The organism is Bradyrhizobium sp. RP6 (assembly GCF_003837805.1).
Classification (GTDB): domain Bacteria; phylum Pseudomonadota; class Alphaproteobacteria; order Rhizobiales; family Xanthobacteraceae; genus Bradyrhizobium.
Genome location: NZ_RQIT01000017.1, coordinates 1 through 110,897 on the forward strand (window position 1 = coordinate 1; position 110,897 = coordinate 110,897).

Below are 110,897 nucleotides of genomic sequence, written 5' to 3' on the forward strand. Positions count from 1 at the left end.
TGGTGGTGGTGGTGGCGGCGGAGGCCGCTGAGCCCACACCTGCCTTTTCAGATGATGTCGCCGGTGCAATCCGGCGGCATCATTGCCGTCATCGGTGAACGGCAGAAGCTCAACCTCGCCGCTTCTTGTTTGCCTTCTTTCCCGACGCGCCCTTCACCGGCCACGGCGTGACCGACGGCTCAGCGTGGCCCGGCCTGTTCTTGTGCTTCTTCTTTCCGAAAGAGGGAGCATCGCCGAATTTCGGTGCGCGCTCGCCGTGAGCTTTGCTGCGTGGCTTGAATCCGCTTGCCTCGCGCGGGCGATCGTCGCGCCGTTCACGATGGTCGCCGGCCTCGCGCCGGGGCGCGTGAGAGCGCTCCTCCGAAGCTTCCGGCCGGCGCGGCGCGTCCGCCATCGGCTCGATGCGGATGCTGTCTTCCTTATCCGGACGCTTGACCTTGGCCGCGAACGACTCCGCGACCCGCTCGGAAATCTCGAACTCGGTGGTGGTGTCCATGATCTTGATGGCGCCGATATCGTGCTTGTCGATGCCGCCGCGGCGGCAGATCATCGGCAGCAGCCAGCGCGCCTCCGCATTCTTGCGTCGTCCGATCGCGGCGCGGAACCAGACGCTGCCCTCCGCCATGCCGTGCTTCGACGATCCTTTACCAGGCTTGGATCGGAGCCGCGCTGGGCGATCCTCGCCATCCGCGCCTTGAGATCTGTCGCGACCGCGATCGTCGCGCGTCCGGCCGCTTCGCTCGCCGGGGTCGATGATGTCCTCGGGCGACGGCAGCCGCGCGCGGTAAAGTCGCGCGAGCGCGGCGGCGATGTCCTCCGCCGAGCGCTCGGCCAGCAGCGCCTGCGCCAGCACCAGATCGTCGGCCGTCGTCTCCTCGGTGAAAAGAACGTCCTTCATGCGCTCATGATCGAGCTTGCGGATTTCCTCCGCCTGCGGCGCGGTGCCCCAGGCCGCATCCACCCCTGCGAGATTGAGCAGCAGCTCCGCGCGCCGCCGACGTGCGGGCGGCACCAGGAGGACGCTCGTCCCCTTGCGGCCCGCGCGTCCCGTGCGGCCGGAGCGATGCTGCATCACTTCGGCGTCGTTGGGCAGGTCGGCATGGATGACGAGGTCGAGGCTCGGCAGGTCGATGCCGCGGGCGGCGACGTCGGTCGCCACACAGACGCGGGCACGCCCGTCCCGCAGCGACTGCAGCGCCAGGGTGCGCTCGTTCTGCGTCAATTCGCCGGAGAGAGCGACGACGGAAAAGCCGCGCTCCAGCAGCGCCGCCTGCAAATGCCTGACGGCATCGCGCGTGCTGCAAAACACCAGCGCGCTCGGCGCCTCGTAGAAGCGCAGCACGTTGACGACCGCGTGCTCGACGTCGGCGGGCGCGATGCGGATCGCGCGATACTCGATATCGGCGTGACCGCCTTGGTCGCCGGCGACTTCGATCCGGAAGGCGTCGCGCTGATACTGCCTCGCCAGCGCAACGATGCCGCGTGGAAACGTCGCCGAAAACAGCAGGGTACGGCGCGTCTCCGGCGTGGTCTCGAGGATGAATTCCATGTCCTCGCGAAAGCCGAGATTGAGCATCTCGTCGGCCTCGTCGAGCACGACGGCGGCGAGTTCGGAGATGTCGAGACGGCCGCGTCGCAAATGATCGCAGAGCCGCCCGGGCGTGCCGACGACGATGTGCGCGCCTGCCGCCAGCTCGCGCTGCTCGCGCCGCGGATCCATGCCGCCCACGCAGGAGACGACGCGCCCGCCTGCATGCCCGTAGAGCCAGGCCAGCTCGCGCTGAACCTGAAGTGCGAGCTCGCGGGTCGGCGCCACGATCAGAGCGAGCGGCGCTGCCGCGGGCCCGAACTGCTCGGCGTCATCAAGAAGATTCTTCGCAATGGCCAATCCGTAGGCGACAGTCTTGCCGGAGCCGGTCTGGGCCGACACCAGAAGGTCACGTCCGCTGGCTTCATGGGCAAGCACGGCGAGCTGGACAGGGGTCAGTGAATCATAGTTCCGCTCAGCCAAAGCGCGGGCGAGCGGCGGGGTCAGGGCCGGAAGAGACACGGGATGGGAAACCTTGGTTGATTCAGGGCGCGCAAACGGTGATCGGGCGGACCTGAGCTGCATGCGCGGCAAACGGCCTGGCCGCACGCTGGCGATTTGATCTGGGCGCTCTTTACGCCAAGCGCTGGGAAATCACCATACCTTTGATGCATGGCTTGACGGAGAGAGCCGCGCCTGAAGGTTGCAAACGATCTCTGGGGTCGCGTTCAGCGCGGCGCTTGTACAACCCCAGCCCTTTCAGATCTCCGCGTACACCTCCAGCAGATTGCCGTCGGGATCGCGGAAGAACAGCGTGCGATGACCGAAGGGCTGGTCCGTCGGCGGGGACAGCAGCGCCACGCCTTGCCGCAGGAGCTCATCGGCGCATTGATCGACCTCGACCGCGGAGACCTTGAAGGCCAGTTGCAGCGAGGCGCTGCCCGGCGGGGTCGGAGCATCGGCCGCGGTGCGGCTCGGCCGTGCGAGCGCCAGCGTATTGCTGCCCAGGCCGTACTCGATCCAGTTCGGCGAGAGCTCGCGCAAGAGCGGAAAGGCCAACACTTCCTCGTAGAAGCGGCGCATCGCGGCCATGTCACGCACGAAGATGACGGTGTAGTCGATCGCGCGGATGGCGTGGAAGGGAGAGCGCCCACTGACCCCGGATGTCTGTTCGTTTGTCATGTCTTCGCTCATTCCAAACTCCAACTCGTAGCCCGCATGAGCGAGCGACATGGGGCAAAGCTCTTCCAAGTATCGCTTCGCTCATCCGGGCCACGAGGACCGAAATCTATCGTAGCAGGCCACCACCGTAGCGCAGCTCGTACAGCGGCGTCCCACTATCCCGCGCAATTATCTCGACACCATGAAATCGATCGAGCGCCCCTTCGATCTCGTTGCGATAAATCATGCCCGCCTGCTCGAACAGGCGTGGTCCGCGGTAAGGCTCGTCGACGCCTACGCCCAGCAGCGCCTGGCGCAAGAATTTGTAGATCTCGAGGAACGTGTCCCGATCACGGATCTCCGCGTGGACGCCGCCGCTGTAGCTCATCGACCAGATGACGCGTCCGTCCCGCGACACCGTCTCCTGTCCGACGAAGAACGCCATCCCGAAGTAAATATCGCGATAGGCATAAGGCGGCGCGCGGTGCTCGAGCTGCTTCGAGCCGGCAAGCAGCGGCGTCGCCATCGTCGCGTCGTCGTCGAGGCCGGCATAGATCCGCCGCTTGGCTTCGACCAGGAACGCCGCGAGATCGGGGGGAATGGATGGCATTGGCTACTGCACCAGCTCCGGCCACGGGACGATGGTCGACTTTACGGTCTTCATCGCCATCGCATCTCTCACCGCCTGCGCTACGCCTTCTTCCGTGAACGGGTAGATCGTCTGCATCTTCAGCCAGGGATATTTGTCGCGTGTCCTATAAAGCATGTCCACGCCGAGCGGCAGGTCGTTGCCGGTGAAGCCCCAGGAACCCAGCACGTTGAGATCCTTGGTGCAGATGCGGTGCCAGGAGGTGTCGATCGAGCCGGCGTCGGTGAACTGGCCCATCTCGACATAGGTGCCGCCGTCGCGCAGCATCTCGATGCCTTCGGGGCCTGCGGTCGGATGGCCCGAGCAGTCCATCACGAGATCGGCGCCAAAGCCGCCGACGATTTTACGCACGCGATCGATGCGCTCCTGCGGCGACTTGAGGTCCTCGATGTTCACCGTCGCCTCCGCGCCGAACTCGCGCGCGAGCTTGAGCCGCGGCTCCTCCGGCGCGCCGACGCAGATGACGCGCCCTGCTCCCATTTCCTTTGCTGCCGCGACCGCCAAAATGCCGATCGGGCCCGAGCCCTGGATCACCACGGTGTCGCCCCAGCTGAAGCCGCCGGCGCGGGTCGCACGATTGAAGGCGCGGATGCAGGAGGTCAGCGGCTCCGACAACGCCCCGAGCCGCAGCGACATGTCGTCGGGCAGCTTGTAGACCTTGGTGCCCGGCAGCATGTCGAGGTCGACATAGACATATTCGGCCCAGCCGCCCCACATATGCGGCGCCTTGTCGAAGCCGAGATAGCGGCCGTAATAGACCGGGGTCAGGCACTTGTTCGCTACTTGCGGATAATGGATGCAGTAGTAGCAGCGGCCGCAGGGCATCAGCGGCGGGATCATCACCTTCGAGCCGACCTTGAGCGGCTTGCTCATGAAGTCCTCGGAAAACTCATCGCCGCACTCGACGATGACACCGCCGAGCTCGTGGCCGAGCGTGAACGGCCACGGCAGCGGCTTCGGCCAATGACCCTTCAGGATATGCAGATCAGTGCCGCAGACCCCGCAGGCGCCGACCTTGATCAACGCAGCCTTGCGGCCGACCTTCGGCCACGGCACGGTACGGATGAGGGGCTCCGAGCCGGGACCGGCGTGAGTGCAGACGCGGATTTCGTCCATGATGGTTTCCTCGTTGCCCGCTTGTTATGATTTATGTGCGGGTTGGAAGGAAGCGTATGTGAGATGCGCGCGTATGCCAAGCGGGTAGTCTCGTAGCCCGCATGAGCGAAGCGATATGCGGAAAGCAGCGGCCCCGGATGTCGCTCCGCTCATCCGGAATACAAGGATCACGTCGATGCTACGCGTCCTTACTACGCTCGACGTGCCGGACCCGGTCTTTATCAAGCGTCCAGCCTAGAGACCGCACACGCATATCTGCCGCGTGCTTCCCAAAGCCAACGGGCTGCGATCGAAGTCACCGAAGCGCTCGATGAGGTGCAGGCCGCCCGAGGCCACGAGCAACGGCATCTCCTGCGGGAAGATGCTGCGCATCGGCAAGGCGACTTGCCAAAAGTCCTTCTCCTTCTTGCTCGACCAGTACCAATCCACATGCCTGACCTGAGTGAGCGGGTCGTATCTTGCGGTCTCCTCGACCGTGATCGCGCCAAGGCCGTCGTGGACCACCGTGCCGATCAACTCGCGCTTGTTCGGATCAGAGTTGAGCATGGCGATATTGGGCAAGAACGCGTCGAACACGAGCCGGCCGTTCGGCGACAGGTGCCTGCCGACTGACCCGAAGAAGCCTTTGAAGTCATCGAGGCTGTGCAGGTGCAGGACCGAATTCACCGCGACGATGATAGTGTCGAAGGTCCTCCCCTCGAGATCGAAATTGCGCATGTCCAACTGGATGAACCTCGGTTCAACCGCGTGCGAGCTGGCGTAGATCCGCGCGCGCTCAAGCATTGCGGAAGACAAATCGCCGCCGATGACCTCAAGCCCGGCTTGCGCCAGCGGAATGGTCAGGCGGCCGGTGCCGCATGCAAGATCGAGAACGCGGCCGCCGCATTCGGACGCCGTCTCGACATAGAAGCGTTCGAGGATCGGATCTCGCGGCGCCATCAAGTCGTACAGATCGGGGCGGTCGTAGAGGCTGTTCTGTTCCATGATGGAGATCGTAGTGAATAATCTCGCGGCCCGCATTGGACCCTTGTTCGTCATAGCTCAACCGGTAAATGCGGAGGCGGCGTATGGGACCGGCTCTCCTGCATATCGCTGCAAACCCGCATTCCGGCAAGAAATTTGCAAGGACGCGCAGTGCCGCACCAGTTCGATTTCGGGAAGCCCATGACTGAGAACATACGCGCACTCTTCGATCTCTGGGAGCGGGTTTGGCACGAGGGTCGATTTGACCTCATCCCGGACTGTGTGGGATCGCATTACATCCGTCACGACGAGCGAGGCGACCGGACCGTCAGCCGGGACGAGTATGCTGCGGAATTGCAGACGATGCACCGAAACCGGCCCGGAATCCGCGTCGTGGTATACGATCATTCCTTCTCGACCGGCCGCGCGTGGTTCCGATTTGCATTCGTTTGGCCCGATCCGACGATCGGCGAGAAGTGCAGCCGCGCCGGCATGCAAAGCTATCGTATCGAGGGCGGCAAGCTGGCCGAGACCTGGATTGCGATGCTTGGTCTTGGGATCGCATGGGCCGACGAGCCCCAGGAAAGCTGGACCCGCCGCAAGGCATGAGAAGGACGCAGGTTCGGCACATCGCTCGTGCGCGCCGGTCGCGTTTACTGCGCCGGCGGAGCATGGTCCATAGCGCGACGACGTCACGGCTACCACGCAGGCATGGCTGGTCTTCAACCACACCCAAGTGTCTTGAGCAGCGGCAGGCGAACGTGTAAGGCCCGAGCAGTCCCACCCAGGTGCTCGCGTGAATCCCCTTCCCCGAAATCCCGTGACCGCGTCCGGCTCGTTCGCGGCGATGAAGTCCGTGCCGTACCGGCTTCAGTTCACCGCCTACGTGCTCGCGATGATGGCAGACAATATCGAGCATGTGATCAGCTATTGGGTGGTATTCCAGAAATTCCAGTCGCCGACGCTGGGTGGTTTTGCCGTGCTGTCGCACTGGCTGCCGTTCCTCTTGTTCTCGGTCGCGGTCGGCGGGCTTGCCGATCGGTTCGATCCGCGCCGCATCATCCAGTGCGGCATGCTGCTGTTCATCATCGCCTCCGCAGGATGGGGTTTCTTCTTCGTCACCGATACGATCCAGATGTGGCACGCGATGCTGCTGCTGGTGATCCATGGCTGCGCCGGCGTGCTCTGGCAGACGCCGAACCAGCTGCTGCTCTACGACCTCGTTGCCCCTGCGGACCTTCCGAGCGCGGTGCGGCTCAACGCCATGGCGCGCTATCTCGGCATCCTGATCGGGCCTGCGGTGGGCGGGATCATCATGCTGACGCTCGGCACCTCGCACGGCATCATCTTCAACACGCTGTTCTACCTGCCGATGCTGCTCTGGCTGTTCTGGGCGCCAGTGCGGGACGGAAGCGTGGCGGCGCGGCGCTTCGCCGTGCGGGGCCTTGCCGACATCATGCTGACCATCCGTGCGATCGGCACCCAGCCGGTGCTGTCGGCGATGACGTGGCTCGCCGGCCTCACCTCGTTCATGATCGGCAATGCCTATCACGCCCAGATGCCGGGCTTTGCCGGCGATCTCGGCCATGGCGATCCGGGCGTCTCCTACAGCGTACTGCTCGCGGCCGATGCGGCCGGCGCGGTGCTCGCCGCGATCGCGCTGGAATCCTGGGGACGGCTCAAGGGCACGCCGCGCACCGCGATCATGCTGGCGATGCTCTGGAGCGTGGCGCTGCTCGGCTTCGCCATGGTGCCGATCTATCCGGTCGCGATCGCGCTGTTGTTCTTCGCAGGCTTCTTCGAGCTCTCCTTCAACACCATGGCGCAGGCGCTGGTGCAGTTGAACGCGCCGCACGACATCCGCGGCAGGGTCGTCGGCCTCTACAATATGGCGGGGCTCGGAATGCGGGCCTTCAGCGGCATCACGGTCGGGGTATCAGGCGCGGCGATCGGCATCCACTGGTCGCTCGGGCTGTCGGCCGCGGTGCTGCTGGCGCTGCTGTGCCTGCTGTATCAGCGCGCGGCGAAGGCGGCGTGAGGGCGCAGCGTTACGACACAGCCGATTGACTCCTGCGTCCCCTCACCGCACGCTCAAGACTTTTGGGAGATAAGTCATTGCGCAATCGCTGGGGCATTCTTGCGATCCTGTTCGTCGTGCGCCTCACCATCGCGTTCCAGTTCCAGAGTGTTGCGGCGGTCGCGCCGCTGCTGCAACAGACTTTCGGCGCCGGCATTGCCGATATCGGCATCCTGATCGGGCTGTATTTCACGCCGGACGTCGTGCTGGCGCTGCCGGGCGGCGCGATCGGCCGCACGCTCGGCGACAAGCCGACCACCATGGCCGCGCTGCTGCTGATGACGGCAGGCAGCCTCGTGATGGCTACCACCGACATCTGGGGCTGGCAGATGGCGGGCCGGCTCGCCTCCGGCGCCGGCGGCGTGCTGCTGACGGTGCAGCTCACCAAGATGGCCGCGGACTGGTTCGCGGGCAAGGAGATCGCCACCGCGATGGCGATCTTCGTCAATTCCTGGCCGGCCGGCGTTGCGATTTCGCTCCTGGTCCTTCCAGCAATCGGCACCGCCCATGGCGCAGGCGCCGTATTCCTGTCCGTGGGCGCACTGACCGCGTTCGGCATTCTGCTGGTCGCGTTCTACCAGCCGCCACCCGGAGCAGCCGTCAGCGCGGCCGGATCGAGCCGGCTCGATCCGCTCGCCCTGCTGGCGGTGGTCGTCGCCGGCGTGATCTGGGGCCTCTATAATGTCGGCTTCGCCATGATCTTCTCGTTCGGCCCGACGCTCTTGGCCGAGCGCGGCTGGAGCATCGCCGCGGCAGGCTCGGCGATCAGCGTCGTGATGTGGTTGTCGGTAATTTCTGTTCCGGCAGGCGGCTTTCTCGCCGATCGCTTCAAGCGACCTCTTTATGCTGGCGATCGCGGCCAGCCTGCTTGTGGCCGTGCTGCTGGCGTGGCTGCCACGATCGGACTGGGTGATCACGATTCTGGTCCTGATCGGCCTCATCGGGGGCCATCCCGCCGGCCCAATCATGAGCCTCACCGCCCGCGTGCTTGTCCCGGAGACCAGGGCGATCGGAATGGGCGTGTTCTACACGCTATTCTACGCCGCGATGATGCTCGGTCCCGCCCTGGCCGGGCGGCTCGCCAAATCGGCCGGGACTGCGGCGGTCGCGCTCGACCTCGGCGCGCTGACGGTGCTGGCGTGCCCGCCCCTGATGTGGCTTTTCGAGCGCATCGTGTCTGTCCGCACCCGGCGTGCACAATCCTAACGCGGCATTAACCCTATGCACCTTAGGGTCGTCCCGGACTCCGCCCGGGCGGGGGGTCGGGTGTTGAAAATGGCGTTGGCGAACAAAAAATTTCTTCCGGCCGCCGAAGAGCGCAGGCGCTTCCAGCGGGTGAAGGTGCACCTGCTCGGCCGTTACATGCTGCCGGACCGCCGGGAATTCCCCTGCCAGGTGATCAACATGTCGCCGGGCGGCCTCGCCCTGCTCGCGCCCGGCATCGGCAATGTCGGCGACCGCGTCGTCGCCTATCTCGACCATATCGGCCGCGTCGAGGGCAAGATCACCCGCATCATCGACAACGGCTTCGCCATGACGATCGGTGCGACGCCGAGGAAGCGCGACAAGCTCGCGGCCCAGCTGACCTGGCTCGCGAACCGCGATATCCTCAATCTGCCGGAGGACCGCCGTCACGACCGTATCGTGCCGCGCAACCCCATCGCAGTGCTGACGCTCGAGGACGGCACCAAGATGACCTGCCGCATCATCGACCTCTCGCTGTCGGGCGCCGCGATCGCCGCGGAGAACCGCCCGCCGCTGAAATCGACGGTGCTGCTCGGCCGGGTCCAGGGCCGCGTGGTCCGAAACCTCGAAGACGGCTTCGCGCTGGAGTTCCTGCACGAGCAGCCGATCGAGACACTCGAAGAGAGCGTTACCGCGCGGTAAACCGCGAGGACGCGCAAACCCCGTTATTTCCAGGCTCGAAGGCGGCCTCCGCGATGCGGACGCCGCCTTTTTCATGGCCCGCGGCGAGCCGCCTTGCGGTTAACGCGTCGGTTGCGGATGTGCGCAAACCACGCTTCTGCCAGCGTTTCCGCCTTAACCGGTAAAATTTGAATCAATTGCAGTCATGTCGAATTTTACTCGAATTCGATTCAAGTATAGATCGAATTTGCCGCGCCTTTTACTTGCATTCGTCTCGACTTGACTTGACTGACTTAGCGGCAGCTCAAAAGCTCCGTGCGCAATGTGGTCCCAACAAGAAACGGGGACCGCAATGTTTGACTTCAGGGGACAGGGGAAGAGGCTGGCGCTGGCCGCCATGCTCTTCGGGATCAGCGCGACGGCGCAGGCCGGCGAAAGCCGCCTGCTCTACGCGAGCCTCGGCGACACCACGCGTGCGCCGATCGGCTGGGTCGAGTTCTGCGCGGACAACGCCGCCCAGTGCCAGGGCGCACCGATGCAGCCGCGCGACATCGTGATGTCGCAGGCCGCATGGCGCGACCTCGTCAAGGTCAATCGCTGGGTCAACGAGACCGTCAAGCCTTTGACCGACCAGGAGCACTGGGGCGTGATCGAGAAGTGGTCGCTGCCATCGGACGGCTACGGCGACTGTGAAGACTACGTGCTGTTGAAGCGCAAGATGCTGATCGACGCCGGATGGCCACGCCAAGCCCTGCTGATCACCGTCGTGCGCGACAAGAAGGGCGAAGGCCACGCGGTGCTGACGGTGAAGACCGACAAGGGCGAGTTCGTTCTCGACAATCAGAACGAGAACGTCGTTGCTTGGACGGAGACCGGCTACCGCTTCGTGAAGCGCCAGTCGCAGAGCGATCCCAATGTCTGGGTCTCGCTGGGCGATACCAAGCCGGCGGTCTCCACCGCCAGCGCGAAAGATCAGTAGGAACGAGACAACGAGTTACGCGGCCCGGTCACATCCCCACCCCTCCCCGTCCCAGACCGGTTCGCGCGCGGCCAGCCATCCCCCAATGGCTGGCCGCAACTTTTCTTGGAGCGGGGCAGCTCACTCTGCGGCTTCAAGATTGGCCGGCTTCTCGACCTCGCCCAACGGCGACACCGCGGGACCATTGAGCGCAGTGCCATCAGGGGCGAACTGCGACCCGTGGCACGGACAGTCCCAGCACTGCTCCAGCGCGTTCCAATGCACGACGCAGCCGAGATGGGTGCAACTCGCCGAGTGCAGATGCAGGCGTCCGTCGCGATCCCGGCAAGCCGCGACCTTTTTCAAGCCGCTGCGAACGAGACGCCCCTCCCCGGGCCGCAGCTGCTCGACGCTCGCAATCTCGCTCGCCGTCAGATACTCCGCAAAATTCTTCAGCGGCGTGATGTTCTCGCTGATGAACTCGCCGATGTTCTTCTGAATCTTCCGTGACGGGGCGTAGATCTCTTCCCACGGGCTTGCGCCCGTCGTGATCAGATCCGTCACCAACAGGCCAGCGACAAGCCCGTTCGTGATCCCTTGCCCGGAATCACCGCTGACGATGAAGACATGCTCCTCGCCGGGGCTGCAGCCAATGAAGCCGGCGAAATCGACCGGCTCCAGCACCTGGCCGGACCATCGATGCGTGACCTCGCGCAAATCCGGCAAGCGCTCGCGCGCCCAGCGCTCGAGCGCGTCGAGGCGCTGCGCGCCATCGTTCGCTTCACCCGACTTATGATCTTCTCCGCCAATGATGACGATATCCTCATCGGCAGAGAACGGCTGGAGCCGAACATAGTGATAAGGATCAAGCGTATCCCAATAGAGCGCATCCTCCAGCCCGCCGGCCGCCATCTTCGCGGCGAGCGCATAGGTGCGGTAAGGCGCTTGCTTGGTGTGGATCGCCACCTCCACATTGACGGGCGAGTTCGTCGCGACCACGACGTCGGTGGCGTGGAGCTCGTGGCCTGAGGCGGTCGTCACGACCATGCCGCCATGTTGTTCACAAATGCCCTCAACACAGGTGTCGGCGTAGAGCCGCGCCCCGCGACGCTCGAGCGCGCCCGCCAGACCCGCAAGGTATTTGGTTGGATGCAAGCGTGCCTGACGCGGAAACCGCAGTGAACGCATCTGACCTTTGGCATGGAACGGGGTCGGCTTGGTGCAGTCTTCGACGGGAATTCCGAGCTTGCGGCAGCAATCCAGTTCCTTGTCCAACTCGGTTGCGGGCGTTTCTTTTGCCAGCACCCAGTAGCCGTCGACACGCCGAAAATCGCAATCGATGTGCTCGGCGGCCTGGATGGCCTCGGCGCGATCGATCGCGGCAGCGACGCTTTGATAATAGCGCCTCGCACAGTCGGGCCCGCGCACCCTGACCAGTTCGTCGTAACCGTCGTCGAATGCCGTGGCCAGATGCGCCGTGGTGCGCGCCGTCATCCCGCTGCCGATAGCGCCACGGTCCAGCACCACGACAGAGCGTCCATGGCTGGCAAGCTCATAGGCAACCGACAGCCCGGCAATTCCCGCGCCGACAACGACGACATCTGTGCCCACCGTACTGGATAGCGCCGGCGCGTCCGCGACCGAAACATCCATCCAGAGCGATTGGGTGTGCTCATCCCGTACGTTCATGACAATGCTCCTCACCAAGGAACGAACGACGCGACAAGACCAGGGTTCCTCTCGTGCAGCCGTCGAGCAGAAATACCATTGAGGCGCCGCGTTGATTAGGAACCTTCGTCGCGCTCGCGCTTGAAAACGGCATGAAAGATCCATCACCCGGAATGCGCAGGGCGCTGCGTCAGGCCCAGTTGTACGGCCACCTGCTCGTTCGAAACGACAGGCTGTATTACCCAGGGGGCAACCACCCGATCTGCTCGGTACAGCTTGCACGGGAGATGATCAGGTCAGGGTGGATGACAAAACGAGACGGCGATTACGAGATCACACCGGACGGGCAGCTCGCCGCAGAACGCGAATTCAGTCCCTGAGCGGCAGCAGCTCTGGCGGCGGCGCTTGCGATCCGTAGGGATCAGACGCCCAGCACGTCCGCGAGCCGCAGCTCGTCAGCGGAGGGATCTTTCAGAAACAGCTCGGCCTCGATCTCAGTCAGATGCGACAGCATCTGCGCGCGTGCAGCGGCCTTGTCACGCTTGCGGATCGCTCCGACGATGCCGGCGTGGTGATCGGTGCCGCAGGCCGGCGTGTCGTGACGGCGGTAGAGCAGGATGATGAGCGAGGAGCGCGCGATCAGCTCCTTCAGGAATCCGAGATAGATGCTGTGGCCGCTCATCTCGGCCACGAGCCGATGAAACTCGCCGGAGAGCCGCACCGAGGCGCGCGCATCGCCGCGCAGCTCCGCCTCGCGCTCCTCGGTGAGATGGCGCTGCAGGCGATCGAGCCAGGCCGGCGACGCCGCATCGATTGCATGGTCGACGATGGTGGGCTCGATCAGGCGCCGTGCCTCGAACACCTCGCGGGCATCGGCGGGCGTCGGGCGCGCGACGAAGGCGCCGCGATTTTTCTCGATGTTGACGATGCCCTCATGCGCAAGCTGCTGCAGCGCGGTGCGCACCAGCGTGCGGCTCGCGCCGTAGATCTCACCGATCTCGTCCTCGCCGAGCTTGGTGCCAGGCAGCAGGCGATGTTCAAGGATCGCGGCGGTCACACCCTCCCGGATACGGCTGACACGATCGCTCGCATCTGGCGTATCGGATTTTGGGCGGGTCTTGGCAGCCATGGGCGTGAGGGCTCGATCGGCGACGTTCCCTCGAATGTTAGTCGACGAGCTGTATCCAATCACAGGCGAAACTTTATACAATCTTCGCTCATTTTGTGTGCAGGCGTCCGCGCATGCGCCGGTCGGCCAAGCTGCGCCAGCATTGACCTAACGATCTGACTCCGCTGCACAGTTTTCGAAATTCGACTGGCCGCGGGCTGTTGGCACGGAGCTTGCGGAGAGAGGCCGGACGCATCGCCCTCCTCGGACACGCCATGGCCATTCCCGCCGCACTCGAACTGGTCGCCGTCACCAAGCGCTACGACGCCACGCTGGCGGTCGACAACATCAACCTGAAGATCCCGGCCGGCACCTATTGCTGCCTGCTCGGCCCCTCCGGCTGCGGCAAGACCTCGACCCTGCGCATGATCGCGGGGCACGAGGCGGTCAGCGAGGGCGACATCATCCTGGGCGCGCAGAACGTCACCGACCTCGAGCCCGCCAAGCGCGGCACGGCGATGATGTTCCAATCCTACGCGCTGTTTCCGCACCTCTCCGTGCTCGACAATGTCGCGTTTGCGCTGAAGATGCGCGGCGTCGACAAGCCGACGCGGCACAAGCGTGCCGGCGAGTTGCTCGAGCTGGTCGCGATGAGCCAATATGCAGGCCGCCTCCCCGCGCAGCTCTCCGGCGGCCAGCAACAGCGCGTCGCGCTCGCCCGGGCGCTGATCACCGAGCCGCAGATCCTCCTGCTCGACGAGCCGCTCTCCGCGCTCGATCCGTTCCTGCGGGTGAAGATGCGCGGCGAGCTGAAGCGGCTGCAGCGCGAGCTCGGCATCAGCTTCATCCAGGTCACCCATGGCCAGGAAGAGGCGATGGCACTCGCCGACCACATCGTGGTGATGAACCACGGCCGGATCGAGCAGCAGGGTACGGCGCGCGACATCTTCCACCATCCCCGCACCGAATTCGTGGCCCGCTTCATCGGCGGCCACAATGTCCTCAGCGATGCCGGCAACCTCATCGCCGTCCGCGCCGATCAGCTCGGCATCGTACCGTTCGCTGACGGTGCGTTCGGCGCGCCGGCGCTGCTGACCCAGACCGAATACCAGGGCTCCTACATCGCCGTCTCGCTCACGCTCGACGACGGCACCGCCCTGTTCTCCCACATTCCCGAGGCTAACTTCGACGTCCACCCGTTCCGTCCGGGCGACCGCGTGCTGGCCACCTGGGATCCCGCCAAGGCGCGACGCCTGCAATAGCGCCGATCGATCACTGGAATGCGCAACAGAGGAGTGACTGACATGAGCGAGACCACCAGGACGACCGGCGTCAGCCGCCGCACGCTGCTCAAGGGCACCGCAGGTCTCGCCGGCCTTGCCGCCGGCTCGGGCGCGATCACCGGCTTTCCCAACGTGAAGTCGGCCGACGCGAAGGTGCTGCGCTATCTCGGCACCGCCGTGAACGAGGGCGACGACATCTCCAGGCAGTGCCTGAAGGACACCGGCATCAAGATCGAATACATCACCGCGACCACCGACGACGTCACCAAGCGCGTCATGACCCAGCCGAATTCCTTCGACGTGCTGGACACCGAATATTTCTCGCTGAAGAAGATCGTGCCGTCGGGCAACATTCTTCCGCTCGATGCCAAGAAGATCAAACAGTTCGACAACATCACGCCTGTCTTCACCAAGGGCGAGACGCCCGGCGGCAAGAAGATCGGCGGCCAGGGCACGGCGCCCTGGAAGGTGCTCTACCTCGAAGGCAAGGACTCCAAGAAGTTCGCGACGTCGGCGACTGAATTCGTCACGCTGATCCCGACCGTCTACAACGCCGACACGCTCGGCATCCGCCCCGACCTGATCAAGCGGCCGATCAATTCCTGGTCCGAGCTGCTCAACCCCGAGTTCAAGGGCAAGGCCTCGATCCTCAACATCCCCTCGATCGGCATCATGGACGCCGCGATGGTCGTGGAGGCCTCCGGCAAGTACAAATATGCCGACAAGGGCAACATGACCAAGGAAGAGATCGATCTCACCATGAAGGTCATGACCGAAGCCAAGAAGGCCGGTCAGTTCCGCGCCTTCTGGAAGGATTTCAACGAGAGCGTCAACCTGATGGCCTCGGGCGAGACCGTGATCCAGTCGATGTGGTCGCCGGCGGTGACGAAGGTGCGCTCGATGGGCGTCCCCTGCACTTTCCAGCCGCTCAAGGAAGGCTACCGCTCCTGGGCCTCGGGCTTCTGCGTCTCCAAGGGAGTCTCGGGTGCAAAGCTCGAATGGGCATATGAGTTCGTCAACTGGTTCCTGTCCGGCTATGCCGGCGCCTATCTCAATCGCCAAGGCTATTACTCCGCCGTCCTCTCCACCGCGAAGGCGCACATGGAGCCCTACGAGTGGGCCTATTGGATGGAAGGCAAGCCGGCCGAGAAGGACATCAAGGCGCCCGACGGCTCGCTGCTCGAGAAGGCCGGCGCGGTGCGCGATGGCGGCTCCTATGAGGACCGCATGGGCGCGGTCGCGTGCTGGAACGCGGTAATGGACGAGAACGACTACATGGTCCGCAAGTGGAATGAGTTCATCGCGGCGTAACGGACATGTCGGAAGAAGTTCTGCAACAGGCAACCCCGGGCTTGATCCCGGGGTCGGGCGCAGCGCGCGCCGCAAAGCCGACGCGGCTGTCGCCGTCCTTCATCTCCTGGCTCCAGGCCGGGCCGATGATGCTGGTGTTTCTCGCCTTCTTCCTCATTCCGCTCGTCTTCGTCGTCATCGTCTCGTTCTGGGACTACAACGAATACCAGCTGCTGCCGGCTTTCTCCGGCCGCGGCTACACCGACACTTTCGAGGGTTGCCTCGCGCAGCTCCCCGAGCTCTGCACCATCGGCAAGACCTATCTGAAGACGCTGAAGCTGTGCTTCCTGGTCTGGGCCATTACGCTGTTCATCGGATTCTGGGTGGCCTATTTCCTCGCCTTCCACGTCAAGTCCAAGACCTGGCAGATGGGACTGTCGCTGCTCTGCACGATCCCGTTCTGGACCTCCAACGTGATCCGCATGATCGCCTGGATTCCGCTGCTCGGCCGCAACGGGCTGGTGAACTCAGGCCTCACTAAAGCGGGGCTGATCAATCACCCGATCGAGTGGCTGCTGTTCTCCGAATTCTCCGTCGTGCTCGCGTTGGTGCATCTCTTCACCTTCTTCATGGTGGTGCCGATCTTCAATTCCATGGTACGCATCGACAAGTCCCTGATCGAGGCGGCCTATGATGCTGGCGCCAGCGGCTTCCAGACCCTCGTCAACGTCATCATCCCGCTCGCAAAACCCGGTATCGTGATCGGCTCGATCTTCGTCATTACCATCGTGATGGGCGACTTCATCACCATCGGCGTGATGGGCGGCCAGCAGATCGCCGCCGCCGGCAAGATCATCGAGACGCGCGTGAACGCGCTGCAGCTCCCGGCCGCCGCCGCCAATGCCGTGATCCTGCTCGCGATCACCTTCCTGATCATCACCATGATGTCGCGCATTGTCGACATCAAGAAGGAGCTCTGAGCATGAGGGAAGGACGTCCGCGCTCTTTCTACGTGCTCGCAATCTTCTTCGCGGCCTACGTATTGTTTCTCTACGGCCCCATGATTGCGATCTACGTGCTGTCGTTCCAGGGGCCGCAGGGCGGCCTCACCTTCCCGATGAACGGCGTCTCGACCTTCTGGATCGCGAAACTGTTCCAGGGCACCGGCATCGTCGATCTCGGTGCGGCCTTCCGCCGTTCGCTGCTCCTTGGCCTCGTCGTGATGGTCCTCACCGTCGTGCTGTCGGTCGCCGCAGGCATGGCGTTCCGCCGGAAATTCAAGGCGCAAAGTATCCTGTTCTACTCGGCGATCGCGAGCCTGATCGTGCCCTCGATCATCACCTCGCTTGGTATCTCGCTGGAATTCCGCATCATCGACGACCTGATCAAAGCGCATTGGAACGAGAATTTCGAAACCTCGATGGGCCTGCTCACTTCTGGCCTCGGTGCGCACCTGACCTGGACGCTGCCGTTCGGCCTCCTGATCATGTTCGCGATCTTCAACCGTTTCGACCCGCGCCTCGAGGAAGCCGCGCGCGATCTCGGCGCGACGCCGTGGCAGACATTCCGTTATGTCGTGCTGCCGATCATCCTGCCCTCGGTGATCGGCATCGGCCTGTTCGGCTTCACGCTGTCATGGGACGAGCTCGCCCGCTCCAGCCAGGCGATCGGGGCAGTGAATACATTGCCACTCGATCTGCAGGGCCTCACCACCACGGTAACGAACCCCGACATCTATGCGCTCGGCACCGTGATCTCAGCCGTCTCGTTCACGATGATCGCCCTTGCGCTCGGCACCATCCACATGCTCAACAAGCGGCAGGCGGCCAAGGGTTCGAACGCCGGCAAGGGACTCGTCTGACAAGGGACTTGTCTGATCCGATGCGGCTGCATGTCGTCAATCCCAACACCACTGCGTCGATGACGGCGAAGATCGCCGCTGCCGCTCGCAGCGTCGCCCTGCCCGGTACGGTGATCGACGCGCGTCAGCCGACGATGGGCCCGGTTTCCATCGAGGGATTCTACGACGAGGCATTCGCGGTCCCCGGAATGCTCGGCTGCATCCGCGAGGCCGACCGCGACGGCGCGGACGCGCACATCATCGCCTGCTTCGACGACACCGGCTTGGATGCCGCGCGCGCCGCCGCAAAGGCGCCGGCGATCGGCATCGGCGAAGCCGGTTTCCACATGGCGAGCCTGATCGCCGCGCGCTTTGCCGTGGTGACGACGCTCGGCGTCTCCGTCGTTCCGATCGAGCACAATTTGCGGAAATACGGCCTCGCCGAGCGCTGCGCCCGCGTCCGGGCGGCCGACGTGCCGGTGCTCGCACTGGAAGAGCGCGACACGGATGCGCTCGGTAAGATTTCGGCGGAGATCACGGCCGCGATCCGCGACGACCGCGCCGAAGCCATCGTGCTCGGCTGCGCCGGCATGGCCGACCTCGCCACCGAGCTCGCCGCCACGCACGGCCTGCCCGTGATCGACGGCGTCACTGCTGCGGTAACGCTGGCGGAATCACTGGTGCGGCTGGGACTGAAGACGTCCCGCCTCGGCCCCTATGCCGCGCCGCGATCAAAGCCCTACGATGGACTGCTGTCGCAGTTTCGGCCGTAGGAACAGCACTATACCTACGGACAGCACGAGCACAGGGTATCCAGCCGACAACACCGCAGGCTTAACGCGATCGTCGCCCTCGCCTACGATTCTGATGCGGAATCACTGACGAGCACAGCCCTGATCGGGCGGATCAGGAACGCGTCCTCGGGTGGCCGTCTGCGACCTGGATTGTGCAAACCTCGCGAAACGCTTGCGGAAAAGGTGTTATTGAACCTCTTTCTGCACCCGCCCATCCCACTGAGCCCCAATCAGCCTCTTTTTCGACCTATTCCTTGCCGAAACCTAAGGCTTTCGGGACGCCCCGGTGGCCCTCTGGGTTGCCGGTCTTCGCCACTCACCAAGTTTCAATTTGGGCCTTGTCAGCGATGATCGATCTCGCCCGGGACGCACCGTCCACCTCCCTCCTGCGCCTTGGCGGCCAGCCCATCGCGCTGACCGCTGCAGCCCTGTTGCTCCTGATCGCGGGCGTGACTTCAATCGCGATCTGGCGTGCCTATACCGGCGCCGCCCCTGAGAGCGACCGCGTGGTGGCATCGCGGCAGCTCCAGGTCCGCGCGGCCCAGGCATCCGAGCAGTTGGTCGAGAAGACCAAGGGTCTGGAGGCGACCCAACAGGAGTCAATCGACCAGCTCCAGGTGGTGCAGGACCAGCTCCAGACCATGAAGCGGTTGCTCGCCGCGCAACAGGCCGACACCAAGCGCCTGTCCGAGCAGGTGGCGGCCCTGAACGAATCCGTCGACGGCTTGCGGCAATCCTTTGCCAGTGCACGTGCGACCGAGGTCGAAACGCCGTCGGTCACCCGCAGGAAACCGGCGCGGCACCGCGTTCACGCCAGCGCGCGCAAGCGATCGCGCGGCTGAGCCGATCAGCGGCGGGAACTTTATTTTCGCCGTTTGTGAACTGGATCACATTCGCCCATATGATTCCGCGCGATGTTGGCGCTTACCGGATGGCGTGAGCCGATTTCAATATCCGGGGCTGGCAAGGTCGTTGACGGTATACTGCGTCAACGACCTTGTTTTTTAACAGCTATTCCGCGCCTCACTCGCAGACATCGACCCTTCGGTATCGCCATCCGGACGGCGTCTTGACGCGCTTCCGCGCGACATAGCAGCCGCCATAGCCATCGTTGTAGCCGGTACCATAATAGTAGGGATCGCCGTAGTAGGGATAACCGTAGCCGTAATAGCCGCCGTAGTAGCCGGCACCGACGAAGCCCGCTCCAATGGCGACACCTGGCCAGAAGCCGCGGCCATACCAAGGGCGGTACCCCCAGCCTCCGCGATGGAAGCCACCGCCATGAAAGCCTCCACCATGGAAGCCTCCACCATGTGCGAATCCGCCACGCGCCTCGGCCGCCTGCGGCACCAATAGTCCGAACGCCGCCACAGTCAGCGCCGTCATGATCATCTTGCGAAACATCACTCGATCCTCCGCGTGGACACGCTCCACGCTTCAAAGCAGGACCAAGCTAACGTCAGCTGGGGGTTCGTGACAGCGACCCTGTCTCACTTCCGCGCGAGCATCAGCAGCCGCGGCAGATGCTCTTCATCTTCCTGTCGAGCTCCCGGTTCTCAGCGTTGACCGTTGCATCAGCCGCCTCACCTCCGCCGGTGCCGGTCGTGACTCCGGAGCCGGGGCCGGATGATTGAGCCGTACCCAGGCTGTTGGTACCGGGCGGCGGAACTGGCGAATTGGCAAAGCCTCCGGTCGATCCGACCGAGCCTCCAGTCGATCCCACCGAGCCTCCGCTCGATCCGGCCGTGCCGCCGGTGGTTTGCGCGAACGACAGGGCGGGCATCGCCGCGACTGCGAGGATCATGATCGTTGACTTGATTGAACCGCTTGCAGACGATCTGGCCATCGGAAGTCCTCCTTTGCCGGTCAACCGACGCGGGAAAGACCGGTTCCGGAGCGGAACGTCGTCACATCAACTTGAAAGCGAGAGAGGCAAAATCGCGATGACCGATCGCGATCCCTTTGCAGAGGGCAAACGCCCGCGCGGCAGCTGAGTTCAGCCGATCCGTTTCAAGCCTTTCCTGAAGCGCGGTCCGTTGGCCACGTAGAACCTGGCCGCACTGCCCATCTTCTGCACCTGCGTGTCGTCGAGCGTACGGATCACGCGCGCGGGCGAGCCGATGATCAGCGAGCGCTCAGGGAACTCCTTGCCCTCGGTGATGACGGAGCCGGCGCCGACGATGCTGTTGCGGCCGATCCTGGCGCCGTTCATGACGATCGAGCCCATGCCGATCAGCGCGCCGTCCTCGATGGTGCAGCCGTGCAGGATGACGTTATGGCCGACGGTGCAGTCCCTGCCGATGACAAGCGGAAAGCCGAGATCGGTGTGGCAGGTCGAGCCGTCCTGCACGTTGGCGCCCTCGCCGATCTCGATCCATTCGTTGTCGCCGCGCAGCACCGCACCGAACCAGACGCTCGCACCCGGCTTCAGGCGCACCCGTCCGATCACGGTCGCGGTCTCAGCGATGAAATAATTGCCGTCGGCGGGAAGGTCGGGCGCCTGCCCGTCGAGCTCGTAGATCGCCATCAAGGTCTCCTATCGGGTTGACCCAGCCATAGCGAAACGACAGCCCCGACGCAAAGGGCCTCCCGCGCCCAGGGCGCGTGCCTCAGACCAGAATGCCGGCCGCGCGCAGCGTCATCAGAAAGAAGGTGCCGCTCATCATGCTCCAGAAGCTGGCGATGACGGTGGCCATCATCACGAACTCGATCCGGCGGCTCTCCACCTGGATGCCGCGGAGCGTGTTGCGCATGATGATGAAGGGCGCGGCGAACACCAGGAACGGAACCGCCGCGAAGGTCTTCGGCGCCACGCCCTCCTGCAGCAGGCCGAAGCCGGCGGGCCGCTGCGCGAGCGCCTGGTAGCCGTTCACGAGCGCGCCAGCCAGCGCGAAACCGATGCAGATCGAGAAGAAAGTGTTGAGAGCTTCAGGTGTCATCGGAACAGTCCGCATTTACGCAACGCCGGAGCCTTCCTGTGACAAAGAGTGGCGGTTAACGCTACCTTATCCTTAAGGGAAGGTTAACGCGGCCGGCCGGTCGACGCAGAGCCATCCCCGCTCCCCACAGCCGGCAACGCTCCGCGAAATCGGCCCCGCGTGGCATATTCGCCGCTGATTCGTCGGCCATCGGCCGACCTCCGGCTCGACTTGCGCAATTCATGACGGTGTTTTCGGCAGCTCCCCTCAGGTCCCCCCGCACGCGCGCCCGCGCGCATGTCGTCCCGATCGTGCTCGCCGGCACTGCCGCAGCATGCGCTGTTGCGCTCGTCGCCTATTTGTTGTGGCCGACCTGGGGCAGCAGGGGCGCGAACGCCCCGGACAAGCTGCCGGTGAGCATCGGCGGCACGCTGTTCAACCTGCCGGTGACCGCGATCCGCATGAAGATTCAGCGGCACTCGGGGCCGCAGGAGCGCATCGATCTCGACTTCCTCTATCCCTCCCTGGAGCCGCCCGGCCCGCCCAAGCACGTCACCGCCGACACGGTGGAAGCGGCGGTGCAATCGATCGATCGCATCTTCCTGTCGATAGCGGCCCATCACGATGCGCTCTCGCCCGAGCAGCGGACCGCCACGATCTATTCGCGCTATCTTGACCCGGCCGCGGCGCAGCCCGCGGACGGCCTGACGATGCGGATGTTCCGCACCGACACGCCCTACGGCAGCGAGGACCTCTATTCCGCCGCAAGCCCCGCGCTGACCGCGCGCTGCACCCGCGATGCGGCGACACCCGGCATGTGCCTGTCCGAACGCCGCGTCGGCGGCGCCGACCTCACCTTCCGCTTTCCGCGGAGCTGGCTGTCGCAGTGGCGTGACGTGGCGGAGGCGATCGAGAAGCTGACCGCGCAATTGCGCGGGCCGCGGGGCTGAGCGCGACCGGTCGGCCTGGCGCCCAAAGCAAGAACTGCGAAAACAACCCCATGCACAGTAGCCAGGCGCTTGGCGCGACTTGGTATTTTTAGAGCGGTTCATCGATTAATTGAATCGGGAGGGATTCCGTCGGGCGGCGGTTTGTGATTCAAGATGCTGGCTGGATCGGAGGCCAGCATCGGATGGTCCGACCTCTTTCGAATGATCTTCGGGAACGAGCCGTGAAGGCGGTGGAATCGGGCGAGAGTTGCCATGCTGTGGCAGCCCGGTTCGATGTTGCAGTGTCGTCGGTCGTGAAGTGGCGGCAGCGCTATCGCGCGACGGGTTCGGTGGCGCCGGGCAAGGTGGGCGGTCACCGCAAGCCGGTTCTGGAGCCGCATCGAGCGTTCATCGTGGAGCGGATCAGGCAGACGCCACATCTCACGTTGCACGGGCTGAAGGACGAGCTTGCCGCGCGAGGCGTGAAAGTCTCGCACCAGGCGGTGTGGACCTTCCTGCGACGCGAAGGTCTCAGCTTCAAAAAAACACTGTTCGCCCTTGAGCAGGGCCGCGCCGACGTCGCGCAGCGACGGCAACGCTGGCGCAACTTGCAGGATCGCCTCGATCCAAACCGCCTGGTGTTCATTGACGAGACCTGGATCAAGACCAGCATGGCCCCGCTGCGCGGCTGGGGATCCAAGGGCGAGCGGTTGCGCGGCTTTGCACCGCACGGTCACTGGCGAACCCTGACCTTCTTCGGTGCCCTACGCGCCGACCAGCTCACCGCGCCTTGCGTGTTCGACGGACCGATCAACGGCGAAAGCTTCCGCGCCTACGTCGAACAGCAACTCGTCAAAGTGCTCAAACCGGGCGACATCGTCGTCATGGACAATCTTGGTAGCCACAAGTCGCCAACCGTCCGGCAGATGATCCGGAAAGCCGGCGCAAGGCTATGGTACCTGCCGCCGTACTCACCTGACCTCAACCCGATCGAGCAAGTCTTCGCCAAGATCAAGCACTGGATGCGCATCGCACAGAAGCGCTCGATCGACGAGGCCTGCGACTACATCGGCCACCTGGTCAGAAACGTTCTGCCCGGCGAATGCAGCAACTACTTCGCTAATGCTGGATACGCTTCCATCAAAAAGTGAAACGCTCCAGAAAGCCTCGCCGACGGTCGTGCCGTGATCGACTCGAGCGATGCGGTGACACACCACGCTCGGAAATTTCGTATTTTTCGAAAACCAACTTGACCCGTCGGGCAAAACAGGGGCATGATGGCATCATGGGAGATCGACAACCCCGCGCCGTCAGATGGCGCAGATCCGTCCCCGGCCATAGCCGCCCTTCAGCAACCGCACGGGACGTTCCGGCAAGCTCAGTCCCGGCCCTTTCGCGCCCGGTACAGGCTCGGCGTCGTTCCGACCGCCTTGCGGAAGGCGCGGTTGAAATTGGGCTGCGATGAAAATCCCGCGGCATAGGCGATGTCGACCAGCGGCCGATCGCTGGTGGACAAGAGCCGTTTGGCGAGATCGAGACGCTGACGGCTGACATATTCATGCGGCGCGCTACCTGTCGCGGCCTTGAAGCTGCGGGAGAAATGCGCGGGGCTCATGCACGCCACAGAGGCCAGATCCTTCACCGTGACATCGCGCTCGACGGATGCTTCGATGAACTCCGTCACACGCGCCAGCCGTTTGGCATCGAGCGGCCTCTGGACGGCATGGGATTGCTTCAGCCGGACTGACGTCGCCGCGTAACTGTGCACCAGATGAGCCGACAGGGCCCGTCCGAGGCTTTCGACCAGCAGGCGGCCGGTGGAGGTTTCCTGCTCGAGCTCTCCGAGGATCCGATAGGCGACATGCTCGATGAACATGTCCTGATCGATGCTCTCGTAGCGGATGGACATTCCCGACGGATCGATCTCGAGATCCCGGAGCATCGTGTCGTCGAACGGCTGTCCGGGAAGAAAGATATGCAGGCATTCCTGCATCTCGTTCTCGACGCGGATGAAATCCTCGCGGATGCCGGCCGGACACAGCCACACGGTGCCCCTTCTGCCGAAGGTCCGCTGCCGCATGCCCGCGCCTTCGCGGTCGACGACCGAATTGCCACGCAACAGGATTGCGATTTCGGTGTCGCGCGGCAATTGCGGCGGCAGATCGCCGGGCTCATGGCTCCATCGCTCGGCAAGGAGATGCCCCCATCGCCGGTCGTTCGACGTCTGAAGCATTCGGCCGGTCACGTATTTGTCGACAGAGTTGCCAAGCATACCCATCGTCAATCTCCGCCAGATAGCGCGATGTGGGTAAAGAGGTCTTGCCGAGTCCAGCAATTAGCATGCCAGAGATCCGGCCAGTCGTCCACGGGCCGAGAGCAGTCCGGGACAAGAACACCGCACGTTTTGAAAAGCCAGGCCGGGCCCGCCGATCGCATCCTCCTGATTGCCTCAAATCAGGAAGCGGAGAGATCCATGGCAAGGACCACGGTCATCGGCGCGTGCCCCCACGATTGCCCGGACACCTGCTCGATTCTGACCACGGTGGAGGACGGCAAGGCCGTCGCTGTCCGCGGCAATCCCGATCATCCTTTCACGCGTGGACGGCTTTGCGTCAAGGTCAACAACTATGAGGAGCGCGTCTACAGCGACAAGCGCGTCCTGTATCCGCTTAGACGCGTCGGACCGAAGGGCAGCAGGCAGTTCCAGCGGATCTCCTGGGAGGAAGCGCTCGCGACCATCGCCTCGCGCTGGACATCCGTCATTGCCGAGCACGGCGCGCAGGCGATCCTGCCCTACAGCTATCTGGGCACGCAGGGCATCATCAACGGGCTGAACGTCGGCGATCCCCTCTTCAACAAGCTCGGCGCAACGGTTCTGGAGCGCACCTTCTGCGATTCCGGCTCTTGCACCGCGTACATGATGACGATCGGGCACACGCCGGGCGTCGATCCCGAGAGCTTCGTGCACTCGAAGTACATCATCCTGTGGGCCTGCAACACACTGAGCACGAACTCGCATCACTGGCCGTTCATCGAGCAGGCGAAGAAGGCCGGCGCCAAGCTGGTGGTGATCGATCCCGTCCGCACCCGCACCGCACGCCTTGCCGACTGGCATATTCCGATCCGGCCCGGCACCGACGCTGCGCTGGCGCTGGCGATGATCCACGTCATCATCAAGGAGAATCTGGTCGATCGCGACTATATCGACAAATACACCGTGGGCTACGACGAGCTGGCCGAACGGGCGTCCAGCTACACACCCGAATTCGCCTCGCACGAAACCGGCATTCCCGCCAGCGACATCGTCAAGCTGGCGCGGGAATATGCGACGACGCCGCCAGCCGTCGTCCGAATTGGCGTCGCGGTCGAGCGGCACGCCGGCGGCGGTCAGACCGTGCGCGCGATCGCCTGTCTTCCGGGACTGATCGGCGCCTGGAAACACGTCGGCGGCGGGCTGCTCCAGCTCCCGATCTGGGCCTTCCCGGTCAGATGGGACGTGCTGATGCGTCCCGATCTCCAGCCGGAGAAGATGCGCGTGCTCAATTCCTGGCGCCTCGGAGCGGCGCTGACGGGCGAACTCGGCTTCGATCCGCCGATCAAGGCGCTGTTCGTCTACAATGCCAATCCAATGGCGATGGTGACCGAACAGGGCAAGCTCGAAAAGGGATTGGAACGCGAGGATCTCTTCACCGTCGTCAGCGAGCACTTCCTGACTGACACCGCCAAATACGCCGACATCGTTCTGCCCGCGACCACGCAGCTCGAGCAGAAGGACATCATGTTCTCCTGGGGGCATCTCTATCTGTCTTACAACAACCAGGCGATCGCACCGCTCGGCGAAGCCGTGTCCAATACCGAGCTGTTCCGCCGGCTCGCGCGCGCGATGGACATCACCGACCCCTCCTTCTTCCGCAGCGACGACGAGATCATCGAAGCTTCCCTCGACTGGAGCAGCCCGGTGCTCGCAGGCATCAGGCTCGACGATGTCAAGGCCAAGGGCTATGCGCGTCTCAATATGCCCGCGCCAGCCGACTGGGCGCCGCACCGCGAGGGCAATTTTCCGACCGCGTCCGGCAAGTGCGAGTTCAAGTCGACGATCGCCGGCGGCGGCAACTTCGTGGTGCCGCTGTTCCGCCAAGGCTACAATGGCGAGCAGGATGGCGCGCCGGTCGATCCCCTGCCCCACTACATCCCCCCGAACGAGAATGCGCGCACCGCCCCCGCGCTCGCGACGCGCTACCCACTCAGCCTGATCTCGCCCAAGAGCCACGCCTTCCTCAATTCCAACTACGGCAACCTGCCGGCCCAGACCGCGCAGGCCGGCGAGGAGCAGGCGGTTCTGCTCAACCCGGACGATGCGGCGACGCGCGGGATCGTCGCAGGTGCGCCGATCCGCGTCTTCAACGATCGTGGATCGTTCGACGCGTTCGCGACCGTTTCGCCCGACATCATGCCGGGCGTCGTGGTGGCACCGTCCGGTTATTGGCAACGCTCCAACAGCAAGGGTGCGACGGTTCACGCGTTGACGCCTCCGGCCTTCGCCGACCTCGGCCGTGCCCCGACATTCTCTGACATCCTCGTTCAGGTCAGCGGGGCCTGACGATGACATATGTGGTCACCGACAATTGCCGCGGCTGCCGATACACCGAATGCGTGACCGTCTGTCCCGTGGAGTGTTTCCACGTCGACGACGCCATGACCTACATCGATCCGGAAAACTGCATCGATTGCGGTGGCTGCGCACCGGCTTGCCCGGTCGGCGCGATCGAGCCCGACTATCGCCTCGCCGCGGACAAGAAGTACTGGATCGACGTCAACCGCAAGCGCGCGACCGAGACTCCCGTCATCAGTGCGCGCCTGCCGGCTCTGCCGGGGGCCGATGAACGCAGGCGGGCGCTGGGTCGATGACGGGGTCCGCCGCAAACGAAAATCGCATCGCCGTCGTCGGCAGCGGACCGAGCGGCTTCTACACCACCGAGGCCCTGTTGCGCTCGGGCGCGCCCTTGACGGTCGACATGTTCGAACGGCTCCCGGTGCCGTACGGGCTGGTGCGGTTCGGCGTGGCCCCCGACCATCCGAAGCTCAAGCAGGTCACAGCGGCCTTCGACCGGATCGCCGCCATGCCCGGGTTTCGCTTCATCGGCGGCGTGACGATCGGAGACGACCTCACGATCGACGAACTGCGCGAGGCCTATGACGCCGTCGTGCTGGCAACGGGCGCGGAACTGAGCCGGGCGCTCGACATCCCCGGCGAAGCACTCCCGGGCAGCCACACGGCGGGCGATTTCGTCGCGTGGTACAACGGACATCCACAGTTTGCGGATCTGCGGTTCGACCTTCATCATGAGACCGCAATCGTCATCGGCCATGGCAACGTCGCTCTCGACGTGGCGCGCATCCTCGCCAAGACCGCGGACGAGCTGCGCCGGACCGACATCGCGCGTCATGCGCTCGAGGTGCTGGCTGAGAGCCGGATCCGCGAAATCCACGTCGTCGGCCGCGGCGGACCGGCGCAGGCCAGATTCACCGCAAAGGAATTGCGTGACTTTCTCGAACTGAACACATGCGACACATGCGTCGACATGCGTAACGTCAGCTCCGATGAATTCGAGCCGCGATCCCCCGACGATCCGGAGCTGACCGAAAAATTGTCGTTGCTGCGCGCGTTCTCGCGAACGTCCGCGACGAAGCCGCGGCGCTGCGTTTTTCGCTTTCGACTGTCACCCGTCGCGCTCCGAGGACGAGGCCGCCTGAAGGCCATCGCGTTCAAGCAGGAATCGGGGGCTGTCGAGGACATCGCATGCGGCCTCTCGCTCAGCAGCGTCGGCCGGAAGACCACGCCGTTGGCTGGGGTTCCCTATGACGCGCATCGCGGCGTGCATGCGAATGTCGACGGACGTGTCGCGGCCGATGGTTCGGTGATCGAGGGCCTCTATGTCTGCGGATGGAGCAAGCGCGGGCCGAACGGCACGATCGGCACCAATCGCGGCTGCGGGATTGCGACCGCAGAGGCCATCCTGGCGGATATCACCCATCGACGGCCGCGCTCGGATACGCCTGACGCACTGCTTGCGCGCCTGACCGGCCGCGTCGCACGCATCGTGAGCTATCCGGATTGGGCCACGATCGACGCGGCCGAGAAGCGCCGGGGAGCCGCGCTCGGCAAGCCCCGGGAGAAGTTTGTCACGATTCCCGACATGCTTGCCGCGATGGATTCGTGACTCCGAAGCACCGCAGTGCGCCTGCTCTACTCCTGATCGACCAGATCGTCCTCGAGGATCGCCATCTGGAACTGGAACGAGCGATCATCGTCCTCGTCGTCGACGAAGAGCACGCCGATGAACTCCTCGCCGATATAGACTTCGGCGGAATCGTCCTTCTTCGGCCGCGGCACGACGCGGATCTTGGGATTGCCGAATACGCGCTTCAGATACGCGTCGAGCTTCCTTACTTCCTTGACGTCCACGGCAAGTCTCCAATCGAAATCTAACGTGGCGGGGTTTTAGGACGAGACGCGACGAACCGCCAGCATGAATTGCCAAAGAATTTGGGGACGACAAGGGCCGGAGAAGCCGGCCCTTCGCAACATCAAAGTCCGTCTCAAAGCCCCATGGCGTTGATCATCTGATCCATGGTGCGCGACGGCTCGGCACAGCCGGCTTCGCCGACGATCTTGGCGGGCACGCCTGCAACCGTGACGTTGTGCGGCACCGGCTTGACCACGACCGAGCCGGCAGCGATGCGGGCGCAGTGGCCGATCTCGATGTTGCCCAGGATCTTCGCGCCGGCGCCAATCAAGACGCCGTGACGGATCTTCGGATGACGATCCTCGTTCTCCTTGCCGGTGCCGCCGAGCGTGACGCCGTGCAGGATCGAGACGTCGTCCTCGATCACCGCCGTCTCGCCGCAGACGAAACCGGTGGCGTGGTCGAGGAAGATGCCGCGGCCGATGCGCGCGGCGGGATTGATGTCGGTCTGGAACACCGCCGACGATCGGCTCTGGAGATAGTAAGCGAAATCCTTGCGGCCCTTCAGATAGAGCCAGTGCGCGAGACGATGGGTCTCGATCGCGTGAAAGCCCTTGAAGTAGAGCAAGGGATCGATGAAGCGCGAGGTCGCGGGATCGCGATCGTAGATGGCAACGAGATCGGCACGGAAGGCGTTGCCGAGGTCGGGATCGTCGCGCAGCGCCTCGTCGTAGGTCTGGCGCACGAGATCGCCCGACAGCGCGGAGTGATCGAGCCGGTCGGCGAGACGGTGGATCACCGAGTCCTCGAGGCGGCTGTGATGCAGCACAGTCGAATAGATGAAGGTCGCAAGCTCGGGCTCACGGTGGACGATATCCTCCGCTTCGCTCCGGATCCGGTCCCAGATCGGATCGAGCGATGCGAGCTTTCCTCCCGGATTGACCTGATGCACTGCCATGGATTTGCTCTCTCGAATTGGCCTCTTTTGCAGGCTGTATAGCACAGTCTAGGCGACAAAGTCCTGACGGGCTTGCCTCAGGAGTGAACAGCACCTTGTCCCGCGCAGGCTCGCCAAGGCCTTGAAACACAACAGTTTCTTCCGACGCCCCCATGCGGCAAGGTCGGCTCAAAATGGTCAGAGTTCTGCCAAATTCAAGCGGGGCGGCATCAAACTATTGGTGAATTCGCTTCCAGCCGCTATTGCAGGGAAGGTCCGAACGAGGGGCGCGGAGCCGATTTGACCATCACCACCGATCAATTGCGCGCGCGCGCCGCGGGCTCTTTTTGGCTGCGGCTCGCGGCGGCGGCCCTGCCCCTCCTGATGATCGCGCCGGCGTTCTGGAACGGCTATCCGCTGTTGCAATGGGATACCGGCGGCTATCTGGCGCGCTGGTACGAAGGCTATCTCGTCCCCAGCCGCTCCACGGTGTTCGGCCTCTATCTGCACTATGGCGAGAGTTTCGGCTTCTGGATCAACCTCGCCGTCCAGTCGCTGGCGACGCTGTGGCTGCTGCAGCTCACGCTTCGCGTGCTCTCGATGATGCAGACCTTCCGCTTCGTCGCGATCAGCCTCTGCCTGATCCTGTCGACCGCGCTGCCCTGGCTTGCAAGCCTGCTGCTCACCGACATCTTTGCAGGACTCTCGGTATTGTCGCTGTTCCTCCTGGTGGTCGGAGGACAGCGCACGTCGCGGCTCGAAAAGATCGCGCTGTTCGCCTTCACCGCCTTTGCGGCGGCGACCCACAGTGCGACGCTCGGCGTGCTGCTCGGTCTCTGCGCCGCGGGCTGGATGACGCGGCCGTTTTTGGGTGGGCGGCTTCCGCTGGCCGGATTGGCGCAGGCGAGCCTCAGCATCGTTGCGGGCGGCCTGATGCTGGTGTCGGCAAATTATGCATTGTCCGGCAAGCTGTCCTGGACGCCCGGCGGCTACGGCGTCGCCTTCGGCCGCATGCTGCAGGATGGCATCGTTGCGCACTATCTCAACGACCATTGCCTGCGCGAACGCTACAAGCTCTGCCCCTATCGCAACGAGCTGCCGGCAACCGCCGACGAGTTCCTGTGGGGCAAGAGCATGTTCAACACGCTCGGCCGCTTCGAAGGCATGAATGACGAGATGGGCTACATCGTCGTGCAGTCGCTGAAGGACTATCCGGCCTGGCAGGCCGGCGCGGCGCTCCGCGCGATGGGACAGCAATTGCTGCATGTGGCGACCGGCGAAGGCACCAATGGCTGGATCCCGCACACCTACGGCATCATCGAGCGCTACATCCCCGCGCAAGTCGCGCCGATGCGGGCGGCGCGGCAGCAGCACTGGGACATCGATTTCGCCTACGTCAACTGGCTGCACGTCCCCGTCGCGCTGGCCTCGATGCTGGGGCTGGTCGCGCTGCTCGCCCATGCGCTCGCGAGCCGCCGGCTGGATGACCTGACGCTGCTGGCCGCGACGGTAACGCTGGCCTTGCTCGGCAACGCCTTCATCTGCGGCGTGATCTCAGGGCCCCACGACCGCTATGGCGCGCGGATGGTGTGGGTGGCGACTTTCGTGGTGTTGATGGCGCTGGCGCGGCGGTTCGCCGACGAAACCAAAGCGCGATGAGATTGGGGTGAAGCAGCGTCTGGTTTCGTCCGAGCGGCGAGCGCATTTATCGAAAAGAAGCACCCAGATCGTGTGCTCGTGACCCAATTCGGACATCGTTACGTTTTGATTGGTACGTAGGTATGACATTTTACCCGATGTGAGAGTCCTTCTGAACGGACGTTGCATCCTTTAGTGTCCTGTTGAAGCTGCTTTTCAAACGCGCATGCCAATTTCGCGAACCGGCTGCGACAACTGCCATCGGCGGGCGTCGCACTCTTGACGAAACCTACAATCGTTTTGGGCCGATCTTCACTGGACGTTCGACGTGCTCACCGGGGCACACGAGACGCTTTCCTGACCGCAAGGAAGAGAAGCGATGAAAACAAGATTGGGAATGTCCGTCACAGCGCCATTCATAGCTACGCTCAGTCTGCGCGCGGCAGTCATAATAGCTGCAGTTTGCATCGTGCTGACCTGGGTCCCCCTTCGCGCCCAAGAAAGAACGATTAAGATCATCGTGCTTGGGGATACCCTCATTGAAAATAAGGGCGTTCCCGCCTTCCAACGTTTTCCAGAGCAACTTGAAATGGCATTGAGAGCGAAAGGTCAGTCGGTCGCTGTCGTCAATGCCGGTCTAGTGACTGATACAGCTGCAAGAAGTCTCAGAAGACTGGACCGAGTAGTCACCAACGATACCGATGCGGTAATCTTGGTATTAGGTGGAAATGACATGCTCTGGGGAATTGACCCAAATGTCGTACGCGGCGCGCTCGCGGAGATTTTAAGCAAACTAGAAGCCCGGGGGATAGCCGTGCTGCTTTGCGGTTTGCGGACCCAATCTAAATTCGGGGACGAGTACAAGAACACTTTTGCCGCTATGTTCTCTGGCCTTGCCAGCGATCACAACGTGCTGTTCTACCCAGCTTTCGACGATGCGTTTGTTGACAATGCTCAGCTCAAAGCGCTCGACGGTCTTCACCCTAACGCGGCTGGAAACGAAGCAGTCGTCACGCGCATATTGCCAACAGTTGAGACCTAATCGACCGAGCGCGTCGCAGAAGCTCGGCTCGGTGACGTCGTCGAGCGAGAGTGCTTCCAGCGCCTTCGCGACGTTCTCGCCGGGACTGGTGCCCTCTCGCTACGGTGACACCAAGCTCCGCATATCTGACAGCTCTGGTCAGGGCCAATGATTGTGCACAGTCACCGTTCTCTGTAATTTTTTACATCGCCTTGGCGAGCGCGAACAGCCGGAAATCCTCGAGCGCCGCGTGCCGATGCGGAGCGACTTCGCGCCGGTAGGTCTCGGTGTCGACGATCGCGCGGAAGGTGGCGAAATCGCCGTATTCATTGATCGCCGCTTCGTCCCAGCGTTCGCCGGGCGAGCCGACGATGTTCGCCAGGACCGGAACGGAAAACACCCGCACGAGCGGCTTGCCGGCCGCAAGACGCCGGAATGCCGGCCTGTAGCGTTCATTGAAGGCTTCGCGGCCCGAGCAGGGCGCGGCGTCGAATCCGTCCTCGTAACGCGCATGCGTCCGGTAGCGCAGCAGGTTGAGCATGTAGACCGGCTGGCCGGGTGGAATCGCCCGCTCGGCGGCGTCGAGGGCTTGCAGAGTGATTTCGATGGGGTTCATCGGACTTCCCGCGTTTCCAGCGCCGCAGAATGCGGGCTGACGCTTCCTGTCTAGCCGTTCGGGAACGGCTCTTGTAGTGACCGTCCAGCCATGACTATGTGGATTGGATGTCCACAACGACCTTGCCTCCCGATCTCTCGCGTCTCCTCGCCTTCGTCCGAGTGGTCGAGGCGGGCTCCTTCGCCGAAGCCGCGCGGCGGGCGGGGACGACCACCTCGGCGATGTCCAAGGCGGTCGCCCGCTTCGAACAGGCTCACGGCTTGCGGCTTTTGCATCGCTCCACCCATTCACTGGCGCTGACCGACGAGGGCGACCGGCTGATGACCGCGGGACGCGCGTTGGTCGAAAGTCTCGCCCGTATCCAATCCGCGCTCGGCGAAGTCGCGCGCGACGATGGCGGACGGGTGCGCGTGACCGCCCCCGCCTCGTTCGCGCGCGCCTGCATCCTGCCGCGACTGCCCGCGTTCCTGCGGGAACGGCCGGAAATCGAGATCGAGGTCAAATTCCGCAACGAGATTCTCGATCTCGCGGCGGAAGGCGTCGACATCGCGATCCGCTCGGGGCCCCTCGACCGCGCGCCCGGCCATCAGGCGCGGCGGCTTTGCACGTTCTCCTGGATCGCTTGCGCCTCGCCTGCCAATCTGAAGGCGCGCGGCGCGCCGGCGACTCCCTTTGAGCTTTCCGCGCACGACCACGTCGGCTTCCGCAATCCCGCGAGCGGTCAGATCCTGACCTGGCGCTTCGCCGACCCGCGCGGCAAAGGCCCCATTCGCATCACGCCCAAGCCCAAGCACATTTGCGACGACGCGCATGCCTCGCTCGCTTTGATGGCGAATGGGTTTGGGATCGGCTGGGGGCCAGCCTGGCTCGTTGGCGAAGACCTTCGCGCCGGCCGGCTGGTCGAAGTGCTTGCGCCCTGGCGCGCGCCTGGCGAACCCCTGTGGATGCTGCGCACTTCGGGCCGCCGCCCGCCCCTGCGCACACAGCGCGTCATGTCGTTCCTCAAGACGCTTCCCGCCACGTTCAGCGACAAGGCGATGTGAAGCACCGGGCGTCACCGAAATTGACGCGCCAGGAAACTATCTTGGCCCTTCCGACTCAGCCGCGGCGGGAGAGGAAATCGAGCACGCCGGTCTTGTAGACCTTGTCGCCGACCGCACGCATGTGGTCGCGATTGGGAATGTCGAGCACTTCGGAGCCGGGGATGATGGCGCCGAGCGCGCTGGCGGAGCCGGCGACGTCGTCGGCGCTGCCGACCGCGATCAGCACGGGCACGTCGATGCGCGCGGCCTCGTCCTTCGTCATGAGATCGCGCGTGCCACGGAGGCAGGCGGCGAGCGCACGGCGGTCGGAGCGGGTCTGATCGGCAAACGCGCGGAACGTGCGGCCGACGGGATCGGTGACGTCCTCGAGCTCCGGCGCTTCCAGCGCTTTCGCCACGTTCTCGCCGGGCCCTGTGCCCTCGATCAGGCCGCCGATGCCAATGCCGCCGAGGATCGCCGAGCGCAGGCGCTGCGGCTCGTTGAGGGAGAGCCACGCCGCCATCCGCCCCCCCATCGAATAGCCCATGATGTCGGCCTGCGGGATGGCGAGGTGATCCATCAGCGCGACCACGTCGCCGGCCATGGTCGGGATCGAGTACTGGTCGGGCTCGTACAGCTTCGCGCTTTCGCCGTGGCCGCGATTGTCGAGCGCAATCACGCGGCGGCCGTTCTTGCGCAGCTCCGAAACCCAGGTCGGATAGACCCAGTTCACGTTCTTGCTGGAGGCAAAGCCGTGCACCAGGATGATCGGATCGCCCTCGCCTTCGTCGAGATAGGCAATTTCAACGGCGCCGTTGTGAAAGCTCGGCATCATCAGTTCCGTGGGGTCTTGTGGGGATGGGTCGATCTTAGAGCATGATCCGGAAAAGTGTGCAGCGCTTTTCCGGCAACATCATGCTCAAACAATAGTCTGGAGCGCGTCGCACTTCAGGCCGTGGTGCCCGCGCTGGCCAGAGCGGCGTCAGCCGCGATCTGCGCCCGGCGAAGCCGCCGCGCCCGCCTGCGATCGCACCAGGCCTGGGTCAGGCGCTCGGTCGTTGCCTTGATGGAGGACAGAAGGCCGAACAGCGTCAGCGCCGCACTGAGCAGCCAGAGCGCCAGATCGAACGCGCCGCCGATAAGCAGCAGCGCGCCCCGGCCCAGGAGCTTCATGATCGCACGCGTCTTGCCGCCCTGCGCTTCCGCAAGCCGCGCCGCGCGCGCGACGTCCTTGGGACCTTCGGCCATGCGCAAGGTGTCCATGGCACCGCGCGTGCCGGTCTTTTCGGCAACGCGTGTGACATCCTTGCCGAGCCGGACCAGCGCGCCGGCCTTCTCAGCCCGGAACGCGGCCTTGATCGCGCTCACGGTCTGGCCAGGGCGCAGCACCGAGCCTGATACCACCGCGTTGCGGAGCAACGGCGCGTCGACGACCTCGCGCGCCGACCGGCCGGCCCATGCGGCAAGCCCCTCGCCGAGCCGTCCGACTTTGCGCGCATCCTTCACCAGCGTCAGTCCGGCGCGCACTGGCGCAGCACCGCCGACGGACACATAGGTTGCCGCCGTCACCGCAAGGCCTGCAGCCGCAAGCCCGAGCACGAGACGATCGGTGTCCTCGCCCATGGCGAGGTGCTTGCCCTCGCGCACCACGTCCCTGATGTCACCGAACACGAACAGATCGCCCGCCACCGTTCCCGACAGGCTCGCGACGTCGTCGGCGTTACCGGTGACGAGGCCGGTGGCAAATCGTTTGGCGAAATGCAAGGTGGAGTTCTCCGCCTTGACGGCGTCACCGACACGGTTCAGCAGGTCGTCGGGGAGCGCGATGTTGCGATCGCGCGCCAGCGCAACGAAGCTATCGGCGAGATCGGTATCATCAGCGGCGAGCGCGGCCTCGATATTGTCCTGAACCAGCCGGTCGTTCTGCCGCAGCAGCGCATCGAGCTTCAGCTCGGAGAGCGCGGCGGGATCATCCTGGGCAGCGAGGATCGCGCCGGCCTCACGGGCATGCGGCGCGACCTGCACGAGCATGAAGCTGCACGCCGCGATACCGGTCAACGCTGTGCTGATTCGCAGCCACTTCATGCGGAAAGCCTGCAAGGTCCCTCGGATCGATTGCGCCTGAGATTCGTCTTTTGTCGCAAATTGCATTCGTCCACAGAGATAGTTTGCCAAAATTGCGACACAACGTCCCCGACGAAAGAAGGGCTTCTCTCAGGCCCCAAGATTGTGTCGAATTTGCATGAGCAAATGAGCATGGGGCAATTGCGAACCTTTCGGTTCCGCTGGACTAGCAATCATCTGTACCCGCAAGTATGGTCCGCGGCGCCTTAAAGACGCCGCGTCAGTTGTTGATTGTATCTGCCGCCATTGCCACTCCAGGATGAGTTACGATGTCCGACCATGTTGTCCCGCACTTCCATAACGATGCCGGTGTTCCCGTCATCGAGATCGGCTCGCAAGAGTTCATGTGTGTGGGCGCCAACCCTCCGTTCGATCATCCGCACGTCTTCCTCGACCTCGGCAACGACAACGAGATCATCTGCCCCTATTGCTCGACGCTGTACCGTTTCGCGGCCGACCTGAAGCCGGGCGAAGCCCGTCCGCCGGAATGCGTCCTCAAGGACAAGGTGGCCTGACCGCTTCCGTCGGTTAGGGGTGGCGCTCTCCCGAACGATTGTCATCGCCGGTGCCGGTATCGGTGGCCTGACGGCCGCGCTCGCGCTCGCGGCCCGCGGCTTCCGCATCGTCGTGCTGGAAAAGGCCGAGCGCCTTGAGGAAGTCGGCGCCGGCCTGCAGCTCTCCCCCAATGCCAGCCGCGTGCTGGTCGAGCTCGGCCTGACCGAACGCCTCAAGCTGCAAGCGGTAACCCCGGAGGCGGTCTCGATCATGAGCGCGCGCGCCGGCGGCGAGCTCTTGCGCATGCCGCTCGGTGAAGCAGCTTCCGCGCGTGCCGGCGCGCCGTATTGGGTGGTGCACCGCGCCGACCTGCAATCGGCGCTGGCGGGCGCTGTCGCCGATCATCCCGACATCGACCTGAAGCTGGGTGCAACCTTCGAGGATGTCGCGCCCCACGCCAGGGGCCTCACCGTCGTCCATCGCAGCGGCACGATCCGCCGCAGCGATCTCGCCAGCGCCCTGATCGGCGCCGACGGCATCTGGTCGACGGTCCGCCACCATCTGTTTCCCGAGGTGCAGCCGCGCTTCTCGGGGCTGATCGCCTGGCGCGGCATGCTCGAGGCCACGCAACTGCCGAAGAACCTTACCGCGCGCCGGGTGCAGCTCTGGATGGGGCCGAACGCCCATCTGGTCGCCTATCCGATTGCGGGCGGACGCCAGATCAACGTGGTCGCGGTGCTGCCCGGCACATGGAACAGGCCCGGCTGGAGCACCCCCGGCGATCCCCGCGAGGTGATGGATGCCTTTGCCGCCGCGCGCTGGCCGCAGCCGGCGCGGATGATGCTCGCCGCGGTCGACGGCTGGCGGAAATGGGCGCTGTTCGGCGTGCCCGAGGGCTCCCCCTGGAGCAAAGGTCCGGTGGCGCTGCTCGGCGACGCCGTACATGCGATGCTGCCCTTTGCAGCCCAAGGCGCCGGCATGGCGATCGAGGATGCCGCCGTGCTCGCCCGGCACTTGACCGTCGAGGCGACGGAGAGCACCGCGGGCATCACGGCCGCACTGACGCAATACGGCCGAGCGCGCAAGGCGCGGGTCCTTCGGGTGCAGCGGACCGCGCGGCAGCAGGGCCGGATCTATCATCTCGGCGGGCCGTTCGCGATCGCACGCGATCTTGCGATCCGCGCGCTCGGCCCCGAGCGCATGCTGGCGCGGCAGGACTGGATCTACGGCTGGCGGCCCTGATGCGACGTGCCGCCGGCGCGGCGCCTCAGCAGGTCACCTCGTTCCGGATTTCGAAGCGGACTTGCCGGAGGGTGTCAGCGGCAGCGGCGCCGGCGGTGGCGCCTCAGGCGTCTCCCGGCACTTGTTGCGGCTCCAGGCCTCCTCGGCCAACTGCGACTGCCCGCGTATCGCAATATAGTCGTTGCGATAGGCAAGCTCGGACACGACCGCGCCACCCGTGCCCGTCTCGGCCTTCTGCATCAACTTCTGCAACTCACTGGTGCGCTTGGCGAGCAGCTTGCGCTCGGCCTGCAACTGCTTGCAGTCGTACAATTCGTATTTGGCGGGATCGGCAAAGGCCGGCGCGATCGTCTCGCTCATGCCGGCGCAGCCGGTCAGGGCGGCGCCGGCCGCAAGCAGCGCGAGGAGCGCGCCAAAGCCGCGCAGCGAAGAGGAAAACGAAGCCGCCATGCCGGATGAATAGCCCCCGTGGATTGAGAATGCCTAAAGCAACAACAGTTGTCCGGATTGAGGCTTTACCTTGTGCGCCCGCCTCGCTTAAGGAAGAACCGTCCCTCCGGGTACGCAACGCGCCAATTCCAAACGGCCGGAGATGGACTTAAGTGTTTGATCTCGTTGGATCAAGCGGGCATGGCGGAATTGGTAGACGCAAGGGACTTAAAATCCCTCGGTGCGCAAGCGCTGTGCCGGTTCGACCCCGGCTGCCCGCACCAACGCAGCCGAGGGCAGGTCGTGCTCGCCCGGGAGACGACCGCGTCATGGATCTGTAGCGGCCGGCCAGGCGTGCCTCCGGCGCCATGATCGAAGGCCGGCGTCACCAGGAAGACCCTCTACTATCACCTCACCGGTCAGGACGAGATTGAGCGGGCCCGCAGCGCAAGCTGACCTCATCTGCGTCTCCGCCCGACGGCTCTGACAAAATCTTGTCCGCCCCCTGCTCCGCCTGCCAGCCATCCCGAAACATGGGTTGTGCAACGCAGCATGCGCGGAGATAAAGTCGCTCGATTTCAGGGGTAATCTTCTTGTCCGACGTCAATGCCGACGATTGGGTGTCCGCCGGACACCGCCCGATGGGTTTTCCAGAATTCGTCATCGTGATCGCGTCCATCATGGCGCTCAATCCGCTTGCGATGGACATGATGCTGCCGGCGCTGCCGAGCATCGGCAGGGCCCTCAACATTCCGGTCGCTAACCATCTCCAGCTGGTGCTGTCCACATTCCTGATCGGCTTCGGCGCCGGCCAATTCGTCATGGGCCCCCTGTCGGACCGCTTCGGCCGCCGGCCGGTGCTGCTCGGCGGCATGGCGGTCTATGTGGTCGCGAGCGTGCTGGCGGTCGCAGTGCCCTCGTTCGAGACGCTGCTGCTGGCGCGTGCGCTGCAAGGGCTCGGCACCGCGGCGACGCGCGTGATCGCGACGTCGATCGTGCGCGACTGCTACGTCGGCCGCCGCATGGCGAGCGTGATGTCGCTTGCCATGATGGTGTTCATTGCCGTGCCCGTGATCGCCCCCTCGTTCGGACAGGCGGTGCTGCTGGTGACGGCCTGGCGCGGCATCTTCGTGGTGCTGATGCTCTACGGGTTGCTCGCGCTCGCATGGTGCGTGCTGCGACTGCCTGAAACCCTTCCCCAGTCCGAGCGCCGGTCGCTGGCGCCCGCCGACGTGCTCTCCGCGTTCCGGCAGACCGTGACCCATCGCCAGACCATCGGCTATGCCACGGCCGCCGGCAGCGTGATGGGCGCACTGTTCGCCTACGTCTTCTGCGCCCAGCAGATCTTCACCGGCATCTACCACCTCGGCCATTACTTTCCGCTGGCTTTCGCGGCGGTCGCGGCCGGCGTTGCCATTGCCGGATTCCTCAATGCAAGGCTGGTCGGACGGCTCGGCATGCGCGTGATCTCGCACGGAGCACTGACGCTCTACACCGTCGTGGCCGGCGTGATGCTGCTGACGGAAAGTCTCGGCGTGCTGCCGCTCGCCTTGTTCATGGTGCTCTCCGCCCTGATGATGTTCTCGTTCGGCATGATGGTCGCCAACTTCACTGCGCTCGCGATGGAGCCGCAGGGACACATCGCCGGCACCGCCTCCTCGCTTTACGGCTCGATCACGACCCTGATCGGGATCGTGGTCGGCATGGCGATCGGGCAGAGCTTCGACGGCACTCTGCTGCCCTTCTCGATCGGATTCTTCCTGTCGACCCTCGCCGCGCTCGCGATCGTGCTGGTGGTGGAGAAGGGCCGGCTGTTCAAGCCGCATCATCGCCCTGTCGCCTGAGGAACTTCCCGGACCTCTCGATGTTGTACCGCAGCAATCGAGAGGATCGGCGAGATGGAACAAGAGAGCAGAGCGGATCAGCCGCCGTCGGAGACCGAGCGGTCAGCTCCACGGAAATTGTTCGAAGAGCGGCGGGACCGAAGCCTGCCCTTCGCAAGTGAAGGTCTCGAGCAGGTGCGCGACAGCCACTGCTGATTCAGACCGAGATCATTCATAGAAAACGGCGCCGCGGTTCGACCCCGGCGCCGTTCGCTTTCCAGACGCAGGCGCTACTCCGACTTGCTGATGTTCCAGAACAGCGGCGTCGCCGGACCGTCGAGCACTCCAGTAAGCGATTTGCGCCAACCGCTCGGCAACAGATACTGCCCCAGCGGGATGTAGATCACCTGATCGTACGCCTCCTTCTGAATCTCGGCGGCGATCTTCTTCTGTTCGTCGAGCGAGGATGCGCGGACGAACGCGTCCTTGAGCTGCTCGATCTTCGGATCCTCGGCCCAGCCGAACCAGCCGCCCTTCTTGCCCTGGCCGCCGATCGAGAGATTGGCGATCGGGTTGGCAACGTCGGCCGCGACCCAGTTGGTGAAGAACATGTTCCAGCCGCCTTCCTTCGGCGGCTTCTGGCTGGCGCGGCGGCTCACCACCGTCTGCCAGTCAGTCGCTTGGAGGTCGACCTTGAAGCCGGCCTCGCGCAGCAGCTGGGCTGCAACGATCGGCTGCGCCTTGAGCGTCGTGACGTCGCCGGGCGCCATGATCACGATCGGCGTGCCGTCGTAGCCGGACTCGGCCAGCGCCTTCTTGGCTTGCGCCATGCCGTTGCCCTTGATGAGCGTTTCGGCGCCAACGTCAGTCTCGAGCGGCGTATCGCACACGAAGAAGGCGCCGCAGATCTTCTGATATTTGGCATTGCCGACCAGCGCATCGAGAACGTCCTTCTGGTTCATGGCCAGCAACGCAGCCCGCCGCACCTTCACGTTGTCGAACGGCGGATGCAGGAAGTTCATCCGGCCGAGCGTCTGGAAACCGAACTTGTTGGAGACCTCGATCGTGAGCTCCTTGTTCGCTTCCAGCACCGGCAGCATGTCGAACGGCAGATTCTCCATGAAGTCGATGTCGCCCGACTGCAGCGCGTTCACTGCGGTCTGCGAGTCCGGCATGGTGATCCACTCGACGCGATCCACCTTCACCACCTTGCCGCCGGAGGTCCAGCTCGCCGGCTCCTTGCGCGGCACGTAGTCGGTGTTCTTGACGTAGACCGCCTTCACGCCGGGCTGGAATTCCGATGCCACGAACTTGAAGGGACCCGAGCCAATCTGCTCCGGGATCTGCTTGTCCGGCGGCGTCTCGGCGAGGCGCTTTGGCATCATGAAGGCAACGCGCGAGGACGGCTTGCCGATGGAATCGAGCACCAGGCCGTAGGGCTCCTTCAGCTTCAGCGTGATGGTCTTGGCGTCGGTCGCCTCGATGCTCGCGGTGAAATCCATGAGCTTCTGGCCCATGCCGTCGACAGCGGCCCAGCGCTTCAGCGAAGCGACGCAATCTTCCGCCGTCACCGGCGCGCCGTCATGCCACTTCAGGCCGTCGCGCAGCGTGAAGGTATAGGTGAGCTTGTCGTCGGAGATCTTCCAGTCTGCCATCTGCGGCTGGATCTTGAAGCTCGAATCCGGAGCCACCAGCGTGTCGTAGACCATGTAGCCATGGTCACGCGTGATGTAGGCCGTGGTGAAGATCGGGTCGATGATGCGCAGATCCGAATGCATCACCGCCGTGATGGTCTTGCCGGCCGCAAGCACTGGCGAGGCCAGCGCGGTCGAAAGCGCGACGACCGACAGCGCAAGTTTGGAGGCGAACGCGCGACGCCCCCGGCGCATGAAGTGGAACATAGAAAGTTCTCCTGACGTGAAACTGTTCAAAGGCAGGTTATTGGTTAAGCATGCGGTGCATTCGTTGGGCGAACTAACCTCATGCAATGCCTTTATCTTTTTGAGACTTGCAGACAGTGTCCAGCGCGTCAATCCGGTTTCGTCGCAGCCCCTCACGGCGCGCGCACGGGCTCCACAAAGATCGGTTTGGCTCTACAACACCCTCCGCTTGTCCTACCCCGCGCAGATGCAATGCGCGTTCCATTTTTCGAAGCTTGAGAGACATTGAGATGAATCCTGCCAATCTTCCCTTTGATTCCGAGGCGATGCTCGAGGGCCTGCGCGGCTGGGTCGAATGCGAAAGTCCGACCTGGGATGCAGGGGCCGTGGACCGCATGCTCGACATCGCAGCGCGGGATATGGCGATCATCGGTGCGACGATCGAGCGCATCGCGGGCCGCCAGGGCTTTGGCGGCGTCATCCGCGCGCGCTTTCCTCATCCCAAGCAGGGCGAGCCGGGCATCCTGATCGCCGGACACATGGATACCGTTCATCCGGTCGGCACCATCGAGAAGCTGAAATGGCGGCGCGAGGGCAACAAGTGCTATGGCCCCGGCATTTACGACATGAAGGGCGGTAATTACCTCTCGCTGGAAGCGATCCGGCAACTGGCGCGCGCGTCCTTCACCACACCGCTGCCGATCACCGTGCTGTTCACGCCGGATGAGGAAGTCGGCACGCCTTCGACGAGGGACATCATCGAGGCGGAAGCGGCGCGCAACAAATACGTGCTGGTGCCCGAGCCCGGCCGCGCCGACAACGGTGTCACCACCGGACGTTACGCCATTGCCCGCTTCAATCTCGAGGCGACGGGCCGGCCGAGCCACGCCGGCGCAACGCTATCGGCGGGACGCTCGGCGATCCGCGAGATGGCGCGGCAGATCCTCGCCATCGACGCGATGACGACGGAGGACTGCACCTTCTCGGTCGGCGTCGTCCACGGCGGACAATGGGTCAATTGCGTTGCAACGACCGCGACCGGCGAAGCGCTCTCCATGGCCAAGCGTCAGGCCGATCTCGACCGCGGTGTGGAGAGGATGCTGGCGCTGTCGGGCACCAGCAACGACGTCACGTTCAAGGTCACGCGCGGCGTGACGCGTCCGGTTTGGGAGCCGGATGCCGGCACGATGGCGCTCTATGAGAAGGCGCGCGGCATCGCCAAATCGCTCGGCGCGGAATTACCGCATGCAAGCTCCGGCGGCGGCTCCGACGGCAACTTCACCGGCGCGATGGGAATCCCGACGCTCGACGGCCTGGGCGTACGCGGCGGCAACGGCCACACGCTGGAGGAGTTCATCGAGGTCGATAGCCTGGTCGAGCGCGGCCGGCTGATGGCCGGATTGCTGGCGACGCTGGAGTAGTAAACTCGTCATTCCGGGTTCGATGCTGTCGCATCGCCCCGGGACGACGAGACTGACTTCGCACTGCACAATAGCTCGGCAGTCACGGTCGAAATTTAGCCTTGTCTAAAAATGAGGCGTATCGTACTGCTCGGCCGTCCACGCGACGATGCGGGAGAGACCGCGGCGAAGGCTTTCGGCTTTCGTTGCGGCGCCGACGGAGCAACCGCCCCGGAAACTCTCAGGCAAAAGGACCGTTTCGTCAGGACGATCTGGAGAGAGGCGGCGCGATTTCAGGCAATCGTGACGTCCACCGAAGGGGATAGTTCGTTGCGAGATCCGCAGCGGATCAAGCTCTCAGGTACCCGTGACAGATGGGGCGCCGCCAACGGCTTTTGGCCGGCGGTTAGCCGACTCTAAACACGGGAGCCCCGAACCTCATCATGACCCATATCGCCATCATCGGCGCCGGCATCACCGGCGTGACGACCGCCTATGCCCTGCTCGAACGCGGCTTTGAGGTGACGGTGCTCGACAAGCACCGTTACGCCGCGATGGAGACGTCCTTCGCCAACGGCGGGCAGCTCTCCGCATCGAACGCCGAAGTGTGGAACAGCACGGCGACGATCCTGAAGGGCTTGCGCTGGATGTTCCGGCGCGACGCGCCGTTGCTGATGAACCCGCGGCCGAACTGGCACAAGTACTCGTGGATGAGCGAGTTCGTCGCCAACATCGGCAACTACCGCGCCAACACGATCGAGACCACGCGGCTCGCGATCGAAGCGCGCAGGCATCTGTTCGACATCGCGGCACGCGAAGGGATCGACTTCGATCTCGAACGCCGCGGCATCCTCCACATCTATCGTGACAAGGCCGGCTTCGAATCCGGTCTGCGCGTCAACGCACTGCTGCAGGAAGGCGGCCTCGACCGCCGCCCGGTGACGTCAGAGGAAATCCGCAGCATCGAGCCGACACTGCGCAAGGACTATTATGGTGGCTTCTACACGCCGTCGGATGCGACCGGCGATATCCACAAGTTCACCCGCGGGCTGGCGGAAGCCTGCAAGCGGCGTGGCGCGACCTTCATCCACGAGGCCAATATCGATTCGATCGCGCGTGCCGGCAGCGGCTTCGTCATCGGCTGGGCCGATCTGGCCGCGAGCGACAGTGTGGGAGCCGGGCGCGGCGCACTGAACGTGGACGGCGTCGTGGTCTGCGCTGGCGTTGCGAGCCGTCACTTCGCCACCCTGCTCGACGAGCGCGTCAACGTCTATCCGGTGAAGGGCTACTCGATCACCGTGCAGCTCGACACCGCCGAAAGCCGTAACGCCACCCCGACGGTGAGCCTGCTCGACGAGGCCGCAAAGATCGTCACCAGCCGGCTCGGGGCCGACCGCTTTCGCGTCGCCGGCACCGCCGAGTTCAACGACTTCAATCGCGACATCCGCGCCGACCGCGTGCAGCCGCTGATCGACTGGGTGCGCAGCAACTTCCCTGCCGTCGAAACGTCGCGCGTCGTGCCGTGGGCTGGACTGCGCCCGATGATGCCGAACATGATGCCGGTCGTGCGCGCAGGACGGATTCCGGGCGTGTTCTTCAACACCGGCCACGGCCATCTCGGCTGGACCCTGTCGGCAGCAACGGCGCAGATGGTCGCTCAGACCATCGACGGCTGGCGCGGCCTCAACGCTCCACCGACGGCACCTTCACTTGGGGTTGAGCGTGAACTGCGACATGCATCCTGAGTGGTCGATATCGGAGACATGCCGGCCTCTTGCGACGGCGCAGCCCTTGGCACACAATTTGCCCTAAGGGACGGCGTCTCCAGCGGCCTTTCCAGCCCAAGTGTTAGGCATGATAGACACGACAGAGTTCACGGGAGCCTCGATGTTCCACACGTTCGGTAGCCGGAGATAAGTGCATGCTGGGTTATCTAATTCGCCGCGTTCTGGCCGCGGTGCCCGTGATGGGCGTCGTCGCGCTGTTCGTGTTCCTGCTTCTGCGGCTGACGCCCGGCGATCCCGCCGCGATTCTCGCCGGCGACAACGCAACTCCGGAACGGCTCGAGCGCATCCGCACCTCGCTCGGCCTGAACGAGCCCCTGATCGTGCAGTTCATCACCTGGGTGAACAAGCTTCTGCACGGCGACCTCGGGACATCGCTGATCTCGAACCTGCCGGTGATGAAGATGATCGGCCAGCGCGTCGAGCCGTCGATCTCGATCGCGCTGTCGACCATCATCCTCGCCGTGATCGTCGCCGTTCCCTTGGGGGTGATCGCGGCCTGGAAGCACGGCACCTGGATCGATCGCTTCGTGATGGGTCTGTCCGTGCTCGGCTTCTCGGTCCCGGTGTTCGTGGTCGGCTATGTCCTGATCCAGATTTTCGCCATCGACCTGCGCTGGGTGCCGGTGCAGGGCTTCCGCAGCATCTCGAACGGCTTCGGGCCGTTCTTCGAGCGCATCATCCTGCCGACCTGCGCACTGTCCTTCATCTACATCGCCCTGATCGCGCGCATGACGCGCGCGGCGATGCTCGACGTGCTCGGCGAGGACTATGTCCGTACCGCGCGCGCCAAAGGCATCAACGAGGTCGCGGTGATGATGCGCCATGCGCTGCGCAACGCCGCGGTGCCCGTGATCACCGTGATCGGCACCGGCTTTGCGCTGTTGATCTCCGGCGTCGTCGTCACCGAGAGCGTGTTCAACATCCCCGGCATCGGCCGCCTTACCGTGGATGCGGTGCTGGCGCGCGACTATCCGGTGATCCAGGCGATGATCCTCCTGACGTCGCTGATCTATGTCGTCGTCAATCTTCTCATCGACGTCGCCTACACCCTGCTCGATCCCCGGATCCGGTACTGAGGCAAGGATACAAGGACAAACATGTCAGTCGATACCCTTCCCCAGTCGTCCATTCCGATCACGTCGCCGCTGCGGCCGCGATTCGGATTCCTCACCTCGACGCCCATCATTGCGACCGCGACGGTCCTTCTCACGCTGGTCGTGGTGATCTCGATCCTGGCGCCGCTGATCGCGCCCCACGATCCGATCCAGCTCGCGCCGTCGCAGCGGCTCAAGCCCTCCTCTGCACAATTCCTGCTTGGCACCGACGCCTACGGCCGTGACCTGTTGTCGCGCGTGATCTATGGCGGCCGAATCTCGCTTCTGATCGGCATCGGCTCGGCGATCCTGTCGATCGCCATCGGACTCGCGATCGGCCTCGTCTCAGGGTTCTTCAAGCTGGTCGATTCCGTCCTGATGCGCGTCATGGACGGCCTGATGGCGATGCCGAGCATCCTGCTCGCGATCGCCGTGGTCTCGCTGTCCGGTGCCAGCCTCTGGACCGTGTTGATCGCGATCACGATCCCTGAGATTCCGCGGGTGGCGCGCCTGGTACGTTCGGTCGTGCTGTCGGCGCGCGAGGAGCCTTACGTGGAGGCCGCCATCTCGGTCGGCTCCAGCCTGCCGAAGATCATGTGGCGCCACCTGATGCCGAACACGGTCGCACCGCTGATCGTCCAGGGCACCTATGTCTGCGCGAGCGCCATTCTCACCGAGGCCATCCTCTCCTTCCTCGGCGCCGGCATCTCGCCGGAGACGCCGACCTGGGGCAACATCATGGCCGAGGGCCGCCAGTACTTCCAGATCAAGCCGTCGCTGATCTTCTGGCCGGGCCTTTTGCTCTCGATCGCCATCCTCAGCATCAACCTGATCGGCGACGCCGCCCGCGACGCACTCGATCCGCGCATGAAGCAGCGGGAGGGGAAGTGAAATCCTTTACTCCGTCGTTCCGGGGCGCTGCGGAGCACCGAACCCGGAACGACGTTGGAGACATTGCATGACCAACACCATCCTCGACATCAACAACCTCGTCGTTTCCATCGGCAAGAAGCCGAAGGGCGTAAACATCATCGACGGCATCTCGATCCAGGTGCGCGAACGCGAGACGCTGTGCCTCGTCGGCGAAAGCGGCTCGGGCAAGTCGGTGACGTCGCTCACCACCATGGGCCTGCTGCCGAAGGGCACGCTGGTGCCCACCGGCGGCAGCATCAAGCTGGTCGGCGAGGAGCTGCTCACCGCGACCGACCGCCGCCTGCGCCAGCTTCGCGCGACCAAGATGGCCATGATCTTCCAGGAGCCGATGACCGCGCTCAATCCGGTGGTGCCGGTCGGCCGCCAGATCGACGAAGTGCTGCGCGCGCATACCGATCTCGACGCGAAAGCGCGGAAGAAACGTATCCTCGACATGATGGAGCAGGTGCGCCTGCCCCAGGTCGAGCGCATCTTCGCCTCCTATCCGCACCGCCTCTCCGGCGGCCAGCGTCAGCGCATCATGATCGCGATGGCGCTGGTGCTGGAGCCGAAGCTTCTCATTGCCGACGAGCCGACCACCGCGCTCGACGTCACCACGCAGAAGCAGATTCTGACCCTGATCCGCGACCTTCAGCGCGATCACGGCACTGCCGTGCTGTTCATCACTCATGACATGGGCGTGGTCGCCGAGATCGCCGACCGCGTCGCGGTGATGCGGCAGGGCCGCCTCGTCGAGACCGGCCCGCTCGAGACCGTGCTGCGCAATCCGACCATGGAATACACCCGCAACCTGCTCGCCTCGGTGCCGAGCCTGGTGCCGCGGCAGCCCCGCGAAGAGAGCCGCGAGCCGGTCGTGCTGGAGGCCAACGAGCTCAGCAAGGTCTACAAGGAGCGCGCCTTCTTCGGCAAAGGCCGCGAGGTTGTCGCCGCCGACAAGGTCACGCTGACGCTGCGCAAGGGCCGCACCCTCGGCATCGTCGGCGAAAGCGGCTCGGGCAAGTCGACGGTGGCGCGCTGCATCGTCCGCCTGATCGATCCGACCTCCGGAGGCGTGCGCCTCGCGGGCCGCGAGATCGCCGACATCTCGCGCCGCCTGCTCCAGCCGCACCGGCAGAAGATCCAGATCGTGTTCCAGGATCCCTACCGCTCGCTGAACCCGCGCGTGACCGTCGGCGACAGCATCGCGGAAGGCCCGATCAACTACGGCGTCTCCCAGGCCGATGCGATGAAGCGGGCGCGCGAGCTGCTCGAGCTCGTCGGCCTGCCGGCAGATGCGGTGTCGCGCTATCCGCACCAGTTCTCCGGCGGCCAGCGCCAGCGCATCGCCATTGCCCGTGCACTCGCGCTCGATCCGGACGTGCTGGTCGCCGACGAAGCGGTCTCCGCGCTCGACGTCTCCGTGCAGGCACAGGTGCTGGAACTGCTCGACGAGATCCAGAAGCGGCTCGGCATCGCCATCCTGTTCATCACCCACGATTTGCGCGTCGCCGCGCAAATCTGCGACGAGGTCGTGGTGATGCAGCATGGCCGCGTCGTCGAACAGGGTCCCGCCGCCGAAGTGCTGACGCATCCGAAAGAGGCCTACACCAAGGCGCTGCTGGACGCCGCTCCCGGCCGCAACTGGGACTTCGCGAACTTCCGGCCGGTGGCCGAAGGCGTGGGGGCCACCGTGTAGCAACACTCACGGTATCGTCCCTGCGAACGCAGGGACCCATACCGCGGAGTCTATCCTTCGCGTGCGGCGTTAATCCCGAACGACCAGCATTCGCCAAACTCTTTCCTGGGGTTATGGGTCCCTGCGTTCGCAGGGACGACATGGAGAGCTTGGATGCACCGCTACTCACGACACTCACCGCATCCGCAGCATTCCCAAAACAGCTTGAGGCCATGCACGGCGCGATGGCCTCTCACCTTGCTCTCTCCTCAGAGCCAAGGCTAACGTCGCGCACTTTCAAATCTGGACTTGAATTGATGACACGCATCGCCATCGGCGGCTTCCTGCACGAGACCAACACGTTCGCTCCGACCAAGGCGACATTTGCGGACTTCCAGCATGGCGGCGGCTGGCCGGCGATGACGGAAGGCGCCGACGTGCTGAAGGTGATGCGGCGCATCAATGTCGGCCTCGCCGGCTTCGTCGACAGTGCTGCGGCCAGCGGCTGGGAACTCGTTCCGACGATTGCCTGCGGGGCGAGCCCCTCCGCACACGTCACCAAGGACGCCTTCGAACGCATCGTGAAGGTGATGGTCGACGGCATCGCCGCCGCCGGGCCGATCGATGCAGTCTATCTCGACCTGCACGGCGCCATGGTGACGGAGCATCTCGATGATGGCGAGGGCGAGATCCTGGCGCGCGTGCGCCGCGTCATCGGCAAGGATGTTCCGCTCGTCACCAGCCTCGATCTCCATGCCAACGTCACGCCCGAGATGATCGCGCATGCGGACGCGTTGATCGCCTACCGCACCTATCCGCATGTCGACATGGCCGAGACCGGCCGCGCCTGCGCAAGGCATCTGGCGCTGCTGCTGCAGACGAAGCAGCGCTTCGCAAAGGCGTTCCGGCAATTGCCGTTCCTGATCCCGATCAGCTGGCAATGCACCAACGATGAGCCGACCAAAGGCATCTACGAAAAGCTTGCCGCGCTGGAGGGCGATGCGGTCCCGACACTCTCTTTCGCGCCCGGCTTCCCGGCCGCGGATTTCCGCGATTGCGGGCCGAGCGTATTCGCCTATGGCAAGACGCAAGCGGATGCCGACCGCGCAGCCGATGCGATCGTGAAGCTGATCGAAAGCCACGAGGACGATTTCGACGGCAAGATCTGGTCGCCTGACGATGGCGTGCGCCATGCCATGGAACTTTCGCAGAATGCGAGCAAGCCGATCATTATCGCCGACACCCAGGACAATCCCGGCGCCGGCGGCGATTCCGACACGACAGGCATGCTGCGCGCGCTGGTGCGCAACAAGGCGAGCGCGGCGACCGGCGCGATCTACGATCCGGAATCGGCCAGGGCCGCGCATGCGGCCGGCGTCGGCGCCAGCGTGACGCTCTCGCTCGGCGGCAAGTCCGGCATTCCCGGCGATGAGCCCTATCGCGAGACCTTCGTGGTCGAAAAGCTCTCCGACGGCCGCTTCATCGCGCCCGGCCCCTATTACGGCGGCCGCGAGATGGAGATGGGACCGTCCGCCTGCCTGCGCATCGGCGACGTCCGCGTGGTCGTTTCTTCGCACAAGGCGCAGCTCGCCGACCAGGCGATGTACCGCTATGTCGGCATCGAGCCGACCGCGCAGAAGATCCTGGTCAACAAGAGCTCGGTGCATTTCCGCGCCGATTTCGAGCCGATCGCCGAGAAGCTGATGATCTGCGCCGCCCCCGGCGCAATGCCGGCCGACACCGCTTCCCTGCCCTGGACGCGGCTGCGGCCGGGCATCCGCATCAAACCGAACGGCCCTGTTTTCGATCCTTCTTCACGCTAACTGGACAGGACACATGCCCACGATCGACCGCATCGACGGCTACGCCGACGAACTCACCGCTATCAGGCGCGACCTCCACGCTCACCCCGAGATCGGCTTCGAGGAAGTGCGCACCTCCGGCATCGTCGCCGACAAGCTGAAGAGCTGGGGCATCGAGGTGCATCGCGGCCTCGGCGGCACCGGCGTGATCGGCGTCATCAAGGGCAAGGGTTCGAGCGGCAAGCGCATCGGCCTGCGCGCCGACATGGACGCGCTGCCGATGGAGGAGAACACCAATCTGAAGTGGAGTTCGAAGATCCCCGGCCGCTTCCACGGCTGCGGCCATGACGGCCACACCACCATGCTGCTCGGGACCGCGCGCTATCTCGCCGAGACCAGGAACTTCGACGGCACCGTGCACCTGATCTTCCAGCCGGCCGAGGAAGGCCTCGGCGGCGCCCGCGCCATGATCAAGGACGGCCTGTTCGAGAAGTTTCCCTGCGACGAGCTCTACGGCCTGCACAACGCGCCCGACCTCAACCACGGTGAGATCGCGATCCTGCCCGGCCCCGCGATGGCCAGCGCCGACTTCTTCGACCTCCGCATCACCGGCTACGGCGCGCATGGCGCGATGCCCGAACGCTCCAAGGACGCGGTGATCATCGCGACCACGCTGGCGCAGGCGATTCAGACCATCGTCAGCCGCAACGTCGAGCCGCTGCAGGCCGCCGTGATCTCGATCACCCAGATTCACGCCGGTTCCGCCTACAACGTCATTCCCGGCGACGCGCATCTTTGCGGCACCATCCGCACCTTCTCGAAAGAAGTCCGCACCCTGATCGCCGAGCGCATCCGGACCATCTGCGCCGGAATCGCGAGCGCCTATAGCTGCGTGATCGACGTCGACATCCGCGACACCTTCGACGTGCTGGTCAACCAGGCCGAGCAGTCCAAGGTGGTCGAGGAGGTCGCGCGCACCATCGTCGATCCCGCCAACGTGATCACCCGTACTCAACCGAAGATGGGCAGCGAGGATTTTGCCGACATGCTGCAGACCGTCCCCGGCGCGTATTTCTGGGTTGGCCATGACGGCTCGGTGCCCGTGCACAATCCCGGCTTCGTGCTCGACGACAAGATCCTGCCGATCGGCGCCAGCATGTTCGCCCGCATCATCGAGACGCGCATGCCGGTGGGTGGCAATGCATAAAAAGAGCGTCGAAGAGGCGGTCACCTCGCTGCACGATCTGTCCGCGGTCGATCTGATCGCGGGCTATCGTGCAAAGCAGTTCTCGCCGAGCGAGGTGCTGGAGGATTTGCTCGCGCACGTCGCTGCGTGGGAGCCGCACCTCAAGGCACTCTATGCGTTCGATCCCGATGGCGCGCGCGAGGCTGCAAAGGCCTCGACCGCGCGCTGGACTGGCGGCGAGCCGTCCGGCGCGCTGGACGGCGTCCCTGTCACGGTGAAGGACAACATCGCAACCAAGGGCGTGCCGGTGCCGCTGGGCGCGGCCAGTGTCAAGCTCGTGCCGGCCGAGAAGGATGCCCCGCCGGCTGCGCGGCTGCGCGAGGCCGGCGCGATCATCTTCGCCAAGACCACCATGCCCGATTACGGCATGCTGTCCTCCGGTCTCTCCAGCTTCCATGCGCTGGCGCGCAATCCCTGGGACCTCTCCAGGAATCCCGGCGGCTCCAGCGCAGGCGCCGGCGCTGCCGCGGCGGCCGGCTACGGTCCCTTGCATCTCGGCACCGATATCGGCGGCTCGGTGCGCCTGCCCGCCGGCTGGTGCGGCCTCGTCGGCCTGAAACCGAGCTTCGGCCGCGTGCCGATCGATCCCACCTATGTCGGCCGCGTCGCCGGTCCCATGACCCGCACGGTCGATGATTGCGCGCTGATGATGAGCGCGATCGCAAAGCCCGACCGGCGCGACGGCATGAGCCTGCCGGCCGAACCTCTCAACTGGAAGGGGCTGGAGAAGTCGCCGCGAAAACTGCGCATCGGCCTGATGCTCGATCCCGGCTGCGGACTGCCGCTGGAGAAACCGGTGCGCGAGGTCGCGGTGAAGGCGGCGAAGGCGTTCGAATCCGCAGGCGCCGTCGTGACCGAGGTCGAGGGCATCCTCACCCGCGAGATGCTCGACGGCCTCGACAATTTCTGGCGCGCGCGGATGTGGGACGATCTGTCGAAACTGACGCCGGCCGAGCAGGCAAAGGTGCTGCCCTATATCTTCGAGTGGGGCGAGTCCGGCGCCAAGCTGTCGGGCGTCGACGTGATCCGCGGCTTCAACCAGACCATGGCGATCCGCGCAGCGGCGTCAAAGCTGTTCTGCGAGCTCGACTACGTGATCTCGCCGACTGCGCCGAACGTGAACTATCCGGCGGAATGGGCCTCGCCGACGAACGATCCCATGAAGCCGTTCGAGCACATCGCCTATACCGTGCCGTGGAATATGTCGGAGAACCCCGCGATCTCCGTCAATGGCGGCTTCGATGCCAAGGGCTTTCCGATCGGCGTGCAGATCGTCGGCCGACGCTTCGACGACATCGGCGTGCTCGGCATGGCCAAGGCGTTCGAGGGCCTGCGTGGCCCGCAGCGGCCCTGGCCCAAGCCGCCGACGAAGTAGCGACGCGCATCTAGCGTCTCAACACAACTCGTCATGCGCGGGCTCGATCCGCGCATCCATCCTCTTCAAAAAAGATGGATTGCCGGGTCAAGCCCGGCAATGACAGAATTGATTCAAGAATGACAAGGAAGGAAACAACCATGGCGTATGAGACGATCAAATACGAGGTCGCCGAGCAGATCCTCACGATCACGCTGAATCGGCCCGACAAGCTCAACGCCTTCAACGCGCAGATGCAAGCAGAGCTGATCGACGCGTTCGACGCGGCCGACAAGGACGACAACGTCCGCGCCATTATCGTCACCGGCGCCGGCCGCGGTTTTTGCGCGGGCGCGGATCTTTCGTCCGGTGCCGACACGTTCGACCGCGACGCGCGGCGGGGGCCTGTAAGGCGTTTGGCCGACGGCAAGGTCGATTACAGCGATCCGCAGGTTCGCGACGGCGGCGGCCAGGTCACCTTGCGCATCTTCAAGTGCCTCAAGCCGGTCATCGCCGCGGTGAACGGGCCTGCCGTCGGCATCGGCGTCACCATGCAGCTCGCGATGGATATCCGCATTGCCTCGGAGGCCGCGCGGTTCGGCTTCGTGTTCTCCCAGCGCGGCATCGTGCCGGAGGCCGCCTCGAGTTGGTTCCTGCCGCGCATCGTCGGCATCTCGCAGGCGTTGGAATGGTGCTATTCGGGCCGGGTCTTCCCGGCGCAGGAGGCACTCGCCGGGCGTCTCGTCAGCAAGGTCGTCGCGCCGGATGATCTCCTGCCAACCGCCCGCGCGCTCGCCAAGGAATTTGCCGCGAAGACCGCGCCGGTCTCGGTCGCGCTGATCCGCCAGATGATGTGGCGCATGATGGGGGCGGACGATCCGATGGAGGCCCACAAGGTCGACAGTCGCGGCATCTACGCCCGCGGCCGCTCCGGCGACGTCAAGGAAGGCGTGGTGTCGTTCCTGGAAAAGCGTCCCGCGCAGTTCAAGGACAAGGTATCGACCGACATGCCGGATTATTTCCCGTGGTGGACGGAACGGGAGTACAAGTAAAGACGACCCAGCGCGCCATAACGTGCAACTCGGCTGTTTGATCCATGCCAAGCGCGCATGGACAATGGGCCGACATCCTGCTGCATCGCAAAATCACATTGCGGTATCGTCCGCCCCGTACAGGGAAGCGATACGATGCAACTTTGCCTGCGAATGGCGGCTCTCGCGCCACTCGTCCTTGCCGGCTGCGCCGGGCAGGACGCAGAGTGGGCGCAGCGCGGACGGGCCAGCCTGATCGGTCTGGATCAGTCGGCGATCCGCATGTGCGCCGGCTTGCCGGCCGGAACCGCCAAGGACGGCTCGGGCGAGATCTGGATGTACGAGCACGCTGCGAGTCCGCCCGGCGGGATCGCGCCGCCCACACTGACGCTTCCGCCCGGTCTGAATATCGGAGGCCAGGCGCCTTCAGGCTATTGTCGCGTCCAGCTGCGCTTCGTTTGCGGCAAGGTCACGGAGGTGCAATATGCCGGGAATACCGACATTGGAAGTGCGCGTGACGCCGCCTGTGGCCAGATCGTGAAAACTTGCCTCGGCTATGGAGCCGGTGGCCGCGAAGCCGTCGCGCGGGCGTCACATCAGTAGCGCGACCCGCCCGATCGCCTTGCGATCGATCAACAGCCGCATCGCCTTCGCATGGTCCTCCAGTGGCAGGCGATGCGAGACGTTGGGGCGCAGCTTGCCCTCCTCCGCCCATTGCAGCAGCATCTTTAGGCGCGCTTCGCCAAGCGCAGGATTTCTCCGCACCGCTTCGCCGGCGCGCACACCGAGCACGCTGGCGCCCTTGATCAGCAGCAGATTGGTCCTGGCCGAGCCGATGCCGCCGGTGAAGCCGATCACGAGGAGCCGAGCGCCCCAGGCGATGCAGCGCATCGAGTCTTCAAAGACCTGGCCGCCGACGGGGTCGAACACGACGTCCGCGCCGCGCCCCCCGGTGATGCGCTTGACGGCATCGCGAAAGGACTCGCGGTCGTAGCGTACGAGATGATCGGCGCCGCGCGATTTCGCGATCGCAAGCTTCTCGTCGCTTGAAGCCGTCGCAATCACGATCGCGCCCAGCATCTTGCCGATCTCGACCGCGGCCAGCCCGACGCCGCCGCCGGCACCATGCACCAGCAGCACCTCACCCGGCTCGACCCGGCCGCGATCGATCAGCGCGTGATACGCGGTGCCATGACCGGCAAGATAAGTCGCGGCCTCGGCGTAGTCGAACGTCGATGGCATCGGCGTGAGTTGGGCCGGCGTTACCGCCACTTCATCAGCGAAGGCACCATGGCGCATCTTGACGATGACCTTGTCGCCAACCGCAACGCCGCTTGCCTCCGATCCCACCTCGGTGACATCGCCGGCAGCTTCCATCCCGGGCGTGAACGGCAGTTCAGGCTTCAGCTGATAGTCGCCGGCCGCCATCAGCACGTCAGGGAAATTCAGGCCGGCGGCGCGGATCGCGACGCGCACCTCGCCCGGCTTCAGAGCGCGCGAGGCAAACTCCTCCAGCCGCAACGTCTCGGGCGCACCGAGCGCGCGGCAGACGACAGCGCGCACCATCAGGCCGCGCTCGCCTTGCTGCGCAGCAGCGCCTCGCGGATCAACGGCAGGCGATCATTTCCGAAATACATGTCGGTCTTGTTCACGAAGATGGTCGGCGAGCCGAAGCCGCCGCGGGCGACGACCTCTTCAGTGTTCGCCTTGAGCTGGTCCTTGATCCCCTGCTCCGAAATCCCGGCGAAGAATTTCTGCTCGTCGATGCCAACCTTCCTGCAAATCTCGGCAAGCACCACGTCCTGCGAAATATCCTTGTCCTCGCCCCAATAGGCCTCGAACACCGCCGTTGCGAACGGCACCATGTCCTTGCCGAGCCAGATGCAGCCGCGCATGGCCTTGACGCTGTTCACCGGAAACACCGTGGGTGGCATCTTGATCGACAGGCCGGCCGAGCGCGCCCAGTCCTGAAGATCCTTTTTCATGTAGCGCGCCTTCAGCGGAACCGGCTTTTCGCGCTGGGCGTAGACGCTCGGATTGACCGTGTTGAAGATGCCGCCGACCAGGATCGGCCGCCAGGTGATCTCGGCGCCCAGCTCCTTGGCCAGCGGCTGGATGTTGTGGAAGGCGAGATAGGTCCAGGGGCTGGAACAGTCGAAGAAGAATTCGATCATGGCATTTCCTTGTTTGTTTGTCCCGCTCTCTCCTCCGTCATTGCGAGGAGCGAAGCGACGAAGCAATCCAGAGTCCCTCCGTGGAAAGATTCTGGAATGCTCCGCTTCGCTCGCAATGACGGGATGGAGCGGAAGTCTACTTCCTTCCCAACACTTCCTTAGCCCTTTGCCCGAACATGATCTTGCGTGATTCCTCGTCGAACGGCTCTTTCACGAACTTGCCGATCGCGAGCCCGGCCTGCACCTGCGGCCTCGCACGAACCTCGGCATACCAGCGTTTCACGTTCGGATAGTCGTCGAGTGTAAAGCCTTGCGCCTTGTGGGTCATGGTCCATGGGAAGCAGGCGATATCGGCGATGGAATAGTCGCCGGCGACAAAAGCCCCGGTCTTGCCGAGCTGGCGATCGAGCACGCCGTAGAGCCGCGCTGCCTCGTCGCGATAGCGTTCGATCGCATAGGGGATCTTCTCCGCCGCGTAGAGCGCAAAATGCCCATGCTGGCCGAGCATCGGTCCGAGCCCGGCCATCTGCCACATCACCCATTGGATGGCGGTCGAGCGCCCGCGCAGGTCCGTTGGCAAGAACCGGCCGGTCTTCTCCGCGAGATAGATCAGGATGGCGCCGGTCTCGAAGGCCGAGAACGGCGGCCCGCCGTCGGCAGGATCGTGATCGACGATGGCCGGGATACGGTTGTTCGGGGAGATCGCGAGAAACTCCGGGTTGAACTGCTCGCCGGCGCGGATGTTCACGGGCTTCACGCTGTAGGGAAGCCCGAGTTCCTCCAGCATGATCGAGATTTTCCAGCCATTCGGGGTCGGCGCGTAATAGAGATCGATCACGACCTTTCCATTGGCCTTTCCCTGGCCTTCCCTGTCGTCGCCTCCGCATAGAGAGCGACTTTTGTTGTTCTGTACCTCGACGTTAGGACATGGCAGGAAGGGGCGCAACACAACCTGCCGGGAGGGCCGCCATGCTGTTTCCAACCACGATCGCCGGCTCCTTGCCGAAGCCGGAATGGCTGGCCGAACCCAACATGCTCTGGGCGCCCTGGAAGTCACAGGCCGACGAGCTGCTCCGGGCCAAGCGCGATGCGACCTTGATCTGGCTGAAGATCCAGGAGGATGCCAGCATCGACATCGTCACCGAGGGCGAGCAGGCCCGGCAGCATTTCGTCCACGGCTTCCTGGAGAAGATCGAGGGCATCGATTTCGCCCACAAGGTCGAGATGGGCATCCGCAAGGACCGCTACAAGGCGATGGTGCCGCAGGTGGTCGCCCCGCTCCGGCTCAAGGGACGCGTCCATGACTTCGAGGCCCGCGTGGCGCGTACTCATACGAAGAAGAAGCTGAAGTTCACCCTGCCCGGCCCAATGACCATCATCGACACCATTGCCGATCGCTACTATGGCGACCGCGTGAAGATGGCCTTTGCCTTCGCCGAGCTGCTCAACGAGGAGGCCAAGGCGTTGCAAGCCGACGGCGTCGATCTCGTGCAGTTCGACGAGCCGGCCTTCAACGTCTACATGGACGAGGTCAACGACTGGGGCATCAAGGCGCTGGAGCGCGCCGCGCAGGGCCTCACTTGCGCCACCGCCGTTCACATCTGCTACGGCTACGGCATCAAGGCGAACACCGACTGGAAGGAAACACTCGGTGCGCAATGGCGGCAGTACGAGCAGATCTTCCCGGCAATCGACGCGAGCCCGATCCAGCAGGTTGCGATCGAGTGCCGCAATTCCAAGGTGCCGCTCGACCTGCTGGCGCTGCTCAAGACCAAGATCGTGCAGGCCGGCGTGATAGACGTCGCCAGCGACACGGTGGAGACCGCCGAGGACGTCGTCCAGGTGATCGATGCGGTGTCGAAATTCGTGCCCAAGAGCAACATCATCGCCACCACCAATTGCGGCATGGCGCCGATGCGGCGGGAGATCGCCGAAGCCAAGCTGATGGCGCTCGGCGCCGGCGCCGCGCTGGCGCGCGAGAGACTGGGCTGACGCCGGTGATCCGCGGCGTACTCTGTTAGTCCAGAGCGGTCGGATGCAGCGCCGGTCGATATCCGGCGCTGAACGCCCGCAGCGTCGACGGGGGCGTCAGCAGCATCGGACGCTCCAGCGCGTGGTCGGCGCGGGCGTAGCCGGCCGGCGACCAAAGCAGCGGCTGGCCTTTCATCACAAGAAAGCTCTGCTCGCCCTGCTGCACCATCGCGCCGTCGGGTAAGTCTGCGAGCGGCCCTCGCAGCGCGTGCAACCGCTTGCGGCCACGATCGAGACGCTCCAGGTGCAGCTTTGCGTCCATCGCCTTTGCGCTCACCTTGCTTGCGCCGTTTCCCCTCTCCCATGCCGCGCGAAACCGGTTGGCATCGTCACGCCGGCAGAAGAAGCATGGGCGATGTCCGGCAGCAAAGGCAGTGGCTTCATCGAGGAAGAACAGCTCGGTCCAGCTCCGCCGCGCCATCACCGGCCGCCGCCAGCCGCGGAACTCGCACAGACAAATGATCCAGGCCGGCGACGACCATCGCTTCTTCAGCAGCGTCTTCGTTGCGGGATCGTGGATGATGCCGCGGTTGCCGGTGAACAGGCCGCGATGCGGCGTGGCGATGATGTCGCCGGTCGGGGTGACACGGTTTTGCAGGGGCATGGTGCCTCGACCGGTCATTGCGAGGAGCGGAGCGACGAAGCAACCAGATTGCTTCCGCGGGAAGATTCTGGATTGCTTCGCTGCGCTCGCAATGACCGGAATGATCACGCCGCGCCGTCACGCAGCGGCGGGTGGTAGGACAGCGCGGTGTCCCAGGGGAAGAAGATCCAGGTGTCCTGCGAGACTTCCGTGATGAAGGTGTCGACCAGGGGGCGTCCCATCGGCTTGGCGTAGACGGTGGCGAAATGCGCATCGGGCAGCATCTCGCGCACCAGCCTGCCGGTCTTGCCGGTGTCGACGAGGTCGTCGACGATCAGGAGCCCCTTGCCGGTGCCGCCGCCGAGCTTCATCGCCGCTTCGGAAATGCCCTTGAGGACCTGGAGCTCGCCCTGCTTGTTGTGGTCGTAGCTCGCGATGCAGACCGTGTCGATCACGCGCACGCCGAGCTCGCGCGCCACGATCGCGGCCGGCACCAGGCCGCCGCGGGTGATCGCGATCACCGCGTGGAACGGACCGACTTCGTTGAGCCGCCAGGTCAGCGCCCGGCAATCCCGGTGGAACTGGTCCCACGAGACCGGAAAGGCCTTGCCTGCCCGCTCCTGCGCACTCAGCTCCGGTGCTTCACCAGCCATCGTCGTCTCCTGCTTCGTCCGCCGGCAAAGTCACTGCTAGCGGTTGATGTTCAATCCCGCCAGCATTTCCTTCACCGCGGCCATCGCCGCGGCCAGCTTCTCCGGATCGCGCGAGCGCACCACCAGATTGGTGTTCGGCTTCTGCTCCTCGTCCATGAAGGGATAGCTGCCGATGATGGTGTCGGGATGGGCCGTGGCGATCGCCCGCAGCGGGCCGCCGATGTCGCCCTCGCGCGCATTGGCGCGGACCGATTCGGAGAGCATGCGCACGCCCGATTTCAGCTTGGGCGAGACGATATCCATCATCGCCTGCATGATCGACGGCACGCCGGCCATGACGATGACGTTGCCGATCTTGAAGCCGGGAGCGAGAATGGTGGCACTCTGGATCAGCTCGGCACCGTCGGGGATGCGGGCCATGCGCAGGCGGGCCTCGTTGAGGTCCTGCTCGCTCCAGCGCTCGCGGAAGCGGGCGACGACCTCCGGATGGTGATCGATACCGACGCCGAACGCCTTGGCCACGGCATCGGCGGTGATGTCGTCATGCGTCGGGCCGATGCCACCCGTGGTGAAGACGTAGCTGTAGCGATGCCGCAGTGCGTCCAGGGCGGCGATGATGTCGGCCTCGTCGTCGGAGACGATCCGGACCTCCTTCAGGTCGATGCCGATATTGGTCAGGTATTCGGCGATGAAGCCGATATTCTTGTCCTTGGTCCGGCCGGACAGGATTTCGTCCCCAATGACCAGAATGCCCGCCGTGACGATGTCGCTCATGCCTTAAGTCCCTCACCTGTGACGCCGACTTTGCCGAGGTAACACGTTGAAGTCACGCAGTTTTGCTTCTGAAATAAGCAGTCCTCAGCCATTTTTTCAGGCAAGCCGCCGGCCGTCCCCGGCAAATGCCCCTCCTCCATGCTTATCGCGCTGGCCCGGCCCTTGCTACCTCCTACGGAAGTCATGCACTCTTCACGGCATGGCCATAGGACGTTGCGGTCCTCAGCAAGGCCGAAACGACCTGATCAATGGCGCAACGCCTTGGGGGAGAACAGTCGGATTCTATGGCAGTCGCGTTTGACGAAATGAATATTCCCGGCGGAGACCTTCGCCCCGCTTATCAGGAGCTGGCGCGCTGGCTCAAGGAAACGCCGCCCGAAGCCCTCGAATATCGGCGCCAGGAGGCCGAGCTCCTGTTCCGCCGGATCGGCATTACCTTCGCCGTCTACGGCGATTCCGAGTCGACCGAGCGCCTAATTCCCTTCGACGTGATCCCGCGGATCATGTCCGGCAAGGAATGGGCGCGACTGGAGAAGGGCCTGAAGCAGCGCGTGCGCGCGCTCAACATGTTCCTGCGCGACATCTATCACGGCCGCGACATCCTCCGCGCCGAGATCGTACCCGACGATCTGATCTTCCAGAACCCGGTGTTCCGCCCGGAGATGAACGGCCAGCAAGTGCCGCATGACGTCTACGTGCACATCGCCGGCATCGACATCGTCCGGGTCGACGCCGAGGACTTCATCGTGCTGGAGGATAACGCCCGCACCCCCTCGGGCGTGTCCTACATGCTGGAGAACCGCGAGATCATGATGCGGCTGTTTCCGGATCTGTTCGCCCGCCACAGGGTGGCGCCGGTCGAGCGCTATCCGGACGAGTTGCTCGCAGCCCTGCGCTCGGTCGCGCCGCTGAGCGCATCCAGCGAGCCGACCGTCGCCCTGCTCACGCCCGGCGTCTACAACTCCGCCTATTACGAGCACTCGTTCCTCGCCGACAAGCTCGGCATCGAGTTGGTCGAAGGCCGCGACCTCATCGTCAAGAACAACGAAGTGTTCATGCGAACGACGGAAGGGCTGAAGCGGGTCGACGTGATCTATCGCCGTGTCGACGACGATTTCCTCGATCCCCTCACCTTCCGTCCCGATTCCGTGCTCGGCGTCCCCGGGCTGATGTCGGCCTACGCGGCCGGCAACATCACGCTCGCCAACGCCGTCGGTACCGGCATCGCCGACGACAAGGCGATCTACTCCTACATGCCTGATATCGTGAAGTTCTATCTCGGCGAGGAGCCGATCCTCAAGAACGTGCCGACCTGGCGCTGCCGCGAGCCGAAGGACCTCGCCTATGTGCTGGACAATCTGAGCGAGCTCGTCGTCAAGGAAGTGCACGGCTCCGGCGGCTACGGCATGCTGATCGGCCCCGCTGCGACCAAGGCGACGATCGAAGCGTTCCGCGACAAGCTCAAGCGCGAGCCGGAAGGTTTCATCGCGCAGCCGACGCTGGCGCTGTCGACTTGCCCGACCTGCACCGCATCCGGCCTCGCCCCGCGCCACGTCGACTTGCGGCCCTTCGTGCTCACGGGCAGCAAGAGCACCACCATCGTGCCCGGCGGGCTCACCCGCGTCGCGCTCAAGGAAGGCTCCCTGGTGGTGAATTCAAGCCAGGGCGGCGGCACCAAAGACACCTGGATCCTGGACGAGTAGAGAGATGCTGTCGCGTACCGCCGAAAACCTCTACTGGCTCGCCCGCTACGTCGAGCGGGCCGAATATCTCGCGCGCACCATCGATGCGACGTTGCGCGTCACCGCGCTTCCCGCCGCCTATATCGGCAAGACCAATGAATGGGATTCGGCGCTGCTCACCGCCGGGGTCGCCGCCAGCTTCTATCAGGCCTATGAGGAAGCCAACGAACACAACGTCGTCGAGTATCTCTCGTTCTCGATGGACAATCCGTCCTCGATCAGGAACTGCATCGAGGCGGCGCGGCTGAACTCGCGCTCGGTGCGCACCGCGCTCACCAGCGAGATGTGGGACACCATCAATTCGGCCTGGATCGAGCTTCAGGCGGTCTGGAGCAAGGGCGCCTCGACGCGCGAGGACCTCGCCAAATTCCTCCGCTTCGTGCAGGAGACCTCGCTGCGCTTCGACGGTTCGGCCTACCGGACGATGCTGCGTAACGACGCCTATTGGTTCTCGCGGATGGGTGTGCACCTGGAGCGCGCCGACAACACCGCGCGCATTCTCGACGTGAAATACCACGTGCTGCTGCCCGAGGAGGAGCATGTCGGCGGCCCGCTCGACTTCTATCAATGGAGCTCGATCCTGCGCTCGGTTTCGGCGCTGACCGCCTATCACTGGGTCTACCGCGAGACGCTGAAACCGTGGTTGATCGCGGATCTCCTCATCCTCAACGACACGCTGCCGCGCTCGCTCGCCAGCTGCTACGGCAATCTCGTGCGCAACCTCGACCAGATCGGCGTTGCCTATGGCCGCCAGGGCCCGGCCCAGCGCCACGCCCGCGGTATCCGCAACCGGCTGGAACACAGCAACATGGACGACATTTTCCAGCATGGCGTGCATGAATTCATTCAGGAATTCATCACGGACAATTCCAGGCTGGGCGAGATCATCACGAAGCAGTATTTGATCTGATACACGCCGTCATTCCGGGATGGTCCGAAGGACCAGATCCGGAATCTCGAGATTCCGGGTTCGATGCTGGCGCATCGCCCCGGAATGACGACGCAAGAACAACGGTCCACCATGCGCCTGCGAATCCAGCACACCACGACCTATCGCTACGAGCCGCCGGCGACCAGCGTGATCCAGATCCTGCGCATGACGCCCGGCAGTCATGATGGGCAGTACGTCGCGGAATGGCAGATCGACGTCTCCACCGACACCAAGCTCGACATGCATGAGGATGCGTTCGGCAACGTCATCCACGTGCTGTCCTGCGGGCCTGTCGGCGACATCAAGATCACCGCCGAAGGGCTGATCGAGACCCACGACACCGGCGGCGTGCTGCGCGGCACGGACGAGCGTTTCCCCGCCGGGATGTTCCTGCGCTCCACCGACCTCACCTCCGTCAATCCGGCGATGACGGCGGTTGCGCGCCAGTTGCGCAGCGAGGCCGAGAGCGACACGCTGAGCTTCCTGCACACCTTGATGACGCAGATTGCCGATCACATGACGTTCGACGAGGACCCTACCAACAGCGGCACGTCGGCGGCGGAGGCGTTCGGGCTCAAGCGCGGGGTCTGCCAGGATTACGCGCACATCTTCATCGCCTGCGCCCGCGCCGGTGGCGTGCCGGCGCGCTTCGTCTCCGGGCACTTTCTGCGATCGGACGACACGATGCACCAGGAGGCCGGCCATGCCTGGGCGGAGGCTTACGTGCCGGATCTCGGCTGGGTCGGATTCGATCCCGCCAACAGCATCTGCGCCACCGACGCCCATGTCCGCGTTGCGATCGGGCTCGACTATCTCGGCGCAGCCCCGGTGCGTGGCACGCGCTATGGCGGCGGCACCGAAACGCTGGCGGTGGCCGTGAAGGTCGAGCAGGCCGGCCGCGGCGGGCAGTCGCAATCGCAGTCCCAGCGGCAGAGCTAGGCGCTGCCGGCCGAGCGCATGCTCCGTGCTACAATTGCAGGATCAGATCAGACCAGCGAGGTAGTCCATGGCGACTGTAAAACTGCTTTCGGACGACGAACTCTCCGCCGACGCGCGTGCCGTTTTCGACGACATCCGAAAGGTGCGGAAATCGGATTTCGTCAACAATTTCTGGCGCGCGCTGGCGCATGATCCGAAGACGCTGCGGCGGACCTGGGACAGCATCAAGGAAGTGATGGCTCCTGGTGCGCTCGATCCCAAGACCAAGGAAATGCTCTATGTCGCGGTCTCGATCGCCCATGGCTGCAGCTACTGCATCCATTCACACACGGCAGCCGCACGGGCCAGGGGGATGACCGAGGCCGAATATGGCGAGCTGCTCGCCATCGTCGGCATGGCCGCGGAGACAAACCGGCTGGTCACGGCGCTCGGCGTTCCCGTCGACGAGGCGTTTCTGGTCGATGCCGCGGATTGAGGTCGGAGCGGAACGCTAAGCCGATTCCTCGTCATTCCGGGGCGCGCGTAGCGCGAACCTGGAATCCATTGATCCACCAACTCTGCGGCCCAATGGATTCCGGGCTCGCGACTTCGTCGCGCCCCGGAATGAGCCGGAATCGGGGGGTTGGACCGGACCTCGAAATTGGCTAGTAATTCCGCGCAAACGCGTTCGGGGACTGGAAATGACCTATTGTTGCGGAATCCTGGTTCGGGACGGTCTGGTGATGATCGCCGATACCCGCACCAATGCCGGCCTCGACAACGTCTCGACCTTCCGCAAGCTGCACATCTTCTCCAAGCCCGGCGAGCGCATCATGGCGATCGCCAGCGCCGGCAACCTCGCCATCAGCCAGTCGGTGCTCTCGACGCTGACCGAAGGCCTGGAGGATCCCAACACGGGCGAGATCGAGACGCTGATGAACGCGCCGACCATGTTCCAGGCCGCTCAGCGCATCGGCCGGGCGATCCGGGCGGTGCATGCCACCGAAGGACCGGCGCTGAAATCCGAGGACGTGTCCTTCGACGTCTCCTTCCTGTTCGGCGGCCAGATCAAGGGCGCGCGCATGCGTCTGTTCATGGTCTACACCGCCGGCAATTTCATCGAATGCACCACCGACACCCCCTACCTGCAGATCGGCGAGCACAAATACGGCAAGCCGGTGCTCGACCGCGCCATGCATTACGACGTCGAGCTCTACGAGGCGCTGAAGACCGGCCTGATCTCGATGGACTCGACCATGCGCTCGAACCTCGGCGTCGGTCTGCCGATCGACGTGCTGGTGGTGCGCACGGACGCCTGTGAAGCCGATCTCAACCACCGCATCGAGGCGGGCGAGCCTTATTTCCACGATTTGCGCTCGCGCTGGTCGGCGGCATTGCGCGCCGCGCACCAGAACATTCCGCGCCCGCCCTACAAGAACGAAAAAGAACCCAAAACCTGACAGCAGAAGAGAAAAGGCAGGAAACGATGAGTGAAGCGAAAAAGATCGCGCTGGTGACGGGCGCCGGCACCGGTGTCGGGCGCGCAGCATCGCTGGCGCTGATGAACACCGGCTTCACCGTGGTGCTCGCAGGCCGCCGGCTCGACATGCTCGAGGAGACAGCGAAGCTCGGCCCCGCCGGAAAGAGCCTCTGCGTCACCGCCGACATGACCAAGCCGGACTCCATCGCCGCGCTGTTCGACACGGTGAAGACGACCTATGGCCGCCTCGACGTACTCTTCAACAATGCCGGCATGGGCGCGCCGGCCGTGAACTTCGAGGACCTCAGCCTCGAACAATGGCAGGCGGTGGTGAACACCAACCTCACGGGCCCGTTCCTGTGCACCCAGCACGCCTTCCGTATCATGAAGGACCAGACCCCGCGCGGCGGCCGCATCATCAACAACGGATCGATCTCGGCGCATGCGCCGCGGCCGTTCTCGGCCGCCTACACCTCGACCAAGCACGCCATCACGGGCCTGACCAAGGCCAGCAATCTCGACGGCCGCATGTACGACATCGCGGTCGGCCAGGTCGACATCGGCAATGCGGCGACGCCGATGACGGATCGCATGGTCAACGGTCCCGGCGTGCTGCAGCCCGACGGCACGACCAAGCACGAGCCGCGCATGGACGCCAAGGCAGTCGGCGATGCCGTCGCCTACATGGCCAGCCTGCCGCTCAACGCCAACGTGCTGACCATGACGGTGATGGCGACCAAGATGCCGTTCGTCGGACGGGGCTAGTCGCCGCTCTCGTGCCCAGGGCGCAGCGCGGCATGCCATGACGCGCTGCTGAGCCGGGGCCCATGTCTCCGCGATTCGGTTCTTGGCTTTCTGGATCCCGGCTCTGCGGCGCACCGCTTGCGCGCTGCACCGCGTCCGGGACACGAAACCTTCCCTACTCCAAACTCTCCACCCGCCGCAGGCTCGGGAACAGCTTCATCCAGAGCAGCGCCACTGCGACGGTGGCAACGCCGCCGAGCACGGCGGCAGGCACGGCACCGAGCAGTGCCGCCGCTACCCCGCTTTCGAACTGGCCGAGCTGGTTCGAGGCGTTGATGAAGAGGAAGTTCACCGCGCCGACGCGGCCGCGCATCTCGTCGGGCGTTGAGAGCTGCACCAGCGAGAAGCGGATCACGACGCTGATCGTGTCGGCCGCGCCCAAGACGGCGAGCGACAGCACCGACAGCCACATCCAGGACGACAGCGCGAACACGATCGTGGCGAGGCCGAACACGATCACGGCCTGGAACATGCGCAGGCCTACATGTCTCGAGATGGCGTGACGCGCCAGCACCACGGTCATCAGGAGCGCGCCGACCGCCGGCGCCGCGCGCAGCACGCCGAGCCCGACCGGGCCGGTCTGCAGGATATCGCGGGCATAGATCGGCAACAGCGCGGTCACGCCGCCGAACAGCACGGCGAACAGGTCGAGCGAGATGGTGCCGAGGATCGCCGGATTGCTGCGGATGAAGCGGACTCCGGCGAAGATGTTGTCCGAGCTCGTCCCCTCCTTCGCGATCGCCTGCGGGCGCGGCCGGATGAAACCGGTCAGGATCATCCCAAGAATCCAGAACAGCACCATCACGGCATAGGCAAGGTGCGGGGCGACCGCATAGGCGAAGCCCCCGAGGGCAGGCCCGGTGATGGTCGCGACCTGCGCCGCACCGCTGGAGACGGCGGTGGCGCGCTGCAGCGACCCTGCGGCGCGATCAGCGGCAGCAGCGCCGCGGTGGTCGGGCTCTCGAAGGCGCCGGCAATGCCGAGCACGAAGGTCGCGATGAAGATCTGAACCTCGCCGACCGCGCCGACATAGGTGATGATTGCGAGATAGAGCGCGGTCGCGGCCTCCACGAGCTGGCAGAGCTGGACCACGCGCTTGCGCTCGTAACGGTCCGCGGCATGGCCGGCGACGAACACCAGAAACGCGGTGGGCAGGAACTGCACGAGGCCGACCATGCCGAGGTCGAACGCGGAGCCGGTGAGGTCGTAGATCTGCCAGCCGATCGCGACCGCCGCAATCTGGCTGGAAAAGCGCGACAGGCTGCGCGAGAGCAGGAAGAACAGGAAGGCGCGGTGGCCGAGCAGGGCGCCGGCGCTGACCGGCGGATTTTCGGATATTGGCTGCTCTGGCATCGCCTCTTCGGTCACCCCGGACTGTCCGTCCTGATCTTGATCGGCCTCCGCGTGGCTGAGGCTTACCCGCTTGTCAACAACGAGCCGCTTCCAGGCCCGGTCGGCATTGCCTTTGCAACGCAGACGCGGCCATAATCATTGAAGGTTTGGGGACATCATGCTTCGGCTGCAATCGGCACTCGGCATTTTCGCATTGCTGCTGATCGCCTACGCGCTGGCGGAGAATCGCCGCGCGGTGTCGCTGCGCCAGGCGGCGATCGGCCTCGCCGCGACCTTCGTCACCGCGGTCGTGCTGCTGAAGCTGCCGGTCGTCGCCCATGCCTTCGGGACCATCAACGACGCGGTCGGCACGATCTCGGCGGCCTCCCGCGCCGGCTCCGCCTTCGTGTTCGGTTATATCGGCGGCGGCGCCCTGCCGTTCGATCTGAAGGTGCCGGGCGCCGACTTCATCCTGGCGTTCCAGGCATTGCCGATCGTACTGGTCATGAGCGTGCTGACGACGCTGCTGTTCTATTGGCGGGTGCTGCCACCGATCGTGCGCGGCATGGCCTGGCTGCTCGAGCGCACGCTCGGCGTCGGCGGCGCCGTCGGGCTGTCGACCGCCGCCAATGTCTTCCTCGGCATGGTCGAGGCACCGCTGTTCGTGCGGCCGTATCTGGCACAGATGACCCGCAGCGAGTTGTTCCTGGTGATGACCGGCGGCATGGCGGGCATTGCCGGCACGGTGCTGGTGCTCTATGCGACGCTGCTTGCGCCCCTCATCCCCGACGCCGCCGCGCATTTCGTCATCGCCTCGGTGCTGGGCGCGCCGGCCGCGATCCTGGTCAGCCTGATCATGGTGCCCGAGACCTCGGACAAGCGCACCGGCGGCGCGCTGGAGGATCCCTGGGTCGCCAGCGATCCCGGGATGAATGTGTCCGGCACGATGGACGCAATCGTGAAGGGTACCACGGCCGGCCTCGAATTGCTGCTCAACATCGTCGCCATGCTGCTGGTGCTGGTGGCGCTGGTCTATCTCGTCAATGCCATCCTCGGCCTCTTGCCGAACATCGGCGGCGCCGCGGTCTCGTTGCAGCGCCTGCTCGGCCTCGTCATGGCGCCGGTGTGCTGGCTGATGGGATTGCCGTGGAATCAGGCGATCACCGCCGGCAGCCTGATGGGCACCAAGACCGTGCTCAACGAATTGATCGCCTATGTCGACTTCTCGAAGCTGCCGCCCGACGCGCTCGATCCGCGCTCGCGCCTGATCGTGCTCTACGCGATGTGCGGCTTCGCCAATTTCGCCAGCCTCGGCATCATGATCGGCGGCCTGGGCGTGATGGCGCCAGAGCGGCGCGAGGAGATCAACGCGCTCGGGCTGAAGTCGATCGTGTCGGGTACGCTGACCACGTGTCTGATGGGAGCGCTGGTGGGGGTGCTGGCGTAGACTCTCTCCACTCGTCATTGCGAGCGAAGCGAAGCAATCCAGAATCCTTCCGTGGGAACGGTCTGGATTGCTTCGTCGCAAGAGCTCCTCGCAATGACGACGGAAGAAGCCCCTACGCCTTCAACTCCACCGTCTTGAACTCCGCGGGCAGGATCACCTCCAGCAGTTCCACGTCGTCCGAATAGTCCAGAATCATGTGCTTGATCTTCGGCGGCTGGGTCCAGGCGCTGCCTTGCTTCATCAAGGTCTCGCCCTGCCCGTCCATATAGGTCTTCACCCAGCCCTTGAGCACGTAGACCATCTGGAATTCGACGTCGTGATAGTGGAGCTTGGACACCTCGGCCGGATTGCAGGGGCCCTGCAAGCGGATCACATGTGCCTGTGCGAGGCCATCGGTCGCGTCGGCGATCCCGAGATCGCGGTACTTGGCATAGGCGCGCAGGCCGTCGGCCTTGAAGTCTTCCTCGCGGTGATGGCTGATGGCGATGCGCTGCTTCGGCCGCACGGGCTTCTTCGGAGCCACGGTGCGCGCCTTCGCCTTCACCGCCTTGCGCGCCGAGGATCGCGCCGCGGCCTTCACGCCGCTCCGCTTCTTCACGGCGGTCTTCGTTGCGGGCCTTGATGCCTTTTGCTTGGCCATTGTCTGCCTCCCTGATCTGAGCCGCGCCGGTCGCACGGGTATGACCCGAAGGGCAGATTATCCAGTCCCGGGCGAGGCAGCAATTGCGAAGCTTGGGCCCGTCACCCGATCACTCGATCGTAGCTTGTCCCAGGCTGTCGTGGCGAGCGGGCATCATCTCGTATTCATTCTCTCGGTGAATTAATCTCGCGAGGAGATCTGGGGGAATTGATTCATGGGCGGCAGCGTCGGTCAGCGTGCATTTCATAATGCCCGGCTTCAGAAACGGCAAAAGGCCGAAGTGCTGCCATTGCTCGGGCGCGCACTCCAGTTGCACAGGAAGGGACTCCTGCCCGAGGCCCGTGTGACCTATCGACAACTCCTGCAGATCGCGCCCAACCAACTCATCGCGCTGCATATGCTCGGCGTTCTGGAGTCTGATGCCAAGAACTATCAGCAGGCCGAAATCCTGCTGAGCCGAGCGGTTGCCGTGGATCCGCGATCTGCCGAAGCTCACATGAGCCTGGGCGTCGCCCTGAACGGGCTGAAACGTCACGATGAGGCCCGCGAGAGCTATCGAAAGGCCCTCGCCTTGCGGCCTGACTACGCCCTGGCCCTGTCCAATCTCGGCAACGCGAGCGCGGCCCTTGATCTGCACCACGAAGCGATCGAGAGCTACGACAGGGCACTCGCAATCGACGGAAACCTTGCCGAAGCCCACAACGGCCGAGGTGGGGCGCTCTGCCGACTGCGCAACTATGACGAGGCTCTCACAAGCCTGAATCGCGCGCTCTCGATCAAGCCCGACTATGCGGCGGCATTGGCGAACCGCGCCGTTGCGTTGCGGGAGCTACGGCGATTTGACGAAGCCATGGCGGACTGCGATCGGGCGATCGCCCTGGCGCCCGACGACGTGAACGGATGGCTCTGGCGCGCCAATGTCTTGCTCCAGACCCAGCAAATGGCGCAGGCGATGGACGATTGCGAGAGGGCTCTCGCGATAGCTCCCGATTCCGCTCAAGCTCACCTCGTGCTGGGCCTTTGTCTCGCCGGACTTGGCCGGGTCGACGAAGCCCTCGTCAGCTTCGACAGAGCCCTCGACATCCAGCCCGACCTTGAGAGCGCAATTTCCAGCAAGATATTCACGCTCGATTTTGTGGCGGACGCGAGCGTCGAACAGCATCAGCAGGCGCGGCAAGTGTGGTGGGAGCGGGTCGGCGCGAAAATCGCTTCAGAAGCGGCGGCACCGCATCACAACAGCCTCGATCCGGATCGCCGTCTGGTGCTCGGCTATGTCTCGTCGGATTTCAACGCGCATTCGGCCGCGTTCATTTTCAAGCCCGTCCTGCAACACCATGACCGCGCGCAGTTCGAGATCGTGTGCTACTCCTGCTCGTCAAAAATGGATACGACGACAAGCGAATTTCAGGGGATCGCCGATCGCTGGCGTGACGCCTCGCAATGGGCCGACGATCGCCTCGCCGCTGAGATTCGCGCCGATCGCGTCGATATCCTGATCGATCTGTCCGGCCACACCAGAGGAAACCGCCTCGGCGTGTTTGCGCGCAAGCCGGCACCGATCCAGGTGCACGGCTGGGGCCACGGCACCGGCACCGGGCTGCCGACGATCGATTATCTGTTCTCGGATCCGGTCGCGATTCCTGCCGCGGTTCGGCATTTGTTTGCGGAGACCGTCGTCGACCTGCCGTGCTTCGTGACGCTGGCGCCACTGCCGGCCGGGCTTGCGCGGGCGGAGGCGCCGGCTCTCTCGAACGGCTTCGTCACGTTCGGTGTCTTCAACCGCATCAGCAAGATTTCGGACGAGGCCGCGGAAGTCTGGTCCAGGATTCTCGAGCGGGTCCCAGGTTCGCGACTGCTGATCAAGGATGTTGCGCTGGACGATCAACTGGTCCGCGACAAGCTGCTGGCACGGTTTGCGGCTTGCCGATTGCCGGTCGAACGCGTCGATCTGCTCGGAGCCACATTGCGGAGCGAACATCTGGCATCGTTCAATCGTGTCGATATTGCGCTCGACCCGTTCCCGCAGAACGGCGGCGTCAGCACATTGGAAGCTTTGCAGATGGGCGTGCCCGTGGTGGCGAAGCTCGGGAACAGCCTGCCCAGCCGAGCCGCGGGCGCCATCCTCTCCGCGCTTGGCTTGCGGGACTGGGTCGCGGACAGCGATGAGGCATATGTCGAGATCGCAGCTGGCCGCGCGGCGCGGATCGGCGAACTCGATCAATTGCGCCGCGAACTGCCCGGACGGATCAACGCTGCGGCCGCCGGCAACCCCGTCTCATATGCGCGAGCCGTGGACGACGCCTATCGCGCGATGTGGATACGCTATTGCAACGGCGTCGTCTGATCCCTGCGTCAATGCAGCCGGAACACGCCGTCCACGGCGCGCAGCTCGGCTGGCTTGATCAGCTTGGAATGCGCCACCGTGACCGAATGGAGGGGACCATCGAGCTTCTCCTGCCAGAACGCCAGGAAATCCTTCAGCGCCGGAAATTTCGGAAACATGTCGTAGTTCTGCCAGACGTAGGTCTGGAGCAGCGACGGATGATCCGGCATGCGATAGAGGATTTGCGCCGTCGTCAGTCCGTAACCTAGCATCTGTTTCCGGAAATCCTCGGAAACGCCCCCACTCCGCAGTCCCATGCCAAACCTCCTTTGCAGGAGCGCATTCAGGGGGTGGCTTGATCCGTGCCCCGGGGAGCCACCCGGAAACGATGCGCTCACATGAGAGAAATGTGACGCAAACTGACAACCCATCTCAAGCCCAAAAGTTTAACAAGCTGTTGAAATTCAATGCGTTAGCAGCAGACATAACTCCGTGCTAATACGGCCTCCCACGGGGCCTCGAAGAGGCCTCCAAGGCTGGTCCAAGGCTGGCTCCAAGGCTGGCTCCAAGGCTGGTTAACGATGGAAATGAGATTCTGGCAGTCCACGCTTCCGCGTGCTGATTTTTCTGCTAGAAGCCCTTGCCCCCGCAAAATTCCTGTCCTATTTCAACTTGGCTCGCGCTAGCACTCGCGGGCAACGACTGCTAACAATCTCAAAATCCTCAACACGTGCAATTGCTTAGGAGGACTGCATGAAATTCCGTCCGCTTCACGACCGCGTCGTGGTCAAGCGCATCGACGCAGAAGAGAAGACCGCTGGCGGCATCATCATTCCCGACACTGCCAAGGAAAAGCCCTCCCAGGGCGAAGTCGTCGCCGTTGGCCCGGGTGGCCGCGACGAGTCCGGCAAGCTGATCCCGATCGACCTGAAGGTCGGCGACCGCGTGCTGTTCGGCAAGTGGTCCGGCACCGAGGTCAAGATCGACGGCCAGGACCTGCTGATCATGAAGGAGAGCGACGTCATGGGCGTTCTCGAGGTCAGCGAGTCCAAGAAGAAGGCGGCCTAAGAGCCCCCTCTCCCTCCAGTCACATCATTCCAAGGAAAAATCCAGATGGCAGCCAAAGAAGTCAAATTCTCGGTTGAAGCGCGCGACAAGATGCTGCGCGGCGTCGACATTCTCGCCAACGCGGTGAAGGTCACGCTCGGCCCGAAGGGCCGCAACGTCGTGCTCGACAAGTCGTTCGGCGCTCCCCGCATCACCAAGGACGGCGTCACCGTCGCCAAGGAGATCGAGCTCGACGACAAGTTCGAGAACATGGGCGCGCAGATGGTGCGCGAAGTCGCCTCCAAGTCCGCTGACGCGGCCGGCGACGGCACCACCACTGCCACCGTGCTGGCTCAGGCCATCGTGCGCGAAGGCGCCAAGTCGGTCGCCGCCGGCATGAACCCGATGGACCTCAAGCGCGGTATCGACCTCGCGGTCGAAGCCGTCGTGGCGGATCTCCAGAAGAACTCCAAGAAGGTCACCTCGAACGACGAGATCGCCCAGGTCGGCACCATCTCGGCCAACGGCGACCAGGAGATCGGCAAGTTCCTCTCCGACGCCATGAAGAAGGTCGGCAACGAGGGTGTCATCACCGTCGAGGAAGCCAAGTCGCTCGAGACCGAACTCGACGTCGTCGAGGGCATGCAGTTCGACCGCGGCTACATCTCGCCCTACTTCGTCACCAACGCCGACAAGATGCGCGTTGAGATGGACGACGCCTACATCCTCATCAACGAGAAGAAGCTCTCCTCGCTGAACGAGCTGCTGCCGCTGCTCGAGGCCGTGGTGCAGACCGGCAAGCCGCTGGTCATCGTCGCCGAGGACGTCGAAGGCGAAGCCCTCGCGACCCTCGTCGTGAACCGCCTGCGTGGCGGCCTGAAGGTCGCGGCCGTCAAGGCTCCGGGCTTCGGCGATCGCCGCAAGGCCATGCTGCAGGACATCGCGATCCTGACCGGCGGCCAGGCGATCTCTGAAGATCTCGGCATCAAGCTGGAGAACGTCACGCTCAACATGCTCGGTCGCGCCAAGAAGGTGATGATCGACAAGGAGAACACCACGATCGTCAACGGCGCCGGCAAGAAGGCCGACATCGAGGCGCGCGTGGCCCAGATCAAGGCGCAGATCGAGGAGACCACCTCGGACTACGACCGCGAGAAGCTCCAGGAGCGTCTCGCCAAGCTCGCGGGCGGCGTCGCGGTGATCCGCGTCGGCGGCGCGACCGAGGTCGAGGTGAAGGAGCGCAAGGATCGCGTTGATGACGCGATGCATGCGACCCGCGCGGCTGTCGAGGAAGGCATCGTCCCGGGCGGCGGCGTCGCCCTGCTCCGTGCCTCCGAGCAGCTCAAGGGCCTGCGCACCAAGAACGACGACCAGAAGACCGGCGTCGAGATCGTGCGCAAGGCGCTCTCCGCGCCCGCTCGCCAGATCGCGATCAACGCCGGTGAAGACGGCTCGGTGATCGTCGGCAAGATCCTGGAGAACAAGGCCTACAATTACGGCTTCGACTCCCAGACCGGCGAATATGCCGACCTCGTCAAGAAGGGCATCATCGATCCGACCAAGGTGGTCCGCACCGCGATCCAGAACGCAGCCTCGGTGGCCGCGCTCCTGATCACCACGGAAGCCATGGTCGCCGAGCTGCCCAAGAAGGGCGGCGCCGGTCCGGCGATGCCTCCGGGCGGCGGCATGGGCGGCATGGACTTCTGATCCAGCCGCTCAGGCACAGTCGAGAAATGCGAAACCCCGGCAGCGATGCCGGGGTTTTTGTTTTTTGGGCAAAGTCTCGCCGCTGGTCATTCCGGGGCGCGCCCCCGAATGACGGCCCCTCACTCCACCTTCCCCAACCGCTCGAAGCGCGGCTCGCCGTCATCGTCGAGCGACCAGAGGATCCGCGTCACCTTGCCGATGAGATTGTCCATCGGGATGAAGCCCATCGCGGACGCCATGCGGCTGTCGGTGGAATTGTCGCGGTTGTCGCCGAGCACGAAGAGATGGCCTGGCGGCACGGCGTAGACGCTGGTGTTGTCGAGGAAGCCATTGTCGAGACAATCGTAGGTCACATAGCTCGCGCCGTTCGGCAGCGTCTCGCGCCAGCGCTTGACCTGCGCCTCGTCATCGCCCCCGCAGGCGGCGCCGGCTTGTGCCTCCTTCAGCGCGGCGCGCGTCACCGGACGGTCGTTGAGGATGAGCCGGCCCTGCTGCATCTGGATGCGGTCGCCGGGCAGCCCGACCACGCGCTTGACGTAATCGACGGAGGTATCCCTTGGCGTTCGGAAAACGACGAGGTCGCCGTACTCGGGCTCGCCGGCAAAGACACGACCTGAGATCCAGGACGAATCGAAGGGGAAGGAATAGCGGCCGTAGCCATAGACATATTTCGCCGTAAAGACGTAGTCGCCGACCATCAGCGTCGGCGCCATCGAATTCGAGGGGATGTTGAACGGCTGATACAGGAAGTATCGAAACAGGAACGGCGGCGACCACAGCACCGGGATCAGCAGGATCAGGATGACGATCGCCTTCCATTCCCGCGATCGTGCCGAGGGACGGATCGTTTGCTCAAGAGTGGTCATGCAGTTGCCCTGTCAAAGACGTAGTCGGCGCGAGATTACGCAACCTGCGCGCGCGTTCAATCCCCAGCGAACTTGCGAATTTGGTCGCACGTCGCGCGGCCCGCGTTCAATGCGAGGCCATGAACGTCGCCAGCGGTCAGCCGTGCGACATATCCCTGAAGCAGTGACGTACCCAATTGATCGTCACGCGCGTCGCCGGATCGCGCTTCAGATGGTTCTGCACCAGCAGCCAGACGTCGCGGCGCCTCGGCAGCAGCGTGGCGCGCAGGCTGCGATCGGCGAGCAGCGGCCCGCAGCTGTGCTCAGGCAGCACGCCGACGGCCTGATGCGACTGGATCATAGTGCGGATGATGCGGACATTGTCCGTGACGCAGCGCACGTTTGTCAGACGCTTGGCGCGCAGGAACTGCTGCTCGGGGATCGCGTCGAGCTCGTCAGGATAGACGCACGCGACCGGCTCGGCACCGCCGCGGTCCGCGGGCTCGAAGAAATACAGCCTGACCTCGCCGAGCTTGGAGATGGTAAAGTCGCCCTTCTCCGGCTTGCGCAGACGGATAGCGAGATCGGCCTGCCAGCGCGAGAATTTGACGTTGCCGCTCGAGGTGAGGAATTGCAGCGTCAGCCCCGGGTGATCGCGCAGGAAGCTGCTCGCATGCGGCGCCAGCAGCTCTTCGGCGACCGCATTGGTCGAGGCGATGCGCAGCCGTCCGACCGGGCCCACCTGGCTCTCCTTGATGCGGTCGATCGCTGCGGCATGCGCCGCCATCGCACCGACATGCTCGAGCACCGCCTCGCAGTGGCGCGTCGGCCGGCGCAGCCCGTCCACCGCGTCGAACAGCAGCACGCCGAGGTCGCGCTGGATGCGCGCGAGCCTGCGGCCGACGGTGGTCTCGTCGATGCGCAGCCGCGCGCTGGCGCCGGCATAGGTGCCCTCGTCCCTGACCGCGGCGATGATACGCAGGTCGTCCCAGTTCATTCCACGAGCCTAGCAGGCGGGGGGCGCTTCCTGCAAACTTGCAGCCATATGCCGCAATTTTCCTGCACAATGGCAGGCATCGGCTGCGCTAGTGTCGCGTCATCCGACATCCCTGAAGGCCTGACCAGCATGACCGCTCCAAAGACCCTGCTCGAACTCGCCGGTGCCGATCTCAATCCGCCGAAGCTCAACGAGGCCTGCCTCGTGCTGATCGACATCCAGAACGAATATTGCGCCGGTCCGCTGGCCCTGCCCGATGCGCAAGCGGCGATCGCCGCGGCCGCGCGCCTGCTCGCGCGCGCACGCGAGAGCGGAGCTGCGATCTTCCATGTCGCGCACAAGGGCCGCGCCGGCGGCCTGTTCGACCGCGAGGCCGCGCGCGGCGCGATCGTCGAGCGCCTGACGCCGCTCGCCAGCGAGCCGGTGATCGAGAAGGCGCTGCCGAATGCCTTCGCTGGCACCGACCTGCAGGCCCGGCTGGCCGCGACCGGACTCAAGAATATCGTGCTGGCCGGCTTCATGACTCACATGTGCGTCAGTTCGACTACCCGCGCCGCGCTCGACCTCGGCCTGCGCACGACGATCGCGGCCAACGCCTGCGCCACCCGCGACCTGCCCGACGGCCGCGGCGGCACGCTGGACGCCCGGACGATCCATCAGGTCGCGCTGGCCGAATTGTCGGACCGCTTCGCCATCATCGCGCAAGTCGAAGCGCTGACTTGATGGGGCATGCGATGCTGCAGCTCCATTTCTTTCGATGTCCTGCTCGTTCTCGAGCCGCATCGCGCTGGGCAGGTTGAGCAGCAGCCAGGTGGCTCCTGCAATCAAAAGGAAATTCGCAGAAATAATGCGGCGACATCCGGCAGAGGCAATGAACAAGGTTCGAAATTGAAACGCAGTTGTTGCTTCCGCTCAATCACAACCTTCAGGCAAGTCGGGTCGCGAGGCAAGTTGAGTCCGGCCGACAAGCTTCAAGGCCGGTGAAATTGCGGTCATGGCGGTTTTAGCTGTTCGAGCAGCGCATTTCGCTCTTCGCGCAGCTTGCGAAGCATGAGCGCGTTGTCGGCTTGGAGCTCCTGCCACTCTATACGATCTTCCGCGGTCCAAAGGTAAGACTCGCGATTGAACCGCGCCTTCTCGGCCAGATCGAAAGCTTCGTAGGTTTCAATCTGTCTCTCGATTCGCTTGATCTCCTCTTGGATGGTTCCGGACATCCATCAAGCCTAGGCGTGTGGGCCAGCGCACGTCAATCTTATCGATCGAGCGCAGTGCAAAACTTCGATGCATCGCGCCAAAGTTGTGAGCCTGCTCAGGATCGCGCTGACACCTGCCGCTCCTGAGACTACGCTCGCAACCAGTACTCCTTCGCATTTCCAAAGCGCGTCCTTTGTGCGCTGATCACTCGTCAGCGCCGCTTGCCGTCGTGCCGCCGCTTCGAGCCGGCGAAGTTGCGCGGGATGTCATGCCGCCTGATATCAACGTTCCACGACAGGCGCATTTAACTACGTAAGGGGAACCGCAGATCCAAGGGGAGAACGCGCATGGATCGACGATCGCTTTGCAGCGAATGAGGGCGATCGATGGCAGAGCAACTGATCGGACGGCACCAGCAACCTAATGCCGCCAGCTCAAGACCGGAATCATGCGCGCGTCCGCGCCTGATAACGGCGACCGCGCGCCGAGATCGCGCGCCTCACTCCACCCGCGCCAGCACCGCGAGCTTGCGGATGCCCTTGTTGCGGTAGGCGTCGAGGAACGCGTAATAGTCCTTGAACGACACGCAGCCGTTGGAATCGCCGTTCGGCCCCAGCATGAAGGTGTGCGCGAGCAGGCCGTCGCGGCCATGGATCGCGCTCTCGCCGCCGATCGGAGTGAGGCGCAGCGCCGGCACGCCGTGGAACAGGGCCTCGCGCGGCTTCAGCGTGTAGATGTGCGGCGGCGTCACGCCCCGCATGCGGATTTTCGAGGAGCGCGGATCGTCGAGATTGGAGCCGAGGCCCGAATGCGCCTCGAGCTTGGTGCCGTCGGGCAGATATACGGTCTTGGCGGTGATGTCGTAGACCGCGGTGTCGCGCTCATAGGGCGGCGCGCCGCCGAACATCGGGTTCTGCTCCTTCAGCGCGATGGACGCGGTCACGCTGGCATCGGCCGAGGCGTAGGCGAGCAGCCCGCCGGACGGCTCGCGCTTGCCCCAGAGCTTTTCCACCATCGACTGGCGCGGCCCGGTGATCGACATCACTGCGGCCTTGGCGCGGTCGGCGAACGACTTGGGCTTCTCGGGCGCCGGCACGATCTGGGCCGGATCGGCCGAGGCCAGCTGCATCTGGGCGTCCGGCGCGCGCCTGGTCTTGTCGGCAGTCTTGTCAGTGACCTTGGCTGCCGGCTTCAGCGCGTCGGCGACCTTCGCGATCACGCTCTGCTTCGGGGCGTCCTTCGAAGTCTCCCTGGCCAGTGCAACCTGGGTCGAGGTCGCTGCGCTCGCCGCATTCGATGGCACGCCTTGCGTCGCGGCCGCGGCAAAGCGCTCGTTGAACATCTCGCGCGAGATCGGAGCTGCGACCTGGAGCCGGTCGGGCAATAGCGCGAAGGTTTCCTTGATGGCCTCGCCGGCCTCGCGCAGCACGACCTTGGGTGCGCGCCTGACCACCGGCTCGTCATAGCCGACGCTGCCGACGGTCGGGTAGACGCTCGCGCCGAGAATGTTGCTGTAAATGATCCAGCCGGCACCCATCACGACGCAGCCGATCGCCGCGGCGCCCAGCCAATTGGCCGTGGTCATTTTCCGGGAAGGCTTCCGAAGAGAATTCTTGCCAGGATTTTTGGACTTCCGTGCCGCGATGCTTTGCGCAGCGATACTCGTACTCATTCGCCTTGCGTCCAGGACGGTGTCACCCAGTCCCCCTTCAAAGTGCCGCTGGTCACGATCCGGGAACAGCATCTCGCAGAGGGTCGGAGCGTCATTAAGGCGACTTTTAGTTAAATGCAGATTAAGTTCGGGCGGATATGGGGCAACTCGTCAATGCTGTCCCGTTTTGAGAAAAACCCCGCAGAATTACGGACTTAGACGCATCTGTTAACCATGTTTCTCGACCGGCTCACGTCGGTTCTTCGACGCTTTGCGGCCGCACCCACGAGACATTCAACAACGTCATTTTCGTGATCGCCAAACCGGCCTGACCGTAGCGCGGAAGCGTTGCGCGAGGCTGGCGGGCTCCGCGTCCGTCGGCCCGGCGCCCTCACGCGGCACGGAGCCGTGACCGAAAGTTGATCACGTCGGTTCTGGAAATCGCCGCCGCGGGAAAGTAGCTCCTATCTCGGCACTTTTCAGCAGCCTCTGCGCGTGATACGGAACCGTATCGACTTGCCCTGAACTGTGCCGTCACGCAAACGGAGGCTGGCATGAGAGGGAGCGCGCGCGCAGGGTTTTTCGCCCTGGCGGGGTCGTTTCTGTTGATTGGATCTGCGACTGCACAGCCTGCTGCCAATGCGGGCTGCACGGCATCGCCGTCGGCTGCCGGGACGCAGACCTGGCGCTGTGACAACGGCATCACCATTGTCGCGGAAAACGGCGCCAAATTTGAACTTAAGGACGCCAACCGCGACGGACATATAGACTCCGTGGAATTGAGCAGCAAAGCCTTGCTGGTCGAGGTGCCCCGGAAGCCGCGGGGCAATCCGTTCAAGGTGCTGACGCCGCAAGCGATCGCTGCGGTGCGCGGCACGAAATGGGCGGTCGATGTCGCCGACGCCAAGACCTCCGTGTTCGTCGCCGACGGCCGGGTCGGCGTGACCCGAAGGACCCGTGGACGCGGTGTCGTGCTTGGACCCGGCGAAGGCGTCGACGTCGAGGCGACCGGCCCGTTGACCGTCAAGACATGGGGCCAGCCGCGCGTCGATGCGCTCATGGCAAGACTCGGACAATAAGACCGGGTCGACAAGGTTCGCCTGCGAGATTTGGCCGAAAGAAGATTGCAGAACGACGCATGCGCAGCCGACGCGTTCAGATCCTGGTGGCACTCGTCCTCACCGCGCTGTGGGGCGCGGGCATCTTTGCCGCGCACGCCAACGGCCGTCTGCGTTTTCTCGACCGCCTCGAAGCCACGCTGACGGATTGGCGGACGCAAGCCCGCGGCGTGCGGCGTCCACCCGATCTCGTCACCATCGTCGCGATCGACGACACCGTGGTGAAGCGCGGCGGCAGCTATCCGCTGCCGCGCGCCGATCTCGCACGTGTCGTCGACACCATCGTGCAGTTCAAGCCGAAGGTCATCGGGATTGATCTCCTGCTCGTCGACCGCAGCGCTGCGATCGGCGATGCCACGCTCGCCAGCACGCTCGCCACCGGTCCCATGGTGCTCGCCGCCGCGGCGATCTTCCCCTCCGCCAGCGAAACCGTGGATCCGAGCAGCGAAGGTCCCCTCGCCGTCCTCCCGCAGGCCGAGCGCTTCCTGCGGCCATTGCCCGCGTTCGCCGATAAAGCGGAGGTCGGCGTCGTCAACGTCGCGACGGGACAATCGGGCTCACCGCTATCGGTGCCGATGCTGTTCCGGACGCGCGACAAGGTCGAGCTGTCGTTCCCCTTGCGCGTCGCGGCCCGCGCGCTCGACGAGCCGCTGACGGTCGCGCCGGATCATCTCATGCTGGGCGATCGCGTGGTGCCGACCGACGGCGATCTGGCATTGCCGATCACCTATTACGGGCCGCGCCGCACGATCCGCACCGTCAGCGCACAGAGCATCTTCGACGGCACGCTCGATCGCGCGGCGATCGAGAACCGGATCGTCGTGATCGGCGCCTCGGTCGCCGGCGGCGGCGACTTCTATCCGACGCCCTTCGATTCGCTGATGCCCGGGGTCGAGGTGGTCTCGACCGCGATCACGCATCTCGTCGCCGGCGACGCCATGGTGCGCGACCGCAGGGTCCGTATTGCCAACGCGCTGACTGCGATCCTGCTGCCGATGCTGCTGGTCGGGCTGCTCGCCTGGCGCCGCAGCGCGCTGGGCATCATGACGGCAGCCGCGGTGATGATCGCCTGGGCCGGGGTCAACCTGTTCGCGTTCACGCATGGCGTCTGGCTGAACGCCGCAACCACGCTCGCCGCGGCAATGCCGCCGGTCGCGGTCTTTGCCGGCGTGCAGCTGTGGGCCGGAGGCCGCCGCACGCAATATTTCGCCGCCAAGAGCAGGTCGCTTGCGCAATTCCAGGCTCCGGCGGTGCAGGAGTGGCTGGCGCGAGATCCGAACTTCCTGTCGAAGCCTGTCCGGCAGGATGCAGCCGTGGTCTTCGTCGATCTCTCCGGCTTCACCGGACTGAGCGAGCGGATTGATCCCGACGAGCTCAGGAATTTTCTGAAGGCGTTTCATGCACTGATCGACAAGGTCGCGATCGATTGCGGCGGCATGATCACCGGCTTTCTCGGCGATGGCGCCATGATCCTGTTCGGGCTGCCGCGCGCGATGCCGGACGACGCGGCGCGCGCACTGAAATGCGCGATCGATCTGCATCGCGGCCTCGAACGCTGGATCGCCTCGCTGCCGCCGGCAATCGCAGGTCAGCTCGGTTTCAAGATCGGCGCGCATTGCGGCCCGATCGTCGCATCCCGGCTCGGCGAAAGCCATCAGCACATCACGGCGACAGGCGACACCGTCAACGTCGCCAGCCGTCTGATGGAGATCGCCGCCCAGAACGATGCGCGCCTCGCGCTGAGCGATACGCTGCTGGACACTGCCGATTTCAGCGGCGCTCCCGACGGCATCCTGTCCGGGCCCCTGCTCGCCCAGGTCCGCGGTCGCTCCGGCATCGTGACGGTATGGCTCTGGCGCGACCGGGATGGCCCGGATCAGGCTTCGGTCAGGGCCGAGATGATCGGCTGAGGTCCGCTCAAACGCGATGAGGAATCGTCATCGCGCTTGAGGTTGTTGTTTGCGCATGATCTTTCCGGAAAACCGCTTCGCACTTTTCCGGATCATGCTCTACCGCGCTTCCGGCGGCGGCGAGCGATCCAGCACCTCGCCCTTGGCGCCCTCGAGCAGATCGATGCCGTAGGTCTCGACCACGAGCGGCCCCCGCTTGCGCTGCAATTGTGCGATCTGCGTCACCTGTGCAAAGAGAGAATTGAGAGCGGGATGGCCCTCGCTACGCAGTTCGTCGACATAGAGCAGCTTGCCGGCGAGCAGGCTGGGATCGGGCTCGGCCATGTTGACCCAGCGGATGCGTTGGGTTTGCTGCGCTACGCAAGTGCCGCGCGGCAGATAGAAGGCGAGCCAGGCCGTGGTGCCGTAGTCCTGCGCGAGCACACAGGTCGCGCCACTGCGTGCGCGCACCGTTTCGATTTCGGCGGCAAGCTCGCGCCAGCCGACACCGACGCTGCGCACCGTGGCATCGCGGCGATATCCGGACAGCCAGCCGGTATTGGCCTGCACGATCAGGGCTGCAAACATCACGATGCCTGTTGGCGCGGCCCAGCGCAGGCAGAAATCGGCCAGGCGCCGCTGTCGTGGCTTCCACTGCACGAGGTTGGCGGCGACCGCCGCGGCGATGACGAAAGGCGGATAGACCGGCGCGAACCAGTTGGCCTCGACGCGGGCATGCAGCGAATGCCAGACGAAATAGGCGACGATGGTCCAGAACATCGTCTCGATCAGTACGCGCGAGGCCAGCGCGCCGGCGCGCCGCCAGGTCAGCGCGTGCAGGCCCATGGCACCGAGAATGAACACCAACGGCGTCGCGAACGCGACCTGGGTCGGGATCAGCTCGGCGATGAAGACGGGGCGGAAGTCCTCGATCCTGGCGCGGCCGAGCTGCTTTGCGAACGAGACCCATTGATGGTCTGCGTTCCAGACGATCACCGGCGAGAACAACGCCAGCGCGACAAGTCCGCCGAGATAGGGCCAGGGGGAGAGAAACCAGCGCCTGAGCTTCGGCACCGCCGCGAGCCAGATCAGGATCGCCGGCCCGAAGAACATCGCGGTATATTTCGACAGCAGCGCCGCGCCGACGGCGGCGCCGACTGCGAGCCACCAGGCGCCCCGGCCGGTCTCCAGCACCTTGGCGAGGAAGAACAGCACGAAGCTGGAGGCGACCAGCAGCGGCGCATCGGGCGTGACGATCAGCGTGCCGACCGAGGCCATCATGGTCACGTTGAGCAGGATCGCGCTGGTGGCGGCGATGCGGACGCCGCCGAACAGGATCGCGGCGGCGCGATAGACCGCATAGCTCATCGGCAGCGCCAGCAGGATCGAGACGAGGCGGATGCCGAGCTCGGTATCCCCCGCGATCATCGTGCCGGCGCGGATCACATAGGCCACCATCGGCGGGTGGTCGTAATAACCGCCCGCCAGATTCTTCGACCACATCCAGTAATAGGCTTCGTCGAACGTGATCGGCGTGAACGCGGCCGCAGCGAGCCGCAATCCGACCAGCGCGAGAATCAGCAGCGCGGTGTTGCGGACGATCCGCGCGTCAGCCCCGCCCATCGCGTGCTATTTCTTGCGCCAGACGAACAGTCCGGACATCGCGTAGTTCCACACCACGCCCATCAGCGCGCCGGCCATGCCGGCCAGCCACCAGATCGGCTCCTGGTCGTACACCGAGAAGGCGACGCCGACATTGGCGAGCAGGCCGACGCTGCATACGATGTAGAACGCGATGAGGCCGCGCAGCAGCGCAAAACCCTTCAGCCGCTGGTCGCGATAGGTGAGGAAGTTGTTGAGGATGAAATTGCTGGTCATGGCGACGATGGCGCCGGCGGCCTGCGCCTCCGGGAACGGCGCCTTGAACAGCTGAAGCGCGATAAACAGCGTGGTCAAGTGCACCACGAGGCCGATGCCGCCGACCATCGCGAACAGGATGAAGCGCAGCGAGACGATGTCGTTGGTCAGCTTGGCCAGCACGAGTCCGAGAAAGTCGAGTGCGACCATGGAATCGAGCTTGCTCTCGCCATGTTGGCGGGCGCCGAAAGTGTAGGGGATCTCGACCGCCCGCAAGCTGCCGTGCGCGCTCGCGACGACGTCGAGCAGGATCTTGAAGCCATGCACGGAGAGCTTTGGCGCGAGCTGCTCGAAACGATCGCGGCGGATCATGAAGAAGCCGCTCATGGGGTCGGCGATCTCGACCCGCAGCATCTTCTTGGCCACCTCGGTCGCGAGGGCACTGGCGCCGGCGCGCTGCTTGTTGAAGCCTTCGCTCTTGTAGCCCTCGATGTAGCGGCTGCCGACCACGAGGTCGGCCTGATCGCTGGCGAGCAGCAGCAGCATCTTCGGCAGTTGCGTCTCGTCGTGCTGGAGGTCGGCATCGATCACGGCCACATAGGGCGCACTCGAGGCGAGGATGCCCTCGATGCAGGCGCCCGACAGGCCGCGACGGCCGATGCGGCGGACACAGCGCACGCGGCTGTCGCGCTGCGCCAGCGCGCGCACGACGTCCCAGGTGCCATCGGGCGAGTTGTCGTCGACGAACACGACTTCCCACGCGATGTTGGCGAGCGTCGCCTCCAGCCGCCGGTACAGCACGGTGACGTTGTCACGCTCGTTGAAGGTCGGGACGATGACCGACAGTTCCGGCCCCTCTTGAGCCTGCGGCGGGATGTCGGCGCCGGGTCTGATCGCTTCGTTCATGACGGCAGCGTATATCCGCCGCGTCCTGCGCTGCCAAGCCGGGGTCTCTGGGGAACGGCCGAAAAGGGCCCTAAAATGCCAACGACCCCGGAACGGCGGACCGCGCGTACATCCGGCGCAGGCCTGAGCTATTCCAAGGTCGTCCCAGCGACGGAGTTCTTCGCTCAACGTCGCCGTTAAAAGCTAGATGGGGGCGGCAAAGGCGCTTCGCAAGGGGCGAAAACCCCATTTTCGCGCCCTATTGGTTGGGTACTTCATTGGTTGGGTACTTCCCGGATTATCGGCCCGCGTGGCGCAGGCGCAGCGGGTGCGGCCGGGGCCGCAGCCGGGGCCGGCTCGACCTTCGCCGGCTTGGGCGGCTTGCCGTACTGTCCGATCGGCCCGAACACGACGGCAACCGCAAGCACGATCGCTGCGACGATCGCCCCCAGAATGCCCCCCATCGACTCAGACGACATGCAAGTCCATCCCTGCTCCAGATGCGGCGAGTGATACCATGGATGAGCGCGCGGCCGGAAGGGCTGCCGAAGGAGGCGAATCGCGAATGGTGAGTAGCGAATGAGACAACCCGGGCATCTGCCCTTCTCGCTACTCGCCGTTCGCCACTCCCCATTCCCTACTTCGCCGGCGGCCGGCGCTTGACGAAGGCCATCACGATGTCCTTCTGCGCCGCCTCCACCGCCCTGTTCGCGGTGGCGAGATGGGCGCCGGCATCGATGCTCGGATACTGCGTGGTGAGATAGTCGAGCAGCGCGACCCGGTAATATTGCCGCTCCGACGGACAGGCGCCCGCAACCGAGCGGCCGAAATCCTGCTCAGACAGGCCCTGATTGGAATCGCGCGAATATTCCCGCGCCAGGCAATGCCAGTAATCGTCGCGGCCCTGCTGGGCGAGCTTCTGCGCGCTTCTCGCGTCGTCATCATCGGCCATGGCAGCAGATGTCATCATGACGAGCGCGGCTCCCACCGACAGCATCCGCATCTTGTTCTCCTTTTTTCGCGGGTCCGGGCGCAAGCTTAGATGGGGCGAGCCAACTGGCCAATCACAACTGGTTTGACTAGGATGGGCTCCCTCCCCGTCGATGCGAGAAATTCCGTGGCCAAAGCAAAAACCGCGTCAAAAAAATCCGGCAACATCTTCATCGGCATCGGCGGCTGGACCTTCGAGCCCTGGCGCGGCGTGTTCTACCCGGAGAAGCTGGCGCAGGCGAAGGAGCTGTCCTATGCCGCCTCGAAGCTGACCTCGATCGAAATCAACGGCACCTATTACGGCTCGCAGAAGCCGGAGAGCTTTCGCAAATGGGCGAGCGAAGTTCCCGATGGTTTCGTGTTCTCCGTGAAGGGACCGCGCTTCGCCACCAACCGTCGCGTGCTCGCCGAGGCCGGCGATTCCATCAAGCGGTTCTATGATTCCGGCGTGCTGGAACTCGGCGACCATCTCGGGCCGGTGCTGTGGCAGTTCGCCCCGACCAAGAAATTCGACGGCGCCGATTTCGGCAAGTTCCTGGAGCTGTTGCCGCGCGAACTCGACGGGCGCGCGCTGCGCCATGTCGTGGAAGTGCGCCATGACAGCTTCTGCACGCCGGACTTCGTCGCGCTGATCCGCGAGTTCGAGACGCCCGTGGTGTTCGCCGAGCACGGCAAATATCCGGCCATAGCTGATGTCGCCGGCGATTTCGTCTATGCGCGGCTCCAGAAGGGCAATGACGAGATCAAGACCTGCTATCCGCCGAAGCAGCTCGATGCCTGGGCCAAGCGCTTGCAGGACTGGGCTTCGGGCGGTGAACCGGACGACCTGCCGAAGGTTGACAAGACGAAGCCGAAGAAGGAGCCGCGCGACGTGTTCGCCTATGTCATCCACGAGGGCAAGGTGCGCGCGCCACATGGCGCCATGGAGCTGATCGCGCGGGTGAGCTGAGGATGGTTCATGGCAAAGGCAAGGAAGCTCTTCACCATCGGCTATGAGCAGACGCCGCCCAAGGCCGTGCTCGACGAGCTGGAGGAATCCGGGGTCAAGCTCGTGGTCGACGTGCGCGCGGTGACGTCATCGCGCCGGCCGGGCTTTTCGAAGAAGCAGCTTTCGGCGGGCCTCGACGAGCGCGGCATCGCCTACGTCCATCTCGCCGCGCTCGGCACGCCGAAAGAGGGCCGCCTCGCCGCCCGCAGCGGGCAGTACGACGTGCTGGAGAAGATCTTCTCAAAGCACCTGAAGACGTCAGACGCCAGGGAAGCGATGGATGAGCTCTCGTCACTGGTCAAGAAGGCCGGCCCCGTCTGCCTGCTGTGCTACGAGCGCGACCACACCCACTGCCACCGCCGGATGATTGCGGAGATCATCGAAGAGCGCGACGGGGTGGCGGTGAAGAATTTGGCGGGACGGCAGGTGTAGCCATCGCCGTCATTCCGGGGCGCGCCTCTTGGCGCGAACCCGGAATCCATGCACCCACCGACACTGCGGCCCGATAGATTCCGGGTTCGCGCTACGCGCGCCCCGGAATGACGGGCTAAGCCTCCCCCGCCAACCTAAACGTCCCTTCCATCATCTGCACGCAACTGCCGCCGACATGGGCGGAGACGATCTTGCCGTCCTGCTTGCGCACGCGGGTGAGAAGCATGCTCGGACGGCCCATGTCAAAGCCCTGGCCGATGGTGAGCTTCAATTCGCCGTCGCGCATGGGATCGAGATCGGCGAACAGCGCGGCGGCGGCAACGGTCGCACTGCCGGTGGCGGGATCTTCGATCAGGCCGCTTGCGCCGGGAAAGAACATCCGCGCCTGACGCTCGCACGGCGCCTCCGCTGCCGGCACATCGCGCGTGTAGAAGTAGACCGAGAAGGCGCCGTCGCGCGGCAGCATCCGACCGAATGCCGCGGCATCGGGCTTGGCGCGCCGCACGGCCTCGCGCGATCGCACCTCAGCTACCACGAACGGCGTTCCGACGCCGACGACCTGCGGCGCGTGATGATCGGTCGTGATGTCATCCGCCGCCAGCGACATGCAGGCGGCGACGTCGGCTGCGGACAGCTGCGCAAGCCTCGCCAGAGGCTGCGGCGCGGTGAGCTCGGCGCCGATCACCCTGCCCTGCTCCCGCACGATATCGACCGGGACCAGACCGGCCTTCTCCTCGAACAGCAGCCGCGGCTTCGGCTCATTCGCGATTCCCGCCAGCACGAAGGCGGTGCCGACATTGGGATGGCCCGCGAAGGGAAGCTCCCGGACCGGCGTGAAGATGCGCACCTCGGCGTCGTTGGCCCTGTCGCGCGGCGGCAGCACGAAGGTCGTCTCGGATTAGTTGAACTCGGTGGCGATCGCCTGCATCTGCTGCGTCGTCAGCCCGCCGGCATCGAGCACCACGGCGAGCTGGTTGCCGCCGAAGGCGCGGTCGGTGAACACGTCGACGGTGACGTAGCGGCGCTGCATTTTCGCTTCTCATGCAAGTCGCGGCCGCGACCGGCCGCTTCGCCGGCACTCTACAAGCCGAAAACGTCGCTCGTCATGCCCCAAAATTGAGTGCAATCGGAGCAATCGCGGATGATGGAAGAGACCTGCGTGCGGCGACGCATGATGCGCGCTACCCCAGCTGAAACACCGCCACCGGACGCTCGTAGCCGCGCACCTCGACTTCACCGAGCGCGACGGCGTCGCTGCCGTCGTCGCCCAGCGCCTCGCGCACGGATGCGGAGATCAGGAGCTGCGAGCCGAACTCCTTGTTCAGTGCCTCAAGGCGCGAGGCGAAGTTCACGGTATCGCCGATAACGGTGTATTCCTTGCGCCGGGGCGAGCCGATATTGCCGGCGACGACCTCGCCGAAATGGATGCCGATGCCGATCCGAAGCGGCCAGCTCGTCTCTGCGTTGATGCGATCCATCGCGCTCAGCATCTCGCGGCCTGCGGCAACCGCACGCTGCGCAGCGTCGGAGGCCTCCAGCGGCGCACCGAACAGCGCCAGAAAGCCGTCGCCCAGAAACTTGTTCACGATGCCGCCGTGACGGTCGAGGATGTCGACCAGGACCGCAAAGGCGCCGTCGAGCCGATCGACCACTTCCTGCGGGGTGCGCGACTGCGCGCCGGCGGTGAAGCCGCGGAAATCGACGAACATCACCGCCACACGGCGGAGATCGCCGCCCGCGCCGGCTCCGGCGGCCATCAGCCGCTCCACCACCTGGGGGGAGACATGCTGTCCGAACAGGTTAGTCACGCGGTCACGCGCGGTCGCTGCCGCAATACTCGCGGCGAATTGCCGCCGCAATTGCGCGCCGACGGCACCCGCCAGCACGCCGCAGATCAGGATGACCACGCTGCGCACGGCGTGGAAGTAGATCAGGGGCTCCCCGGTCTCGCTCGTCATGTTGTAGTAGAGCGCGGCCGCCAGAAGCCCGGCGGCAGCCACGAAACCCGTGAATGAGGAAAGCCAGAAATCAAGCCGCAGAGTCGAGAGGATGATGAAGATGAAGTACATGAGCGGTACTGCGAAACCGAGAGCCTGGCTCGCGCCCATGGACCGGATTTGCAGGATGAGGATGACGGTCGGCAGCGAGGTTTCGATCAGCGCGCCGATATAGCGCCTGATCACAGGCAGGTCGCGATCGAGGCGGAGGTTCTTCCTGATCTGGGTGCGGACCCAGACCTCGAACAGGATGAAGCCGAGGAGAAGGCCGTAGACCTGGATGATCCCTTCCGTCCCGCGCCAGACCCGGTTCACCACAGTGGGATCGAGCAAATAGATCGCAGTGAGGAACAGCATCATGACGCACCCCGTCAGGATCAGCGCTCGCACCCGCAATAGCTCGGTGCGCAGCACTTCCCGCGTCAGCTCGCGCTCGAAATCCTTCGAGAGCACGGCATGCTGCCGTGTCTTCCTGCTGGGAAACCCGGCCATTCCACCCCCTTGTCATTCCGGGGCGCGGCGCAGCCGCGAACCCGGTATCGCGAGATTCCGGGTTCGACGCTGGCGCATCGTCCCGGAATGACGTCACAGGGCAGTCTGCCTCAATCCAGGGTGCGGCGAAAGCGCGTCACGGCGATTGTCATGGCGAGCAGCATCAGGGCCGCCAACGCCAGAGCATCGAAGTGAAGGTTCTGCATGGTCGCGCCCTTCAGCATGATGGCTCGGACGATGCGCAAATAATGGGTCAGCGGCAGGCCCTCGCCGAGATATTGCGCCCATGCCGGCATGCCCGCGAACGGGAACATGAAGCCGGAGAGCAAGATGCTGGGCAGGAAGAACATCATCGACATCTGCATTGCCTGGAGCTGGTTCTGCACCAGGGTCGAGATCGTGTAGCCGATTGACAGATTGGTGGTGATGAATAGGGTCGAGAGCAGCGCCAGCAGGACGAGGTTGCCGAGCACGGGCACGCCGAACAGGCCGACGCCGATGCTGATGATCAGGAAGGCCTGGACGAAGCCGACCAGAACGTAAGGGATGATCTTGCCGAGCATCACCTCGACCGGCTTGATCGGCATCGACAGCAGACTCTCCATTGTGCCGCGCTCGACCTCGCGCGTGACCGACAGCGCGGTGAAGATCAGCATGGTCATGGTCAGGATGGTGCCGACCAGCCCCGGCACGATGTTGAGGCTGGAGCTGGCTGCCGGATTGTAGCGCGCGTGCGCGCGGATCTCGAACGGCATCTCCGGGGGATCGCCGATGTAGAGATCGTGCTTGAGCGCGGTCTGCACGACCATGCCGAGCGAACCGATCGCCGAACTCGCCGCGACCGGGTCGGTGGCGTCGGCGGCGACCAGCAGCGCCGGCCTGTCGCCACGCCGCACCGCCCGTTCGAAGCCGCGCGGGATCTCGACGCCGAACAGCACCTTGCCGGATTTCAGCAGGTTGTCGAATTCGTCGATATCGTGCACTTCATAGAGGAAGCGGAAATAGGCGGTGTTCTCCAGCGCCTTCAGGATCGAGCGGGCGAGATCGGAATCCTCCTGGAGCAGCACGGCACTCGGCAGATGACGCGGCGTGGTGTTGATGGCATAGCCGAACAGCATCAGCTGCATCACGGGCAACATCACGATCATCGCGAACGAGACGCGATCGCGCTTGAGCTGGATGAACTCCTTGACCAGCATCGCATAGGAGCGCCGCAGAAAGCCGAAGCGCTCGCCGACCTCGCGCCGTGGTGCAGGATGGTCGACTGCGCTCATTGGAAATTGTCCCTGGAGCGCCCCATCAGCTCGATGAACACGTCTTCGAGCGACGGTTGCGACTTCTGCCAGCTAACTCCGCCCTTCTCGCGCCAGGGCGCGATGCTGTCTTCGAGCGCCGCGACATCGCGGCCGGAAACATGCAGTGAGGTGCCGAACGGCGCCACCATGTCGATCCCGGGCTTACCCGAGAGCGCGGCCCCAAGCTCGTTCAGTCCCTCGCCGGTGACGGTGTAGGTCGTCAGCGCCGATTTCGCGATCACCTCCTCCACCGTGCCGTGCGCCAACAGATAGCCGTAGGCGATGTAGGCGATCTCGTGGCACCGCTCGGCCTCGTCCATGTAATGGGTCGAGACCAGCACCGTGAGGCCTTCGGCGGCGAGCGCGTGGATCTCGTTCCAGAAATCGCGCCGCGCCTTGGGATCCACGCCGGCGGTCGGCTCGTCCAGCAGCAACAATTGTGGATTGGGCAGCGTGCAGGCCCCCAGCGCCAGCCGCTGCTTCCAGCCGCCGGAGAGCTCTCCCGCAAGCTGCTCCTCGCGCCCCGAGAGCCCGAGCCGCCTGATCATGTCGCGCGCGGCGCCGCGCGCGTCGGTGACGCCATAGAGCCGCGCGACGAATTCGAGGTTCTCCCGCACCGAGAGGTCCTGGTACAGGCTGAAGCGCTGGGTCATGTAGCCGACCCGGCGCTTGATCTTCTCGGCATCGCGACGGATGTCGTAGCCGAGGCAGGTGCCCTCGCCGCTATCAGGCGTGAGCAGCCCGCAGAGGATGCGGATGGTCGTGGTCTTGCCCGAGCCATTGGGTCCGAGGAAGCCGTAGATCGAGCCGCGCTTCACCTGCATCGACAGATCGTGGACGACCTCGCGTCCGCCGAACGACTTGGTCAGGCCCTTGACGTCGATTGCGATGCCGTTGCCGCTGTTCATCGCTTGTCCGCCACGGGTGTCTTCGGGTTGAGATACACGTCGATCGGCTGCCCCACACGCAAGGCATCGGGACGAGAGGGCCGCGCCTGGATCAGATAGACCAGCTTGTTGCGCTCATCGAGGCTGTAGATGACGGGCGGGGTGTATTCGGCCGAGGTCGCGATGAAGTAGATCTTTGCGGTGAGGTCGGCCGCGCAATTGTCGCACGAGATGCGCACCGTGTCGCCGATCGCGAGCTTCGGCAATTCGGTCTCCGGCACGAAGAAACGCAGCTTCATGTTGCCGGGCGGCATGATCGACAGCACCGGACGCTGCGCCGCCACCATCTCGCCCTCGCGAAAATAGATCTGCTGGATCGTGCCGGCGACGGGCGCGAAGCCCTTTCGCCGCGCCATCCGCGTCTCCGACGTCGCCACCCGCGCTTCCGCGACACGCAAGGCCGACACGGCGGCATCGAGATTGGCCTGGGTGCCCGAGCCGGTCTTGCTCAGCGAGGCCGCCCGGTCATAGGTCTGCTGCGCGTTCGCCAGTGTCGCCTTGTTCTGATTGAGATCGGCGCGCTGGAGGTCGTCGTCGACGGAATAGAGGTCATCACCGACCTTGACCTCGTCGCCTTCGCGGACGTTGAGCTTGGTGACCCGCCCCGCTTCGTCCGGGCTGACGAAGATCATGTCGGCCTCGACCCAGCCCTGGAAGCCCGGATCGCGCTTCTCCGTGCATCCGGCAAGCCCGGTTGCGAGGGCGATCGTCAATGCAAGACTGAAAATTGCCTGTGACGACATCATGTCGTCCTCCGTTCGCCAAAAATCAAATCGAGATGGACGCGCAGCATCTCTTGCGCATCGAGCGGCGCATGCCGCGCAAACAGGCTCTGCCAGATCACCGCAATCATCGCGGGCGCGACCAGGATCTGCGGATAGCGAGCGAGATCCTTTTCGCGGATCTCGCCACGGGCGATGCCGAGCTCGATCAGCGCGCGCATGGCAGCAATCCCGCGAGAGACCACCTCGCGGTAGTAGAAGTCGGCGACGGAAGGAAAGCGCGGCCCCTCCGCCACGATCAGACGCACCAGATCGCCGCGCCTCGTACCGATCACCTCCTTCAGGAAGGAGCTCGCGAAAGCCTCGATCAGGTCGCGCACCGAGCCCGCCGGCGGCGGCAGCGCAGTCAGCCGCGCCACGACAGGCACGATGACGATGCGCACCAGCTCCTCGAACATCGATTCCTTGTCCTTGAAGTGCAGGTAGATCGTGCCCTTGGCGACGCCCGCGCGCTTGGCAATGTCATCGAGCCGCGTCGCCGCAAACCCGCGCGCGATGAATTCGTCCATCGCCGCTTCCACAATCGCCGCACGCCGCTCCGCCGCGCGTGTAGCGCGGCTCGAGGCGGGCGCCTCCTCCTTGCTGCGAGCAGGGTCCTTCGCGCCGGCGCGAATGGCTGATGGCAGGGCGGCTTTGGTCGGCTTTCTAGTCATTTGAAATCTATGACTGACTAGTCAGTCATAGTCAAGTCAATGACATAGCCTTCTCCTCGAGACGAATTAGCATTGACTAATACATTAGCTGACGCTAATCGAATTGTATGATTGAAGCCCCCCAAAACCCCGTCACCACCGTGATGCGCGCCCTTGCCGACCCGACACGGCGCGCCGTGTTCGAGCGCGTGTTCGAAAGCAAGGAGATTAGCGTCGCCGAGCTGACGCGCGGCAGTGGGGTCACTCAGGGCGCGATTTCGCAACACCTGAAGTCCCTCAAGCAGGCCGGCCTCGTCGCCGAGCGCGCAGAGGGCCGCAACGTCTATTACCGCGCCGCACCGCAAGGACTCGAGCCGCTGGTGACCTGGATGGATCATTACGGCGTCTTCTGGCGCGAGCGCTTCCAGAACCTGCGTGACCTCTTGAAGGAGATCGATCCGTGAGTGCTGCCGCGTCGAAAGCCGAAACAAGAGACATCGTCATCGACGAGGTCTTCCCTCACACGCCCGAGACCATCTGGAAGGCGCTGACCAGCGCCCAGTTGATCGCGCGCTGGCTGATGCAGCCGACCGGCTTCGAGGCCGTCGAAGGCAAGAGCTTCACGTTCCAGACCACCCCGGGCGGTAACTGGGACGGCGTGATCCATTGCCGGGTTCTGGAGGTCGTCCCGAACCGCCGCCTCGTCTACGCCTGGAAGGGCGGCGATGAGCGCAACGCCGGCTATGGTGCACCGCTCGACACCGTCGTGACGTGGTCCCTCACCCCGGTCGAAGCCGGCACGCGGATCCGCCTGATCCATGCGGGCTTCGTCCTGCCGAAGAACGAGTCGGCCTACACGGTCATGAGCGGCGGCTGGAAGAAGGTCGTCCGCAAGCTCGACGAGATCAGCGGCGAAGAGTGAGGAGATATCACGATGGAAAAACCCTATACCGGCGGCTGCGACTGCGGCGCGATCCGCTATTCGATCTCCGGCGAGCCCCTGTTCAGCAATCATTGCCAGTGCCGGGACTGCCAGCGGGAAAGCGGCAGCGGCCACGGCTCCTACGCGACATTCGCGCGCGCCGGCGTCACCCTGACCGGCGAAGCGAAGCATTGGGACATGGTCGCCGACAGCGGCAACGTGAAGACGCGCGGCTTCTGCACACAATGCGGCGTGCCTGTTTACATGACCTTCGCAGCACAGCCCGACGTCTTCACGATCCGGGCGGCAAGCCTCGACGATCCCGCCCGCTACAGGCCGCAGGCGGTCACTTTCGCCGCGCGCGGTTACAACTGGGATCATCTTGACCTGACGAGATTTGCAGGCATGCCGCCCGCGTAGCGCACGGCGCGCTGGAGGTGGTGCTCGGTCGCTCAGATGCATGGCCGGATGTAGGGTCGGTTGATCTCCCACAACTCCTCGAGCAGGCCGCGCGCGGCCTGCTCGGAATGGATCACAGGATCGAGCAGCAGCGCTTGCAGCGCCATTTCCTTCGAGGCATGCATCGCCGCCTCCACCGCCATCTGCTGAACCTGAACCTGGATCGTCATCAGCTTGGCCACGCCATCGGGCAGCGGCCCGAGCGAGACAGGATGGATGCCGGCGGCATCTACCACCACCGGCACCTCGACCGCGGCATCGGCCGGCAGGTTCGGGATCACCTGTCGATTGTGGACGACGGCGGATTCGACGAGTTGCTTGCGGTTATGAACGCTGGCCGCGATGATGCTGATCGCGCGTTCCCCCGACGGCACCGACCACCAGTCCGGCACATCGGCACGACCGGCGAGCACGTCATCGATCAGCCGCGTCAGTTTCGCGCGTTCGGTCTCGTCCCAGTCATAATTGTAGCCGCCTTCGCCAGCCTCCCAGCCGAACGAGAGATACTCGCCAACGTGACCGTCGCCGCAGCCGAGCCAGTAGCCGAAGGCATGCAACAATCTGCGCGTCAGGGGTGAGAAGGTGGGATCGAAATCCCGCTCCTTCTCACGCAACAGCGGATAGAGGTCCTCGCCCGTCTCGCGATCCCGGATTTCGGTCAGGCATTGGAAGTGATTGAGGCCTGCAGCCCACACATCCACCCGGCTTTCCGGCATCCCCAGGATTCGGGCGACATCGCCCCGCGCAAGGAATATTCCGTGGCAAAGGCCGACGCTGCGAATCCTGCTGTACCGCCCGAGCGCCAGGATGATGCGGCTTTCCGGATTGGAGAAGTTGATGAAGGTCGCGCGCGGGCAGCGGAGCTCCATCTCATGCACGAAGTCGAAGACCACCGGCAAGGTGCGCAGCGTGAAGAACAAGCCGCCGGGTCCGCCGTTCTCACCCAGCGTATGATGGATGCCAAACTTACGCGGAATCTCGAAATCGAGCCGCCACAGCCGATTGCGATCGATCGCAGTGGAATGCACGACGAACTCTGCCCCGTCGAGCGCCGCGCGCCAATCCGTCGTGGCCTCGATGGCATAACCGGTGCCGGATCTCTCGTTGAGCAATTTCGCGAGCCGTCTCGACCGGCCGAGCCGGTCGACGTCTCGTCCGACCAGGACCAATGTTGAACCGGCGAGATCGCGGGTCGAGAACAGGTCCCGGAACATGCTCATCCCAAAGGATGCGCTGCTGGCGCCGAGAAAGACGATCTTCGTTGGCCGGGCCATGCCCTGCTCCTTGCAGAGGCTAGCTGAAGTCGAGCACCATGCGGCCTTCGATCTTGCCGGCCCTCATCCGGTCGAAGACGTGGTTGATCTCCTCGAGCGGCACCTTGGCCACCTCGGCCTTCACCTTCCCGTCGGCGGCAAACGCGATGGCCTCGTCGAGGTCGCGCCTTGTGCCGACGATGGAGCCGCGCACCGTGATGCGCTTGAGCACGACGTCGAAGATCGGCGTCGGGAATTCACCCGGCGGCAGCCCGACGAGGCTGACGGTGCCCTTGCGGCGCACCATCTTCAGCGCCTGCGCGAACGCGGCCGTCGAGACAGCGGTCACCAGCACGCCGTGGGCTCCGCCCCCGGTCGCCGCCAGCACCTTGTCCACAGCGCCGGCTGCGAGCGCATCGACCGCGAGATCGGCGCCGGCCTCACGTGCAAGCGCGAGCTTGTCCTCGGCAATGTCGACCGCGGCCACCTTGAGCCCCATCGCCTTGGCATACTGGATCGCGACATGGCCGAGCCCGCCGACGCCTGAGATCACCACCCACTCACCGGGCTTGGCCTCGGTCTCCTTCAATCCCTTGTAGGTGGTGACGCCGGCGCACAGGATCGGCGCGATGGCAGCAAAGTCCACCGTCGCCGGCAGCTTCGCGGTGAAGGCGGCCGAGGCGATGACATATTCGGCAAAGCCGCCGTTCACGCTGTAGCCGGTATTGTGCTGGTGCTCGCACAATGTTTCCCAGCCGGTCTCGCAATATTCGCAAGCCATGCAGGCGTCATGCAGCCAGGCGACGCCGACGGCGTCGCCGACCTTGAGATTCTTCACGCCGGGCCCGAGCGCGGCGACGATGCCGGCGGCCTCGTGGCCGGGGATGAAGGGCGGCACCGGCTTTACCGGCCAGTCGCCGGAGGCGGCGTGCAGATCGGTATGGCAGACGCCGCAGGCCTTGACCTTGACCAGGACCTCGCCGGGACCGGGCTGCGGCACCGGCACCTCCTCGATCACCAGCGGCTTGCCGAATTGCTTGACGATTGCGGCTTTCATGGTCGGCATATCTCTGCTCCTTCGCATTGCGAATGGCAGAGTAGCGGCCGCGCGCAGCTGGCACTTGATCCGGGTCAAACCGCCCAATCGTTGCGCAGCGTGCCGCCGTCATGACAGCGCGGTGAAAGGACTTCGCAGGTGGACATCAGCTATGGAACTTGAGACCGTCGACGATCTTGTCGATCACCTTGCGCTCGGCGCGCATCGCGATGCCGACGAGATTGAGCTCGTTGCGCGCCACCGCCCTCACCGCCTCCCGGTTGGCGGCATCGTGCGTGGTTTTGAACATGTCCTCGGTATAGACGGCCGGCGTAACGTTACGCGTCAGCGCGCGGTCCAGCGCGCGCGACAACGCCGGACCGTCGGCGCCATAGATCAGGATCGGCTGGCCGATCAGCGCGTGATATTTCGTGCCCGAGGCGTCTTCATAGGCTTCGCCGATGCAGTCCGGAAATGCCGCGGCGATGCCGCTGGTGAGAAAGGACGCGACGTTCAGCTTCTGCCAGGCCTGAAGATCGGTGCGAATCACAACGGCGATCTTGGTATCGAACTGCATGTATTCCCTCGACTGTCATTCCGGGGCGGTTCAAAGGACCGAACCCGGAATGACAATACAAGGAATCACCCCTTGGCGTCACAGGCCCAGGCGCGGATCACGCATTCCTTGCCGCCGTATTTGTAGCATTCACGCGTCGCGGCATTGAGCGAGGCGGAAATCTTCGGCTTGACGGCATAGCCATAGGCGCCGCAGGGATTTGTCATATCGACCGACATCGCGGCACAGGCGCGCTTCATCGTCACAGTGGTGCAATCGCCCTTGCATTGCTTCTGCGCCGCGGCGCGCGCCTCGTGTTCGACGCTGTAATCATACGCCTGGCCATAGGCGCCGCACTTGCCGACCGCAAAGGCCCCGGCGGCATGGGCTTCGGTGATGTAACGAGCACCGGTGACACAGACGGACAGCGCAAAGAAAAACATCGCGCAACGGCGCGCGACGACGTTCGAAGCCATGGAAAAACCCCTCCCCCAAGGCAGGTGGAGGCGACTCTAAGCGGCGGTCGTTTCCAGATGGTGAACGGGTGGTTGAAATTGGTGGGCTTGGGAAGTGGCGTAGGGTTGGACTAGCGCAGCGCAATCCACCTCTGTTTGTTTCCGCAGAGAAATGCAGTGGTGGATCACGCCTTCGGCCAATCCACCCACGACGCCTTCATCCGCGTCTTGCCGCTTCCAGCGCCTGCGGGGTGTCGATATCGAGGAAGGCGCTCTCGCCGTCGACGGGCACTTCGGCCACCGCTTCGGCATGTTTTGCAATCAGATGGCGCGCGCCGACGTCGCCGTCGAGCGTCATCAGCTCCTTGAAGAAGCGGCGCGACCACAGCACGGGATTGCCGCGGCGGCCCTCGCTGACGGGCACGACGATGAGATTGCCGCGGTCGGGCGCGAAACTATCGATGAGCCGGTCGATCAGGCCGGCATCGATCAGCGGCATGTCGCCGAGGCACACCACGGCGCCGCCGCAGGTTTCCGGCACGGCCGCGATCCCCGCCTTGACGGAGCTGGCGATGCCGCCGGCGAAATCCGGATTGCGGACGAACCTGACTTTCAGGCCTTGCAGAGCCTGCTCGACGAGTTCGGCCTGATGGCCGGTCACGACGATCACCTCCGATGCCTTCGAGGCCAACGCCTGCTCGGTCGCAAGGCGGACCAGTTTCTTGCCGTCGAGCTCGGCGAGCAGCTTGTTCGGGCCGCCCATGCGGGTCGAACGGCCCGCCGCGAGCACGATGGCCGCGACCTGGCTGTTGCCCTCCGTCTCAGGCTTTGCGCGCGGCTGCGGTCGCGTCACGATTTCCATCAGGAGACCGCCGACGCCCATGCCCATCAGCTCGGACCGCGTCACCTTGATGCCGGCGAGGAGCCGCATCAAAACCCAGTCGAAACCGTTCTCGACCGGCGAGCGCGCACAACCCGGCGCGCCCAGCACCGGGACGCCGCCCGCGCGGGCGATCAGCAGCAGATTGCCGGGATCGACCGGCATGCCGAAATGCTCGATCTCGCCGCCGATGCCGGTAACCGCCGCGGGGATCACGTCGCGGCGATCGGCGATGGCAGAGGCGCCGAACACAATGACGAGTTCGGCGCCAAGGCCGAGCAAGTCCTTGATCGCAGCCGACAGCGCCTGCTCCTCATGCGGGACACGCCGCTCGGCAATGACGCTGGCGCCGGCCGGCGCGAGCCGCTCGGCGGTGACGCGCAACGTCTTGTCGATCACCTTGGAGGACAGGCCCGGCAGCAGCGTCGAGACGACGCCGACGCGCTTGATCACGTAAGGGGCGATCTTAAGGACGTCCTTGCCGGCGGCCTTCACTGCCGCATCGCGCAAAACGCCCTCGACGCCGAACGGGATGATCTTGACGGTGCCGACCATCTCGCCCTCGACTACCGGCTTGTAGGCGGTCAGCGTCGCGAAAGTGATGGCCTCATCGACGTTGTTGATGCGGTCGACCGCGGCGCGGTCGATCACCAGCACGCCGGGCTGCGCGGCAAACAAATTGGCACGCCCAGTGAAGGCGCGCTCGACATGAATGCCCTCGCCGCCGATCGCGAGCGCGATGCTGGCGGCCGCGACGTCCTCGGAGACGTCGCCGGCCTCCATCCGCACCACGACGATGTCCTTGATGCCGGCGCGCTCCAGAGCCTCGACCTCGGCAGGCCCGATCGTCGTGCCCTTCTTCAGAACCAGCGGCCCCTGGCGCAGGGTGTGGACGGTCACCCCGCCGATCGCATCCCTCGGGCTCGCGGGTCCAAATTTCATGCCGCTTCTTCTTTTTCTTTTGGAGGCAGCCGAAGCGCGGCCGTGATCTCGGCCATGATCGCCACCGCGATCTCGGAAGGAGAGACCGCGCCGATCGGAAGGCCAATGGGCGCGTGGATGCGCGCGATGTCGCTTTCCCTGGCGCCCTGCGCCCGCAACCGGTCGGCACGCTTGGCATGGGTCTTTCGCGAGCCGAGCGCGCCGATATAGAAGCAGTTGCGCTCGAAGGCGTGCAGCAGCGCGGGATCGTCGATCTTCGGATCGTGCGTCACCGCGACGAAGGCGGTGTAGGCATCGACGTTGAGCGGCGGCAGCGCCGTGTCGGGCCATTCGGCAATCAGCGGAATGTCCGGGAAGCGCTCGGGGCTTGCGAAGGCCGTGCGTGGATCGACCACAGTCACGTCGTAGCCGAGCGAGCGCGCCAGCGGCGCCAGCGCCTGGCTGATATGGACGGCGCCGACGATGACGAGCTTTGCCGTCGGCGCGTAGACGTTGAGGAACAGCTTCTTGCCGCCGACCTCGACACTGGCGCTCTTGCCCATGCGGAGCTGCTTCTCCAGCTCGGTGCGCAAGGGGTCCTTGGCAAAATCCCTCGCCTTCACCAGCCGCTGCTCGCCGCTCTCGGTGTCGGTCACCAGGATCACCGGCCGGCGCGCGGCGCGCTCGGCATTGAGTTCGTGCAGGATTGCGAGCTTCACGGCTAACCGACCTTCTCGACGAAGACGCGGATGGTGCCGCCGCAGGACAGCCCGACATTCCAGGCGGTCTCGTCGGCCACGCCGAACTCCAGCATCCGCGGTTTGCCGCTCTGGATCACATCCATGGCCTCGGTCACCACGGCGCCCTCGACGCAGCCGCCGGAGACCGAGCCGAGGAAGGTGCCCTCGTCATTGATGACGAGGCTCGAGCCCGCCGGGCGCGGCGCCGACCCCCAGGTCTCCACAACGGTGGCGAGCGCGACGCCACGACCGGCCTTCTGCCAGTCCTCCGCCGCCTTCAGGATATCCTCGTCGCGATCGAGCATGGGGGACCTCTCAAGCTGCGGAGCGGATCAGGCTGCGGTGATGCGGCGGCAGCGGCTGGGAGAGCGTCGTGATCAGCTCCTGGATCGAACTCAAATTATGCACCGGGCGGAATTCGTCAACGTGGGGAAGCATCATTTTGATGCCCTGCGCCTTGGCCTCGAAACCGCCGAACCGCAACAGCGGGTTGAGCCAGATCAGCCGCCGGCAGGAGCGGTGCAGCCGGTCCATCTCGAAAGCCAGCTTGGAATCGGCCTCCCGTTCCAGCCCGTCGGAGATCAGCAGCACGATGGCGCCCTGGCTCAGCACCCGCCGCGCCCACAATTTGTTGAAGTTGTGCAGCGAGGCCGAGATCCGGGTGCCGCCAGCCCAGTCCTCGACCGAGGCCGAGCAGCTCGCCAGCGCCTCGTCGGGGTCGCGCTGGCGCAGCGCGCGGCTGACGTTGGTCAGACGGGTGCCGAACAGGAACACCGAGACGCGCTTGCGCGCGTCGGTGATGGCGTGGAGGAAGTGCAGGAACAGGCGGGTGTACTCGTTCATCGAGCCCGAGATATCGAGCAGCGCGACGATCGGCGCCGGCTTCTGGATCCGCCCGAGACGATGGATGTCGATGATGTCGCCGCCGGTGCGGAGCGATGCGCGGAGCGTGCGGCGCAGGTCGAGCCGCAGGCCCCGGGCGTCGGGCTGCTGCCGGCGCGTCAGAAGCTCGGCCTGCGGCAGGTGCATCCGGTCGATGGCGCGGAGCGCCTCGGCGATCTCGGCCGCGCTCATCTGCGCAAAATCCTTTTTCTGAAGGATCTCCTTGTCGGAGACGGACAGGCGCAGATCCTGCTCCTGGTGCTGCGGCGTCTCCGTCATCCGCGGCTGCGACATCGCCTCCTGCACGCGGCGCGCGCCCGCCTGCGGCTTCTTCTTGGCCTGCTCCGGCAGCGGCACCGAATCCAGCATGTGCTTCCATTCCTCCGAGGCGCGGAAGAACAGGTTGAAGGCCTGCTTGAAGATCAGCGCATGTTCGTGGCGCTTGACGAAGATCGCCTCCAGCGTGGTGAAGACGTCGGCGCGGTTGCCGATGTCAATCACCTCGAGCGCATTCATGGCATCGATCACCGCGCCCGGCCCGACGGGGATGCCGGCGGCACGCAGCGCGCGGGCGAAGCCGACGATGTTGTCGGCGAACTGCTCGGTTTGCTCCGGGGCAAGGTGGTTGATGGCCATGGGTGTATCCTCGCTCCGTCATTCCGGGGCGTCGCGAAGCGACGAACGAAGGTGCGCAATTGCGCACCTGAGAATCTCGAGGTTCCGGGTTCGATGCTGCGCATCGCCCCGGAACGACGACGATCAATTCTCGCTCGTCGCTTCCTTCAGCACCTTCTGCAAGGCATCACCCTGCATCCGGGTGATGTCGTCCTGATATTTGAGCAGCGCACCCAGCGTGTCGCCGACCACTTGCGGGGTCAGCGAGCGGGCATCGAGCTCGGACAGGGCGGTCGCCCAGTCGATGGTCTCGGCAACACCCGGCGACTTGTAAAAGTCCTGATTGCGCAGCGCCTGCACGAAGCGCACGACCTGCTGCGAGAGCTTGGCGGAGATTCCGGGCACGCGCGTCTTGACGATCGCAAGCTCACGCTCGGCGGCAGGATAATCCACCCAGTGATAGAGGCAGCGCCGCTTCAGCGCGTCGTGGATCTCGCGGGTGCGGTTGGAGGTGATGATGACGATCGGCGGATGCGGCGCCTTCACGGTGCCGAATTCGGGGATGGTCACCTGGAAGTCACTGAGGATCTCGAGCAGGTAGGCCTCGAACGCCTCGTCGGCGCGGTCGAGCTCGTCGATCAGCAGCACCGGCGGACCGGCGACGTCGGGCTCCAGGGCCTGAAGCAGCGGCCGCTTGATCATGTAGCGATCGGCGAAGATATCGCTCGAGAGCTGGTCGCGATCGGTGTCGCCGGCCGCTTCCGCCATCCGGATCGCGATCATCTGCGCGGCGCTGTTCCACTCGTAGACCGCGGAGGAGACGTCGAGGCCTTCATAGCACTGGAGGCGGATCAGCTTCCGCCCCAGCGCCGCCGAGAGCACCTTGGCGATCTCGGTCTTGCCGACGCCGGCCTCGCCCTCGAGGAACAGTGGCCTGCCCATGCGCAAGGAGAGGTAGGTCACCGTCGCAAGCGAGCGCTCGGCGAGGTAGCCCCGCGACGTCAGAAGGTCGAGCATCGCATCGACCGATGCCGGCAAAGCACCGGACGGGTTGGGCGTTGAAGTCATGAGAAAGCCAGTCTTACTACGCCCTCACCGGGACAAGTTTGGCCGAGGCGTGAGGTCACCTCACGCCTTGGCGTTGGCGGCGTCGACCGCACGCCGCGTCAGCACCCCGATGAGGTGTGCGCGGTATTCGGCGCTGCCGTGGATATCGCTGTTGAGACCTTCCGCCGGCACCGCGATGCCTTCCAGTGCCTTCGAGGCGAAGCGCTTCTTCAGGGCTTCCTCGAATGCGGTGACGCGGAACACGCCTTCGGAGCCGGCGCCGGTGACGGCGACGCGCACGTCCGACGGACGGCGCGCCACGAACACGCCGACGAGCGCGTAGCGCGAGGCCTGGTTGCGGAATTTGATGTAGGCCGCCTTCTTCGGCAGCGGGAACATCACCTTGGTGATGATCTCGTCGGCTTCGAGCGCCGTCGTGAACAGGCCCTGGAAGAACTCTTCCGCCTTGAGGCGGCGCTTGTTGGTGACGATGGTGGCCCCGAGCGCAAGCACCGCGGCGGGATAGTCGGCGGTCGGATCGTTATTGGCGAGCGAGCCGCCGATCGTGCCCTTGTGACGCACGGCGGGATCGCCGATCCCGCCTGCAAGGTTCGCCAGCGCCGGGATCGCCTCACCGACGATGGCGGAGCTCGCGACCTCGGCGTGCTTGGCGGTGGCGCCGATCACGAGCGAGCGGCCCTTCATCTCGATCGCGTTCAGCCCCTCGACATGGGAGAGGTCGACCAGATGCGGGGGGCTTGCGAGGCGCTGCTTCATGACGGGAATCAGCGTGTGGCCGCCGGCGATCACCTTGGCGTCTTCGTTCTTCACCAGGAGGTTGGCCGCTTGGCGAACGGTCCCAGGGCGATGATATTTGAATTCGTACATCTGAATGTCCTGATCGCGGGATGCGCGTTACGCGAGGTCGGATTTCGCCATCGCCTTCGCGCCGGCGGAAATCGAGGCGACGATGTTCTGATAACCCGTGCAGCGGCAGAGATTGCCTTCGAGCTCCTCGCGAATCGTGTGGTCGTCGAGCTCGTGGCCCTTGCGATGCACGATGTCGATCGCGGTCATGATCATGCCCGGCGTGCAAAATCCGCACTGCAGGCCGTGATGTTCGCGAAAGGCCTCCTGCATCGGATGCAGCGGCGCGCCGTCGGCGGCCAACCCCTCGATCGTCCTGACCTCGTGGCCATCGGCCATCACCGCAAGCGTGGTGCAGGACTTCACGGCCTTGCCGTCGAAATGCACGACGCAGGCGCCGCACTGCGAGGTGTCGCAGCCGACATGGGTGCCGGTAAGCCGCAGATTCTCGCGCAGAAACTGCACCAGAAGCGTGCGGGGATCGACATTGGCCGTCACAGGATTGCCGTTCACGATGAGGGAGATTTTTGCCATAAGCACTCTCTATCAGCGCCCCGACGGGTCCCGTCGAAGCGGTTCTTATAATTATTCCAACCCATCATATGGGCCATTGTCCCCTGGGGCAACATCACCCCGGACGCAAGCCGCCATGCCGAAAGGCGATAGGTTTCAGCCTTGTACCGCCTTGGCAAAGTTCGCGAAAAATTCGTCGGCGAGCTTCTTGGCGGTGCCGTTGATGAGGCGCTGGCCGAGCTGCGCCAACTTGCCGCCGATCTGCGCCTCGACGTCGTAGGAGAGCAGCGTGCCGCCGTCTTTCTCAGCGAGCTTGACCACCGCGCCGCCCTTGGCGAAGCCGGCCACCCCGCCCTCACCCTCACCGGAGATCTTATAGCCGTTCGGCGGATCGAGATCGGACAGCGTGACCTTGCCCTTGAAGCGCGCCGACACCGGGCCGACCTTCATTTTCGCCGTTGCGCGGAAGCCGCCGTCGTCGGTCTTCTCCAGATCCTCGCAGCCGGGGATGCAGGACTTCAGTACCTCGGGATCGTTGAGCTTGGCCCACACGGCCTCGCGCGGCGCCGCAAGCTGGACTTCGCCGTTCATCGTCATGGCCATGAGGTGCCTCCCGGATCCGCGTCACTATAGTGCTGATTCAAGTAACGCAGCGGCGCGGCAAAGGAAAGGGCGGGGCCGGGGCACGTGCAATGCATATTCGCAACTGCAAAAAGACGTGTGGGGCCGGTTGGGGATTGGCACGGCCGGGGCATGATGATTAGGTCGCGCGCAACATGAGCACCTCCCTCTCCCCCCTGCTCGCGCCGATGCTGTCGAGCGCCGCCATGCGCGCGGTCTGCGACGATCGGTCTACCCTGCAGAACATGCTCGATTTCGAGGCAGCCTTGGCGCGCGCCGAGGCCGCCACGGCTGTGATTCCGGCATCCGCCGTCGGCCCGATCGAGGCCGCGTGCAAGGCCGATTGCTTCGACATGGCCGCACTGGCCGAGGCCGCGACGCGATCGGGCAATCTCGCGATTCCCCTGGTCAAGACGCTGACCGCCAATGTCGGCAAGAAAGACGCGGAGGCCGCGCGCTACGTGCATTGGGGCGCGACCAGCCAGGACGTCATCGACACCGCGACGATGCTGACGCTTCGCGCCGGTATCGATGCATTGGATGTCGACCTCAGCCGCGCCATCAGGGGCTTTGCCGCACTGGCGCGCAGCCATCGCAACACCGCGATGGTGGCGCGGACCTGGCTCCAGCATGCGCTACCGATGCCGTTCGGGCTGAAGGCGGCTGAATATGCCGCAAGCCTCGCCCGCGCCCGTTGCCGCCTGCGGCGGCTCTCCCGCGAGGGCCTCGCGCTGCAATTCGGCGGTGCCGCCGGCACGCTCGCCGCGCTCGGCGACAAGGGGCTCGCGGTTGCCGAACGGCTGGCGCAGGAGCTCGGTCTTCCGCTGCCCGAAGCGCCCTGGCACACCCATCGCGACCGCATCGCCGAGGCTGCATCCTGTATTGCCATTCTCGCCGGCAGCTGCGGCAAGATCGCGCGCGACGTCTCGCTGCTGATGCAGACCGACGTCGCCGAAGCGTTCGAGCCAGCCGGCGAAGGCCGCGGCGGCTCCTCGACCATGCCGCACAAGCGCAACCCGGTTGCCGCTGCGAGCGCGCTGGGCGCCGCCACCATGGCCCCGCAGCTCGCCGCCACGATTTTCGCCGCGCAGGTGCAGGACCACGAGCGCAGCGCCGGCCCCTGGCACGCGGAATGGCCGACGCTGCCGCAACTGATGCTGGTCACCTCCGGCGCGCTTGCGGCGATCGTCGACATCGCCGAGGGTCTCGAGGTCGATGCTGGGCGCATGCTTCGCAATCTCGATGCGACGCAGGGCCTGATCATGGCCGAGGCGGTCACCTTCGCGCTGGCGGAGAAGATCGGCAAGGGCGATGCGCATCATCTGATCGAGGCCGCGAGTAAGCGCGCGGTCGCCGAGAGGAAGCATCTGCGCGAGGTGCTGTCGGCCGATTCGCAGGTGACCGCGCACCTTGCGCCGGAAAAAATTGCTTCATTGTTCGAGCCGATGGCCTATCAAGGGGCTTCTCAGGCCTTGATCGACCGGCTGCTGGATTCACTGGATCTTTCCTGATGTCATTGCCGGGCTTGATCCGGCAATCAATCATCCTGGATAGATTCGCTTTTGAGATGGATGCGCGGGAAATATGGGATAAGACGCGCTGAGCGCTATTGCCCGCGCATGACGAGGAGCGTGCCATGCCCATGATCGATGCCGACGGTTGCCTGCTCAACGTTTCCGTCGAGGGCCGCGACGGCGGGCCCACCTTGATGCTGTCCAACTCGCTGGGCTGCACGCTCCAGATGTGGGAGCCGCAGATGAAGGCGCTGACGCAGGTGTTCCGCGTCATCCGCTACGACCGCCGCGGCCATGGCAAGTCCAGCGTTCCGCCCGGCCCCTACACGATGGAGCGTTTCGGCCGCGACGTGCTGGCGATCCTCGACGATCTCAACATCGAGAAGGTGCATTGGTGCGGTCTGTCGATGGGCGGCATGGTCGGGCAATGGCTGGGCGCCAACGCGCCTGAGAGGTTCGGCAAGCTCATCCTTGCCAATACGTCCTGCTACTATTCCGATCCAACAAACTGGCATAACCGCATCAAGGCGGTGAAGGATGGCGGCATCGCCGCCGTCGCCGATGCCGTGATCGCGGGCTGGCTGACCCAGGATTTCCGCGAGCGCGAGCCTGAGATCACCGCGAAGATGAAATCGATGTTGCTCGCCTCGCCGGTCGAGGGTTATCTCGCCTGCTGTGAGGCGCTGTCGACGCTGGACCAGCGCGCGCTGCTTCCCAAGATCAAGAGCCAGACGCTCGTCATCGCCGGCCGCCACGACCAGGCGACGCCGATCTCGGCGGCCGAGTTGATCCGTTCGAACATTCCCGGCGCCAGCATGACCATCATCGACGCCGCGCACATTTCCAACGTCGAGCAGCCGCACGCATTTACCGACGCGGTGGTGGGATTTTTGACGCAGCGTTAGCAACGACCGTCATTGCGAGGAGCGTAGCGACGAAGCAATCCAGACTGTCTCCTCGGACGCATTTCTGGATTGCTTCGCTACGCTCGCAATGACGAAGGAGGAAAACACATGGACGACCAGAAGCGCCGCGATGCCGGCATGAACGTGCGCCGGAAAGTGCTCGGCAATGCCTGGGTCGACAAGTCGATCGCGAACCGCAACGCGTTCAACACCGACTTCCAGGACATGATCACGCGCTATGCCTGGGGCGAGATCTGGACGCGGCCGCATTTCGACGAGCGCACGCGGCGCGTGCTGGTGATCGGCACCATGGTCGCGCTCGGGCAATGGGACGAGTTTCGGCTGCACGTGCGTGCCGCGCTTGCCGAGGGCGGCTTCACGCCCGATGACATCAAGGAAATCCTGCTGCAGCAGGCGATCTATTGCGGCGTGCCGGCGGTGAACCACGCCGTCAAGGAAGCCTCAGCGATTGTGCAGGAGCTCGGCCTGCTCAAGTCCTAGCGGCTCAAGGCTTGGCGGCTTGAGGCTTGGCGGCGCGGCGATCTCCGACGTCTTCGGCGCTGACGCCGGCTTTTCGATCACCACCACGATCGCGGCACCGAGCAAGAGCAGAAGCTCGGTGGCATGCAGCCGGAGCGCGGCCATCTCGCCGACCTTCGAGGCCATCACCATGCTGGCAAACGAGATCAGGCTGCCGATCGCCAGCGCAATGCCAAGCGCCTCGTCGCTGCCGCCGCTCTTGCGAATTCGGGGAATGCAGAGCAGCACGAGGTAGATCGCAAAGAATGCCACCACGGTCAGGCGGCCCAGCGCAAGCAGCCAGGCGGTGCGCACCGTGTCCATCCCCGCCATCTGGAGATGGTCGCTCAGGAACAGCGCGACGGCGACGCTCGGCCGCTCGTAGAGGCCGTGCACAGGCGCGACAATGATGTTGAAGGCGACCAGGGCCCAGGCCGGAATGAAATAGGCCGCCAGCAGCGCGCCGTTGACCGAACCGATCCGCCAATTCCTGAACATTCCGCTTCCCGCCTGTTTGCCGAGGCCCTCCGACGAAGGCGGCGGCATCGGCGGAGCTAACTCGCATCAGACCGTGGCGGCAATTTAAACCCTTTGTTTACCTTAACTGCCGCCCGGACCTTGTCATCCGGGATGGTCCGAAGGACCGGACCTGGAATGACTTTCGCAAGAAAAAGGCCCCGCCTTTCGGCGGGGCCACTCCTACTCCTGGGCTCCCAAACTCGCTATTCCTGACCGCGCTGGCCGCCCTGTTGCTGGCCCGGACGATCGCCCTGGCGCATCGGGTCCTGCTGCTGCTGTCCGGGTTTCTGGCCGCCGCCCTGCTGCTGTTGCGGATTGCGCTGGCCGGGGTTCTGACTCTGCTGGCCCGGATTCTGGTTCTGCTGCTTCGTCATCGGGGGGAACTCCCTTGTTGGACGTCAGAGAACGGTGATAACGGCCGACCACGATTTTGGTTGCCTGGGAACCGGTTCCTTGCAATGCGGAACGGGAAGATGACGGTCGTAACGAAATGACCACTGTACAAGCCCATCTGACGCGGCTTCGCCAGTTGCGGCCGCCAGTTCCCTCCTGTTACAAAACCTGAAGAATGCTCAAGGGCTGCCGGGGCCCGAGAAGAAACTCAAGACTCTCTCTCGAATAGCTCCCTTTGAGCGGCGTCAGGTTTGGTAAACGGCAGCCCATGGATTATTTCGCCCAGCAACTCATCAATGGTCTCGTCCTGGGCTCGATCTACGGGCTGATCGCGATCGGCTACACGATGGTGTACGGCATCGTCGGCATGATCAACTTCGCCCATGGCGACGTCTTCATGATCGGCGGCTTCATTGCCCTCATCACCTTCCTGATCCTGATCTCGTTCGGGCTGACCGCCATCCCCGTGATCCTGCTCGTCGTGCTGTTGGTCTCGATGGCGATCACCGCGCTCTATGGCTGGACCATCGAGCGCATTGCCTACCGGCCGCTGCGCCATTCCTTCCGCCTCGCCCCGATGCTGTCAGCGATCGGCATGTCCTTCGTGCTGACCAACTATTCGCAAGTGGCACAAGGCGCGCGCGTCAAGCCGATCCCGCCCTTCATCACCGGCGGCTACACGCTGCACGAGAGCCCGGACGGCTTCGTGATCCAGCTCTCCAATATCCAGATCATGGTGGTCGTCACCACCATCGTGCTTCTGGCAATCTTCACCTGGCTGGTATCGAGCACCCGCCTCGGCCGCGACATGCGCGCCTGCGAGCAGGATCAGACCATGGCGGCACTGCTCGGCGTCAACGTCGACCGTACCATCTCCATGACCTTCGTGATCGGCGCCGCGCTCGCTGCGGTGGCCGGCCTGATGTACCTGCTCTATTACGGCCTGGTCGACTTCTTCATGGGCTTCGTCGCCGGCATCAAGGCGTTCACCGCCGCCGTGCTCGGCGGCATCGGCTCGCTGCCGGGCGCCATGCTCGGCGGGCTCGCGATCGGTCTGATCGAGACGTTCTGGTCGGCCTATTTCTCGGTCGAATACAAGGACGTCGCGGCGTTCTCCATCCTGATCGTCGTGCTGATCTTCATGCCGACCGGCCTGCTCGGCCGTCCCGAAGTCGAAAAAGTCTGACGGACCGGCCGCGTGACAGCTCCCTCGACCAACACGGCCAAACCTGCAACGGGCATCTCCGCCATCCTCAAGACCGCCTTCATCAACGCCCTCATCGCGCTGGTGCTGTTCTCGCTGATGGTCGGCGTCCGGACCGAGGCAGGCCCCGACGGTCAGCTCACCTATTGGACTAGGTTCGGCGAGTTGGCCTCCCTCGTTGCCGCGGTGTTCGGCGGCTCGATCGTGATCGAGCTGCTGCGGCAATGGATCGGTACGACCGGCGCCGACAAGCTGGTGCCGCCGGCCGTGCAGAGCGGCATGTCCCTCCTCGGCCGCTACGTCGCGCCGGCGCTGCTGATTTTCACGGTGCTGGTGCCCGTCATCTTCTATAACCA

General features: G+C 64.6%; 111 protein-coding genes, 1 tRNA gene, 2 pseudogenes and 2 riboswitches (1 of these 116 running past the window's edge). Of the genes and pseudogenes, 58 read left to right on the forward strand and 56 right to left on the reverse strand.

What is annotated here, in order from left to right:
- Window positions 1–109: 109 nt before the first annotated feature.
- From EHH60_RS25825 to EHH60_RS25845, 5 genes are all read right to left on the reverse strand, one after another.
- The gene (locus tag EHH60_RS25825; RefSeq protein WP_124162222.1) at window positions 110–2,050 is read right to left on the reverse strand and encodes a DEAD/DEAH box helicase; all 1,941 of its coding nucleotides are present in this window, start codon (window positions 2,048–2,050) and stop codon (window positions 110–112) included.
- Window positions 2,051–2,287: 237 nt separating this feature from the next.
- A complete protein-coding gene (locus tag EHH60_RS25830; protein WP_124162223.1) occupies window positions 2,288–2,710 on the reverse strand; it encodes a VOC family protein in 423 nt (140 codons plus the stop codon).
- Between the two features lie 106 nt (window positions 2,711–2,816).
- Window positions 2,817–3,299, reverse strand: coding sequence for a DUF5680 domain-containing protein (locus tag EHH60_RS25835; RefSeq protein ID WP_124162224.1), 483 nt, complete (start codon window positions 3,297–3,299; stop codon window positions 2,817–2,819).
- Between the two features lie 3 nt (window positions 3,300–3,302).
- The gene (locus tag EHH60_RS25840) at window positions 3,303–4,454 is read right to left on the reverse strand and encodes a zinc-binding dehydrogenase (protein ID WP_124162225.1); all 1,152 of its coding nucleotides are present in this window, start codon (window positions 4,452–4,454) and stop codon (window positions 3,303–3,305) included.
- A 234-nt stretch (window positions 4,455–4,688) separates the two neighbouring features.
- Complete coding sequence (locus EHH60_RS25845) at window positions 4,689–5,492, reverse strand: class I SAM-dependent methyltransferase (protein WP_124162226.1); 804 nt, start codon at window positions 5,490–5,492, stop codon at window positions 4,689–4,691.
- A gap of 96 nt (window positions 5,493–5,588) precedes the next feature.
- On the opposite strand from EHH60_RS25845, the gene EHH60_RS25850 reads away from it, so the two are divergent.
- From EHH60_RS25850 to EHH60_RS25870, 5 genes are all read left to right on the forward strand, one after another.
- Window positions 5,589–6,026 (forward strand): ester cyclase, encoded by a 438-nt coding sequence (locus tag EHH60_RS25850; RefSeq protein ID WP_245454592.1) that lies wholly within the window; start codon window positions 5,589–5,591, stop codon window positions 6,024–6,026.
- A gap of 187 nt (window positions 6,027–6,213) precedes the next feature.
- Window positions 6,214–7,455 carry an MFS transporter gene (locus EHH60_RS25855; RefSeq protein ID WP_283811853.1) on the forward strand — a complete coding sequence of 414 codons (1,242 nt, stop codon included), beginning with the start codon at window positions 6,214–6,216 and terminating at the stop codon, window positions 7,453–7,455.
- Between the two features lie 77 nt (window positions 7,456–7,532).
- Window positions 7,533–8,711, forward strand: a complete 1,179-nt coding sequence (locus tag EHH60_RS25860; protein ID WP_245454593.1) for an MFS transporter — start codon at window positions 7,533–7,535, stop codon at window positions 8,709–8,711.
- 58 nt (window positions 8,712–8,769) lie between these two features.
- Complete coding sequence (locus tag EHH60_RS25865; protein WP_024340745.1) at window positions 8,770–9,381, forward strand: PilZ domain-containing protein; 612 nt, start codon at window positions 8,770–8,772, stop codon at window positions 9,379–9,381.
- Between the two features lie 331 nt (window positions 9,382–9,712).
- Entirely contained in the window at window positions 9,713–10,339 is a 627-nt protein-coding gene (locus EHH60_RS25870) for a transglutaminase-like cysteine peptidase (protein WP_194393234.1), read from the forward strand.
- Window positions 10,340–10,459: 120 nt separating this feature from the next.
- Here EHH60_RS25870 and EHH60_RS25875 read toward each other — a convergent pair whose 3' ends face one another.
- Both EHH60_RS25875 and EHH60_RS25885 read right to left on the reverse strand, forming a co-directional pair.
- Complete coding sequence (locus EHH60_RS25875) at window positions 10,460–12,007, reverse strand: FAD-dependent oxidoreductase (RefSeq protein ID WP_199752048.1); 1,548 nt, start codon at window positions 12,005–12,007, stop codon at window positions 10,460–10,462.
- Between the two features lie 400 nt (window positions 12,008–12,407).
- A complete protein-coding gene (locus EHH60_RS25885; protein ID WP_124162230.1) occupies window positions 12,408–13,115 on the reverse strand; it encodes a GntR family transcriptional regulator in 708 nt (235 codons plus the stop codon).
- Window positions 13,116–13,369: 254 nt separating this feature from the next.
- Here EHH60_RS25885 and EHH60_RS25890 point away from each other — a divergent pair, with 254 nt between their 5' ends.
- The 6 genes from EHH60_RS25890 to EHH60_RS25915 all read left to right on the forward strand — a co-directional run bounded on the left by EHH60_RS25890 (window position 13,370) and on the right by EHH60_RS25915 (window position 19,143).
- Window positions 13,370–14,356: an ABC transporter ATP-binding protein gene (locus tag EHH60_RS25890; RefSeq protein WP_124162231.1), complete on the forward strand. Its 987-nt coding sequence runs from the start codon at window positions 13,370–13,372 to the stop codon at window positions 14,354–14,356.
- A 42-nt stretch (window positions 14,357–14,398) separates the two neighbouring features.
- Window positions 14,399–15,688 carry an ABC transporter substrate-binding protein gene (locus EHH60_RS25895; RefSeq protein ID WP_199752013.1) on the forward strand — a complete coding sequence of 430 codons (1,290 nt, stop codon included), beginning with the start codon at window positions 14,399–14,401 and terminating at the stop codon, window positions 15,686–15,688.
- Between the two features lie 5 nt (window positions 15,689–15,693).
- The gene (locus EHH60_RS25900) at window positions 15,694–16,647 is read left to right on the forward strand and encodes an ABC transporter permease (protein WP_124162233.1); all 954 of its coding nucleotides are present in this window, start codon (window positions 15,694–15,696) and stop codon (window positions 16,645–16,647) included.
- Between the two features lie 2 nt (window positions 16,648–16,649).
- On the forward strand, window positions 16,650–17,528 hold the full coding sequence (locus tag EHH60_RS25905) for an ABC transporter permease (protein ID WP_124162234.1): 879 nt from the start codon (window positions 16,650–16,652) through the stop codon (window positions 17,526–17,528).
- Window positions 17,529–17,548: 20 nt separating this feature from the next.
- Window positions 17,549–18,280, forward strand: coding sequence for an aspartate/glutamate racemase family protein (locus EHH60_RS25910; RefSeq protein WP_124162354.1), 732 nt, complete (start codon window positions 17,549–17,551; stop codon window positions 18,278–18,280).
- Window positions 18,281–18,648: 368 nt separating this feature from the next.
- Window positions 18,649–19,143 (forward strand): hypothetical protein, encoded by a 495-nt coding sequence (locus EHH60_RS25915; protein ID WP_124162235.1) that lies wholly within the window; start codon window positions 18,649–18,651, stop codon window positions 19,141–19,143.
- A gap of 181 nt (window positions 19,144–19,324) precedes the next feature.
- Here the strand turns inward: EHH60_RS25915 and EHH60_RS25920 are convergent, their stop codons facing one another.
- Both EHH60_RS25920 and EHH60_RS38150 read right to left on the reverse strand, forming a co-directional pair.
- Window positions 19,325–19,705, reverse strand: coding sequence for a hypothetical protein (locus EHH60_RS25920; RefSeq protein WP_124162236.1), 381 nt, complete (start codon window positions 19,703–19,705; stop codon window positions 19,325–19,327).
- A 103-nt stretch (window positions 19,706–19,808) separates the two neighbouring features.
- On the reverse strand, window positions 19,809–20,084 hold the full coding sequence (locus tag EHH60_RS38150) for a hypothetical protein (RefSeq protein WP_245454596.1): 276 nt from the start codon (window positions 20,082–20,084) through the stop codon (window positions 19,809–19,811).
- On the opposite strand from EHH60_RS38150, the gene EHH60_RS37220 reads away from it, so the two are divergent.
- Window positions 19,978–20,295, forward strand: a complete 318-nt coding sequence (locus EHH60_RS37220) for a hypothetical protein (RefSeq protein ID WP_158626773.1) — start codon at window positions 19,978–19,980, stop codon at window positions 20,293–20,295. The two genes, EHH60_RS38150 and EHH60_RS37220, sit on opposite strands and share 107 nt — an antisense overlap.
- A gap of 2 nt (window positions 20,296–20,297) precedes the next feature.
- Here the strand turns inward: EHH60_RS37220 and EHH60_RS25930 are convergent, their stop codons facing one another.
- Both EHH60_RS25930 and EHH60_RS25935 read right to left on the reverse strand, forming a co-directional pair.
- Window positions 20,298–20,828 (reverse strand): gamma carbonic anhydrase family protein, encoded by a 531-nt coding sequence (locus tag EHH60_RS25930; RefSeq protein ID WP_124162238.1) that lies wholly within the window; start codon window positions 20,826–20,828, stop codon window positions 20,298–20,300.
- Window positions 20,829–20,910: 82 nt separating this feature from the next.
- Window positions 20,911–21,240 (reverse strand): DUF6949 family protein, encoded by a 330-nt coding sequence (locus EHH60_RS25935; RefSeq protein ID WP_124162239.1) that lies wholly within the window; start codon window positions 21,238–21,240, stop codon window positions 20,911–20,913.
- A gap of 221 nt (window positions 21,241–21,461) precedes the next feature.
- On the opposite strand from EHH60_RS25935, the gene EHH60_RS25940 reads away from it, so the two are divergent.
- Together EHH60_RS25940 and EHH60_RS25945 are read left to right on the forward strand one after the other, a co-directional pair.
- A complete protein-coding gene (locus EHH60_RS25940) occupies window positions 21,462–22,169 on the forward strand; it encodes a hypothetical protein (protein ID WP_124162240.1) in 708 nt (235 codons plus the stop codon).
- Window positions 22,170–22,333: 164 nt separating this feature from the next.
- Window positions 22,334–23,299 carry an IS630 family transposase gene (locus EHH60_RS25945; protein WP_502697425.1) on the forward strand — a complete coding sequence of 322 codons (966 nt, stop codon included), beginning with the start codon at window positions 22,334–22,336 and terminating at the stop codon, window positions 23,297–23,299.
- A gap of 227 nt (window positions 23,300–23,526) precedes the next feature.
- On the opposite strand, the gene EHH60_RS25950 is transcribed toward EHH60_RS25945, so the two are convergent.
- The gene (locus tag EHH60_RS25950) at window positions 23,527–24,426 is read right to left on the reverse strand and encodes an AraC family transcriptional regulator (RefSeq protein WP_245454594.1); all 900 of its coding nucleotides are present in this window, start codon (window positions 24,424–24,426) and stop codon (window positions 23,527–23,529) included.
- A gap of 195 nt (window positions 24,427–24,621) precedes the next feature.
- Between EHH60_RS25950 and EHH60_RS25955 the strand changes: the two genes are divergently transcribed.
- The 3 genes from EHH60_RS25955 to EHH60_RS25965 are packed head-to-tail and all read left to right on the forward strand — an operon-like array spanning window position 24,622 to window position 28,369.
- Entirely contained in the window at window positions 24,622–26,748 is a 2,127-nt protein-coding gene (locus EHH60_RS25955; protein ID WP_124162242.1) for a molybdopterin-containing oxidoreductase family protein, read from the forward strand.
- Between the two features lie 2 nt (window positions 26,749–26,750).
- Window positions 26,751–27,056 carry a ferredoxin family protein gene (locus EHH60_RS25960; protein ID WP_061882850.1) on the forward strand — a complete coding sequence of 102 codons (306 nt, stop codon included), beginning with the start codon at window positions 26,751–26,753 and terminating at the stop codon, window positions 27,054–27,056.
- Window positions 27,053–28,369 (forward strand): FAD-dependent oxidoreductase, encoded by a 1,317-nt coding sequence (locus EHH60_RS25965; RefSeq protein ID WP_124162243.1) that lies wholly within the window; start codon window positions 27,053–27,055, stop codon window positions 28,367–28,369. Before EHH60_RS25960 ends, EHH60_RS25965 begins: the two co-directional genes overlap by 4 nt.
- A 26-nt stretch (window positions 28,370–28,395) precedes the next feature.
- Here EHH60_RS25965 and EHH60_RS25970 read toward each other — a convergent pair whose 3' ends face one another.
- Both EHH60_RS25970 and cysE read right to left on the reverse strand, forming a co-directional pair.
- Window positions 28,396–28,614, reverse strand: coding sequence for a DUF3126 family protein (locus EHH60_RS25970; RefSeq protein WP_007602550.1), 219 nt, complete (start codon window positions 28,612–28,614; stop codon window positions 28,396–28,398).
- A 134-nt stretch (window positions 28,615–28,748) separates the two neighbouring features.
- A complete protein-coding gene (cysE, locus tag EHH60_RS25975; RefSeq protein WP_158626774.1) occupies window positions 28,749–29,573 on the reverse strand; it encodes a serine O-acetyltransferase in 825 nt (274 codons plus the stop codon).
- 279 nt (window positions 29,574–29,852) lie between these two features.
- On the opposite strand from cysE, the gene EHH60_RS25980 reads away from it, so the two are divergent.
- Window positions 29,853–31,211: a hypothetical protein gene (locus EHH60_RS25980; RefSeq protein WP_199752017.1), complete on the forward strand. Its 1,359-nt coding sequence runs from the start codon at window positions 29,853–29,855 to the stop codon at window positions 31,209–31,211.
- A 358-nt stretch (window positions 31,212–31,569) separates the two neighbouring features.
- Window positions 31,570–32,232, forward strand: coding sequence for a GDSL-type esterase/lipase family protein (locus EHH60_RS25985; protein ID WP_245454595.1), 663 nt, complete (start codon window positions 31,570–31,572; stop codon window positions 32,230–32,232).
- Window positions 32,233–32,413: 181 nt separating this feature from the next.
- On the opposite strand, the gene EHH60_RS25990 is transcribed toward EHH60_RS25985, so the two are convergent.
- Complete coding sequence (locus EHH60_RS25990) at window positions 32,414–32,827, reverse strand: hypothetical protein (protein WP_124162244.1); 414 nt, start codon at window positions 32,825–32,827, stop codon at window positions 32,414–32,416.
- A gap of 107 nt (window positions 32,828–32,934) precedes the next feature.
- On the opposite strand from EHH60_RS25990, the gene EHH60_RS25995 reads away from it, so the two are divergent.
- Window positions 32,935–33,870, forward strand: coding sequence for a LysR family transcriptional regulator (locus EHH60_RS25995; protein ID WP_124162245.1), 936 nt, complete (start codon window positions 32,935–32,937; stop codon window positions 33,868–33,870).
- Between the two features lie 55 nt (window positions 33,871–33,925).
- On the opposite strand, the gene EHH60_RS26000 is transcribed toward EHH60_RS25995, so the two are convergent.
- The gene (locus EHH60_RS26000) at window positions 33,926–34,681 is read right to left on the reverse strand and encodes an alpha/beta fold hydrolase (protein ID WP_124162246.1); all 756 of its coding nucleotides are present in this window, start codon (window positions 34,679–34,681) and stop codon (window positions 33,926–33,928) included.
- A 116-nt stretch (window positions 34,682–34,797) separates the two neighbouring features.
- Entirely contained in the window at window positions 34,798–35,934 is a 1,137-nt protein-coding gene (locus tag EHH60_RS26005) for a hypothetical protein (RefSeq protein ID WP_124162247.1), read from the reverse strand.
- Window positions 35,935–36,242: 308 nt separating this feature from the next.
- On the opposite strand from EHH60_RS26005, the gene EHH60_RS26010 reads away from it, so the two are divergent.
- Entirely contained in the window at window positions 36,243–36,488 is a 246-nt protein-coding gene (locus EHH60_RS26010) for a zinc-finger domain-containing protein (RefSeq protein WP_008562814.1), read from the forward strand.
- A 19-nt stretch (window positions 36,489–36,507) separates the two neighbouring features.
- Window positions 36,508–37,710, forward strand: coding sequence for an FAD-dependent monooxygenase (locus EHH60_RS26015; protein WP_124162248.1), 1,203 nt, complete (start codon window positions 36,508–36,510; stop codon window positions 37,708–37,710).
- Window positions 37,711–37,743: 33 nt separating this feature from the next.
- On the opposite strand, the gene EHH60_RS26020 is transcribed toward EHH60_RS26015, so the two are convergent.
- On the reverse strand, window positions 37,744–38,160 hold the full coding sequence (locus EHH60_RS26020; protein ID WP_124162249.1) for a twin-arginine translocation pathway signal: 417 nt from the start codon (window positions 38,158–38,160) through the stop codon (window positions 37,744–37,746).
- A gap of 174 nt (window positions 38,161–38,334) precedes the next feature.
- On the opposite strand from EHH60_RS26020, the gene EHH60_RS26025 reads away from it, so the two are divergent.
- Together EHH60_RS26025 and EHH60_RS26030 are read left to right on the forward strand one after the other, a co-directional pair.
- Window positions 38,335–38,423 (forward strand) — tRNA-Leu (locus EHH60_RS26025).
- A gap of 309 nt (window positions 38,424–38,732) precedes the next feature.
- Complete coding sequence (locus tag EHH60_RS26030) at window positions 38,733–39,983, forward strand: multidrug effflux MFS transporter (RefSeq protein WP_124162250.1); 1,251 nt, start codon at window positions 38,733–38,735, stop codon at window positions 39,981–39,983.
- Between the two features lie 269 nt (window positions 39,984–40,252).
- Here EHH60_RS26030 and EHH60_RS26035 read toward each other — a convergent pair whose 3' ends face one another.
- Complete coding sequence (locus EHH60_RS26035) at window positions 40,253–41,863, reverse strand: ABC transporter substrate-binding protein (protein ID WP_124162251.1); 1,611 nt, start codon at window positions 41,861–41,863, stop codon at window positions 40,253–40,255.
- 269 nt (window positions 41,864–42,132) lie between these two features.
- On the opposite strand from EHH60_RS26035, the gene EHH60_RS26040 reads away from it, so the two are divergent.
- The 10 genes from EHH60_RS26040 to EHH60_RS26085 all read left to right on the forward strand — a co-directional run bounded on the left by EHH60_RS26040 (window position 42,133) and on the right by EHH60_RS26085 (window position 54,746).
- Window positions 42,133–43,263, forward strand: a complete 1,131-nt coding sequence (locus EHH60_RS26040; RefSeq protein WP_124162252.1) for a M20/M25/M40 family metallo-hydrolase — start codon at window positions 42,133–42,135, stop codon at window positions 43,261–43,263.
- A gap of 141 nt (window positions 43,264–43,404) precedes the next feature.
- Window positions 43,405–43,509, forward strand: a riboswitch (glycine riboswitch).
- 3 nt (window positions 43,510–43,512) lie between these two features.
- A riboswitch (glycine riboswitch) is annotated at window positions 43,513–43,618 on the forward strand.
- 67 nt (window positions 43,619–43,685) lie between these two features.
- Window positions 43,686–44,987, forward strand: coding sequence for a D-amino acid dehydrogenase (locus tag EHH60_RS26045; protein ID WP_124162253.1), 1,302 nt, complete (start codon window positions 43,686–43,688; stop codon window positions 44,985–44,987).
- A gap of 176 nt (window positions 44,988–45,163) precedes the next feature.
- Window positions 45,164–46,105 carry an ABC transporter permease gene (locus tag EHH60_RS26050; RefSeq protein ID WP_199752020.1) on the forward strand — a complete coding sequence of 314 codons (942 nt, stop codon included), beginning with the start codon at window positions 45,164–45,166 and terminating at the stop codon, window positions 46,103–46,105.
- 21 nt (window positions 46,106–46,126) lie between these two features.
- Entirely contained in the window at window positions 46,127–47,014 is an 888-nt protein-coding gene (locus tag EHH60_RS26055) for an ABC transporter permease (RefSeq protein WP_124162254.1), read from the forward strand.
- 67 nt (window positions 47,015–47,081) lie between these two features.
- Window positions 47,082–48,731, forward strand: coding sequence for an ABC transporter ATP-binding protein (locus tag EHH60_RS26060; RefSeq protein WP_124162255.1), 1,650 nt, complete (start codon window positions 47,082–47,084; stop codon window positions 48,729–48,731).
- A 296-nt stretch (window positions 48,732–49,027) separates the two neighbouring features.
- The gene (locus tag EHH60_RS26065) at window positions 49,028–50,533 is read left to right on the forward strand and encodes a M81 family metallopeptidase (RefSeq protein WP_124162256.1); all 1,506 of its coding nucleotides are present in this window, start codon (window positions 49,028–49,030) and stop codon (window positions 50,531–50,533) included.
- Window positions 50,534–50,546: 13 nt separating this feature from the next.
- The gene (locus EHH60_RS26070; protein WP_124162257.1) at window positions 50,547–51,719 is read left to right on the forward strand and encodes a M20 aminoacylase family protein; all 1,173 of its coding nucleotides are present in this window, start codon (window positions 50,547–50,549) and stop codon (window positions 51,717–51,719) included.
- Window positions 51,712–53,133, forward strand: a complete 1,422-nt coding sequence (locus EHH60_RS26075; protein ID WP_124162258.1) for an amidase — start codon at window positions 51,712–51,714, stop codon at window positions 53,131–53,133. Before EHH60_RS26070 ends, EHH60_RS26075 begins: the two co-directional genes overlap by 8 nt.
- Before the next feature lie 140 nt (window positions 53,134–53,273).
- Window positions 53,274–54,164, forward strand: coding sequence for a crotonase/enoyl-CoA hydratase family protein (locus EHH60_RS26080; protein WP_124162259.1), 891 nt, complete (start codon window positions 53,274–53,276; stop codon window positions 54,162–54,164).
- Window positions 54,165–54,299: 135 nt separating this feature from the next.
- On the forward strand, window positions 54,300–54,746 hold the full coding sequence (locus EHH60_RS26085; protein ID WP_124162260.1) for a hypothetical protein: 447 nt from the start codon (window positions 54,300–54,302) through the stop codon (window positions 54,744–54,746).
- On the opposite strand, the gene EHH60_RS26090 is transcribed toward EHH60_RS26085, so the two are convergent.
- The 3 genes from EHH60_RS26090 to EHH60_RS26100 all read right to left on the reverse strand — a co-directional run bounded on the left by EHH60_RS26090 (window position 54,735) and on the right by EHH60_RS26100 (window position 57,155).
- A complete protein-coding gene (locus tag EHH60_RS26090) occupies window positions 54,735–55,709 on the reverse strand; it encodes an NADPH:quinone oxidoreductase family protein (RefSeq protein ID WP_124162261.1) in 975 nt (324 codons plus the stop codon). The genes EHH60_RS26085 and EHH60_RS26090 overlap by 12 nt on opposite strands.
- Window positions 55,709–56,317: a 2-hydroxychromene-2-carboxylate isomerase gene (locus tag EHH60_RS26095; protein WP_124162262.1), complete on the reverse strand. Its 609-nt coding sequence runs from the start codon at window positions 56,315–56,317 to the stop codon at window positions 55,709–55,711. Before EHH60_RS26095 ends, EHH60_RS26090 begins: the two co-directional genes overlap by 1 nt.
- A gap of 136 nt (window positions 56,318–56,453) precedes the next feature.
- Window positions 56,454–57,155, reverse strand: a complete 702-nt coding sequence (locus EHH60_RS26100; RefSeq protein WP_124162263.1) for a glutathione S-transferase N-terminal domain-containing protein — start codon at window positions 57,153–57,155, stop codon at window positions 56,454–56,456.
- Between the two features lie 131 nt (window positions 57,156–57,286).
- On the opposite strand from EHH60_RS26100, the gene EHH60_RS26105 reads away from it, so the two are divergent.
- Window positions 57,287–58,309, forward strand: coding sequence for a methionine synthase (locus tag EHH60_RS26105; RefSeq protein ID WP_124162264.1), 1,023 nt, complete (start codon window positions 57,287–57,289; stop codon window positions 58,307–58,309).
- A gap of 25 nt (window positions 58,310–58,334) precedes the next feature.
- Here EHH60_RS26105 and EHH60_RS26110 read toward each other — a convergent pair whose 3' ends face one another.
- The 3 genes from EHH60_RS26110 to EHH60_RS26120 all read right to left on the reverse strand — a co-directional run bounded on the left by EHH60_RS26110 (window position 58,335) and on the right by EHH60_RS26120 (window position 60,358).
- Window positions 58,335–58,952 (reverse strand): hypothetical protein, encoded by a 618-nt coding sequence (locus EHH60_RS26110; protein WP_124162265.1) that lies wholly within the window; start codon window positions 58,950–58,952, stop codon window positions 58,335–58,337.
- Between the two features lie 104 nt (window positions 58,953–59,056).
- Window positions 59,057–59,584, reverse strand: a complete 528-nt coding sequence (gene gpt / locus EHH60_RS26115) for a xanthine phosphoribosyltransferase (RefSeq protein ID WP_124162266.1) — start codon at window positions 59,582–59,584, stop codon at window positions 59,057–59,059.
- Window positions 59,585–59,620: 36 nt separating this feature from the next.
- Window positions 59,621–60,358, reverse strand: coding sequence for a competence/damage-inducible protein A (locus EHH60_RS26120; protein ID WP_124162267.1), 738 nt, complete (start codon window positions 60,356–60,358; stop codon window positions 59,621–59,623).
- A gap of 284 nt (window positions 60,359–60,642) precedes the next feature.
- Between EHH60_RS26120 and EHH60_RS26125 the strand changes: the two genes are divergently transcribed.
- The 6 genes from EHH60_RS26125 to EHH60_RS26150 all read left to right on the forward strand — a co-directional run bounded on the left by EHH60_RS26125 (window position 60,643) and on the right by EHH60_RS26150 (window position 66,194).
- Window positions 60,643–62,061, forward strand: coding sequence for a circularly permuted type 2 ATP-grasp protein (locus tag EHH60_RS26125; RefSeq protein WP_028177331.1), 1,419 nt, complete (start codon window positions 60,643–60,645; stop codon window positions 62,059–62,061).
- A gap of 4 nt (window positions 62,062–62,065) precedes the next feature.
- Window positions 62,066–63,010: an alpha-E domain-containing protein gene (locus EHH60_RS26130; RefSeq protein WP_124162268.1), complete on the forward strand. Its 945-nt coding sequence runs from the start codon at window positions 62,066–62,068 to the stop codon at window positions 63,008–63,010.
- 111 nt (window positions 63,011–63,121) lie between these two features.
- Window positions 63,122–63,970 carry a transglutaminase family protein gene (locus EHH60_RS26135; RefSeq protein WP_124162269.1) on the forward strand — a complete coding sequence of 283 codons (849 nt, stop codon included), beginning with the start codon at window positions 63,122–63,124 and terminating at the stop codon, window positions 63,968–63,970.
- A gap of 67 nt (window positions 63,971–64,037) precedes the next feature.
- The gene (locus EHH60_RS26140) at window positions 64,038–64,445 is read left to right on the forward strand and encodes a carboxymuconolactone decarboxylase family protein (RefSeq protein WP_124162270.1); all 408 of its coding nucleotides are present in this window, start codon (window positions 64,038–64,040) and stop codon (window positions 64,443–64,445) included.
- Window positions 64,446–64,650: 205 nt separating this feature from the next.
- Entirely contained in the window at window positions 64,651–65,409 is a 759-nt protein-coding gene (locus EHH60_RS26145) for a proteasome-type protease (RefSeq protein WP_035678903.1), read from the forward strand.
- Between the two features lie 26 nt (window positions 65,410–65,435).
- Complete coding sequence (locus EHH60_RS26150; RefSeq protein WP_124162271.1) at window positions 65,436–66,194, forward strand: SDR family oxidoreductase; 759 nt, start codon at window positions 65,436–65,438, stop codon at window positions 66,192–66,194.
- Window positions 66,195–66,348: 154 nt separating this feature from the next.
- Here the strand turns inward: EHH60_RS26150 and EHH60_RS26155 are convergent.
- A pseudogene (locus tag EHH60_RS26155) lies at window positions 66,349–67,586 on the reverse strand (MFS transporter).
- Window positions 67,587–67,743: 157 nt separating this feature from the next.
- Between EHH60_RS26155 and EHH60_RS26160 the strand changes: the two are divergent.
- The gene (locus EHH60_RS26160; protein ID WP_124162272.1) at window positions 67,744–69,012 is read left to right on the forward strand and encodes a NupC/NupG family nucleoside CNT transporter; all 1,269 of its coding nucleotides are present in this window, start codon (window positions 67,744–67,746) and stop codon (window positions 69,010–69,012) included.
- A 112-nt stretch (window positions 69,013–69,124) separates the two neighbouring features.
- Here EHH60_RS26160 and EHH60_RS26170 read toward each other — a convergent pair whose 3' ends face one another.
- Window positions 69,125–69,652 carry a cupin domain-containing protein gene (locus EHH60_RS26170; RefSeq protein ID WP_124162274.1) on the reverse strand — a complete coding sequence of 176 codons (528 nt, stop codon included), beginning with the start codon at window positions 69,650–69,652 and terminating at the stop codon, window positions 69,125–69,127.
- Between the two features lie 214 nt (window positions 69,653–69,866).
- Here EHH60_RS26170 and EHH60_RS26175 point away from each other — a divergent pair, with 214 nt between their 5' ends.
- Window positions 69,867–71,996, forward strand: a complete 2,130-nt coding sequence (locus EHH60_RS26175) for an O-linked N-acetylglucosamine transferase, SPINDLY family protein (RefSeq protein ID WP_124162275.1) — start codon at window positions 69,867–69,869, stop codon at window positions 71,994–71,996.
- Between the two features lie 8 nt (window positions 71,997–72,004).
- Here the strand turns inward: EHH60_RS26175 and EHH60_RS26180 are convergent, their stop codons facing one another.
- A complete protein-coding gene (locus EHH60_RS26180; RefSeq protein ID WP_028177340.1) occupies window positions 72,005–72,292 on the reverse strand; it encodes an usg protein in 288 nt (95 codons plus the stop codon).
- A 436-nt stretch (window positions 72,293–72,728) separates the two neighbouring features.
- Here EHH60_RS26180 and groES point away from each other — a divergent pair, with 436 nt between their 5' ends.
- Both groES and groL read left to right on the forward strand, forming a co-directional pair.
- On the forward strand, window positions 72,729–73,043 hold the full coding sequence (gene groES, locus EHH60_RS26185; protein WP_024340799.1) for a co-chaperone GroES: 315 nt from the start codon (window positions 72,729–72,731) through the stop codon (window positions 73,041–73,043).
- A 45-nt stretch (window positions 73,044–73,088) separates the two neighbouring features.
- Window positions 73,089–74,729: a chaperonin GroEL gene (gene groL, locus EHH60_RS26190; RefSeq protein WP_124162276.1), complete on the forward strand. Its 1,641-nt coding sequence runs from the start codon at window positions 73,089–73,091 to the stop codon at window positions 74,727–74,729.
- Window positions 74,730–74,848: 119 nt separating this feature from the next.
- Here the strand turns inward: groL and lepB are convergent, their stop codons facing one another.
- The gene (gene lepB / locus EHH60_RS26195) at window positions 74,849–75,595 is read right to left on the reverse strand and encodes a signal peptidase I (RefSeq protein ID WP_124162277.1); all 747 of its coding nucleotides are present in this window, start codon (window positions 75,593–75,595) and stop codon (window positions 74,849–74,851) included.
- 136 nt (window positions 75,596–75,731) lie between these two features.
- Window positions 75,732–76,571 (reverse strand): LysR family transcriptional regulator, encoded by an 840-nt coding sequence (locus tag EHH60_RS26200; RefSeq protein WP_124162278.1) that lies wholly within the window; start codon window positions 76,569–76,571, stop codon window positions 75,732–75,734.
- A gap of 129 nt (window positions 76,572–76,700) precedes the next feature.
- Here EHH60_RS26200 and EHH60_RS26205 point away from each other — a divergent pair, with 129 nt between their 5' ends.
- Window positions 76,701–77,294, forward strand: a complete 594-nt coding sequence (locus tag EHH60_RS26205) for a cysteine hydrolase family protein (protein ID WP_124162279.1) — start codon at window positions 76,701–76,703, stop codon at window positions 77,292–77,294.
- Window positions 77,295–77,563: 269 nt separating this feature from the next.
- Here EHH60_RS26205 and EHH60_RS26210 read toward each other — a convergent pair whose 3' ends face one another.
- Together EHH60_RS26210 and EHH60_RS26215 are read right to left on the reverse strand one after the other, a co-directional pair.
- Window positions 77,564–77,785 carry a hypothetical protein gene (locus EHH60_RS26210; protein WP_124162280.1) on the reverse strand — a complete coding sequence of 74 codons (222 nt, stop codon included), beginning with the start codon at window positions 77,783–77,785 and terminating at the stop codon, window positions 77,564–77,566.
- Between the two features lie 479 nt (window positions 77,786–78,264).
- Entirely contained in the window at window positions 78,265–79,350 is a 1,086-nt protein-coding gene (locus EHH60_RS26215; protein WP_199752023.1) for a DUF2778 domain-containing protein, read from the reverse strand.
- Window positions 79,351–79,970: 620 nt separating this feature from the next.
- Here EHH60_RS26215 and EHH60_RS26220 point away from each other — a divergent pair.
- The gene (locus EHH60_RS26220) at window positions 79,971–80,495 is read left to right on the forward strand and encodes a FecR domain-containing protein (RefSeq protein ID WP_124162282.1); all 525 of its coding nucleotides are present in this window, start codon (window positions 79,971–79,973) and stop codon (window positions 80,493–80,495) included.
- A 59-nt stretch (window positions 80,496–80,554) separates the two neighbouring features.
- On the forward strand, window positions 80,555–82,444 hold the full coding sequence (locus EHH60_RS26225; RefSeq protein ID WP_124162283.1) for a CHASE2 domain-containing protein: 1,890 nt from the start codon (window positions 80,555–80,557) through the stop codon (window positions 82,442–82,444).
- A gap of 99 nt (window positions 82,445–82,543) precedes the next feature.
- Here EHH60_RS26225 and EHH60_RS26230 read toward each other — a convergent pair whose 3' ends face one another.
- The 4 genes from EHH60_RS26230 to EHH60_RS26245 all read right to left on the reverse strand — a co-directional run bounded on the left by EHH60_RS26230 (window position 82,544) and on the right by EHH60_RS26245 (window position 86,168).
- Window positions 82,544–84,046, reverse strand: coding sequence for a glycosyltransferase family 39 protein (locus tag EHH60_RS26230; RefSeq protein WP_124162284.1), 1,503 nt, complete (start codon window positions 84,044–84,046; stop codon window positions 82,544–82,546).
- A gap of 6 nt (window positions 84,047–84,052) precedes the next feature.
- A complete protein-coding gene (locus tag EHH60_RS26235; RefSeq protein ID WP_124162285.1) occupies window positions 84,053–85,186 on the reverse strand; it encodes a glycosyltransferase family 2 protein in 1,134 nt (377 codons plus the stop codon).
- A 254-nt stretch (window positions 85,187–85,440) separates the two neighbouring features.
- Window positions 85,441–85,644 carry a hypothetical protein gene (locus EHH60_RS26240; protein ID WP_124162286.1) on the reverse strand — a complete coding sequence of 68 codons (204 nt, stop codon included), beginning with the start codon at window positions 85,642–85,644 and terminating at the stop codon, window positions 85,441–85,443.
- Between the two features lie 158 nt (window positions 85,645–85,802).
- Complete coding sequence (locus tag EHH60_RS26245; RefSeq protein ID WP_124162287.1) at window positions 85,803–86,168, reverse strand: hypothetical protein; 366 nt, start codon at window positions 86,166–86,168, stop codon at window positions 85,803–85,805.
- A 114-nt stretch (window positions 86,169–86,282) separates the two neighbouring features.
- On the opposite strand from EHH60_RS26245, the gene EHH60_RS26250 reads away from it, so the two are divergent.
- Together EHH60_RS26250 and EHH60_RS26255 are read left to right on the forward strand one after the other, a co-directional pair.
- Window positions 86,283–87,104, forward strand: coding sequence for a DUF72 domain-containing protein (locus EHH60_RS26250; protein WP_199752026.1), 822 nt, complete (start codon window positions 86,283–86,285; stop codon window positions 87,102–87,104).
- Window positions 87,105–87,113: 9 nt separating this feature from the next.
- Window positions 87,114–87,575, forward strand: a complete 462-nt coding sequence (locus EHH60_RS26255; RefSeq protein WP_124162289.1) for a DUF488 domain-containing protein — start codon at window positions 87,114–87,116, stop codon at window positions 87,573–87,575.
- Between the two features lie 115 nt (window positions 87,576–87,690).
- Here EHH60_RS26255 and EHH60_RS26260 read toward each other — a convergent pair.
- The 6 genes and pseudogenes from EHH60_RS26260 to EHH60_RS26285 all read right to left on the reverse strand — a co-directional run bounded on the left by EHH60_RS26260 (window position 87,691) and on the right by EHH60_RS26285 (window position 93,741).
- A pseudogene (locus tag EHH60_RS26260) lies at window positions 87,691–88,605 on the reverse strand (PhzF family phenazine biosynthesis protein).
- A 151-nt stretch (window positions 88,606–88,756) separates the two neighbouring features.
- Window positions 88,757–90,064, reverse strand: a complete 1,308-nt coding sequence (locus EHH60_RS26265) for an adenylate/guanylate cyclase domain-containing protein (RefSeq protein ID WP_124162290.1) — start codon at window positions 90,062–90,064, stop codon at window positions 88,757–88,759.
- A gap of 110 nt (window positions 90,065–90,174) precedes the next feature.
- A complete protein-coding gene (locus tag EHH60_RS26270) occupies window positions 90,175–91,338 on the reverse strand; it encodes an ABC transporter permease (RefSeq protein ID WP_124162291.1) in 1,164 nt (387 codons plus the stop codon).
- Complete coding sequence (locus EHH60_RS26275) at window positions 91,335–92,267, reverse strand: ABC transporter ATP-binding protein (protein WP_124162292.1); 933 nt, start codon at window positions 92,265–92,267, stop codon at window positions 91,335–91,337. The genes EHH60_RS26270 and EHH60_RS26275 overlap by 4 nt, the downstream gene beginning before the upstream one ends.
- On the reverse strand, window positions 92,264–93,052 hold the full coding sequence (locus EHH60_RS26280; RefSeq protein ID WP_124162293.1) for an HlyD family secretion protein: 789 nt from the start codon (window positions 93,050–93,052) through the stop codon (window positions 92,264–92,266). The genes EHH60_RS26275 and EHH60_RS26280 overlap by 4 nt, the downstream gene beginning before the upstream one ends.
- The gene (locus EHH60_RS26285) at window positions 93,049–93,741 is read right to left on the reverse strand and encodes a TetR/AcrR family transcriptional regulator (protein ID WP_124162294.1); all 693 of its coding nucleotides are present in this window, start codon (window positions 93,739–93,741) and stop codon (window positions 93,049–93,051) included. The genes EHH60_RS26280 and EHH60_RS26285 overlap by 4 nt, the downstream gene beginning before the upstream one ends.
- A 107-nt stretch (window positions 93,742–93,848) precedes the next feature.
- Here EHH60_RS26285 and EHH60_RS26290 point away from each other — a divergent pair, with 107 nt between their 5' ends.
- From EHH60_RS26290 to EHH60_RS26300, 3 genes are read left to right on the forward strand one after another with little or no spacing between them, the layout of a single operon-like run.
- The gene (locus EHH60_RS26290; RefSeq protein WP_124162295.1) at window positions 93,849–94,184 is read left to right on the forward strand and encodes an ArsR/SmtB family transcription factor; all 336 of its coding nucleotides are present in this window, start codon (window positions 93,849–93,851) and stop codon (window positions 94,182–94,184) included.
- A complete protein-coding gene (locus EHH60_RS26295; protein ID WP_124162296.1) occupies window positions 94,181–94,642 on the forward strand; it encodes an SRPBCC family protein in 462 nt (153 codons plus the stop codon). Before EHH60_RS26290 ends, EHH60_RS26295 begins: the two co-directional genes overlap by 4 nt.
- A 12-nt stretch (window positions 94,643–94,654) precedes the next feature.
- Window positions 94,655–95,062 carry a GFA family protein gene (locus EHH60_RS26300; RefSeq protein ID WP_124162297.1) on the forward strand — a complete coding sequence of 136 codons (408 nt, stop codon included), beginning with the start codon at window positions 94,655–94,657 and terminating at the stop codon, window positions 95,060–95,062.
- A gap of 32 nt (window positions 95,063–95,094) precedes the next feature.
- Here EHH60_RS26300 and EHH60_RS26305 read toward each other — a convergent pair whose 3' ends face one another.
- The 12 genes from EHH60_RS26305 to EHH60_RS26365 form a co-directional block, all read right to left on the reverse strand.
- Window positions 95,095–96,375, reverse strand: coding sequence for a family 4 glycosyl hydrolase (locus EHH60_RS26305; RefSeq protein WP_124162298.1), 1,281 nt, complete (start codon window positions 96,373–96,375; stop codon window positions 95,095–95,097).
- A 19-nt stretch (window positions 96,376–96,394) separates the two neighbouring features.
- Window positions 96,395–97,420: an alcohol dehydrogenase AdhP gene (gene adhP / locus EHH60_RS26310; RefSeq protein ID WP_124162299.1), complete on the reverse strand. Its 1,026-nt coding sequence runs from the start codon at window positions 97,418–97,420 to the stop codon at window positions 96,395–96,397.
- 136 nt (window positions 97,421–97,556) lie between these two features.
- Window positions 97,557–97,967 carry a DUF2000 family protein gene (locus EHH60_RS26315; protein WP_124162300.1) on the reverse strand — a complete coding sequence of 137 codons (411 nt, stop codon included), beginning with the start codon at window positions 97,965–97,967 and terminating at the stop codon, window positions 97,557–97,559.
- Window positions 97,968–98,032: 65 nt separating this feature from the next.
- On the reverse strand, window positions 98,033–98,422 hold the full coding sequence (locus EHH60_RS26320; protein WP_124162301.1) for a DUF4189 domain-containing protein: 390 nt from the start codon (window positions 98,420–98,422) through the stop codon (window positions 98,033–98,035).
- A 196-nt stretch (window positions 98,423–98,618) separates the two neighbouring features.
- On the reverse strand, window positions 98,619–100,223 hold the full coding sequence (locus EHH60_RS26325; RefSeq protein ID WP_124162302.1) for an NTP transferase domain-containing protein: 1,605 nt from the start codon (window positions 100,221–100,223) through the stop codon (window positions 98,619–98,621).
- Entirely contained in the window at window positions 100,220–100,921 is a 702-nt protein-coding gene (locus EHH60_RS26330) for an XdhC family protein (RefSeq protein ID WP_124162303.1), read from the reverse strand. Before EHH60_RS26330 ends, EHH60_RS26325 begins: the two co-directional genes overlap by 4 nt.
- A gap of 2 nt (window positions 100,922–100,923) precedes the next feature.
- Window positions 100,924–101,247 (reverse strand): XdhC family protein, encoded by a 324-nt coding sequence (locus EHH60_RS26335; protein WP_007602422.1) that lies wholly within the window; start codon window positions 101,245–101,247, stop codon window positions 100,924–100,926.
- A gap of 10 nt (window positions 101,248–101,257) precedes the next feature.
- The gene (locus EHH60_RS26340; protein ID WP_124162304.1) at window positions 101,258–102,460 is read right to left on the reverse strand and encodes a vWA domain-containing protein; all 1,203 of its coding nucleotides are present in this window, start codon (window positions 102,458–102,460) and stop codon (window positions 101,258–101,260) included.
- 123 nt (window positions 102,461–102,583) lie between these two features.
- Window positions 102,584–103,507 carry an AAA family ATPase gene (locus tag EHH60_RS26350; RefSeq protein ID WP_124162305.1) on the reverse strand — a complete coding sequence of 308 codons (924 nt, stop codon included), beginning with the start codon at window positions 103,505–103,507 and terminating at the stop codon, window positions 102,584–102,586.
- Between the two features lie 60 nt (window positions 103,508–103,567).
- Window positions 103,568–104,374: an FAD binding domain-containing protein gene (locus EHH60_RS26355; protein WP_124162306.1), complete on the reverse strand. Its 807-nt coding sequence runs from the start codon at window positions 104,372–104,374 to the stop codon at window positions 103,568–103,570.
- Window positions 104,375–104,401: 27 nt separating this feature from the next.
- On the reverse strand, window positions 104,402–104,887 hold the full coding sequence (locus tag EHH60_RS26360; protein WP_124162307.1) for a (2Fe-2S)-binding protein: 486 nt from the start codon (window positions 104,885–104,887) through the stop codon (window positions 104,402–104,404).
- A 135-nt stretch (window positions 104,888–105,022) separates the two neighbouring features.
- The gene (locus EHH60_RS26365; protein WP_124162308.1) at window positions 105,023–105,469 is read right to left on the reverse strand and encodes an SRPBCC family protein; all 447 of its coding nucleotides are present in this window, start codon (window positions 105,467–105,469) and stop codon (window positions 105,023–105,025) included.
- Between the two features lie 173 nt (window positions 105,470–105,642).
- On the opposite strand from EHH60_RS26365, the gene EHH60_RS26370 reads away from it, so the two are divergent.
- From EHH60_RS26370 to EHH60_RS26380, 3 genes are all read left to right on the forward strand, one after another.
- Window positions 105,643–106,998: a 3-carboxy-cis,cis-muconate cycloisomerase gene (locus tag EHH60_RS26370; protein ID WP_124162309.1), complete on the forward strand. Its 1,356-nt coding sequence runs from the start codon at window positions 105,643–105,645 to the stop codon at window positions 106,996–106,998.
- A 125-nt stretch (window positions 106,999–107,123) separates the two neighbouring features.
- The gene (gene pcaD / locus EHH60_RS26375; protein ID WP_124162310.1) at window positions 107,124–107,906 is read left to right on the forward strand and encodes a 3-oxoadipate enol-lactonase; all 783 of its coding nucleotides are present in this window, start codon (window positions 107,124–107,126) and stop codon (window positions 107,904–107,906) included.
- Between the two features lie 108 nt (window positions 107,907–108,014).
- Entirely contained in the window at window positions 108,015–108,407 is a 393-nt protein-coding gene (locus tag EHH60_RS26380) for a carboxymuconolactone decarboxylase family protein (RefSeq protein ID WP_124162311.1), read from the forward strand.
- Here the strand turns inward: EHH60_RS26380 and EHH60_RS26385 are convergent.
- Both EHH60_RS26385 and EHH60_RS37690 read right to left on the reverse strand, forming a co-directional pair.
- Complete coding sequence (locus tag EHH60_RS26385) at window positions 108,369–108,923, reverse strand: hypothetical protein (protein ID WP_124162312.1); 555 nt, start codon at window positions 108,921–108,923, stop codon at window positions 108,369–108,371. The genes EHH60_RS26380 and EHH60_RS26385 overlap by 39 nt on opposite strands.
- Window positions 108,924–109,147: 224 nt before the next feature.
- Entirely contained in the window at window positions 109,148–109,318 is a 171-nt protein-coding gene (locus tag EHH60_RS37690; RefSeq protein WP_199752028.1) for a hypothetical protein, read from the reverse strand.
- 287 nt (window positions 109,319–109,605) lie between these two features.
- On the opposite strand from EHH60_RS37690, the gene EHH60_RS26395 reads away from it, so the two are divergent.
- The gene (locus EHH60_RS26395; RefSeq protein ID WP_124162313.1) at window positions 109,606–110,523 is read left to right on the forward strand and encodes an ABC transporter permease subunit; all 918 of its coding nucleotides are present in this window, start codon (window positions 109,606–109,608) and stop codon (window positions 110,521–110,523) included.
- A 12-nt stretch (window positions 110,524–110,535) separates the two neighbouring features.
- Window positions 110,536–110,897 carry the start of a high-affinity branched-chain amino acid ABC transporter permease LivM gene (livM, locus tag EHH60_RS26400; RefSeq protein ID WP_124162314.1) on the forward strand. It continues 958 nt past the right edge of the window, so only the first 362 of its 1,320 coding nucleotides appear in the window; the start codon lies at window positions 110,536–110,538; its stop codon lies off the right edge, out of view.

What these genes read in the sequence shown, in the direction of transcription:
- EHH60_RS25830 (WP_124162223.1), bottom strand. Translation starts at nt 2,710, where the DNA reads ATGACAAACGAACAGACATCCGGGGTCAGTGGGCGCTCTCCCTTCCAC.
- EHH60_RS25835 (WP_124162224.1), bottom strand. Translation starts at nt 3,299, where the DNA reads ATGCCATCCATTCCCCCCGATCTCGCGGCGTTCCTGGTCGAAGCCAAG.
- EHH60_RS25840 (WP_124162225.1), bottom strand. Translation starts at nt 4,454, where the DNA reads ATGGACGAAATCCGCGTCTGCACTCACGCCGGTCCCGGCTCGGAGCCC.
- EHH60_RS25845 (WP_124162226.1), bottom strand. Translation starts at nt 5,492, where the DNA reads ATGACGAACAAGGGTCCAATGCGGGCCGCGAGATTATTCACTACGATC.
- EHH60_RS25865 (WP_024340745.1), top strand. Translation starts at nt 8,770, where the DNA reads ATGGCGTTGGCGAACAAAAAATTTCTTCCGGCCGCCGAAGAGCGCAGG.
- EHH60_RS25870 (WP_194393234.1), top strand. Translation starts at nt 9,713, where the DNA reads ATGTTTGACTTCAGGGGACAGGGGAAGAGGCTGGCGCTGGCCGCCATG.
- EHH60_RS25875 (WP_199752048.1), bottom strand. Translation starts at nt 12,007, where the DNA reads ATGAACGTACGGGATGAGCACACCCAATCGCTCTGGATGGATGTTTCG.
- EHH60_RS25885 (WP_124162230.1), bottom strand. Translation starts at nt 13,115, where the DNA reads ATGGCTGCCAAGACCCGCCCAAAATCCGATACGCCAGATGCGAGCGAT.
- EHH60_RS25890 (WP_124162231.1), top strand. Translation starts at nt 13,370, where the DNA reads ATGGCCATTCCCGCCGCACTCGAACTGGTCGCCGTCACCAAGCGCTAC.
- EHH60_RS25895 (WP_199752013.1), top strand. Translation starts at nt 14,399, where the DNA reads ATGAGCGAGACCACCAGGACGACCGGCGTCAGCCGCCGCACGCTGCTC.
- EHH60_RS25900 (WP_124162233.1), top strand. Translation starts at nt 15,694, where the DNA reads ATGTCGGAAGAAGTTCTGCAACAGGCAACCCCGGGCTTGATCCCGGGG.
- EHH60_RS25905 (WP_124162234.1), top strand. Translation starts at nt 16,650, where the DNA reads ATGAGGGAAGGACGTCCGCGCTCTTTCTACGTGCTCGCAATCTTCTTC.
- EHH60_RS25910 (WP_124162354.1), top strand. Translation starts at nt 17,549, where the DNA reads ATGCGGCTGCATGTCGTCAATCCCAACACCACTGCGTCGATGACGGCG.
- EHH60_RS25915 (WP_124162235.1), top strand. Translation starts at nt 18,649, where the DNA reads ATGATCGATCTCGCCCGGGACGCACCGTCCACCTCCCTCCTGCGCCTT.
- EHH60_RS25920 (WP_124162236.1), bottom strand. Translation starts at nt 19,705, where the DNA reads ATGTTTCGCAAGATGATCATGACGGCGCTGACTGTGGCGGCGTTCGGA.
- EHH60_RS38150 (WP_245454596.1), bottom strand. Translation starts at nt 20,084, where the DNA reads ATGCCCGCCCTGTCGTTCGCGCAAACCACCGGCGGCACGGCCGGATCG.
- EHH60_RS25930 (WP_124162238.1), bottom strand. Translation starts at nt 20,828, where the DNA reads ATGGCGATCTACGAGCTCGACGGGCAGGCGCCCGACCTTCCCGCCGAC.
- EHH60_RS25935 (WP_124162239.1), bottom strand. Translation starts at nt 21,240, where the DNA reads ATGACACCTGAAGCTCTCAACACTTTCTTCTCGATCTGCATCGGTTTC.
- EHH60_RS25940 (WP_124162240.1), top strand. Translation starts at nt 21,462, where the DNA reads ATGACGGTGTTTTCGGCAGCTCCCCTCAGGTCCCCCCGCACGCGCGCC.
- EHH60_RS25950 (WP_245454594.1), bottom strand. Translation starts at nt 24,426, where the DNA reads ATGGGTATGCTTGGCAACTCTGTCGACAAATACGTGACCGGCCGAATG.
- EHH60_RS25955 (WP_124162242.1), top strand. Translation starts at nt 24,622, where the DNA reads ATGGCAAGGACCACGGTCATCGGCGCGTGCCCCCACGATTGCCCGGAC.
- EHH60_RS25960 (WP_061882850.1), top strand. Translation starts at nt 26,751, where the DNA reads ATGACATATGTGGTCACCGACAATTGCCGCGGCTGCCGATACACCGAA.
- EHH60_RS25965 (WP_124162243.1), top strand. Translation starts at nt 27,053, where the DNA reads ATGACGGGGTCCGCCGCAAACGAAAATCGCATCGCCGTCGTCGGCAGC.
- cysE (WP_158626774.1), bottom strand. Translation starts at nt 29,573, where the DNA reads ATGGCAGTGCATCAGGTCAATCCGGGAGGAAAGCTCGCATCGCTCGAT.
- EHH60_RS25985 (WP_245454595.1), top strand. Translation starts at nt 31,570, where the DNA reads ATGAAAACAAGATTGGGAATGTCCGTCACAGCGCCATTCATAGCTACG.
- EHH60_RS25990 (WP_124162244.1), bottom strand. Translation starts at nt 32,827, where the DNA reads ATGAACCCCATCGAAATCACTCTGCAAGCCCTCGACGCCGCCGAGCGG.
- EHH60_RS25995 (WP_124162245.1), top strand. Translation starts at nt 32,935, where the DNA reads ATGTCCACAACGACCTTGCCTCCCGATCTCTCGCGTCTCCTCGCCTTC.
- EHH60_RS26000 (WP_124162246.1), bottom strand. Translation starts at nt 34,681, where the DNA reads ATGCCGAGCTTTCACAACGGCGCCGTTGAAATTGCCTATCTCGACGAA.
- EHH60_RS26005 (WP_124162247.1), bottom strand. Translation starts at nt 35,934, where the DNA reads ATGAAGTGGCTGCGAATCAGCACAGCGTTGACCGGTATCGCGGCGTGC.
- EHH60_RS26010 (WP_008562814.1), top strand. Translation starts at nt 36,243, where the DNA reads ATGTCCGACCATGTTGTCCCGCACTTCCATAACGATGCCGGTGTTCCC.
- EHH60_RS26020 (WP_124162249.1), bottom strand. Translation starts at nt 38,160, where the DNA reads ATGGCGGCTTCGTTTTCCTCTTCGCTGCGCGGCTTTGGCGCGCTCCTC.
- EHH60_RS26035 (WP_124162251.1), bottom strand. Translation starts at nt 41,863, where the DNA reads ATGTTCCACTTCATGCGCCGGGGGCGTCGCGCGTTCGCCTCCAAACTT.
- EHH60_RS26040 (WP_124162252.1), top strand. Translation starts at nt 42,133, where the DNA reads ATGAATCCTGCCAATCTTCCCTTTGATTCCGAGGCGATGCTCGAGGGC.
- EHH60_RS26045 (WP_124162253.1), top strand. Translation starts at nt 43,686, where the DNA reads ATGACCCATATCGCCATCATCGGCGCCGGCATCACCGGCGTGACGACC.
- EHH60_RS26050 (WP_199752020.1), top strand. Translation starts at nt 45,164, where the DNA reads ATGCTGGGTTATCTAATTCGCCGCGTTCTGGCCGCGGTGCCCGTGATG.
- EHH60_RS26055 (WP_124162254.1), top strand. Translation starts at nt 46,127, where the DNA reads ATGTCAGTCGATACCCTTCCCCAGTCGTCCATTCCGATCACGTCGCCG.
- EHH60_RS26060 (WP_124162255.1), top strand. Translation starts at nt 47,082, where the DNA reads ATGACCAACACCATCCTCGACATCAACAACCTCGTCGTTTCCATCGGC.
- EHH60_RS26065 (WP_124162256.1), top strand. Translation starts at nt 49,028, where the DNA reads ATGACACGCATCGCCATCGGCGGCTTCCTGCACGAGACCAACACGTTC.
- EHH60_RS26070 (WP_124162257.1), top strand. Translation starts at nt 50,547, where the DNA reads ATGCCCACGATCGACCGCATCGACGGCTACGCCGACGAACTCACCGCT.
- EHH60_RS26075 (WP_124162258.1), top strand. Translation starts at nt 51,712, where the DNA reads ATGCATAAAAAGAGCGTCGAAGAGGCGGTCACCTCGCTGCACGATCTG.
- EHH60_RS26080 (WP_124162259.1), top strand. Translation starts at nt 53,274, where the DNA reads ATGGCGTATGAGACGATCAAATACGAGGTCGCCGAGCAGATCCTCACG.
- EHH60_RS26085 (WP_124162260.1), top strand. Translation starts at nt 54,300, where the DNA reads ATGCAACTTTGCCTGCGAATGGCGGCTCTCGCGCCACTCGTCCTTGCC.
- EHH60_RS26090 (WP_124162261.1), bottom strand. Translation starts at nt 55,709, where the DNA reads ATGGTGCGCGCTGTCGTCTGCCGCGCGCTCGGTGCGCCCGAGACGTTG.
- EHH60_RS26095 (WP_124162262.1), bottom strand. Translation starts at nt 56,317, where the DNA reads ATGATCGAATTCTTCTTCGACTGTTCCAGCCCCTGGACCTATCTCGCC.
- EHH60_RS26105 (WP_124162264.1), top strand. Translation starts at nt 57,287, where the DNA reads ATGCTGTTTCCAACCACGATCGCCGGCTCCTTGCCGAAGCCGGAATGG.
- EHH60_RS26110 (WP_124162265.1), bottom strand. Translation starts at nt 58,952, where the DNA reads ATGCCCCTGCAAAACCGTGTCACCCCGACCGGCGACATCATCGCCACG.
- gpt (WP_124162266.1), bottom strand. Translation starts at nt 59,584, where the DNA reads ATGGCTGGTGAAGCACCGGAGCTGAGTGCGCAGGAGCGGGCAGGCAAG.
- EHH60_RS26120 (WP_124162267.1), bottom strand. Translation starts at nt 60,358, where the DNA reads ATGAGCGACATCGTCACGGCGGGCATTCTGGTCATTGGGGACGAAATC.
- EHH60_RS26125 (WP_028177331.1), top strand. Translation starts at nt 60,643, where the DNA reads ATGGCAGTCGCGTTTGACGAAATGAATATTCCCGGCGGAGACCTTCGC.
- EHH60_RS26130 (WP_124162268.1), top strand. Translation starts at nt 62,066, where the DNA reads ATGCTGTCGCGTACCGCCGAAAACCTCTACTGGCTCGCCCGCTACGTC.
- EHH60_RS26135 (WP_124162269.1), top strand. Translation starts at nt 63,122, where the DNA reads ATGCGCCTGCGAATCCAGCACACCACGACCTATCGCTACGAGCCGCCG.
- EHH60_RS26140 (WP_124162270.1), top strand. Translation starts at nt 64,038, where the DNA reads ATGGCGACTGTAAAACTGCTTTCGGACGACGAACTCTCCGCCGACGCG.
- EHH60_RS26145 (WP_035678903.1), top strand. Translation starts at nt 64,651, where the DNA reads ATGACCTATTGTTGCGGAATCCTGGTTCGGGACGGTCTGGTGATGATC.
- EHH60_RS26150 (WP_124162271.1), top strand. Translation starts at nt 65,436, where the DNA reads ATGAGTGAAGCGAAAAAGATCGCGCTGGTGACGGGCGCCGGCACCGGT.
- EHH60_RS26160 (WP_124162272.1), top strand. Translation starts at nt 67,744, where the DNA reads ATGCTTCGGCTGCAATCGGCACTCGGCATTTTCGCATTGCTGCTGATC.
- EHH60_RS26170 (WP_124162274.1), bottom strand. Translation starts at nt 69,652, where the DNA reads ATGGCCAAGCAAAAGGCATCAAGGCCCGCAACGAAGACCGCCGTGAAG.
- EHH60_RS26175 (WP_124162275.1), top strand. Translation starts at nt 69,867, where the DNA reads ATGGGCGGCAGCGTCGGTCAGCGTGCATTTCATAATGCCCGGCTTCAG.
- EHH60_RS26180 (WP_028177340.1), bottom strand. Translation starts at nt 72,292, where the DNA reads ATGGGACTGCGGAGTGGGGGCGTTTCCGAGGATTTCCGGAAACAGATG.
- groES (WP_024340799.1), top strand. Translation starts at nt 72,729, where the DNA reads ATGAAATTCCGTCCGCTTCACGACCGCGTCGTGGTCAAGCGCATCGAC.
- groL (WP_124162276.1), top strand. Translation starts at nt 73,089, where the DNA reads ATGGCAGCCAAAGAAGTCAAATTCTCGGTTGAAGCGCGCGACAAGATG.
- lepB (WP_124162277.1), bottom strand. Translation starts at nt 75,595, where the DNA reads ATGACCACTCTTGAGCAAACGATCCGTCCCTCGGCACGATCGCGGGAA.
- EHH60_RS26200 (WP_124162278.1), bottom strand. Translation starts at nt 76,571, where the DNA reads ATGAACTGGGACGACCTGCGTATCATCGCCGCGGTCAGGGACGAGGGC.
- EHH60_RS26205 (WP_124162279.1), top strand. Translation starts at nt 76,701, where the DNA reads ATGACCGCTCCAAAGACCCTGCTCGAACTCGCCGGTGCCGATCTCAAT.
- EHH60_RS26210 (WP_124162280.1), bottom strand. Translation starts at nt 77,785, where the DNA reads ATGTCCGGAACCATCCAAGAGGAGATCAAGCGAATCGAGAGACAGATT.
- EHH60_RS26215 (WP_199752023.1), bottom strand. Translation starts at nt 79,350, where the DNA reads ATGACCACGGCCAATTGGCTGGGCGCCGCGGCGATCGGCTGCGTCGTG.
- EHH60_RS26220 (WP_124162282.1), top strand. Translation starts at nt 79,971, where the DNA reads ATGAGAGGGAGCGCGCGCGCAGGGTTTTTCGCCCTGGCGGGGTCGTTT.
- EHH60_RS26225 (WP_124162283.1), top strand. Translation starts at nt 80,555, where the DNA reads ATGCGCAGCCGACGCGTTCAGATCCTGGTGGCACTCGTCCTCACCGCG.
- EHH60_RS26230 (WP_124162284.1), bottom strand. Translation starts at nt 84,046, where the DNA reads ATGGGCGGGGCTGACGCGCGGATCGTCCGCAACACCGCGCTGCTGATT.
- EHH60_RS26235 (WP_124162285.1), bottom strand. Translation starts at nt 85,186, where the DNA reads ATGAACGAAGCGATCAGACCCGGCGCCGACATCCCGCCGCAGGCTCAA.
- EHH60_RS26240 (WP_124162286.1), bottom strand. Translation starts at nt 85,644, where the DNA reads ATGTCGTCTGAGTCGATGGGGGGCATTCTGGGGGCGATCGTCGCAGCG.
- EHH60_RS26245 (WP_124162287.1), bottom strand. Translation starts at nt 86,168, where the DNA reads ATGCGGATGCTGTCGGTGGGAGCCGCGCTCGTCATGATGACATCTGCT.
- EHH60_RS26255 (WP_124162289.1), top strand. Translation starts at nt 87,114, where the DNA reads ATGGCAAAGGCAAGGAAGCTCTTCACCATCGGCTATGAGCAGACGCCG.
- EHH60_RS26265 (WP_124162290.1), bottom strand. Translation starts at nt 90,064, where the DNA reads ATGGCCGGGTTTCCCAGCAGGAAGACACGGCAGCATGCCGTGCTCTCG.
- EHH60_RS26270 (WP_124162291.1), bottom strand. Translation starts at nt 91,338, where the DNA reads ATGAGCGCAGTCGACCATCCTGCACCACGGCGCGAGGTCGGCGAGCGC.
- EHH60_RS26275 (WP_124162292.1), bottom strand. Translation starts at nt 92,267, where the DNA reads ATGAACAGCGGCAACGGCATCGCAATCGACGTCAAGGGCCTGACCAAG.
- EHH60_RS26280 (WP_124162293.1), bottom strand. Translation starts at nt 93,052, where the DNA reads ATGATGTCGTCACAGGCAATTTTCAGTCTTGCATTGACGATCGCCCTC.
- EHH60_RS26285 (WP_124162294.1), bottom strand. Translation starts at nt 93,741, where the DNA reads ATGACTAGAAAGCCGACCAAAGCCGCCCTGCCATCAGCCATTCGCGCC.
- EHH60_RS26290 (WP_124162295.1), top strand. Translation starts at nt 93,849, where the DNA reads ATGATTGAAGCCCCCCAAAACCCCGTCACCACCGTGATGCGCGCCCTT.
- EHH60_RS26300 (WP_124162297.1), top strand. Translation starts at nt 94,655, where the DNA reads ATGGAAAAACCCTATACCGGCGGCTGCGACTGCGGCGCGATCCGCTAT.
- EHH60_RS26305 (WP_124162298.1), bottom strand. Translation starts at nt 96,375, where the DNA reads ATGGCCCGGCCAACGAAGATCGTCTTTCTCGGCGCCAGCAGCGCATCC.
- adhP (WP_124162299.1), bottom strand. Translation starts at nt 97,420, where the DNA reads ATGCCGACCATGAAAGCCGCAATCGTCAAGCAATTCGGCAAGCCGCTG.
- EHH60_RS26315 (WP_124162300.1), bottom strand. Translation starts at nt 97,967, where the DNA reads ATGCAGTTCGATACCAAGATCGCCGTTGTGATTCGCACCGATCTTCAG.
- EHH60_RS26320 (WP_124162301.1), bottom strand. Translation starts at nt 98,422, where the DNA reads ATGGCTTCGAACGTCGTCGCGCGCCGTTGCGCGATGTTTTTCTTTGCG.
- EHH60_RS26325 (WP_124162302.1), bottom strand. Translation starts at nt 100,223, where the DNA reads ATGAAATTTGGACCCGCGAGCCCGAGGGATGCGATCGGCGGGGTGACC.
- EHH60_RS26335 (WP_007602422.1), bottom strand. Translation starts at nt 101,247, where the DNA reads ATGCTCGATCGCGACGAGGATATCCTGAAGGCGGCGGAGGACTGGCAG.
- EHH60_RS26340 (WP_124162304.1), bottom strand. Translation starts at nt 102,460, where the DNA reads ATGGCCATCAACCACCTTGCCCCGGAGCAAACCGAGCAGTTCGCCGAC.
- EHH60_RS26350 (WP_124162305.1), bottom strand. Translation starts at nt 103,507, where the DNA reads ATGACTTCAACGCCCAACCCGTCCGGTGCTTTGCCGGCATCGGTCGAT.
- EHH60_RS26355 (WP_124162306.1), bottom strand. Translation starts at nt 104,374, where the DNA reads ATGTACGAATTCAAATATCATCGCCCTGGGACCGTTCGCCAAGCGGCC.
- EHH60_RS26360 (WP_124162307.1), bottom strand. Translation starts at nt 104,887, where the DNA reads ATGGCAAAAATCTCCCTCATCGTGAACGGCAATCCTGTGACGGCCAAT.
- EHH60_RS26365 (WP_124162308.1), bottom strand. Translation starts at nt 105,469, where the DNA reads ATGGCCATGACGATGAACGGCGAAGTCCAGCTTGCGGCGCCGCGCGAG.
- EHH60_RS26370 (WP_124162309.1), top strand. Translation starts at nt 105,643, where the DNA reads ATGAGCACCTCCCTCTCCCCCCTGCTCGCGCCGATGCTGTCGAGCGCC.
- pcaD (WP_124162310.1), top strand. Translation starts at nt 107,124, where the DNA reads ATGCCCATGATCGATGCCGACGGTTGCCTGCTCAACGTTTCCGTCGAG.
- EHH60_RS26380 (WP_124162311.1), top strand. Translation starts at nt 108,015, where the DNA reads ATGGACGACCAGAAGCGCCGCGATGCCGGCATGAACGTGCGCCGGAAA.
- EHH60_RS26385 (WP_124162312.1), bottom strand. Translation starts at nt 108,923, where the DNA reads ATGTTCAGGAATTGGCGGATCGGTTCGGTCAACGGCGCGCTGCTGGCG.
- EHH60_RS37690 (WP_199752028.1), bottom strand. Translation starts at nt 109,318, where the DNA reads ATGACGAAGCAGCAGAACCAGAATCCGGGCCAGCAGAGTCAGAACCCC.
- EHH60_RS26395 (WP_124162313.1), top strand. Translation starts at nt 109,606, where the DNA reads ATGGATTATTTCGCCCAGCAACTCATCAATGGTCTCGTCCTGGGCTCG.